This window comes from Kiloniella sp., from assembly GCF_048259265.1.
Taxonomy (GTDB): domain Bacteria; phylum Pseudomonadota; class Alphaproteobacteria; order Kiloniellales; family Kiloniellaceae; genus Kiloniella.
In genome coordinates this window covers 461371-576440 of the sequence record NZ_JBLXHT010000002.1, presented here as the reverse complement: position 1 = coordinate 576440, position 115070 = coordinate 461371, and the positions used below count along the sequence as shown (strand labels likewise).

Genomic DNA, 115070 nt, shown 5'->3' with positions numbered 1-115070 from the left:
AAAGAAATTACAGCAAAAGATTCCTCCAAAAACGTACAAAGCAAAGAAGAGCAAAAAAGCATAACAGAACAGTTTGTTGGCCTTTCTCTTGATCATCAAAAAGAAATTCTGGATGAGCTAAAATCTATTCGGGCTTTGCTTGACTAAAATTTCACTTTTTTCTCTCAACAGCATTGCCTTGCAGTTATAGCGAATGTATATAGTTGCCCAGAAATACGCTTAAGCTTTTTTCTATCGGAGTATAGCGCAGTCTGGTAGCGCACTTGGCTGGGGGCCAAGGGGTCGCAGGTTCGAATCCTGCTACTCCGACCAACAGAAACCTCTGCCCCTTTTAAGGGCCAGAGGTTTTTTTATTTGTATATCAGTATATAAATTCAACAACTTATCAGGCTGGTATTATTGTTCGTCTATGATAATCTTGGCGCAAGTAATCTGACGCTTGGGAGATTAGTCGGTATGAATACCGAAATCAACGAAACAAAAACAGCTCTTGAAGCTAAAGGCCTCAACAAAAGCTTTAATGGCCTTAAAGCGCTTGATGAACTGAGCTTTGAAGTAAAGTTAGGGGAAACTCTTGTCATCATAGGCCCATCAGGCAGTGGAAAAACACTACTCCTTAAAACCTTGCTTGGTATTACTCCTCAAGATTCAGGCACCATCTTTATCCAAGGCTCACCAAAAGAAGAAGTTCAGGAAAATTCACCAAACTTCCTTGATCGCTTTGGTATGCTTTTCCAACAATCAGCGCTATTTGATTCAATGACCGTTTGGGAGAACATTGGCTTTAAAGAGCTAAAGAAACCAGATGCAAACAAAGAAATTATAAAAAGTGACGTGATAAGGCTGTTAGATAGAGTTGGCCTGAGGCCCGAAGTTGCCAATCTATATCCAGCAGAGCTATCTGGCGGTATGCAGAAACGGGTCGGACTGGCCAGAGCCTTTGCAGGCGATCCTGAATTTTTATTATTGGATGAGCCAACAGCTGGTCTTGACCCAATTATGAGTAATTCAATTAGCCAACTCATAAAGCAACAAACAAAAGAACATAATACAACATCAATTGTTATTAGCAGTGATCTAGATTCCGCTCGAAAAATATCCACGAACATAATGATGTTACATCAAGGAAAAGTGGTTTGGTTTGGGCCAACTCACGAATTGAACGAGACTGATAACCCCTTTATCAAACAATTCATCCATAAGTCGGCAAAAGGCCCCATTGCAGTTCTCACAGAATAATGTTTTACGTTGATTGTGAGAATTTTACGGAAATCGACGAGAAGAAATCCCGTTTTATTTCGTACTTAATGCCAATTTCTTCTTTTGATAAACGCCTAGCCGAATTACGCGATGAGTTTAAAAAAGCAAATCACTATGTTTGGGCGTTCAGAAGGCTCAACCAATATGATCAAATAGAAGAGGGGTCTAGCGATGATGGTGAGCCCGCGGGAACGTCGGGTCCCCCAACCCTCAAAGTCTTACAGGGGAATTCTCTGATTAATACGGCGGTTATTACAGTTCGTTTTTTTGGCGGCACAAAGCTTGGGACCGGAGGTTTGGTTCGTGCCTATAGTGAAAGTACGAAACAGGTTATTCAAAATGCAAACCTGTTGGCCTACGTTAAATTACACCAACAAGAACTATCTTTACCTTTCAAATCCATATCGCACGCTGAATACCTCTGTGACCAAATTGGCGTTAAAATTATCCAAAAAGATTTTGGCGCAACCGGGGCAATTTTTATTGTAGAGGGAATGGAAGAACAATTATCAAAATTACAGGATCAGCTTAATCTACATTAATGATATTCTGAACGGCAGAGGTTGCCTTTAATGACTTAGCTAATGCAAGAAGTTCATTACGTGCCAACATTAGAGCTTCTTTATCCTGGTTAGAGAGATTATGTTGGGTTAAGCGATAATGATAAATGCGGTGAGCTTGTTTTGTAAGAATAGCCCACTTACTGTTTGGATCATGAACTAACGACAAATGTTTGGGCTGATCACGTTTAAGTGCCGCCTCTATATTTGTTGAGTTTTTTATAGCCCCCTGATGCATTAAGCTCGTCCCCGTACCAGAAGCTTTCTCATCCACTAAAATTTGGTTAACAGTCTCTTACTACAATTTAACTAAAATTGCTACTATAAAGCCTTCTTGCCGGAATTCTTAGATCATGTAACCCGTAAAAACGGGTAACCTCCTCTAACAAGAGGAGGTTACAAAAGATATAAGCTATCTTAGTGTGGTTTCTGATCTGGGGCTAATGGTGCAGGATTAATATTTCCAAGCTGGTTTGCATGATCAATAACAGGGAGCAAATCTGACATTATGGTATCAAACAGTTGTTCAAAGCTATTAATCACATAATAGATCGGTTGATAGATATCAATTCGATAGTTTGTTCTGAATATACTTAACGGATCAAATTCCATAATTGTAGGTTCTCTGCTGTCCATACAATAAACAGCTTCACCCGATGAAGATGCCAGACCAGCACCGTATATACGGTTTCCCATATCCGTTTTGATCAGGCCAAATTCAACGGTAAACCAGAAAAGCCTTTGTAATGGCCACATATATTTCTTTTCAACCGAAAGGGCGAGTTTACCGTACTCCTGAACATAATCAGCAAAAGATTGGTTGGTCAACATAGGGCAGTGACCATATATCTCATGAAAAATATCAGGCTCTTTTATATAATCGAAATCTTCCCTTAACCGGATAAAGGTTGCTGCAGGAAAGCGTCTGTTTGCCAGAATGGCGAAAAAATCTTTCGGGGGGATTACAGCAGGAACAGATTCAACACCAAACCTAGTCGCATCGAACAAACGATTGCTAATTTCCTTTAACTGAGGAACCCGATTACTATTTAATCCAAGTATTTCCCTACCCTTGATAAACTCATCACATACCCGGCCTTCAAGTATGTCGTTTTGGCGGTTAATTAAATCCTCCCAAATCTCGTTCTCAGTTAGGCTATAGTGATATAAACCATTTGAATCCGGTATTTTAGATTCATAGATAGACCCTTGGTGTCCCATTTTTTACCTCATTATTTTATCCCTGCTTTATTTGTTTATTTTATCTCAAAATATGGGGTATTATGTTCTAATAAACCATATAAAACAGATTTAATAACAAATTTAATTCAATAAATAGCTGCTAATTGAAATGATTGACCTTGATGTTTTAGATATAAAAATACTTAGCTTGCTGCAAAAAGATGCCTCTCTTTCAACGGCAGAGATAGCTACGACTGTTGGGCTTTCTCAATCACCTTGCTGGCGGCGGATAAAACGTTTTCGAGACGAGGGACTAATCCGCAAAGAAGTGTGTTTACTGGACCCTAAAATTGCAGGTCTGAGTGTAACAGTCTTTACAACAGTCACATTGGTACAACATAGCGAAGAACAGGTTCGACAGTTCGAAGATATCGTCAATCGACGCCCAGAAATTATGGAATGCTACACAATTACAGGTAACAGAGATTATCTGTTACGTATTATCGCAAAAGACATTGAATCTTATGACCGTATGCTAACAGAACAATTTTTACATTTACCGATAATTAACTCAGTAAATTCACGTTTTGCCCTGCGAAATGTAAAATACTCAACAGAACTACCTATTTAAGATAAGACGTATTAAAGCTATTTTTTCTCTAAGTAACAGAACTTAAATGACCAAAGTCAAGTCAACATAAGTGCTCGTCAAATAAGCTCATTTAATCACTACAGAGCAAGTTTTTTTTATGGCTTATCGCTTTATAGGCGTTTACGAGAAATTATATGTTTCCATTTCAAAACACTAATTTTATTAAAAGAAATTCCAATACAAAGAGACATAATCGCGACGTTATAAAGTTTTTAAAAATAAACAAAGATACCTTCTCTTCATTTTGGAAAAAAGAAGCCTACCGATCTCATCCCGCAGAGTTCGTATTGTATTTTCTGACTATTAGCGGTTTGTTGTTGTGGGATAATTTTGATTTATCTTGGAGATTTCAACGAACGACTTTGACCACGCATATTCTCGTGTCGTTAGTATTTTTTCCTATACTTGTTTTACCATTTTGGCTTTCTCATCGGAATGTGTTTTCTGCTTCGCATAAGATCTTTTTTAAAAGAACAGGAAATATTATCGAATGCGGATTAATTATTTTAACACTAAGTGGCCTCTATTTATTTTTCTATGGTAATCGGGGAGAGCTGATTGGAAAAATATCCTATTGGTCTCATCTGTTACTGGCACTTCCTGTTTCTATATTGATTATACGTCATGCATTGCGTTGGTCTATCGTGAAAAGTGTTAAATGGTTGATCGTCTTTTGTTTGACATTACTCACCTTAGTTGGCTCTTCTTTTGCCGCAACAGAGAGTAGTTCGCTAGTTACAGGAGACCATGGATCTAAATTGTTCAGCGCCAATTATGATGCAGGTACAGTTACTTGGATCAATAAGAAAACCGGTGAACGCATCAGTGAGATTAAAATTGGTGGAGATTTACGACGTATCGCAATAGGCCAAAATAACACGATCGCTGTTACTGATTATACAGGTGGACGTCTGGTCTTGATTAACTGGCGCACAGCTGAAGTGATAAAATCGTTTGATCTTGGTCCGCGCCCTTTTGGCGTTGTTTATGACAGAAACAACAATGTCTTTTGGGTAACATTATTCGAAGCACATCAATTGGTTGCCGTACATCCGGAAAAAGGTATTGTTCATAAAGTAAAAACAAGAGATACACCCCGTGGCCTCGCCTTACTCTCAGATAATCGGCTAATCATAACTCATTCTCTTATTGGTGAGGTTTCAATCTACGATGCCCAAACCGTTCCTCCTGTTCACCTAACAACGATCAAGTTACACCAAAGTCAGGAACAAAACGAATTTATCTCCCAAGGTGTGCCCCGTGTGTTGGATGATATTGCCGTTAGTCCGAACGAAACAGAGGCATGGTTGCCGCATCTACTGTGGAATTTTGATCATCTGTTTCAGTTTCAATCATCTATTTTTCCTGCAATTTCGCTTTTGGACCTACGCCCAGGATATGAACAAGAGTTAAAAGGGCGTCGAAAACATCTATTCCAACAAATAAACTTAAAAAGTCCTACCAAAAAACGTTTTGATGGCTCTCCAAAAACTTTGATCATGTCCAACCCGCATGATGCCGAATTTTCAGATGATGGGAGTAAAGTCTATATAACAATGGCCGCGAGCGAGGATCTTCTGGTTTTTAACCTATTAGATCGAGATCCAATCGATAAGACAGGTATTAAAGTTAATGATTCCAAAGCGTCAGATATTGTTCGGCACCTTCCAGGAGCCAACCCTCGGGCACTCATAGTCGACAACAAAAATATCTTTATTCAAAATGCTATGAGTTTGGATATTACGCTCTTAAATTTCACCAACACAGGGCCTGTTGTGCAAAAAGCAGTCTTCGCTCGTACTGTTGGGAAAGACCCTCTTGATCCGAGTTTACGACGTGGAAAAACACTATTTCATAGCGCAAATACTGACCTAACACCCAATACGCCAATGTCAGGCGATTTTTGGATGAGCTGTCAGTCATGCCACGTTGATGGAATTAATTTTACGAACGGATACTTATTTAATGACATTCCCATCGATAAATACCGCTATGCAAGGATTGGCCATGGCAATCTTTCCAAAATGATAGCCGGAGATTTTATAGGGGACTATCTACGCATCATTCAAGACACACAAGGAGGTATGGGACATGATGGCGAGGGTGTTGCTGATTTAATAGACCCTGATATGCCTTCAGAAGAAGCAGCTGAGATGATGCTTGATCTGCACGAATACATTTCATCTAGTGAAAATTTACCACTTGTATCTAGTTGGTTACGGCTGGATAACGGAAATAAATCAGTCCATAAAAGTGAATGGGTTAACTCGGCCACCTGTGCATCTTGTCATACCGATATGTTCGATCAGTGGGCTGACAGCTTACATCGCTTAATGGGGGAATCAAATCCCTATTACAAGGTTATGGAAGATGTTGCTGCTGATACAGAGGGTGAGAATTTCAGGCAATGGTGTATGGGGTGTCATAGTCCTCAAGGTCTTCTTTCCGGACAAACGGCAACGGTGGGCCCTGGACATATGTTTGAACAAGGAGGTTCATCACTCTTCGAAGCATTAAAACATGACGAAACTGACCTTGATGAAGGAACAGGGTGTTTATTCTGCCATCGGATATCAAGTCTTGAAACAGCAATGAGCTCGGATGCAGGAGGTAATGCAAGTCTAACAGTTAACCTGTCTGATCGAAAAACATATGTCTTCGAAAACAACACTAATGACACTCTGAACTTTCTTGGAAATCATGCGATAAATGCAAAGCCAAGTACTCATGCAAATTCTTATAGCCAAAGCTTTTATGCAGATTCAAAACTATGTAGTTCCTGCCATAATGAATTTGCACCTGGCAGTGGATCGATAATCGTAAATACATATGGAGAATGGGAAAAATCCTCTTTCAACAAACCGGACAACCCTGAGGATCATCGATCTTGTATAGATTGTCATATGCATGGCGACATTCAGCGTATAGGACAAGATATCCCAGGTACCTCAACAGATGGAGGGAAGAAAAAACCTAATGTTGTCACTCATCAATTCACGGGAGCGAACTATCATTTAGTCGGATTGCGTAACCCAAAACTAAAGCAAATGAGTATTGAGCTTTTGCAGACAGCGGCGGCCTTAAAAACCGACCTGACCAAAGATGGAAAATTAAATATTCAAATAAAAAATATAGGAGCAGGTCACGCTCTTCCAACTGGTGTCGCAGATTTTCGACAAATATGGCTTGATCTAAGTGTCTATTCCGCTGATGGGCGTGTGATATTAGAAAGCGGTAAGGTTGACGACAAAGGCGTAGTTGATCCTAAAGCAAGATTCTTCCGCAAAGTCTTTGGTGATAAATATGGAAACCCCGTCGGCCTTATATTTTGGCGTTATGAAAAGATGTTAGAGGATACAAAAATTCCTGCCGATGGCTTTCGAGATGAAGTATTTGATCTACCTCGTGATGTACAGTTTCCTATCAAAGTTAACGTTAAATTGATGTTCCGAACTTACCCACAATTTGTGACTAATTTGGTGCGAGAACAATATCCGGCACTTACTGACCCCAAGATCGTTTTAATGACTGAACAGTCAGTTGTTTTAGACAAACTGCATTAAACAAACAGGAAATGAGGAAATATGTATCAGCACTCTCAAGTACTCGCCTCAATAACCTATTTATGGTATCGAAACTTGATACTCGCTTTTATCATTGGCTCGGGAGTTTTATTCACTAGCAATCTTGTAAATGCAGAAGAGCATAAAATTGACCAAGTTATTGATTTGAATGCATTAACTCCGGAAGAAATTTATCGATTTGACCCTAATTATTTATGGATTAAACCTGGAGATACCATCCGATTTTTGAATTCCACAGGTAACCACACAGTAACATCTATTAAAGGGATGTGGCCAAAAGGTGCCCCCCTTGTAAAGATTGAACATAAATCAGTCGCAAATGTTACCTTTGAGGTTCCGGGGATCTACGGATTCAAATGCAAAGTTCATGGTCGTCATGGAATGTATGCGTTGATTATTGTGGGTTCACCTGATTCCAACATAAACAATCTTGAATTTTCAAATATTGGTAAGCTTGGACGCTCAATTTTCAAAAAATTATTAGAACAAATGCGAAAAGATATGGTTGAACAAAAATAACCACAATAGACTATTACCGTAATTTGTCTTTTCAATATATTTTTAAACTCTCGTTTTGCACCGAAGAGTATGGAACAATAGAGAAAATTGTTTATTTATGAGGACCGGATATGGAAATTCGGAAAGAAGAGATCAAAGATCGTGCACAGGTTTTTCAAGTTGTTCACGATGCTTTTGGTAAGTGGGATGAGTGTGATCTCATCAAACAACTACACCTGGACAATGATGTACTTTTGGGACTTGTTGCTGAAGAAGAGGGGGAAATTATAGGGCACATTCTTTTCAGCATCATGGAAATTACATCTCCACACCTACACATTCAAACCGCAAGCCTCGCACCGCTATCTGTAACGCCTACTTATCAAGGTCAAGGTGTTGGAAGCCAACTTGTCGAGCTGGGAATTCAAGCTTGCAGAGATATCGAGGACCTATCCGGCATTATCGTTCTCGGCGATCCGGCTTATTATTCCAGATTTGGTTTTGCAAGCTCTTTAACAGAGCATCTGGATGCCCCTTTTAAAGGGGACGTATTTATGGGATTGGAATTCAGAAAAAACATCTTCCCTGAAAATGGGAAAGTTATTTATTCTCAAGCATTTGGGTTGCAAACTTAACGCCAGAAATAAAAAATAGTTATTGTGCTTAACAACATTTCGGGAATGACTTATTCAAGCCGTCTTGTCCCTTTTCTTTTACATCGTAATCGGCCTCATTAAGTACGGTATAAGCTTTTTCGTCGCTGTCAGATTTGTGCTTGCAAAAGTCTTCATCTTCAACTGGATCATCATCAAATACAGCTCTGTAGGCCGCACCTTCCAGATCATCATATTGTCCTGTGCGCAAAGACCATAAAAAAGCAGCAAGCCCAAGCAAGCCAAGTAAAAGAGCGATAGGAATAAGAAATGTAAGAGCTGTCATTTTATGCTCCTTTTTCTGAAAGTCTGAGCCGCAAGGCATTAAGAGTAACCACAATGGATGATCCTGACATCGCAAGTGATGCAATTAACGGCGTTACATATCCACTCATAGCCAGTGGTACAGCAATCATATTATAGACAATTGCCAACCCAAAATTTTGGAAAATTAAATCTCGCGCTTTTTTTGCAACCGTTATTGCCTCTACGATTGGCTTGAGTTTATTTCCCTGAAAAATAAAGTCGGCCGTTGTCTGGCTAATATCTGAAGCTGTCGCCGGGGAAGCAGATACAAAGGCACTGGCCAATGCGGGGGCATCATTTAATCCATCTCCCACCATCAAAACCTTATGGTCTTGATCAGCTAATGAATCTAAATATGAAATTTTGTCTTTTGGATTAGCCCCCGCAATCCATTTTTTAATAGACAACAATTTGGCAGCTTTTTTTACAGGGTTCTCTCTATCACCCGAGAGGATTTCAACAGACTTCAGATGTTTTTGTGCATAATCAATAGCGGCAGATGCATCATCTTTCAATTGATCCTCGAAAGTAAACCGAACCTTTTTACCCGTACTATCAGAGAGCCATAGCTCACTAACTTCGTCATCAGGTGCTTGATCGTCATCAACGATACCACACCAGCTTCGATTACCAATACGAACTCTGTTATCATTCAAGTAACATTCCAAACCTTGTCCCGGTTCTTCATGCACTTGATCTTGCTTGACAACAGGCGTATTAGCGGCGGCGACCAATGCCTTTGAAAGAGGGTGTTTGCTTGAAAGGGCCAGTGAAGCCGCTAAAGATAAATCGCTTGGTGAAACGGTATCTTTATTGGTTAAAGCAGGTCGCCCCTTGGTCAAGGTACCTGTTTTATCGAAGACCACAACGTCTGCATCAGCCAACCGTTCTAACCCATCAGCTGCTTTCACCAAGATACCTCTACGTAGTAGCAGGCCACTAGCAACAACCTGCACTGTCGGTACAGCAAGTCCCAAAGCGCAGGGGCAGGTTATAATCAAAACGGCAATTGCATTCATTAATGCTAAATGCCATCCACCATCACCTAGGGCCCACCATCCAATAAAGGTGAGTGCAGAGAGAATATGAACAACAGGCGCATAAATTTGAGCGGCTCGATCAGCAAGACGTACATATTTTGCACGCCCTTGTTCCGCTGTTTCCATCAATTTAACAATTTCAGAAAGCAGTGTTTGATCGTCTTGCGCTGTGACTTCGACCTCAATAGGTGTAGAGACGTTAAGTGTGCCAGCAAAGACGGCATCGCCTACCAATACCTTTTGTGGTAAAGATTCCCCAGTGATCAAAGAGCTATCAATTTCGCTGTTCCCGCTTATGACAGTACCGTCCACAGGAATTTTTTCTCCGACAGCAATGGCAACTTTCATACCCGGTTCAACAGCCTCTACAGGCAGCGAAGCATGCGTCCCGTCATTTTTGATAATAGTTGCCGCAATGGCCCGAAGCGATAACAAGTTCTGTGCCGCAGACTGCGCCTTACTGCGCATCCGTCGATCAAGATATCGGCCAATCAGAAGAAAAAACAAAAGCATAACGGATGCATCAAAATAAGCATGTTGTGCACTTTGCAGGGTTTCGGCAACACTCATCCCCACTGCGAGAAGAACAGCAAGCGATATAGGTACATCCATATTCAAACTGCGCGTTTTCAGAGCTGCAATTGCTGATCTAAAAAAGGGCTGTCCTGAATAGGCAACTGTTGGCAAGGCAATGAGGCCAGATACCCAATGTAATAAGTCACGCGTTGCTGGTCCCATATCATCAACACCTGACCAGACTGCAATTGACAGCAACATAACATTTGCAGCGGCAAAACCGGCGACACCCATTGCTTTCAAAAGCGTTTTGTCTTCTTTATTACTCGCAGAGCTCATAAGTGCTGGGTTATAGGGCGTCGGCGGAAAATCAAGATCGTCAAGTTTGTGTACGATGGCGTTGGCTGATGTCTTAGTTTCGTCCCAAAGAACATACAACCGTTTTGTCGACAGGTTTACACGTGCTGTTTCAATCCCGTCCATTTTGTTGAGGTTACCCTCAATAAGACGAATGCAGGATGGACAGTGAATGGTATCTACAATTAAGTGTAATTGTGAAAGCCCTATCTCATTCTTATAGACGTAAGCAGTCGGGTCGATACTGGCAGATATCTCTGGCTGGTTTTCAACGTTAGGGTTATTGAGATCAGAACAACACTTTGACATTATAAAGCTACTTCACGAAAAAACGTTTTTCCAACTGGAAGGGTGTCCCGTTCGGAGATGTTGCAGAAAGACTGGCATGCCATTGGCCCTTTAAAGGAAGATCAATAACAGCCTCGTATTGTCCACGGCTGCTTTCCGCAAGTACAAGTGTTTGATCGTACCCTTGAAGAGTAGGGCGACCAATTTTTACGGTAACGTCAAACCCAGACAAATTAAGGTTATTTTGATCCTGCAATGTAAAGGAAATCATTTTCTGTGCCCCCTGGGAAACGAGTTCCAGAGAGCTCTGCCAGTTGAGTTCTTCTTGAATTTTTGCAGCTTCAATCGTTTGATTATAGTTCAAGCCATCGACATAAGCATTTTCCTTGGACAGCCCTGTCCATGTATTCGTCGCAAAATAAATAAATGCGATATTCATACCGATGATGACACCAAAAAAAGATAAAATAGAAATCAGGAAATGTTTTCCGGTAAATTTCTTTTCCTTTTGTGGGGTAGAGACCTTGTTCATTACAGATACGCTTTCTGCTATAGTCATTTGTTCGGTCCTATAAATACACTATCATTAGACACGCTATATCCAGTCTCTTTATTCGTGACAGTGATTGTAATTGGTTCAGAGGCCGTTTCCAGTTCTTGTGCATCAACCGTTAGGAACAAATGAACACTCCTCAGGTTATCGGATTTAACGTCGACAACGGGTACTGGACCAACATTTTCAATATCGTTAATTTTAATATCCTTAAAATCAAGGCCTGTAACCGTCACTAGGAACTGTTGCTGCATACGTTCTTTGTTGAGAATTTTCACAGTATAACCGTTTCGGATACTGCCGTCCGACAGCTGGACAAACAACGGATTACGATCCCTCAACACATTAAGATCCAAGGGCGATCTACTGGCAAGCAAATAGACCATAAAGGCGCAAACAGCAAAGATAGCAACGGCGTAAAATACCGTCCTCATACGTAAAAGGCTGAACTTTTGCGGCACGCCCTTTAACCGTCGGGCCATATTGGCGTCGGTGTCATACCCAATCAATCCCCGGGCAGTTCCCATTTTATCCATAATGCCGTCACAAGCATCAATACAAAGGGCACAGTTGATACATTCCAATTGAGCACCATCGCGAATATCAATGCCCATAGGGCAGACAACAACACACTGCTTACAATCGATACAATCGCCAAAGGCCTTATCATCCTGTGTTTTTTTTGCGCGTCCTCTGGGATCGCCACGATCTTTACGATAGGTAACTTGCAATGAATCTTCGTCCATCATTGCGGCCTGAATTCTGGGCCACGGACACATATAGATACAAACCTGTTCCCGAGATAGTCCACCAAGGGTGTATGTCGTAAAAGTCAGTAAGGCGACAAAGGAATAGGCGGTTATATCGGCTTGTAATGTAAACAAGTCGACTAAGAGAGTAGGGGCATCAGCAAAGTAAAATACCCATGCGCCACCCGTTGCCATACCAATGATCAACCAGATTGTATGCTTTAGGGTGTATTTCCAGACCTTTTCAAAATCCCATTTATGACGATGTAATTTTATCCGAGCATTCCGATCACCTTCGATCCAACGCTCAACGGCAATAAATAAATCGGTCCAGACGGTTTGTGGACAAGCATAGCCACACCACACGCGACCAAAAAGACTGGTAAAAAAGAAAAGAACAAGCCCGGCAACAATAAGAATACCCGTAATGTAGTATACTTCCTGTGGCCAGAGTTCGATAAAAAAGAAATAAAAACGATTGCCCGGAAAATCAATAAGAACAGCTTGATCCGGTGCACCGGGACCACGATCCCAGCGTATAAAAGGAACTAAGTAATAAATGGAAAGCGTGACGATCATAATCAGCCACTTTAACCGGCGGAACTGACCTTCTGCACGTTTTGGGAAAATAGGTTCACGTTTTTTATAGAGAGGACGGTTCTCTTTTTTGTTAACGGCCTCCACCTCTACGGTGGCTTCCTTAACGATCTGTTCCAGCTTGGTGCTCATCTCTACAGACGTTCTTTTCTGACGTTAAGTTTGTTTTTTTATAATACGGGAGAGGCAGAGCTCTCCCGCACATAGGCCTTTGTATTATTCTCCACCACCGAGGGAGTGAACATAAATGCTCAAGGCTTTAATTGTCACAGGATCCAAACGGGCTTCCCATGTCGGCATAACACCTTTACGGCCATAAGAAATGGACTGAACAACGGTTTCCTTATCACCGCCGAAGAGCCAAAGCTTATCTGACAGATTTGGTGCCCCCATCTCACGATTACCCACACCACCTGTTTCATGACAAGCGGCACAGTTATCTTCGAAAATAGGTAAACCACGTTGAGCAGCCTCACTGTCACTTGATGTGCCAGACAGAGACAACACATATTCCGCAACGTCAGAAATTTCCTGTTTTTCCAGAATCTCATTAGTCAAGAACGCGGTCATATCGTTATATCTGGTTTCATCGTGCGTAGAACGAATACCATAGTTAATGGTGTAGTGGATGTCTTCAAGAGACCCGCCCCATAACCAGTGGTCATCATTCAGGTTCGGGTAGCCTTTGGCACCTTGGGCACCACTACCGTGACACCCGGCACAGTTATCGCCAAAAGCCGCCTGGCCAGCAGCAAGAGCGTACTGGTTAAGGTTCGGGTCTTTTGCTATATCTTCTAAGCTGGATGCGACGATCTTTGCTTCGATATCAGCACGTCCGGCTTTTACTTCTGCCAGTTCGTTCATAATCGTTTGGCGTTGGGAGTAACCCAATACACCTTTGGTATAATCACTGATACCTGGCCAGGCTGGCATCGCAATCCAGTACCCAATGGACCAGATTACAGATGCGTAGAGTACCCATAACCACCAACGGGGAAGAGGGTTGTTCAGTTCTTCAATGCCATCCCACTCATGACCTGTAGTATCGACACCAGAGATCTCGTCTTTTCTTGGATTTCCTGCCATAACTAGTCATCCTCTAATGGAATTTGAGCGGCGTGATCAAACTTGCTTTTGTTCTTTGGCCAAAGCGCATAAATAACGCCACCCAAGAACATCACAACCAGATACACAAGCCCCCAAGTTTGCGAAAAAGTAGAAATGTCGTTGTATTCCATAACAGTCTCCTTATCGCAGTTCCGGGCCTTCAGCCTTATAGGCTGAGAAGTCCACGAGGGTGCCAAGCATTTGCAGGTAGGCAATCAAAGCATCCATTTCAGTAATTACCTTGGCATTATCGTCAAAATTACGAACTTGTGCTTTTGGATAACGAGCAAGTAATCCATCAGTATCACCGTCAGGATCAACCTGGGCACGTAAGTCCGCCTCTGCCAATTCGATCATCTCGTCACTATAAGGAACACCGACCATACGGTTCGCTTCCAGATGTTCTTTGATATCGTTAAAACGAAGAGGCGCATCAAGAAGGAAAGGATACCCAGGCATTACAGATTCAGGAACAATACCACGTGGATTAACCAAGTGTTCCTTGTGCCATTCATCAGAATACTTACCGCCAACTCTTGCTAAATCAGGCCCTGTACGTTTTGACCCCCATTGAAAGGGGTGATCGTACATTGATTCAGCCGCGAGAGAATAGTGACCATATCTTTCTACTTCGTCGCGCAAAGAACGAATCATTTGCGAGTGACAGTTATGACAGCCTTCACGAATGTAAATGTTACGTCCTGCCAACTCCAAAGGAGAATAAGGACGCATCCCTTTCACTTTTTCAATTGTACTCTCAAGAAAGAAAAGCGGTGCAATTTCGATAAGACCACCGATTGAAACAACAATCAGGATCCCGATTAGTAGTACGATTGAGTTTTTCTCAAATATGTCATGTTTAATCATGATCTAAACCCTCCTTATTCTGCAGCTACGGGGCTAGGAACAGCTTCAGGAGCAAGTGAACGACTTTCCGTTCTGACATCTCCACGGGCTGTCCGCCACAGGTTGTAAGCCATGATCAAAGAACCGATCACAAAGAAGGCACCACCAATTGCACGGATCCAATAGAAAGGATTCATCGCTTCGACAGTTTCTACGAAAGAGTATTCTAGGAAGCCAAGATCATCATACGCACGCCACATTAGGCCCTGTAGAATACCGGACACCCACATGGACGTGATGTATAGCAAGATACCAAAAGTGGAGATCCAGAAGTGATAGCTCACCAACTTCAAAGAATAGAGCTGTGTTCGGTTCCAAAGCCATGGGACAAGGCAATAAAGAGCACCGAAGCTGACATACGCAACCCAGCCCAACGCACCAGAATGAACATGTCCAACAGTCCAGTCAGTATAGTGGCTGAGTGAATTCACGGCCTTAATGGCCATCACAGGACCTTCGAAGGTACTCATACCGTAGAAGGCAATTGATACAACAAGCATCCGTAATACCGGATCGGTACGCAGTTTGTCCCAAGCACCAGACAGTGTCATAAGACCGTTGATCATGCCGCCCCATGATGGCATCCAGAGCATAATTGAGAAGGTCATTCCCAATGTCTGTGCCCAATCAGGAAGCGCTGTATAGTGCAAGTGGTGAGGTCCGGCCCAGATGTACATGAAAATCAAAGACCAGAAGTGAACAATTGAAAGGCGATAGGAATAAACCGGGCGATTAGCTCTTTTAGGGACGAAATAATACATAATCGCCAAGAAACCAGCCGTCAGGAAGAAGCCAACAGCATTATGCCCATACCACCATTGTGTTAGCGCATCCTGTACCCCGGCAAAAAGAATATAGCTCTTAGAGCTGGTCCAGGAAACCGGAACAGTCAGGTTGTTGACAATATGTAAGAGGGCAATCGTGACGATGAAAGCCAGATAAAACCAGTTAGCCACATATATATGCGGTTCACGGCGCTTCCAAAGTGTACCAAGGAAAACAAATAGATAAACAACCCAGACAATCGTCAGCCAAATATCTGTATACCATTCGGGTTCCGCATATTCTTTACCCTGCGTTGCGCCCATTAAATAACCGGTTGCAGCAACAACAATAAAGAGCTGATATCCCCAAAATACAAACCATGAGGAGAAAACACCGGGAAGGCGAGCTTTACAGGTTCTTTGAACAACATAAAAAGATGTCGCCAAAAGAACGTTACCACCAAAAGCAAAAATTACCGCAGATGTATGGAGAGGACGCAATCGACCAAAATTGAAATAAGAAGTATCAAAGTTTAAGTCTGGATACGCCAATTGAAAGGCAATTGTATCACCAGCTAAAAAACCAGCAATCCCCCAGAAAACAGAGGCGATCACCCCAGCCTTAATGACCTTAAGATCATATTCTATTGGAGCGTCTACTGATTGAGTTGCAAGGCTCTCTGATTTGTCAAAATAAGCCTTAATTATACCAAAAATTCCAAGTAAAAATGCACCTGCAAAGATATATGCATGTACAGACATTACCGGGTCTTCGGTTCGCGCGGCTGTTAGTGTGGCGTAAAATGTGCCAATCACCAATGCCGCAGCTATTACCCACCCGTCGAGGGGCATTTTTGCTTTTGCGGTAGTTTCCCGAGTCATTCCTGAAGTCGCCTTTTATCATAAAAAACGTGATAATACTGTGAGATAGAACACCCCATAGTACCCCGTAATCTACCAATCAAGTACAAAAGAGCATTGATCTAAGTCAATGATACGGGATGACGCACCCTCAAAAAAGAATCGTAAATTTTGTTTTACCGATTAGTGTCGAGTGATTAATTTTTCAGTTATTTTTTTACAAAGCCTGACTGCGTCACAAACATACCCTTTGTTGATTAGTTGGTTCGGTATGGACTTAGTATAACCACTTTCAGGAATAATTTCATTTCGAATATCAATTGTTAGATGTATTGCCTGACATCCACGTTCTGAAGCTTGATCTTCCAGCCATTCCAAAAGAGTTTCAGATATATCGTTGCGGCCAAGCATATCTGCAGTAACGTAGTTAGTAACATCCATAACTATCTGATGCGTAACGTCTTCGACTACTTTGTAACAAAGAATCCCCATATAATATCCAGCGGTATTTTTCACTGTGATAATACCACATTCCCGGCTATCTCTGCCGATAAAGCTATTTACATAATCCATCCATTGGTCTGTTGTAATGTCACTTTTTAATGTTTGAATTAAAGGCAACACCTGAACAGTGTTAGATTGATTCAATGGTTTAATGGCAAATTGCACGGCTTTACTACCCACATATGACTTTGTTAAGGTTATTGAAGTCACGATAGAAAAATAAGTCTTTGATGTAGGTCAATATGACGCACAGAAATAATAAACTGAATTAATTTGTTACGTGTTTCTTTAGTACTCTTGTCGTAGTATCAATGTACTATAAAAAAATTAGTCAGGAATGATAAACGAATGAGAAGTGGCTCACACTTTGCCCAAACGGCCTCATCCAACCCTTTGGTGAACTCTCCATGTGAAAAATGTAACGTTGCTGGAATGAGCCTTTGCCACGCACTCTCTTGCGACGATCTTAAAAAACTATCATCCATTTCAACAGCCGTAGAAGTTGGCAAAGGTGTCACAATCATCAATGAAATGGACCCCGCTGACTTTTTGTTTAATGTAACGGCTGGTTCGATAAAGCTTTATAAACTGCTTCCTGATGGTCGTCGGCAAATGACAGGGTTCCTTTTTCCTGGCGACTTCCTTGGTATTGCGATGAACGATTGCTATGCCTATTCGGCTGAAGCGCTTGAAGACTGTAAACTCTGTAGATTTCCCCGAGCAAAGCTTGAAGCGCTGTTAAAAGAAATTCCTAATCTGGAAAACCGCCTCTTGAACATGCTCTCTAACGAGCTCGTTCTTGCACAAGATCAAATGTTATTGCTTGGTCGAAAAACGGCCATTGAAAAAGTCTCTAGCTTCCTTTTAACCCTTTCAAAACGGACCAAAAGTAAGACTGGCACAGGCGATGTAATATCCCTGCCAATGGGGCGCTCTGATATTGGTGATTATTTGGGCCTGACAACCGAAACAGTTAGTAGAACCCTGACCAATTTAAAGAAAAAAGGAATTATTTCTATTCCAACTAACGGTCAACTCGAAATCAATGATATCGAAGAACTAGCCGATCTAGCTGAAGGTATGGATTAATTGAATTATTCCAATACTTACATTTATGCGATCGGGTCAAATGTCATGGGACTTTACATAGATCAAATATTACCTATATCTATTCCTGTAGTCGCTCAGTATTAATCCGCTAGTAAAACGGAAATCATTGATAACTGGCTTTGGGAAAAGGGGTCTGTACGCTGCCTCGAGGCTCAATCTCGGGGCGCGATTGGACGCACTTCCCAAAGCGAGCCGCTTATCACGCAACAAGTAAGTCGTGATCTGGAACCTTGAAAAAGTGTTCTAGGAGGATGCATTTTTCTATGCATCCTCGGCTGGCTTGCTTACTTATTCACTTTGGCCCTTCGCTCAATTAGACTTTTCATCTGTAACCGCTTCGCTTAACGTATATTTATCAGACAATCGATTTGATAAACCCTCGATCACGCGCGCGAATTTTTCTTCAAACAATGGATATAAAAAATGGCAAGTCCTCAGCTTAAAAATAAACTTGGCGATCATCATCCCGTTTTTGGATGCTGGATTGATATGTTTAGTCCGATTGCAACCGAGATTATTGCGCAGGCAGGGAACGACTGTTTAATGATTGATCTTGAGCATGGCCCCGGCTCAGTAATGGATGCTATTACCCAAATGCAAGCAGCCAAAGCTTATGGTCCTAAAGCTTATGTCAGAGTTTCAAGTAATTCCAGTGCGAAGATAAAACGTGTTCTTGATGCTGGGGCCGATGGTGTTATGGTGCCGTCTGTTTCCAATAAAGAAGAAGCTGAATACGCCGTCGCGGCAGCTCATTATGCGCCACAAGGAAAAAGAGGGGTCGCCTCGACCATTGTCAGAGCTGCTGGTTACGGTGTTAATTCTCAAAGTTATTTAAAAAATTTCAACGATCAGGTGCTTTTGATTTGTCAAATAGAAAGCGCAGAAGGCGTTGAAAATGCAATAGAAATCGCGAACACCGATGGTGTGGATATGATTTTTATTGGCCCTTCAGATCTTTCTGCTGACTTGGGGTATCCTGGGGAAACAGATCACCCTGCAGTTCTAGAGGCTATATATAAGGTCGAGCAAATCGTAAAAGAAGCCGGAAAACTACTTGGCGCACTTCCAACACCGAATAGAAATGCCGAAGCACTTTTTAAATCCGGATACGATATGGTTCTGGATGGGAGTGATATTGGCTTTGTTGTCAAAGGTGCCAGAGAAAAAGTTGCACAACTTAAAGCAACCCTTGGCATTTAAGAGCCTTAGACGACAAACTATTTATAACTTAATGGGTACGCAGTACTGTTTTTTGCGCTTAAAGGCTTCACAAGCTTTATTCGCATCGGCCCGATCGCCGAAAGCGGCACCTAACACACGATAAAATGTGCCTTTTCCTGTGATTTTAACGGGCTTCAGTTGCAAGCTTAATCCGTTAGTTTCTTTGGGAAAGGCATTTTTCAACTCGGCCCATTCTTTTTCAGCGCTGGTTTTACTTTTATTCGAAGATAAATGAACAGCATATTTTCCCGTAGCTTTGATAACGGGCGGTTGTGCTATTTTTTCTGAGTTTTTTAAAGGAGCAGGGGTAATAACCGGCCCCTTTTGATCTGCTTCTTCGACATCATTAGTATCAAGAGCAGACATTTCAATTTTGTCTTCTTTAACGGCCTCTGCGCTGTCATTATCTTCAGAGAGCGACCCAAGCGCTTCTTTTGTTGAGTCTGCAGCCTGCTTAGAACCCTTCTTTATATCGTCCCACAAATCAACGCCCCAACCTTTGGTGTCGTCATACACACTTTCACACCCACTCAGGATCAAAGAAGAGCATAGAACAAGAATAAGCAAATATGAATGACGTAAAAATGGCATGGGCGAGCACCAAGAAAGGTTAGATGTAACTTACATTTAATCCTAAATAGTACATATTTATAAAAAGATAATTAACTCTATGACTTATTAACGATATTGTTATGTCAATTATGACTTGGGATGATGCTTTTCGATAAAGTTATTAATCACGACAGAAACGCTTTCGCGCCATTTTCGGCCATTAAAGATACCATAATGTCCAACCCCGGGTTCTACGTGATTTTTATGTTTGCTTTTTGCAAGGGAAGAGCACATCTCGTGCGCAGCCTCGGTTTGTCCGGGCGCAGAAATATCGTCTAGTTCGCCTTCGACAGTAAGAAGTGCGGTCTTTTTTATTTTTGATGGGTCAACTGGTTGACCTTTCCATGTCATCGTACCTTTGGGAAGGCTTCTTTCCTGAAAGATATGTTGAATTGTATCCAGGTAAAATTCAGCCGTAACATCCATCACCGAAAGATATTCATCATAAAACTTGTTATGACTTTCTGTTGAATCTCCGTCACCTTTGATAAGGTTGTTAAAATGCTGCATATGCGCATCCACGTGACGCATAGAGTTCATGGATATAAACGCTGCCAACTGAAGAAATCCTGGGTAAACGCGTCGACCAGACCCTTCGTACTGAAGAGGTACAGTTGCGGTCAAGTTATCCCTAAACCATGAAAGAGATTTGCTATCCGCGAGCTTGGTGACTTCGGTCTCAGCAGCACCTGGATCAACTGGCCCACCCATTAGAGTCATGGTGCTTGGTTGTGCCGGATCATCATTTGCCGCCAAAATTGAAACCGCAGCAAGAACCAGTGGCGCAGGTTGACATACAGCAATCACATGTAGGTCCGGGCCTAGCAATTTCATGTAGTCGACCAGATATTCAATATATTCATCAAGCCCAAAATCGCCATCGGACGCCGGAACTTTACTGACATCCGTCCAGTCAGTGACATAAACTTCATGATGCTCGACAAGGGTCTTAACAGTTCCACGCAACAGGGTTGCAAAGTGTCCTGACATAGGGGAAACCAGCAGGATCTTTTTCGGAGACTCTGCAAGATCACACTTAAAGCGGATGAGATCCCCGAAAGGTCTGTGATCAATTCTGGCAAGATCAATCGGATGAATGCCGTCTTCGCGATATAAGGCTTGAAATCCCCATTCCGGTTTCCCGCGATGGCGAATGACACCTTCGATCACATCAGCACCGGCGGCCATTATTTTCCCCATATAAGTTTGGGAAAGAGGGAACAGAGGGTTATTGAAGTAGGTTTTTGTGAGCTGCGTCATAGCGCGCATTGGACCCAAAGCAGCACTTTGCATATCGAAGTATGTATATAACACGTCATCTACCCCTAATTAATAAAGCAGCTTTATCAGTTCAAAAAACTATATAAAACCTTCTATTCACACGAGAACCAGGCCAAAAGATAAAGCAGAAAGAATAACTATTTCCTTGCTGTAATATCGTCCATTAAATCTAATATACCAAAAAACACTTTATTGTGCACCGCACAATGAGCCTAAAACCTAAGCATCTTTGACTAAACAGTCAATGATTGTCTGACTTTTCACAGAGGTTTCATGAAAGCGTCAATTAAGGAAATCAACGCAAAGAGAGACTTAAGGAGCTGATGCTCTTGCAGATGAACGAGAGTCTGAGTGGCAAAAATCTCTACCTTTTTTCGTCAGCTTGCAAACAATCCAGTCGGGTTTCAGAGCATTACTAAACCATGGCTCAGCCCATCCGTAATCAATACAAGCTTGTATCAACCGGACATCATAGTGTTGACCCTGTTCATCAAAAAGAGGCAGTTTTCCACCCGCTTGATCAAGGCCGCGTTTAAGCCACTTAAGTTGTTTGGAGTTTGGTTTTGGGGATTGTTTTTTGTTCTTTGGCATAATGGAAATTCTATCACAAAAGGATAAGATGGCCAAAGGTCTTACGAGTGGGGATTAAGCGCCTAATGAGATTGATGAATTGCCTTGTGGTTGTAAAAGTCGCTTGACGATTTCTCTGTACTCGACATCCCAAACCAAACGATCGACATCAATATCTTCATTCATATCTTTATGTGATGACATAGACATTTTAGCCCGCATATCTGTGCGATTTATTCTTTTAAAGTTTCCCATGACTTCAATATAAGGAATAAAACAAAGCCGTGTTGGGGCAAAAAAGTGGTAAGAATGTGAACAGAAGAGGGGAGAAAGTATTCCCATGGAAAGGTATTGCCACATATTATAATAATAACAATACCTTACCATGGTTAATTAATGTTAATACCTATATCACATTAAGCTCTTTAACTGGGGTCTTATTGATAATTCTTTCCATACCAAAAATGGACAGATCCAGACTCCGGTATTCTCTATAGATAATCAGTTCTGATAACGCACGCCCGACCGCCGGTGCCTGTTGCAGGCCATGCCCGCTAAAGCCGTTGGCAAAGTAAAGATTACCAACATTCGGATGTGTTCCCAGTACAACGTTTTGATCCAACAGGTTGTATGCATAGTGTCCCGCCCATGCATTGATCTGTTTAATTGACTCAAAAGCCGTGACCCGATTGGCAAGTGTGGGCCAGATATGCTCATCAAAAAGATCGTAATCCACATGATAGTCAAAACACTCGGGATCATGACCATCCAGCGGAGAGGTCCCACAGATAAAATGCTCGCCCTCTGGCCTGAAATATACCCCGTTGGTATCAACGACAAGCGGACTGGTAGCTATTTCTTCGCGACAGTTAAAGACAAAGACACAGCGTTTACGGCTTTCAATGGGAATACTAATTCCAGCCATAGCGGCAATCCGTGATGCCATAGGCCCCGCAGCGTTAATAAAATGTTCGCCTGAAATTTTTTCCCCCGAAACACTTTCAGATGTTTTCAATTCAGCAGCGATAATCTCATCACCAGATTTTTCAAATCCTGTAACTTCACCGTCTTTATATATAACGCCCAGCTCTTTGTTTTTTGCCCTGAACAATTGCAACAGGCTATAGGCATCAAACCAGCCTTCACCCGACAGCCCCAAAGACCCTAGGGCAATATCATCACAGTTCATCCAGGGAAACAGCTCTTTTAAGAGGGCAGGGGTAAGAAGCGAGATATCAGCCCCGAGTTCATTTTGTATCTGATTGTTATAATAAAGTGTTTCCTGCCCCTTATCACTGGCGAGAAGCAAATACCCCTTTTCTTGCAAGCCTATATCCAGCGCATTTGTGGGCTGTTGCCCTGTGTCTAATACCAGATGTTCAGAAAGGTTACGCAGGAAATCTATACCAAAGAGGGATATATTGATATTTTCGGGTGTTGAAAATTGCTGTCGAATTGACGCTGCGGACAAGGTTGTTGATGATCCTTGATAGCTGCTATCTTTTTCTATGACGGTAATCTTCCCATTAAATGTCGTATTACTTGCCAGAAAGTAAGCAGCGGCACTTCCGATAATGCCTCCACCGACAATAACGACATCTGATGTCTTGGTCATACATACTCCATATTTAATATTATATACGAAGTCACATCTTTACGCGCAGTTCTCATACAGACAACAGATTTATTACTTCTAAGGATAAAAAAGCTCAAATTTATGGGGTACTATATTACCGTAATTTTAACTTGTTGTTTTTATTAGGAAAATAAAATTTTTCTGAAATGTTTTTGTTTGACAGCTGTTATACACTGTATTAGAACCCACCAACGCAAGAGCACTAAGGTGTGTCTTGCCCCTTATTACAACAGTATGCAATGGCTCTGTTAAATGAAAACTTATTCTGCTAAACCCGCAGATATCGAGAAAAAGTGGTTCGTGATCGATGCTGAAGGCATTGTTCTTGGTCGCTTGGCTGTCGAAGTCGCAAATATCCTGCGCGGTAAAAACAAAGTAACATTCACACCACACATGGATTGTGGTGATAATGTTATCATCATCAATGCCGAGAAAGTCGCCCTTACAGGTAACAAATTGGCTGACAAAAAGTACTACTGGCATACTGGCCACCCTGGCGGTATCAAAGAACGTACAGCTGGTCAGATCCTGGACGGTCGCTTCCCTGAGCGTGTTGTTCAAAAAGCTATCGAACGTATGGTTCCTAAAGGTCCTCTCGGTCGTCAGCAAATGCGCAACCTTCGCGTTGTTGTTGGTCCTGACCACAATCATGAAGCTCAGCAGCCAGAAGTTCTGGATTTTGCTTCTAAAAACACCAAGAACAAGAGGAGCCAGTAACAATGGCTGAAGAAACCCTCAACTCTTTGAGTGATCTTGGCGGTGCAGCACCTGCAGTCGAAGATACAACCGCAGTTGTTGCCGAGCCAAAACTAGACGCACAAGGTCGTGCTTATGCTACTGGTAAGCGTAAAGACGCCATTGCTCGCGTATGGATCAAGCCAGGTACTGGTAAAATCTCCGTAAACGGTCGCGAGCAAGAAGTTTACTTTGCGCGTCCAGTTCTACGTATGATGATCGCACAGCCTTTCGAGACTGTTGAGCGCACTGGTCAGTTCGACGTGGTTTGCACAGTAAAAGGCGGTGGTCTTTCTGGTCAAGCTGGTGCTGTTCGTCACGGTATCTCAAAAGCTCTTACTTACTTCGAGCCAGGCCTTCGTCCTGCGCTTAAAGCACGCGGCTTCCTTACACGTGATGCCCGTGTTGTTGAACGTAAGAAATACGGTAAGGCGAAAGCCCGTCGTAGCTTCCAGTTCTCCAAGCGTTAAGCTTCGAAGAGTAGAAGTTCAGAAATTCGAAAAGGGCTGCCAGTTTGGCGGTCCTTTTTGTTGGATTATACAAGTGTATATCGTAAGTTCTTTGGATGGATTATACAGATATAACGCTAGAGCCACTTACTGCTGCACATGCAAAAGTAATGTATCCCGGTTTATGTGATCCCCAGCTTTACACCTTTACGGATGATGCTCCGCCAAAAAGTCTTGAGGATTTACGCCGTACCTATAAACGACGTGAAAAAGGTATTTCCCCCGACAACAGCGAACTTTGGTTAAACTGGATTATAAAACATCAACAAATCGACAAATGTTTGGGTTATGTACAGGCAACGCTGAACAAGAAAACAAGACAAGCTGAAGTAGCTTACGTTGTCTTTAGCCCATATTGGCATCAAGGTATTGCAAAACACGCAACCGAAATGATGTTAAAGCACTTAAAAGAAAACATGTCCGTAAGACACTTCAAAGCTGTCATCCATAATCAAAATCTGGCTTCAAACTCAGTCATTCAAGCTATAGGTTTTGTTGAAACAGAAGCATTAAACTATGAAACAGTTTATGAATTGAACATTGATAGAATGTAATTCAATTCTCTGATCTGTTTTCTGCCATGATAAGTATATTTTTATAACGTAAATACACTAGATATGCACAGAGCCAAAGGGCGGCATTTATTTGCAACGCATTGCTGCTCTCGGCTTGAGAATTTAGAACAAAAGTAAATAGAGAGCGACCGCGGCCAAGCCTGTTCCCATAAAGATGTTGAACAGGCGCAGGTGCTTTTCTGTTTGAACCAGAATCTTGGCCTGTTTTCCAACCACAGCCCAGGCGCCCACGCCAATAAAGCAGATTACAAAATACAAAGCACAGAACAGAAAAAGACTAGAAGGATCACCCTTTGTTGTGAAAGCTGTTACTCCTGAAATTGAGGCAATCCAGGCTTTAGGATTTAAAATATTGAGCAACATACCCTGAAAAAAACCAGGTTCTGTGCCTTCTTCTAGAGAAATGGCACCTTTCGAAAATACTATTTTATAGGCCATATACAACATAAATACCGCACCAGCATAACCTATTGTTTGCATGGTATGAGGAAACAGTATTGTTAGCTCTGCCGCGCCCAAACCAATGGCAAAGAGCAAGAGGGTAAAACCAATCGTTGCCCCGGCGACAAAAGGAATGGTTCGGTAAATCCCATGGTTCAGGCCGGATGTCATGGTAATAACATTCACTGGCCCCGGTGAAATCGACATGGTCAGGGCATAGGTACACATCGCAATAATAATAGACATAAGCTTAAAATACTCCTTAATTCAGAAACTATACTCCAGTCATCTAAGGAGCACTATGCGCCATAGTTAAGCTTAACTGTTCGATATTTTTACGTAATGAGTCGTTAAAGTTTTTTTGTTAGGTCACAGCATTTTTCAGAAAGAGAGAGATTCTTCTAACGGGTAATACTCGTTGATAACCAAGAGTAATACCAGTCAGTACAGGTGTCATCTAATCTACAATATAGGTCTGGCCTGTCTGTATACCTTCCACAGACTTGCTGTAGGCGAGCGCAGCCAGATCAGCATCAACGGGGGCATAACCTCTGAAATAAGGACCGTAGCTGTCCATTGCCTCTGTGATGACCGTTGGACTGACAGAGTTAATACGAACCCTGTTTGGCATTTCCATCGCAGCGGCCTTCACGAAGCTATCGATCGCACCATTGACCATTGCCGCAGAACTACCCAAGCGTATGGGATCGCGGTTCAGTATTCCGGTACTCAAGGTGAAAGAACCTTCGGGTGTAATGTAATCACGTCCAATTAGGACAAGATTAACCTGGCCCATCAATTTGTTTCTAATCCCGACCATATACTCTTCTTCGTTCATTTCCATAAATTCACCAAAATGAACAGAGCCCGTCGTGGAAACCAGCGCATCAAAATTTCCAACAGAGGCAAAAGCAGTTTTGATGGTTTCTTTATCGGTGATATCGATCCGTAGATCCCCCGTAGAACGCCCTGCGGTTATAACTTCGTGACGAACAGACAGTTCTTTGTGTACCGCTTTGCCAATTGTACCACTTGCGCCGACTAAAATTATTTTCATGGTAATCTCCTTATAAGATCAAATCACTTCTGGACAAAACCGGATCATTTCCGGAAATAAATCATTCACTGCTGGTAAATTTATTGTTTTTATTTAAAATGATAATACCAACAATTATGAACATATTGTTTTCATATGAATGCTAATAATCATCATTTAGAAGCCATGGCAGTTTTTGCCATTGTCGTGGAAGAGGGTAGCTTCACCCGCGCTGCTACGCGCCTTGGCTATTCGAAAGCCCATGTCAGCCAGCTTGTTTCCCGGCTGGAAAAACACTTCAACGCGCAATTACTTTTCAGAACGACCCGTAAGCTAGACCTGACCGAAGCCGGAAGTATCTTTTACGATCACTGCAAAGAAATCGCAGGAAGCGTTAGGAAGGCCCAAAAGGATCTTGAAGCTATAAAGGGAACAGTCTCGGGCTCTATTCGTTTGTCTGCACCCATTTCATTCGGGGAAGCTTTTTTAAGCGATATTACGCTTGGGTTTAATGCCCTTTATCCAGATGTAAAGTTTGAACTGGAACTCGATAACAAAATTAGGGATTTGCAATCAGAAAACATCGACATTGCCTTTCGTGCAACAACAACGATGGAAGATAATCTAGTGCCGATTAAACTGGGTAACTGGACAGAATATATCTGTGCATCACCTCAGTATCTGGAACACAAACCCGCTATCACAAAACCGCAGGATTTGTTGATACACCAGTTGTTGTTAAATGCGAGAAAGCTAGAGCCAACATTATGGCATTTTCAAAATGAAGCAGAATCCCATCGTGTTTCCATAGAAGCAAAGCTCTGTGTTCATCACTTTCCCATGCTCAAGAAAGCCATCTTATCCGGTGGTGGGATTGGTAAGTTACCATCTTATCTGGCAGAGGAAGAAATCGCCCAAGGGCAACTCGTTCGCCTGTTGCCTTCTTATCGAACAAAACTCCATCCTATTTTTATTGTCTATCCCTATCAGACACACCTACCGATCAAGGTCAGGAAATTTATCGATTTTGTGAAGCACTGGTTTGCCGTACAAGATCACTTTTTGAAAGAGCACTGATAAGCCAAATAAGAAAGTAACAAGAGAAGGGGATCAGCACATCTCTTGTTACAGAATTCCTTGATCAGCTGCTTTCTTTTACTTTCACCCCTGACGGAAAGATTTTCCAGCCAAGATTGACGGCGGCTGCACTAACCAGGATGAGCATAATACCCGTGAACTGAAGAGTGCTTAGCATTTGATCGTAAAAAACATAATCTACACCCAAAGCAACCACCGGATAGATAAAAGATAAAACAGCAATCACGGGTGTCTGAAGTTTCTGGAAAGCCGAATACAAAATGATGTACATGAAACAGGTATTAATCAGACCAAGAGCGAGTAGATAACCCCAAACTTTGGTATCAGCTAGTGTGGGGGCCGTTGAGAAGTCAACCAAAGGGCTCAACATCACAATACCTAGGGTGACCTGAATAAAAGCAATCAGGTGTGGGCGCATGCCAGTTAACCGCTTGGTGATGATTGTTGTAATTGTATAAAGAATGGCCGCACCCAAGGCAAAACCGGCACCTTCGATCATAGACGTATCGCCCTGAAAACTATTGACATCAAGTTCAATAACAAAAATTAGGCCGAGGAAAGCGAGAATAAGCCACACAAACTTGTGAAGGCTGAACGCTTCGCCCAGAAACAGCGCACCAAAGAGAACAAGAAAGAAAGGCTGCGTATGATAAATAGCTGTATTAATAGAGATCGGCGACAGCTTGAAAGATGTAAAAAGCAGGATCCAGTTACAAACCAGTGCAAAACCGCTTAAAAGCGCAAGGGTAATATTCTTTTTGTTCAGGGCATCCGCGGTAAAATAGCCTTTCCACCAGCAAAACAGACCAAGTCCGATTGCCCCGAAGACACACCTGAAGAAAACAACATTAAAAGGGGTCTGCCCGGATTCAAAAACGAACAAGCCAATAAAACCGGAAAGGAACATCGCCAAAGACATTTGGGCGACGCCAATATTCAAACGAAAAGCCGAGGCCATTTTCTTAACTTTCATAAACAATAAATTATAATTTTTCCCGCTTTAGCTCGCTATATGATAACAGAGCAGTATGCGGCGTTGTTTTCAATATGGGTTGCTATATAATTTCTGTAAAACAAGAAGATATTAGGCTGAATAAGTTTTTCTAATGCTAAAGCAACGTAAATTACCGCCGCTAAATGCAGTCAAATCTTTCGAGGCCGCAGCCAGAGCAGGAAGTGTCTCCCTTGCTGCCGCTGAACTGTCCGTTTCTGCGTCCGCTGTAAGTCAGCAAATCAAAGGATTAGAACAGTGGCTAGGTATCAAACTTCTTGATCGTGGCCCCAACAGCTTTGCCCTGACAGAAAAGGGGGAAGAGTATCTAAAACAGCTTACAGTTATTTTGGATAACCTGGACGATCTTACGACAAGCCTTACGGGACAGGATAAAAAGAAGCTCCGTATTTCAACCCTGCAGTCATTCGCCGCCGAATGGCTTTTCCCGAGAATTAAAAAATTCAGGGACGCTTATCCGGATATTCAACTTGAACTGCTGACATCTGATTACCTTAGTGACCTCGCACGGGAAAACATCGATCTGGCTATTCGCTATGGACCGGGAAGCTATAAAGGTGTTGTGGAAGAAAAACTTATGGACGAAATGATCGGCCCTGCCTGTCATCCTGATTTAATGTCTGGGGATAAAAATCTTTCTGATTACACGCTTTTAAAAGATTCTGGCGGACCAGAAGGCATCAAACTTTCTCTCGAAAGATGGCTGAACCAGACAACCGGAAACATTGGCATAGAAGGTGATAGTATTGCCTTTAGTGATACGCACCTTTTGATTGGCGCAGCACGACAAGGGCAGGGGATAATGTTGGGCCGATCGGTTCTTATTGCAGATGATTTTGTATCGGGAGATCTTGTTCCTGCAATGACTGACTGGAAACAATCTCCTTTTAGTTACTATCTAGTACATTCAGAATTACGGGAACCCTCGCAATCAGCAAAAACTTTTCGCAGATGGTTACGTGCGGAAATCAAAGCCTTTGAGGCCGACCTTCCTTCTGTTCTAAAAGTAAGCTAAACAGGTTATTGGCTTAATATATGCATGTAAAAAACACAGCTTCTTTGCTCTCAAAAAAGAACATTAGGTCTAAAGACTATATAGGCCAATAAGGAATATGAAAATGAATTACAAAGCGATTTTGTTACTGCTTTCTTTTTCTTTAGCGAGTTGCATCACAACACCAGCTGTCGATGACACAAAAACCTACTACAGTGATCAAGAGCTCATCGCCGCCGGAGCAACACAGCTAATGGGCTCTGATATTGTCGGGGCCTTTTCTGGAAATACCCTGTACGGCAAATATGTGGATCATACAAAATCTGAACAAGACCCCAACGCTAATCGCTGGGTAGAGTTTCTTTCTGGCGATGGCCGGATCGCCTATTACGATTTCACACAACTTGTTCAGGGTACATGGCAGATACGAACCAACCTGATCTGTTTTAATTACCTGTTTGAAATACCCCAACCAGAAAACTGTTTTGTTGTTTATGCTTTGGGTGACCGACACTTCTTTATCTCAACCCGCCAACAGACAACAGGTGATGTTGTAACGACCGTTCTGGGCCGTAAAAACGGAAACGCTGCAGGGTTAGAGCTGAAATAACAACTGATATAATTGACCAAGTAGAAGTGCTATTTGGTCAATTATATGCTTACAAGAAATCAGCTTTAGCTATGACTTAATAAGCTCGCGTAAAATTAGCTGATCAATATTCTCAAACGCCCCCATAGCTGTTGTGTTCGATCACTTACTTAGCATGTATACGAATATCTAAGTTTCTGTATTGAAATACAAAAAATAATGTGTAGTTATAGGGCACGTATTATTATTTTTTGAGGTTAATCCAATGTCGACAGGCAAAAGAATTTTTATTGATGGCGAAGCTGGCACGACTGGCCTGCAGGTCCGTCAACGCCTGGAAAATCGTCAAGACCTTGAAATACTATCGATTGCACCTGAATTGCGTAAAGACGCAGCAGCAAGAAAAGAGCTCTTAAATTCTGCAGATCTTGTCATTCTGTGTCTGCCGGATGCAGCAGCGATAGAGGCTGTGTCTCTGGTAGAAAATCCTGATGTACGCATTATCGATGCCTCAACGGCTTATCGGATTGCCCCCGATTGGACTTATGGTTTCCCGGAAATGACAGAAGGTCATCGGGAAAAGATCGCCAATTCCAAACGCGTGAGTAATCCGGGCTGTTACCCAACCGGTGCTATTGCGTTGTTGCGGCCTTTGATTGAACGAAACATTGTATCCAAGGATACTCTGATCAACGTACAGGGTGTTTCCGGTTACAGTGGGGGCGGTAAAGCCCTTATCGAAATTCACGAAGGCGGCCAAGCCGAGCCTTTTGGTACTTATGGGCTTTCATTGCAGCACAAGCATGTGCCCGAAATGACGCAGCACAATGGCTTAACGCATAAGCCGTTATTCATGCCCTCTGTCGGTGACTACGCCCAAGGAATGCTGGTTTCAATTCCACTACACTATGCCCAGACGAAAAGTGGCGTAAGCGGCACCTTGTTACAGGAAAACCTCGCCGAACATTATCAAGACAGCCGCTTTGTGAAGGTCAAGAACCTGAACAATTCGGAAAACCTGGAACGTGCGGCATTTCTAAGGCCCGATGCTTTAAATGGAAGTAACGAACTTGAGCTCTTTGTGTTCGCAAATGACGCGGCAGACCAAGCGCTTTTAATAGCAAGGCTTGATAACCTCGGTAAAGGAGCATCAGGGGCTGCTGTACAGAACCTTAACTTGATGCTGGGCTTGGCAGAAGACGCTGGCCTTTAAGGGGGTATGGACATATAGAGGTCATTGACCTTTGAGTACCGACAAATTCAAGGCAATAAAAAAGGACGGGAAACCGTCCTTTTGTTTTTCCGAATATAATTTTTAGCTCTTATCCAACCGGATACCATTGTTGGCAAAGGCGAGGGCCACGAGCCTCTTTATTACCATTAATACCAAATTGTAGCATTTTCAGAGTTCTGTTCGCCAGTTCACGAATATGAGATTCCGGAACACCTGCGCGACTTAATTTAGAGCGGGATTTTCTTGCTCTTTCATTATGAGCCGCAGATTTTTGAAGTTGATTAACTTTGGTATAAGCTTTTGCAAGACAAACTTGCTGTTGATACCATCTTGGTTCGTTGAACTGCGCATAGCTTGGTGTCGAAAACGAAAACGTACTAATGCCAATAGCGGCAACAAGTGCAAAAGTGGCGAAACATTTGGTGCCTTTAGGCATATTTTCTGCTCTCCAGCAAAGGTCAAAACTTAATCACATGGTCTTATATATGGTTTCCAGGTGATTTAAAAATGGTAAAGATAGGACAAAGTAATTTTTTATATCGCACTTTTTTAATTTTGTTAACAAAATATTTTGCCCAAAAACCTGAATAGAAAGCGAAACATAACGTGTCTGGTATCATAAAGTCTTATCGTGGAATAACCCCACGAATTTCAAAAGATGCATTTATCGCAGAAAACGCGGTTATCATTGGCGATGTTGAAATCGGGGCAGGTGCGTCCATTTGGTACAATTGCGTTTTGCGTGGTGATGTAAATTCCATAAACATAGGCGAGAACACCAATATACAAGATGGTACAATCATACACGTCAATCACGACCGTACAGGTGGTGATTACAGGGAAACAGGCGGCGGTATTCCAACCCGGATTGGCAACGGAGTTACTGTGGGCCACATGGCCCTCTTACACGCCTGTGAAGTTGAAGACGATGCCTTTATCGGCATGAGGTCCGTCGTCATGGACAAAGCTATTGTGGAGACAAATGCCATGGTCGCAGCCGGGGCGTTGGTCACCCCGGGTAAGGTCGTACCAACAGGGGAGCTTTGGTCCGGATCACCGGCAAAAAAATTCCGTGATTTAAAACCTACAGAGCTGGATGAAATAAGATACTCCGCAGCGAATTATAAAAAATTAAGTGAGAGCTACTGAAAAGATAACAACCACTTAGATGGGAAAGATTACTTCCACCTGTACGCCAGTCATATCTTCCGGATCGCTTAGTAGCACTTCGGCACTATGGATTTCAGCAACACGTTTAACAATAGACATGCCAAGACCTGACCCAGTTTCTTCTTCGCCTGCGCCGCGCACAAATCGATCAAATATATAATCTCGCATGTATTCAGGTATCGGACGCCCAGTATTCTTAATTCTTAATGTATGTTGCAGGTCATTAGAAAACACTTCGATAGAAACCACACCATTTTCAGGACAATATCTAACAGCATTATCTATCAAGTTACGGCACAAGACCCCAATTGCTGATGCAAGTCCTTTCAAATGACAATGATCGGGAAGGAAAACCCTAAAATCAATTTCTTTCTTGCTAATTTTATTGCCTAACTCAGCAGACACATTTTGAATAATCTTACACAGATTAACGTCCTTCAATTTCTCTTGCGCTGTCTTGGGGTCAAGTCGTGCAAGAGTGACAAGCTGTTCAACGGTATGTGTAGCGCGATCAACCCGTAAAGAAATAGCAACAAGGCCCTCTTTTTGAACGGGATCATTTGTTTGGCGTTCTCTTAGTTGTGCTTCTGATTTAATCGCGGCTAAGGGTGTTAATAGCTCATGCGCTGCATTTGCCGTGAATTTTTTTTCACTTTCAAGCGATGTGTTAAGTTCAGTTTCATTCCGTCGAATAACCCCATAACATAAATTAATTTCATCAACCAATGCTTTGATTTCTATCGGATTTTCATCGAATTTAATGATCGATCTATCTCTACCTTCTCTGGCTTCAATTTTACTCGATATGTTAATAATCGGTGTAATACCTTTTTTTATTCCCCAAAAAATACAGACAAAACTCAGAGGGAGAACGACAAAAACATAGGGAAAATATTCACTAATAAAAATAAAGATAACCAAGCCAAAAGGAAAAATCCCATCGAAGGCGAGCTCCATATCTTCCGTCGCAACCGCCCAGGCATTTTTCCCCTTAATTTTAGTCGCATGGGTCAACCAAACGATTTCATCATCCTGCTCTGGATCAAAAAAGGAACTCGGTCCTTCCTTGGTTGGTTCAGGCATCGTGGGACTTATATAGGATTTGATAATAACTTCACCATTATACCAAATTTGATAGCTACTATCGGAAGCAATTCCAGCATCAATAAAACTTGGTGGGTTTTGTGAAATTTGCTCTAGCCAATTAATTAGAGCCTGATCATTTTCATCAAAATAACTTATGGGTAGCGCGCTGGCTAAAATTTCACTTCTGACTTCAAGCTCATCTTCTGTCAGAGTTACAACAAGCCCCTTCAAACCAACGATAACGGTTGCAAAAACCAGTACCCAAGTAAGTAAGGTGATTGATAAAGTGTAATAATAGAGCCGTGTTTTAACGGAAAAAAACGTCATACACTTTCAACCTTATACCCGACACCGCGAAGGGTAGAAATTATATTTGATCCCAACCGTTTTCTTAATCTGGAAATCTGAGCTTCTATGGCATTGGGTGTCACACAATTATCCCAAGTGTAAGCGTATTCTTCTAGCTGGGATTTGGAAACATAACGCCCAGCATTTTCCATTAATTTTTTCAGGATAATGAACTCAGTCTTTGATAATTGAATTTCAATATTACCAAGTTTGACTTCGTGTCGATCCGGACACAAGCTTAATTGGCCTACAGTAATTATACTGGAAGCGCGAACTGCCCGACGTCGTCCCAAAGAACGAAGTCGCGCAAATAGTTCATCCAGATCAAAGGGTTTTGTCAGGTAATCATCTGCACCGTTATCCAAGCCTTCTATTTTTTCCGATGTTGCAGTACGCGCAGTTAACATAAGCACAGGCAATGTAATGCCTTTATTTCGTGCTTCTTTCAGGAAATCGATACCCTGTTGATCTGGCAACATCCAATCCAGTACGATAAGATCAAAAACACTGACCTCGAGAGCAAGAGAGGCATCCTCGGCTGACTTGACCCATTCACAAACGCTTCCGTCATGATGTAGTGCTCTTTCCAGTGTTGCCCCCAATTGCGGATCATCTTCGACCAGTAACACTTTCATGACTTAACTTTCTCACGTTGAGTTTGGCACATCTGGGTTTGGATGGGTGATCTTGGTTTATCACCTTTCACTGCATTCCTAAAGAATGAGATAATTCGAGAGATATCAAGACCTATTTCATAGAGAGAAGGGATTAATAACAAAGTAACAAAGGTTGCGAGTATAACGCCAAATGCCAAGGATATTGCCATCGGAATAACAAACTGAGCCTGATAACTTGTTTCGAACAAAATTGGCAACAACCCCAAAAATGTTGTCAACGATGTCAGAACGATTGGCCGAAACCGTGAAATACTACCATGTAAGATAGCAACCGAACTCTTCACGCCCCTTTGCTTCAGCTTATTAATCTGATCAATCAGAACCAGGTTATCGTTTATTACGACACCTGCTGCGGCAAGTACTCCCATGACTGAAAAGGCATTAATCTCTAGACCAAAGACGTTATGCCCTAAAATAGCACCAACCAAGCCAAATGGAACTGCTGTCAAAATAATACAAGGCAGCAGATAAGAATTACTTCCAATCGCCAAAATCGCATAGATGACAAAAAAGAAAATAACATACAGCTTGAATGATTCTGAAAGGAACTCATCTTCCTCTTCCGCGTCACCATCCAGTTTGTAGCTAAAATTTGGATATTCATTGCGTATATCTGCCAGATACAGATCGTTAATCACATTCAACAATTCAAAGCGTGTCCACTGGTCTTCATCAAAGTTGACATTGATTGTAGCTATTTGCTCCCCGTTGATACGCTCAATATAGCCCGGTGTTTTCGCATTTCTCAGCTTTGCGACGCTTGTAAAAGGAACCAGGACATCCTGATCCGTAATTTTCACAGGGAAGTCTTCAATATTTTCGATGTATAAGCGTTCATTTTCCGGAAGACGTAAATTAACGTCCATGGTTTCCATAACCCCGGGGAGTCGATCCACACGTGTACCGTAAAAAGCATCTGAGAGTTGATTACTGATACTGCTTACATTTGCCCCAAAACGCATCCCCTCGGGCAGGAGATCAATGAGAAACTCTTTTTGTTCTACTCCTTGCGTAACCGTAAAATTAAATACCCCGTTGGTTCCGAGTAGTTTTTGTTTCAGCACCTTAACATGTAATGCTATTTGTTCAGAATTTTTCCCGAAAATTTTCAACGAAATGCTATTGGCATCACCATCTTCACTTGAGGAAAAATTAACCTTTTTTGCATTTGCAATAACACCAAGTTCTTTTTGCCACTTGGCTTCGATCTCTTGTACAGGGATTGTTTTTAGGGCATCAGAATCAAGTTCTACCAACATATAAATATCATTATCGGCGATAAATGATGCTCTGTTTTTTATCAGTGTTGATAATGAAACATCATCTTCATGCGTAGCATCAAAATCGGATATTATTGCAGGAAGTACAGCCTCAAAAGATTTTTCAAGGTGCAACATTGTGTCGTGCATTTCATCTGCTGTCGTCCCCCGGTTCATATAGATCGACGAGATAATTTGTCCTTCGATCATATTGGGGAAAAGCTGCATCGGAACTTTACCCGATACCACTAAGCCTGCAGACAGAACCACAATTGATAAGAAGATAGATAAGGTAAAATAACGCCAGACAACTGCTCTTTTCACCAAAGGTCGATAGAGTTTAAGGATAACCACGCGCAATCCCTTTTGAAACTTTCTGCGCGGCATTTTAATCAGGTGGCTCAACCGACTGTCACTCCCGGGCTTAAGTGTAACCAAATGGCAAGGTAAGATCAGGAGTGATTCTATGAGTGAAAAACAAAGGACAGCAACAATGATAAAAGAAATATCAAAAAGAAAACTGCCGATAATACTCTTGAACATTAAACCGGGAACCGCGGCAGCAATCGTCGTGAGGACACCAAGAAAAACAGGCTTCCAAACATCTTTTACGCCAAGAAAGGCTGAATTTGCGCCGGGGCCATTTTTCTGTTGCCTGTTGTAAACACTTTCACCAACAACAATCGCATCGTCGACAACAACACCCAGGATCAACAAAAAAGCAAACGTCGACAGGTGATTGAGAGAAATATCAAACACGGGGAGGAGCCAGATCCCCCCAGTGAAAGAGATAATAATACCTGTGCAGACCCAAAATGCGAGCTTAAGGTTAAGAAAAAGGATCAGCACCACAAATACCAAGCACATACCAACCAGAGCATTGTCGAGTAACATGGTTAGACGCTGAGCAATGTCCTTGCTGTCATCTAGCCAAATGGTGACACCAACATTTTGCGGTAACTTATTTTTGATCTCATTAACTTTACGCCCTATTTCATCCCTTACACCGAGAAGATCTTGCCCTTCGGTAATAGAGACTTCCAATCCTGATGCGTTTTCTCCGTTAAAGCGGCTAACAAAATTTACGTCTTTACGATTAAATTTTATTTCGGCGATTTCGCCCAAGATAATTTTTTCACCTGTTATTTTATTAACAACAGAAATGTATTCAAAATCATTCGGGTGATAAGCTCTTTCGTTTCCTCGTATAGATATTTGATTACTACCGTGTCCGATAGAACCAGCAGGTACATTTACAGAAGCCACAGAGATCGCATTGGCAATATCTTTTAAGGTGAGGCCAGTTCGCCTTAAATCATCAGAAGGTATTTCTATTGATATTTCACGTTTAGGCGCAGAAAAGAGCTTCACGTCACTCGCACGAGTTTCGCTAATGAGTTTATTTTTAACCAACTCACCAATACGGGTCAGGGTTTCCAAATCAACGTTTCCATGGATAGCAATATCCAGAATACGATCTTTATCTTTGGTTTCCGTTATTTGGGGACGCTCAATCCCTTTGGGTAACGTGCCAAGAGCATCAATCTTCCTTTTAATTTCAGAGACTTTTTCATCAATATCCACATCAGAATAAAAAAAGATCGTTGTTGTTCCGATGTCCTCAACAGCGAAAGAGTATAGGTTTTTTATACCTTCTATATTCTTGAGCGCATTTTCGACAGGTATCGAAATGTTTCGGGTAATAATTTCAGGCGTCGCACCATTATATTCGATTGTTATATCAACGGCATTTAGCTTCGTAGGCGGAAATATTTGGGTTTTAAGATCAAAACTGGCGACGATCCCCCCCAATAATATAACTGCCATTAATAAATTGCTGGTAACCGGGTTTTTGACAAACCAATGAAGTATTTTATTCATTGATCAAAATCACCTGATTATTATTGCTATCAAGGGCATGGTTATTGATAGCTAAATTTTTGATAGAATCTATTTTTCCAACAGCACCATTTGAATTAGTTCTGATTTTCATGCCTTCGACAAAAATTTCAGGTGGCTGGGTTAAAATTTTTGTTGGAAGTTTAATATCTGCCGTAAAATAAACTAACCCCGTATCTTTGTGATGAATATTGATTTTTCGTTGGCGAACAAAATCATCCAGATCAACTTCAAGAATACTATTTCTCAGATAAAGGGCACTCGCGGGTATCCTATACATATTCGATATTGTTTCAGACTGTATTTCAGCAAAAACAAAAGTACCGGATAGTAATAGATCTAAAGAAAATCTTTCCTCAAAATTTACATTGGCTATCAACATATACTGATTAGTTTTCGTTTGAATTTCTTTTTCTATTCCAATAACTTGACCAGTCCAAAGACGATTATCTTTTCGCTGAGGATCCCTTATAACGATGGCTGTTGTTTGAATACTCTCTTCAGAAAATGAAAGACTATCCAGCTGACGTCGGGTTACAGGCAGCCTGACTTCCAATAAGCGATCGGAAAAGAATTTGGCAACATTCGTCCCTGAAGAAACATACTGCCCAACAGCGGCTAACTTTTCTCTTATAGCGCCATCGTAGGGCGCAACAATTGTCGTCCTGGAAAGAGCTAATAATGCTTTTTTCTGTTCTGATATTGCTGCCTCAAGATTGGCCCTTGCCTCGTTTAACTGGGGTACTCGTAAAGTTAGGGAGGAGGGAGATCCTTTACCGTATTTTTTCCACTCTAATTTTGCGAGCTTTGATTCTGCTTGTTCTTTGATCAGCTTCTGTTTTGCGCTGGCCACATTGGCCTTAGCTGTCGCTAGTGATAGTTCATAATCGCGCGAATCAATTTGAAAGAGGAAATCTCCCTTCACAAAACGATCACCAACCTTAAGGTCCGTTGCTGTTTTTGTAATAATGCCAGAAACCTGTGTTGTTAAAATCGTCTCAAATTTTGGATGTACAACACCTTGAGTTTTAATCTTAAAATTCGGGTGTTTCTCAACAAGATTGTAAGTTGATAACTTTGGTAATTCCGGTTGTTTGGATATCTCAGCAACGACCGGTTGTTCATCCTCAATTACAACAACGGTAAAGAATATTGATACTGACAAAATCAGAATGGGAAAAATTAGTTTTAATAGTAAAATCGTTGTTTTTTTAAACGATAAATCGAAAGTCATCACAAATTCCTGTTATCTTCTGCCAGCTCTGGGTCAGCAAGTTCAGGATCAGCCAGTTCAGGATCAGATAGAACGCTCTTTTGCAGCGGCGTGTTACGCCCTCCAAGAGCCAGGTAAAGATTCACCCGGGACAAAAGTCGTTGTTTTTGAATATTAATAAGTCGGGATTTGCTTACAAAAAACCTCTGCTGTGCTTGCAACAAATCCAGGATAGGAATCAAACCGCTGTAATATTTTTCGCGTGAAAGGTTTTGGCCTTGCTCAGCCATCAAAGCGGCACGGCTTAACTCTTCTTCTTGTTTTTTGAGATAAATTTCATTTCCCAGATGATTTTCGACCTCATCAAAAGCCTTCAAGGCAGTGTTCACGTACTCTGCAATAGTTTCATTTTTTATCGCCTTGTTTTGCGCGATAACTGCACGACGTTGCCCTCCATCATAGATCGGCTGGATAATGTTACCTGCGATAGAGGCAACAAGGCTGTAGGGATCAAAAATGTCACTCAATTTTCTATTTTGATAACTGGTGCTTTGTGTAAGAGACAATCTGGGCAATCGATTGGCCTCAGACGCATTCAAATTGTGATGCGCCGCGATAATTTTCTGTTCAGCGATAAGAAGATCGGGGCGATTCACCAATAAATCAGACGGAATACCAGCAGAGAAATCTGTTACAATTTTTGGAAATTCTTTCGCACCTTTAATCTTCCCGGAAGGATATCTCCCAAGAATTAACTCTAATTTTCTAATAGCCTGTGATCTCTCATTAACCTTTGATGTTAACGTAGCATCTGCATTTGCAAGATCAGTTTCCACAAGACGAAGATCTAGAATTGATCCAATTCCTTGTTGATATCTGTCCTGTGTCCGTTCCACGACCTCAATCAAGTTGCTCTTTTCCTGACGCGCAATATCCAGCTGTTGCTCCAAGGCAATAAGCTCAATCCATTGCAACACAATACGCGTCGCAACTGACAACTCAGCAAATTCAACATCGCTTTGTCTCTGTAACAAGATACTATAAGAGGCTTGTGATTCGGCCTCTAAACGTCCCCAGACATCTATTTCCCACGAAATTCTTGCTTCGGCTTTAAAGGAATTCTCATAATTTTTAATGCGTTCGCCATTCAGGCCTTTTGACGAGCTTTTTGTTCTGCTGGCATCACCGGATAGATCTATGCTGGGGAATAGAGCTGATTCGGATACGTCATACTGAGCAATTTGTTGTTCTAAGCGTGCTCTGGCCGATTTTAGTTCCGGATTGTTACTTATTCCCTCAACAATAAATTTACTGACTTGTTGATGAAAATCAGGTGTAAACCACGTTTGAGAGACCGCAACGACAGCGTTTTTATTAACATGAGACTTTTCATGGGAAGACCACTGATCAGCGACCTTTGGCAACGTCGTTTTATAATCAGGAAGATCCGTCGAAATGACACACCCCTGCACAGCAATAATGCTCATTGCCGCAACTAGTCGGGGAAAGTGAATTTTAGATAATATAAGCCAGCACATCGGCCTAAGATAAGACCCGAGCCTGACAAAACGCTGACAATAGCAACCAGCTATTAAATCAACGTTTTGTTTGAGAGTTTAGACAATCGTTAGAAAAGATATTTATCTAGCTTATCGGGATTTTACATAACGCCCCGGTGCTGGTTCGATTATCTTTAAAGCTGCTTTATCTTTTGACATTCCTTCACCAGGATTTCGGGCAGGGACAAGCTTTCCGCTTTTCTTCTGCGCCCATTGTGCCCAATGAGGCCACCATGATCCTGGGTATTCTTTTGCAGCCTCAAACCACTTATCAGGATCATCGGGAGTGTCCGAATTAATCCAGTGCGAATACTTTTCAGCAGCAGGAGGATTAATAATGCCGGCAATATGCCCGGACGCGGCAAGCACAAACTCTTTTTCGCCTGAAAAATGACGCGTATTGGCATAGGTGGATTTCCAGGGAGCAATGTGATCTTCTTTTGCAGAGATCATAAAGCTTGGAACATTAATTTTACCCAAATCAATGGGTATACCGTCTAATACGACCCCACCGGGTTCTACCAGTTTATTATCTAAGTACATGTTTCTGAGATAAAAAGAATGCATTTTGGCTGGCATTCTCGTCGTATCAGAGTTCCAATAAAGCAAATCGAAGGGGAAGGGGGTTTTACCGCGCAAATAGTTGTTCACGACAAAAGACCAGATAAGATCATTGGCCCGCAACATATTAAAAGTCGTTCCCATTTCAGCCCCATCGAGATATCCTCGATCAGACATTTTTTTCTGAAGAACTTCCATCTGTTCTTCATCAATGAAAACTCTAAGCTCGCCCGCTTGGGCAAAGTCCGTCATTGTGACAAAGAACGTACCACTCTTGATACGTTTGTCTTTCTTTTCCGCCATGTAAGCCAAGGTAGAAGCTAATAGAGTCCCCCCTAAACAATACCCAATGGCGTTTACTTCTTTCGTCCCCGTTACTGTTTCAATGGCATCAAGTGCGGCAAGGGGGCCGCGGAGCATGTAATTTTCAAAAGAGTAATCGGCCAAACTCTCATCTGGGTTCACCCAGGAAATCATAAAAACCGTAAAGCCCTGTTCCACAGCCCACTTGACGAAAGAATTTTTAGCTTTGAGATCCAGAATGTAGAATTTATTGATCCAGGGAGGGATGATCATAAGAGGGCGAGAATAAACTTTCTCTGTCGTTGGGGCGTATTGAATAAGCTGCATAAGCTCATTCTCATAGATAACGCTGCCCTCTGATGTTGCGATGTTTTCACCCAAGGTAAAAGCATCTTCATCCGTCATTTTAATACGACCTTTTTCCAGATCGGAAATTAGATTTTCCAAACCTTGTAGTAAATTTTTGCCTCCTGATTCTGCTGTTTCTCGCAAAATTTGGGGGTTTGTCATCAAGAAATTACTCGGGGAAAGCGCATCCAAAAACTGTTTCGTATAAAAATCGACTTTACGTGCGTCGGTCTCGCTCAGGCCATCTACATCCTTAACAGAACTATGAATCGTATTTGCCGTCAAAAGATATGATTGCTTTATAAATTTAAAAAAGGGATTTTCTTCCCACGCTTCATCTTGGAAGCGTCGGTCACCTTTTTTCTTTTTATGCTCTTGATTTGCAGAAGACGATTCTTTCGCCGTTTTTGGTTTATTTTCCTCGGATTGATTATCCGGGTTAAAGAAATTTTGCGAAGCTTCTAACCAAAGAGAATTATAGCCTTGCCAAAGATCTGTTTGTAATTTGATCGCTTTTTCAGGATCCGACCAGAATTGTTGCGACAATTCCCAGAATGCTTTGCCAATCCGCATGGGATCAGGCTCATTATCTAGAGTTTTTACGCTTTGTTTCATTAAAAAGCGTTCAATCATTGCCTGAGATTTTTCAGAAATTGCTGTCATTGTTTCAGTAATTTCTGAGGGATCAGGTAGCTTTATTCCCTCGGGGTGTTGATCGACCATCCAGCTTTCCCTATGATCTGTTTAGTCTTTTTATAGAATAGTATATCGCCTTGTAGCTCTTTCAATGTTATACACCCATTGTTACAGCTGGAAGCGCAAAGAACAACAAGTGAGGTCAATTTCGTTGCTAAATACATCTATTCAGTTGTAATTTTGATGTATGTGTATCGATTTATTTGACGTTTGCATGGGGGAACGGTCTTTAGTTATGGCCAAGGACAAATATATGCCAGAGTTGAGAAAACGTAGTGTATACCGCTTTGGGGGTAAAGGTCGCATTGTAGGAGCAATTGTGCTTCCATTGATGCTTGCAGCCTGTTCTTCAACACCTGATTGGGCGAACCCTATCGCTTGGTTTGATAGTGACGAACCTGAGCAACCGACACAGGTCACCAATGCCGAAAATGTCGTGCCCGCCGAAGGATTTCCGAATCTTTCAAGTGTACCCGGCGAATCACCTCAAACGACATCTGGCGATTATAGAAGTCAGGTAGCCGAAGGTTTGGTCGCGGACCGTAATAATGCGGAATATAGTGATCAACCATTAACTGCTAGGTCAACACTTGTTCCTGCTGCACCTCCACCAGCTGTACCGCAAGCGCCCTCTGTTGCACAAACGACACCACAGGCTGCAGCTCCGGTTGTACCAAACACAGTGCCAGCATCACCCCAAGCCGTTCCCGGTGCATCATCGCAAACAACTGTTATATCATCTCAGGGGGCCGCTTTACCGCCCGCATTTCCAAACGGCGCACCAGCATACGCACAAAATCAATACACTGGACCACAGTACAACACGCCAAGCTGGGGCTCACCTTACGCACAACAGCAGGGTTATACAGGTCAAGCAGCTTACGGATCACCCTATGCCGCACAAGCTGGTGGACAACTTGTTGCTGTCATCTACTTCTCACACGGTTCATCAAACCTAAACAATCAGGATATTCAAGTCATTCGTGATGTCGCTGCATTATACGGACAACGCGGCGGAGCCATTACAGTTCTTGGACATTCAAGCTCCAGAACACAGCTAACAGACGCATTGCGCCATCAACAGGTTAACTATGAAATCTCTGGTCGTCGTGCCGAAGCCGTTACGCGCGCCTTGCAAAACTCTGGTGTTCCCGTACGTCAAATCATTACAGATGCACGATCTGACAGTAACCCTGTTTTCCACGAGTTCATGCCAACGGGTGAAGCAGGGAACAGACGCGTAGAAATATATGTAAACTAGGCACCTTATCCTGAGAAATTTTTGATAAATTTCTCTAAATAAAAACGCATAAAACATTGGTCACGGAGCTGGTATTCTGCTATCTGCTTCGTGGCCTTTTTTATAGGGGCTAATCACCTTGGTCAGAAGAGAAAAGAATATCTCTTTTTTCTGGCTAAATAGAGATAACCCAACAATTTCGAGTTGAGTATGGACCAGGAATTTCACCGTATAAAACGCTTGCCGCCTTATGTATTTGCTGAAGTTAATGCATTGAAAGCAGCGGCACGAGCGGCGAAAAGGGATATTATCGATTTTGGTATGGGAAATCCAGATCAGCCTCCACCACAACACGTTATCGACAAACTAACCGATGTTGTTCAAAATCCCAGAGTACACGGATATTCTACATCTCGCGGTATTCCCGGTTTGAGAAAAGCAATATCAGCGTATTATGATCGACGCTTTGGTGTTGATATTGATCCCGAAACAGAAACTATCGTAACACTAGGTTCAAAAGAGGGCCTCGCCAATCTGGCACAGGCGATCACCAGTCCGGGTGACATTATTTTGGCACCAAACCCTAGTTACCCGATCCACGCTTTTGGATTTATCATTGCTGGCGCAGCCATCAGATCTATGCCGATGACGCAGAGCGGGAATATCATGGAGCAGTTGGAAATAGCTGTTCGACATTCCGTTCCCAAACCTTTGGCTATTATACTGAACTATCCATCAAACCCAACAGCCGAAGTCAAGGATTTAGATTTTTATGCAGAGATCGTGGATTTCTGCCGTAAGCACGAAATCTATATCATTTCTGATCTGGCTTATGCCGAGGTTTATTTTAACGATACACCGCCGCCATCAATTCTTCAGGTTCCCGGCGCAAAAGATATTGCCGTCGAATTCCTGTCCATGAGCAAGACATACTCAATGGCAGGATGGCGTGTCGGATTCTGCTCAGGAAATAAAAAACTTGTTGCCGCACTGACCCGGGTTAAATCCTATGTTGACTATGGTGCCTTTACGCCTGTTCAGGTCGCCGCAGTGTCTGCCCTCAATGGCCAACAGGAATGTATCAGTGAAATGCGCGACCGCTATCGTGGTCGCCGGGATGTCTTGATAAAAGGCCTCAGTGCAGCAGGGTGGGATATACCAAGTCCCCCCGCGACAATGTTTGCCTGGGCACCTTTACCAAAAGAGTTTGCTCACTTGGGATCTATGGAATTTTCCAAGTTATTATTGGAACATGCTAATGTAGCGGTTGCCCCCGGTGTCGGTTTTGGCGAGTATGGCGAAGGTTTTGTCAGGTTGGGACTCGTAGAAAACGAACAACGGACGCGTCAGGCTGTTAAAAATGTAAAAGCTATGATGCAGAAAAAAGACAGTATTCTTGAACAAATTAGTAAGCGGAAATAAATCGTGAGTGAACCCCTTAAGATTGCGATCGCCGGATTAGGTACCGTTGGTACTGGAACCGTCAAACTTATTCAGGATAATCTAAACGTCCTAGCCCAACGTACGGGACGAGAAATGTCAATCGTTGCCGTATCAGCACGTAGCAGAAAAAATCGCGATTTTGATATGAGCGACATGACCTACTATGATAACGCAGTGGACATGGCCGAAAACTGCGACGCTGACGTTCTTATGGAACTGATAGGCGGTTCCGAGGGCATCGCAAAAGAAGTCGTGGAAGTATCAATCGCCAAGGGGCGTCATGTTATTACCGCGAACAAGGCGCTGCTTGCACACCACGGAACTGAACTAGCAAAACTGGCTGAGAAAGCCGGCGTTGCTTTGGCTTACGAAGCTGCCGTCGCTGGCGGAATTCCGGTTATCAAAGGGCTTCGCGAAGGGCTCGCAGCCAACTCCTTTGACCTTGTGTATGGCATTCTCAATGGCACGTGTAACTTTATCCTCACCAATATGCGCGAAACAGGGCGCGACTTTGAGGAAGTGCTTTTTGAAGCTCAGGAACTTGGTTATGCCGAAGCAGATCCTAGTTTTGATGTCGATGGTGTTGATGCAGCACATAAGCTATCACTCTTAAGTTCCGTATCATTTGGTACTGAGGTTGATTTTGACGCTGTTTACATAGAGGGCATCAGAAATATTTCGGCACTTGATATTGTAAATGCAGAAGAGCTCGGATACCGCATTAAACTTCTTGGCATTGCCCGTAAGACAGAACATGGCATCGACCAACGTGTTCACCCTTGCATGGTTGCCAAAGATCAACCTATTGCCTCTGTAGAAGGCGTTTTGAATGCTATCGTCTGTAACGGAAATCACGTTGGAACAACAATGTTCGAGGGTGCAGGGGCGGGCGGAGGTCCAACAGCTTCAGCTGTTGTTGCTGATCTCGTAGATATTGCCCGCGGCACTATTTTGCCAACTTTCGGCGTTCCGGCCAACGCGCTTGAAAAGCCAATAGCCCAGCCCGTAGAAAAACGCGAAGGTTCTTATTACTTGCGTTTACAGGTCGAAGATCGTCCCGGCGTAATCGCAGATATATCCAATATTCTTAAGGACCAAGATATTTCTGTTAAGTCACTCATTCAGCATGAATCCAACCCCGGAAAGTCAGTTCCGCTTGTGATTACAACACAGGCAACAGTAGAAACAGCAATGAGCCGATCTCTTGAAAAAATCTCGCAACTCGATTGCGTACTAGAAAAACCAAATATGATCCGGATCGTCTCTCTTTAATAGAACGATTTGAAAGCAATAACCGTTCACTATTGAACGGTACCAAAGTCAGAGGACAAAGATATGGAACGCAACCTGGCCCTAGAGACCGTACGTGTCACAGAAGCTGCCGCACTGGCTTCTTCCCGCCTTATGGGGCGTGGAGACGAGAAAGCAGCTGATCAAGCCGCTGTAAATGCTATGCGAGACGCTTTAAACGGCTTAGCGATTGACGGAACCGTTGTTATCGGTGAAGGCGAACGTGATGAAGCGCCAATGCTTTATATCGGTGAAAAAGTCGGAAAGGGCGGTCCAGGCATTGATATTGCGTTGGATCCCTTGGAAGGTACAACACTGACAGCCAAAGGTGGCCCCAACGCAATGTGCGTTATTGCCATGGCTGAATCAGGAAACTTCTTGAACGCACCAGATACCTATATGGATAAGATTGCCGTTGGTGCCGGACTTCCAGAAGGCGTAGTTGATCTTGACGAGACAGTTGTAAATAACTTGTCCAGCCTTGCAAAAGCAAAGAAAACTGACATTAGTGATCTGGTTGTCTGCATTATGGATCGCCCACGTCACGAAGAGAAAATCGCACAGGTTCGCGAATGCGGTGCCCGTATTGTTCTTATTGGTGACGGCGATGTCGCCGGTGCCTTGGCAACCAGCCGTTTTGATAGCGGTGTTGATCTGTTCATGGGGGCAGGCGGCGCACCTGAAGGCGTTCTAGCTGCTGCGGCTCTTCGTTGTACTGGCGGTCAGTTCCAAGGCCGTTTGCTCTTTAGAAATGATGATGAAGTCGCCCGTGCACGTCGTTGGGGCATTGAAGATCTCGACCGTAAATACGAGATCAACGAGCTTGCCAAAGGTGATGTCATGTTTGTTGCAACAGGCGTAACAGACGGTAGCTTGCTTCGCGGCGTACGTCGTTATCAAGGCGGTGCAACGACACAGTCTATCGTGATGCGTTCCAAAACGGGAACATCTCGCGTGGTTGATGCTACTCACAACTTCTACCGTAAAACATGGTATGACAATCTGGGTGTTTAAAACCTTTATCAGATAAGCAGAAATAAAAGAGGCGCCGCACTGGGCGCCTCTTGTTTTTTATGGGAAGCTCGGTAGGCTAAGTACGTAGGCTGTATATATTTCCTTAAACACTTTTAATTGGTCGGTTCATTATTATGCAGGGCAAAGAACGTGATACTTTTCTGGGTATCGAAAGCTCTATCACAGGCAAGCGTTGGGAAGAGCGTTTAAAAGACCACCGTTCGGCTCTTGCTCTCAGTCAACGTCTAGGTTTACCCGAAATTATAGGCCGATTACTGGCCGCCCGTGGCGTCACTTTGGATACAGCCGAAGCCTTTTTGAAACCAACCCTTAAAGACTGGTTACCAGACCCATCTGTTTTAAAGGGAATGGATGACACAACAGCACGACTTCTCAAGGCTCTGGAACAAAAAGAAAAGATAGCTGTTTTTGGAGATTATGATGTAGATGGAGCAACTTCCTCTGCTCTTCTAATACGTTACTTTAATGCAATAGGCGTTGAAATTGCCGTACATATTCCAGATAGAGTAAGTGAAGGTTACGGCCCCAATCTTCCAGCATTGTTAAATTTGCAGAAGCAAGGATGCTCTCTCGTCATTACAGTGGATTGTGGCACATCGGCTTTTGAAGCTCTTGAAGGTGCAGAGCAAGCCGGTCTCGATGTCTTAATCATTGACCATCACGAGGCTGAAGCGTTGTTACCACCCGCGGTTGCCGTTGTGAACCCGAACCGACAGGATGAAACTCGCGAATACGGATCTCTTGCTGCGGTGGGCGTGGTTTTTTTGGTTCTTGTTGCTCTAAACCGACGCCTGAGAGAATCAGGATGGCTCAGTGAACACAATATAAGAGAGCCCAATCTTATGTCGCTTCTAGACCTCGTTGCTTTGGGAACAGTCTGTGATGTTGTTCCGCTATCAGGGCTAAACAGAGCCTACGTCAGTCAGGGCGTCAAGGTTCTGGCCAAACGACATAACCCCGGTATTGTTGCACTATCAGATGTGGCCAAACTTTCTGAAAAACCTGACAGCGGACATTTAGGTTACACCTTAGGTCCTCGTGTTAATGCAGGTGGACGTGTTGGACAATCTTGGCTCGGCGCGAAATTACTTTCGACAGAAAATCCTGACGAAGCACTAAAAATAGCATCACAGCTGGAAGAATATAATTCAGAACGCAAAACAATTGAAACAGACGTCCTCGACCAAGCACTGGGTACCGTTGGGGATGAAACGGAACTAAAAGGCATTGCCATTGCGTCCGGTGAGGGGTGGCACCCCGGTGTTATAGGTATTGTCGCTAGCCGACTTAAAGATCGCTATAATATGCCGTCCCTTGTCATCGCCTTTGATGAAAAGGGGATTGGCAAAGGATCAGGCCGTTCTGTCCCCGGCGTCGACCTTGGCGCTGCCGTCATTGCTGCACGTCAGGCAGGCTTGCTCGAAAATGGCGGGGGACATGCCATGGCAGCAGGCCTGACCGTTCACAAAGAAAACTATACAGAACTGTGTGCCTTCTTATCAGAACGCCTCTCTAAAGCGTTGTCTGAAGTTTCTTTTACACCAAGCATCGGTATAGACGGGGCACTTCAACCTGGCGGAGCCAGCACGGATCTTATCGACTTACTGGATTCATGCAGCCCCTTTGGCGTTGGCAACCCTCAGCCTAGGTTCGTATTACCTTCCGTCCGTGTTTTACGCCCCGGTCTCGTTGGTGAAAGTCACGTCAGATGCATTCTAAGCGGTTCTGACGGGCGGACCATCAAGGGGATAGCCTTTCGATCCCTTGATAATGAATTGGGACAACTGCTTTTGAATACAGGGGGTATGCCCATCCATGTCTGCGGGAAACTAAAACGTGATACCTGGTCAGGACCAGATGGTGTACAATTAATTATAGAAGACGCCGCACCAATAAACGGGTAAGATAACCGAATGAAGCAATCGTTTCTTTCTAACAAACGCTATTCTTTTAATTGTTTTCATTCCTTAGGCAGAATAGTTTCTGCCTTTTTTTTAACTGTTTTCCTCACATCAGCCCCTTTCCCAGAAAAGAAAGCCTTTGGGCAAGAAGCCGTTCAAGTTGATTTAGAACTCGTTCTGGCAGTTGATGCCTCTACAAGTGTTTCCGCTCAGGAATTTGATCTTCAGATGCGGGGAATTGCGCAGGCCTTTCGCGATCCCTCTGTCGTGCAAGCCATTGCCGTTGCCGGGGATCATGGCGTAGCCGTTGCTGTGATCCAATGGGCGAATAACCTTCTGCAAAAAGTTGCTGTCGATTGGTTCTTGATTCGCGATGAACAAAGTGCCGCAGAATTTGCCGACATCGTTGATGAAACACCCAGATATATTTTTGGGGGTGGGACCTCTATTGGTGGGGCTATTACCTATTCGACCCGTCAAATGGAAATTAATCCCTTCATTGGTGCGCGCAAAGTTATCGATATTTCCGGTGACGGACGATCCAATCAAGGCGCACCACCAGAACTTGTTCGTAATCAATCCACCACACAGGGTATTGTGATTAACGGTTTAACCATTAACAATGAAGATCCCTTCATTGATCGATACTACGAAAAGTTTGTAATTGGTGGCACAGGGGCCTTTGTTCAAACGGCAACCACCTATGAAGATTTTGGGGCCGCGATGAAAGAAAAGCTGATCAAAGAAATCGGGGGCGTGCCCGTTGCGCAAAAAACCAACGAAATCAAGCTGGCCTATCAGTAATCGACCGCTAATTTAAAAAAAAATTACAGAATCGAAAATACCTACTTGCCAAGGGTCTCTGAAATCGGTAAATCCTTGCTCACCGAAAGATGACCCCTTCGTCTAGAGGCCTAGGACACCGCCCTTTCACGGCGGCAACACGGGTTCGAATCCCGTAGGGGTCGCCATTTCGTATTTTCCATAAAAAAACTCCTTTATTTTCAGCTACTTATTCGAGTGTGTCCCGTTTTGTGGTAGGTGTGTCCCGTTTTAGGATTTCCCAGCCGCCAATAATTTTACTATGCGGTTTCGATCTGCCGCGCGTGTATATCTTTCCACTTCCGCAAGACTCATATGCCCTGCCATAGCTGCGATTTGATGCGTTGTTGATCCATTCTCGGCCCAGTAAATACAAAAGGCTTTTCGCAATCCGTGTAATCTGGATTTTATGCCCGCCGCCCGCGCTGCTTTACTGAATCTATTACCAAGGCTTTCAGCTTTAAACGGCGTTCCTAAGTCAGTCAGTATGAAGGCAGGGGCAATATCAGGTGTTCGCTCTATTACCGCTCTTAGCTCAACTGACATAAGCACGCTGGCTTTAACTTTACTTTTCTGCCGCTCATAAGTCATAAGGCCGTCATTGATATTCTTTCGGCTTAATTTAACTAAATCTGATCTTGCCGCCCCGGTGTATAACCCCAGATCAAATATCAATCGTTCTTTTGTCCCAACGGACCAGCGTTTTTGAAAAGCCTCGATATCGTCAGCATCAGCAACGGGGAAACCTACTGTTTTAGGTCTATCTAATTCGATGTTTGATAATGGATTTTTCTTAATAAACCCCAATCGCCGCATATGCTCAAATACGGGTTTCAATGCCTTGTATTCATTTACAGCAGCATGACCGCCTTTAGAATATAAAGCCCGTTCTATGGCCTCGCTTGTGATTGTATCGAGCGGGCGTAAACCTTGCGTCTGTCTATATCGCTTGAAGATAGCCGATCTAGATTCTTTCGTGCCGTCCGAATATTTGGCCCAGCCTTCGTTATTGGATGTATATATATCAAGCGCCCAAGCAAAAGAGCCAGCTTGCGGCGTTTCAGTATTTGGGGGCATATCCTGCCAACGGGCATGTTCTGCCGCCCATGCTGCCATAACCCGCGGGTCATCGGGGTGTAATCCGTGAACATTTAAAGAACGCTCTATATCGCCTCGGCGGTAAGTATGAAACCATCTTCCCCGGCGTTGCTTCGAACGTAAGTAGGGGAGTTTCTTCATGATGCGTCACCCGAAAAAGGCTTGTCTTTCCACTTATCACTTGAAGATGGTTTATCAGGATATTCAAATTCAACGCCACCAGGTCCGATAACTTTAATGCGCGCGCTAGGACATAGATCACAAGCAGCCTTAAAGGCTTCCTTAATCTGGCGCGGCGTTGGCATTGAAGGGGACCGGGGGCTTGGCATTATTCCTCGCCACCTGCTAAATCAAGGCTTAGTTGATAAAGAGTATCAAGGGAAATCGCTCTACTTGTGTGAATAACGGAAGAAGGCGGGGGAAGAGGGAATTTAATATCTCCCATAAATACCGCTGTTTTGAACTTTATATCTCTTTGTTCCCCCAATTTTATCTGCAATTCTGCCGATAAACTAAAATCAGACATTTCCAAGGAAAATGCGTTATGAATAAACCAATCTTTGCAATCTGGGCCAATGTCGTTAGCTCGATCAAAAATAAAAGCTAGAACCTCCTCCAAGGTTTCACCTTCATACCTTTCATCAAATTGGGCTTGGGTGATATGTTCAAAGTCAGATAGATTAGGCAGAAAGGGAATTGGCCCAAATTGTTTTACGCGCTCCACGGCTTGACTTGGCCCTGAACAGGTTAGCAAGGCAATAGTCATTCGTGCGGCATCTAGCGGCGTCATGTCTGGCGCAGCGCGACCGCCTCGGCCCGATGTAAGAAGACCCGCTTCTTTAAGTAAGCGCGTATAAACTGTGATCGTCTTCTCAGGAATGCCGAAGATTCGAGATACGGATGTGTTAAATTCTTTTGATTTCATTCTATATGTATAAAACGCAAATAAATATATGTCAATTCATAATGCGTAAAACACAAATAACAAAAATAGATGATTCACCTCATAAAAAACAGCCAGAACGATGCCCTTGTTCTGGCTGTAATTAATCGACTTAACAGCGGTTAAGTATTATTTGGTGATCGAGCTGAAGGTTCACAAAAAAAACTCGCGGCCCCATTTTCAGATTTATGCTCTGAAAGGAACCCTTTCGTTAATTTGATCGCATTTTGGCTCACAGCGTAATCAGAGATAAAATCAATAGCTAGATAAGCGCCTTTCTTCTCAGACGCTGATAGGCCGTCAATAAGCTTTAGGAATAGAACAAACTCACGCATTGTGCTCTTAATTTTCAGCTCTAGTTGTGAATCTACTAAAGGATTTCTAGCTTGTTTCTCAGGAAAGTGGAGCTTGTGAATAGTTGCGGTTGCGTCTTTTATTGCGATTTTTGTATCTATCATTTTTTAAATTCCCTCTTATTGATTTTCTAGATAATCAATTAAGCTATCAACTAAATTACAGGCTGGCTCGCTACATTCAAAATGTACGAATTCCCTAAGTAACTTCACCTTAATAAGCATATCCTCGGCAGTTTCTGGCGTGCTTTCTATAATACTACGTTCTATTCCTTTACCTTCTTGAAACCAGCTATTAGGAATATCTTTCTCACCGTAGGTAACTGCTTTATTGTCCCACTTTTGCCAAGCGGTCCATAACAAGGCCATGACAGACATTTCTTTAACTGTGTCTTTTTTAAAGTTTATAGTATTTGTCATTTTCTTAATTTCCTCTTGTTTAGTTTTTATAAATCGGTGCAGGGCCAACCATGCGCCGGGGTCGTAGTGTTATTAAATAATTGGTGGTGCCGGGATAGAACCGCCTATAACGTCAGCATCAGCACCGCCAAGCATTCGATATGCTTCCCTTGCGTGCATCATCATGCCGTGGCGTACAGCGTCATCAATAATAAGAATTGATCGCCTTTTATCCGTGTTTTCGAGATTAGGGGGCCATGCAACCAGACCGCCTTTGCTTGTTCGTGCCAAGGCGCACCCACGCAATTCAAAGCCCCTTGCTTGGCAATCAAAAAAAGCAAGAACAATAGAGCCGCCCTTGTTCGGTTGTGGCTTTGAAACACGGGTCAGCCCAACAATATCCACTTTTTCAGTCATTGGTTTTGCTCCCCTAATCCCACTAATTTCAATGCTTGTTCTGGGTCTATTTCGGCTTCTTTAGCTTGTGACAAGGCGTTCACAATTCCAGATACCGCCCTTGCTCGCCCACCAATATCAAACGCCTGTAAGGGAACAAGAATGTCCATCGTAACTAGTGAGCCTAGTTTTTCGGTTGCTTCCTCAGCCATGATTTTGGCTATTGGTTGCAAGGTCCATTGTGCAAGGTGCCGTTGTGCTTCCCTTATCATGGGGCCTGTGGTGGATTTATTATTTAGTCCGGGCAAAATGCCAAAAGCCGCATTGATCTGGTCGCGGGCTTGATCCAGTGTTTTATCAAGCATTGCCTTAGAAAGATCAGGCGTTAGATCGTTTGCCCGCCAATCTTGCGCGGGTGCAGGGCCACCTGCAGCTTGAACCTGAACGGACTCTCGCACGAGCACGCGCCCGCGAGAACCACGGAAACCACGCGCAATATCCGCAAGGTCTGTTTCTGGTGTTTCAGGCATTGGAACGATTGACGAACCAAGGGGGGCATCCCCGTAAACCTCAACAAGTGCGTTCTCGATAATATCAAGCAGACCAGCCGAAAGACTGGATCGCCTCAATGGTGCCGTACCATGCCAAGGCTGGATTGCATCAGAACCAATCCGAAAATGCAAAACTTCATCCGCTAATGCCGTTATTGTTTGCCCGCCGCCAATTTCAGGCAAGGTCAAGCGGTAGGCCGTAGGTTTTGAATGCCTAGTGGATAAATCCCAATCCGATGCCGGGATTAAGGCGGTATCAGTAATATAAAAAAGGGATTCACCCCGCAGGGATAACATACGCCCCGCAATTGCCAACGCTCGCCTAGTCAAAAGGTTTGTTCCTTCAACGTCAGCAACCGAAAGGCCATTTTCCCATAAGAGGACCGCGCCTTGCACCGTCGCAGTCAATTCTGCGCGTCCCGTCGTTCCCGTGATATAATCCGTTCTCGCTTGGATCATCTGCGCGGTATATCCAGAACTGGACGCCGCACGCTTTTCATTCTTTTTCTTAAAAGGCCACATTTATTTACACCTCTTGTAAGGTCGCAGTAGGTCAGCCGCACCGCTCAGTTGAATTGAACGTGCCGCATGGGCCGCGCTACGTTGATAGCTTTCTTGGATAGCCCCGCCCATATTCACGCTATAACTGGACACGCCAACCATATCCGAGCTTTCATTCATGTATTCATAAAGACGCTTAAAGGCTTCGTGAACGGCCTTAGGGGGATCGCCTGCGCCAACTTGTGCAGTTATCTTGAATATCCCGTCATGGGGTAAGCTAAGGCCTACGGGACCGTTTTTAATGGTGATAGGGTTCCATTCCCCGCCCTGCCAAATCTCAGCATCAAAGGACACGATAGGGAAAAGTGGCGGCGTCCACCGTTCATTAGTTTCCGTTTCAATAACCCAAACAACCGCGCGTTCAGTATAGCGCATACGGGTGTAAGCCTCGATCCGCTCCCAAATAACAACTTCATCCAATGATGCGGGTAGGGGAGTGATGCCCGGCGGTAAATCTGGATAGGTCGCGGGCGTTTCTTCGTCTTCTCTCAGCAGGTCAACCATTTTTAAAGCCTCCAACGATTAATAACCGACGCAATTTTGCTTTGGTCAGGGGTATAATCTGGCTCCCAGTTTCGGGCCTCGATCTGGGCCGCCGGATAAGCTGGCTTTGTTACTGCGCTTATCTCAATAAGATCCGCAGATTTCACAACACGCAAAAGACCATCACCTGAACGCTTCACCATGTCGCCGCCTTGTGGGACACGAAAGCCGGGGGAGATACCACCAACAAGCCCCGCCGCTAATGTGCCTAGAAAATCCCGGACATATCCAACTTTATCCATTTCAGGGGATATTCTGGCCTCAAACGTCAAAGCGTCGTCTGTGTCGTCAAATTCCAGTGAACCAGCTCCGCGAGAAGCCAACGGCTTGTTCATGTCGTGATGAACCAGTAAATGAACGTCACCGCCACTGGCAACCGATGCCCCAAAAGCTCTTGCCTCAAAAACTTCCCTTCGCTTTTCCTTACCATCACTTAAAACGGTAGGGACGGCATAAGGGAAACGGCCCCTAAGGACGGTTAACCCGCCCTCAGAGGTGCGGACCTCAAGCCCGCCACTATATCCGCTCCAAAGCATTACGCTGTAAGCCCTGTTAGAATACGTGTTTGCAGACCACGAGGAACGGTATAATCTGCCGTTACAAGGCCAGTAAGCACGAGTGAACCTTGCGCCGCTTTTGTGTACGGATCACGGATAAGATCAACGCCGCCATAAAGCCCAAGATATCCGGGGGCAATCCCTTGAACGTTCGCCGCCATGATTGCAGACGCCGCAGGGATAACGTTGCTAACCGCTGGCGTTCCAACGTGCTTTGTTAATCGGTCCCATTCAGAAACAGCCGTTCCAGAAATAAGGGCTTCATCCAGATCAGACCATATCGCAGGGGTGAGGGCTAAATTAACTTGGCTTGCCGATGAAATGGCATTGGCTTCCATAAATGCGACAACCTCAGTACGGAACGCCGCCCACGTTGCCGCCGCGCCGATTGCCGTTGAATCAATGCCATAAGTTACGGCACCTGGAATAGTTCCTAATGGTTGCCCATCTGCGCCCGTACCACTTACAACCACACGATCTAGCTCCGTTCCAATTACCGAATTTAAATCGCGTCGAACAGATTGTTCCAGACCTTCACCGGATTGTTTAAGCGATTTTCGGCTTAGGATCATCTGCGCGCCGCCTGTATTATCAGGGGACAAGCTGCGCTCTGATGTTTCATATTTTGACGCTGCGCCAACATTAGCAAGTTCACCATCGGCCCAACCAAACACCGCGCCCGCCGTTGCAACAGGAAAAGACAAATCACCGCGCGCAATGCCGATCCGTTGAATGCCAAGTCTCGCCGCTACGGAATTAGGAAAAATTCTGTCAATGGTTGGTCTGATAGCTTTAGGGTTAATTTGATCGCTTGCAACTGTTTCGCCCGCTCTTGTCTCAAGTACCGCATAAGGAACGGGCATACCCTGATAACCACCTGATGCCCGCATTTCGTCGATAATTTCTTTTGTTGCGCCGTTTATTGCGCTGCCTTCGTCAAGAGACATAACAACTTGGCGTAATTCAAAATCATCAACCATATTTCGCCATTCAGTTTCTTGGCGAGATTCAATTTCCGCACCCGCTTTTTTGCGTTCTTCTTCTTCTGAAATTAACGCCGCGCGGTACTGGGTTTCTTTAGCTCTGTATTCTGTATCCAGTTCGCCAATCTTGCGGATTTCATCTGTGGAAGGTTTTTCAATTCCTGCCAATTCCGAAAGGTTTTCGCGAATTTCTGAACGTCTGATTTCTAATTTTTTTGATGTAAGCATGGTTACTTTTCCTTGTCTCTTAACAGGTTAAAGCTGCATATCTCGCAGCAGATCACGCCACTTTTGACGTTTTTGAGGTAAGACACTGTGCCCGACCTCAATTCGGGTTTTCTTTGCATGGCAACGCCCGCAAAGGATTTGTAAATTTGAAAAGGTGTAAGATAGTTCTGGGTGTGTACGGACTGGCTTGATGTGATCGCATTCAAGGCGCATATGTGTCCCGCAACGAACACAAGCCCAACCATCACGATCAAGGGCTTGCCTACGCAAAAACCGCCAGCGCGGGCCACGGGTAACGGCCCTAGAATATCGAGCGTATTCCTTGCGCTTATTAGTCATTACGAACCTGCAATTCCCAGAAAATGACCTCTCCCGCAGGGGCTAGGGGTGAAATTCTGATTATTCGGAATAAGTCGCCGTCTATTCTCAAGCGATCCGTTGTTGCTGGATCCAAGGTCAGACCATCCACAGACATTAAAAGCCGTTGATCGCCTACGTCTAAAAAGCCGCCGGCTATTAATTGAAGCTCAACCGCATATGTCGCAGATAGCAGCGCAACGGGGTGTTCTGTATCCTCTCCCGGAATAGTGCCGCCGCCGCCGTCTGGAATATCTTCCCCTGGGCGTAATAACGTCGCCGTTTGCCCATGTTTATTAATTAATCTTGATGCAATTTCTTTTAACCCCATGCTAACCGTCCTTTCGATTGATTAGGTGCACGGCGCATTCTTGCGCCCTCCGAAACAGCAAGAACCGTTGCCGCAACCGGGTCTATGCGTCCCTTTGATCTGCCCGCCGCTAATTTGTGATTTCCTGCCGGATCAACTAGGGTTATTGCGTCCGAAAAAGCCGATCTAAGCAGTAGTGAAGGGATCGTTTTTACTTCCCCCTCAAAGACTGCCCGCCGTAGTCGTTCGCAATCTTCCGAGCCGTCTTTCCATCCAAACCCGCGCCAAATAAAAGGCACTCGATCAAGGCCAGCATCCCGCAGGGCTTCCAAAAATTCAGCATGCCGGAAACGATCACCCACGATTGAAGCGGGTATTTGTCCATCAAGCTTTTCAACTACGTCAGCCATAAATCGGGACACGGGAACAGTAGCCGCGCCCATTGTCACCAGTTCGCCGCGATCTTTCATTTCGACATAACGCCCGGCAACACCATCAGCTTGCCCGCGATCTGCAAGGCTTGGCGATGCCGGAAAAGCCCCAACACATTCCAGCCGTCCAGTTTCAGGCCAGTAAAGAGAAGCCGCAGACATTGACCGCGACCCCCCCAGATCAATACCTAGAACAACCGGACCAAAACGCTCTGGAAGATCATCGGGTGAAACCTCGCAAGAAAGCCATTCATCAACCGTCAGCAGAACCGATCTATCATCGGATGCAACGCGCTCATTACGGTTTAAGTTTCTAAAGCTGGATAATGCTGAACCGCCTCTTGCAATCGCTCGCCTTGCTTGTGCAACCAACCAATCAGGGGAAGGGCCAATTCCTTCCTTTGCCCCCGGATTTGCAACCAAAAGACTTTCAAGATCGTCAGGCGGTAAACCTTGGTCTGGGCGGTGTTCTTGAACAAATGTTCCCAGCGGCGGTTCATCCAACCACCTAGAAAATGTATTTGCATCATCTGGCGCGGATGTTGAAATTATTAACGCTCGCCCGTCACGTTTGCCTAAACCTGATAGGATTGCATTTTCAAGGGCGTCCCCTTTGTCCCGTTCCCATGCTGCGCGTTCGTCCAAGATCGCAAGGGTAGGCGCACCGCCAAGAATAGATTTTCCATCTGCCGCAATAACACGAGCAAGGCCACCGCCTTTTTCTTGTGTTTCAACTTCCAATTTTGAACCACGACGGATAGAAAAGGTTTCTTGTTCTTCTTCTGGAAGCCCTTCAATAAAGCCTAAAAGAAAGCCAAAAGCCGTTTTTGCTTGGTCCCTATTACGTGCTGCGAAAATAATCTCTCGTTTAGGCTGGCAAGCAATCTCACCCATTAAATGCCCTAAAGCCACTCCCGCAGATAAGGCCGTTTTAGCGTTTCCCCTGCCAATGCTTAAACAACCAGTTTCAACACCCTTGGCAAAAGCCCCGCGAATAAAACCCTTTTGATAGGTCGCCAATTTTAAAGGTTTTCCAGCAAGTCGCCCTTCTGGAATAATCAATCTCGGTAAAAATCTAAGAGCTTCCAAAGCCTCTTTTGACGATCTAGCCATTAACTCCCAAGCCTCCCTTTTTTTTTATTTTTGTTATTGGGAGTAAGCGGAAACATTTCGTCCCGACTGCCAGACAATCTTTTTTTTCTTTTTTTTGATTTTCCGATTTGTATTTTATCGGGAGAGGGAATTGAAAACTCCCCTCAGCGGTCCCTGCTGCTCTCCAATAAGGGGCCATTGGGACCATTTCAGCCAAGGCAACCCAAATAGGCGCAAGCAGCAAGATCGCGTTATTAAGTGAGCCAATCAAAACTATCCCAATGGCCAAGCTAATTAAGATGGCACCAATTGGATTTATAATTTTATTGATGGGTGTATGGTATATAAGGATGTCACCAAAATGATGACAGGGTAGGGGTGAAAAAGGGCTAATCCTGCTTAAAAATGATGACAGGCCGTCACCAAAATGATGACAGGGTAAGGCATAACCGTCACCAAAATGATGACAGGGCCGTCCTAAAAATGATGACAGGGTTTTAATTTTATCTATCACGATTTACCCCCTTTCAGACTAACAACGTTGTCAGGGGTAATTGCCGTTTTGCCGTTCGTGCCGCTTGGGTTATTTGTTGCTGATTTTATAGCGGGGAAGTCGTGGCCCTTCTTCCAATTAAGATATAAACGCCGTCCGACATTAGAACCGACAAGCGCAATCTCTGTTAGCTCATAACTTGGGGATTGTGCCGCGCCACCTGTTCCTAAGCATGCCCCCTCAGTCTGGACAATGAATCCTTTCGCTTGCAAGTCGAGGAAGGCACGCGCTGCCGTATTACGGTTACACCCTAGGCATTCAGCCGCTTGCCTTACCGATAGGCGTAATTTGCCGTTGTTGTTGCTTTTCGGCCCATGCCATTCAAATTTCAACCAAGGATAAAGGGCCTGAGCTGTGGTAGATAAAGACCGCCAAGCATCCGTTTGCATGGTGGGACGGATCATCTTGGTCCAATGATCTGGACGGCCCTGTTCGTTTCTCTTATCGCGCCCCATTACTGCACCCCCTTTCGGGCGTGCTCAAACTTATGATGCGTTCGGCAAAGCCACTTAACTTTAAGCGGGCGTGAATAATCGGGGTGGTGCGCTTCTGCTTTAGGATCGCCGCAACATTCGCATGACTGGCGTTTCAGGTTTCCGTTACGCAATGCTGAATAAACGGCTTTATGGGCCGCATATGCTTTTGGGTTACGGATGCGCCAGCGTTTCTGACTGTTAAGTTTTTTAGGCTTATCAGTCATGCCGCCACCCCACAAAAGTGAAGCAAAATAATAGCTGGCGCCCCGTCCCATTCTGGGCTATCTTTTGGGGGTAGACAGCTGTTTTCCATAGCGTCTTTATCCCCGGTTGCGAGTGCGTTCGCGCCGGGGTTTTTATTTATTTGATTGTCTGGATTGTGTCCCGTTCCGGTGGGTAAGCCATTGTTCTCTATACGACCGAAAAGGCGTAGTGTGTCCCGTCCGGTTCGTTGATTTTGTTGAGAAATATGGCTATTGTTGCAATCCCGTAGGGGTCGCCATTCGGTTCAAATCCGCTTTATAGCGGCTTTTTTGATTCTAAGACGATACGAATCTCTCGCTCCAATATTCTTTATCCAATTTACTGACGTTAACCGAAACGATTCGTATATTCTACTAAGAGGGCAGGGGTAAATTCAGCTAATTGATTGTATTCATCTGCATCTATCTTGCTGAATTTAAATCCAAAATTAATCATTTTTGGAATTTTTTAAAGAAAAATGAAAAAAACGAACTTTATATGAAAAAGGTGCTTGCCAAGGGTCCCTGAAATCGGTAATTACTTGCTCACCGAAAGATGACCCCTTCGTCTAGAGGCCTAGGACACCGCCCTTTCACGGCGGCAACACGGGTTCGAATCCCGTAGGGGTCGCCATTCGGTTCAAATCCGCTTTATAGCGGCTTTTTTGATTCTTGTACTATATGCCCTATGTCCCTGTTAATATAAGATTATCCCTGCGGCCTTAGAGCTTGTATCTCTATATTCAACGTAATCTTATCAGATATAAACGGCAGTCCTTTGGTAATGCCAAAGTCAGATTTATTAATCTCTGTGTTCACACGATAACTCAGCTCATATAATGGTGTTTCTTTAGAGTTCACCATCCTTGCCACCCATTTTATTTCTTTTGTAACTCCATGAAGCGTGAGGGGCCCCACGATAATAATGTCATCTTGTGGGGTCCATTCAAAACTATTGCTTTGAAATATAATCGTTGGAAAGGCTACCCTATCAAGAAAGTCGACACTTTTTATCTTGTTCTCAATATAAGTACTGTTGTTATGAACAGAGCCCGATAAGACTGTAATATTGATGAAATTCTGTTTTTGTGAACTTCGGCTAATAATAGCTTTTCCATTAACCGTTCCAAAATCTCCGGTTATCCGCCTTAAACCCAAAACCTTTAAACCAAAGTCAATTTTTGTATTTGTGCTATCAAAGTAACCACTGGCCAGAGCCAATGTTAAAATCAAGATGCGATATAGTAACAACACCCACAAGCATCTAGGGTTTTCAGATTATTCGGCAGGTTCAATACGATAGAAGCGTCTTTAGATTTTGATCCTCAAAACCCCAAGACGACAAAGCTTTTTTCAAAGGTTGAGATCTCAAGCCTAGATGTCAATAACGACGATTTTGAAACGGAACTTAGAAGTACCAGCTGGTTTGATAGTAAAAATCCCCCCTTGCCTATCTTGAAAGTACAGAGATCATACCTGTCAGTGACACAGAATCTGAAATGAGAGCAAACTTAACCCTAAAAGGTATTACACCCCCCATTTCAATGATTATAAAATTTAATGGTGGACCTGTAAATTTTCTAACAGGGAAAGACACTCTTGTTTTTTTTGCAACAGGAACAATTAGACGGTCAGATTACAATATCTCTAACCTCGTCCCGGCGATTGGCGATGAAGTCACACTTCAAATATCTGCAGAATTCTTAAGAGACAACACATAAAACGATTTCACTGGCACCTTTAAAATTAAGCAATACAGGCAATTTACAGCTAAAATATAGAAATAACATTAAGGTATGTCAGCAGTTATCCAACGAAGGAGATTCTATAAGCCAGATTTAGTAGACGATATTTCTTCAATATAATCAGTTCGTAAATTTGCTATAGTTCCATCGCTTTGCATTTCGTCTAAAACTTCTGTTAACTCTGGAACTAAATGCTTGTTTTTCTGATGTAGGTAATGAAACAACGGATAGGTCTGGATAACATGGTAGTAGACAGGCCTTTTCATTTCTTTCTCAAAATCTTGGGTCAGCTTTATGCTTGTTAGGCGTGCAAGAACAATGATGTCACATCTATTAAGGCCTAAATTATAAAAAAGGTGTTCATTTGAATTATTAACATCAACTTTCATTTTTTTGGTACCCGCTTCGGCAAACTTCACGCCGTTTCGAATACACACACGGTATGGCGCTAAACTTTGCCAGCCCTGCAAAGATATTTTGGGATTTGTTGTAATGGCCACACCTTCCATTATTCCTATGGGAGTAGGGATCATCATAAGATTTTTGTACTTTAAGTGGATATTTTTTATTCGATATAATTCGCCATCAACCCTACCTGAATTCGCAACAGCCAAAGATCTTGCTGCGGGTAAGGCGGTAAATTTTACGGCTAGATCTAACCGTCTGTATGCCTCTTTCATCACTCGCTGACTAATCGTCGCATAAGAAGAGTTTTCTATACCGGTAAAGACGAGAGATTCTTGCGCCAACATAGAAGATGGCCAAAGTAAAAAGAGTAACATTACTGACTTATAAAGCTCTTTTTTTATCCCCATTCCTCACCCTAATTAATCAGATAAGTACATGATTGTAACATACATTAACCATATCAGAAAACAGTGATACTTCGTGCCATGAACAGGTATTTTCTGATTAATTAAAATTTTTAAACATAAAAAACACCGTGCTCATAAAATAAACACGGCGTTTGTTCAGTATATTTTTTAGCTTAGTGAAGACAGCGAAATATTAGAGATTAAATCCCCTAACGCCTGAGCTTTTGCCAATACATTGGAATGGGTATCGATTGCGCAATACCAATCAGAAACCTTTCCGAATGCACATATAAGATTAGTGTTATCTGGGGTTAATACAGCGACGACCTGTTCCCCATCTTGGGTTGCCAATGGTAAGACTTCACCAATGTGGCCACTTGCTATATTGTCTTTATAAAAAGACTGAATTAATTCAACATCTTGTGGTGACAAGCTATCACCATTTACGAGTACCTTGGACATACTTTGCCTCTTTCATCTAATACTACCTGTATTACGAACAAGATAATGGCACGAAATTTATGACCAAAATCTTTACAAGAGGCAAAATTTGTTATTTTTTGTCTTATGACAACCCTGCAACATGGTGCTTCAGATGATCTTCGATAAAGGTCGCCATAAAGAAATAACTATGATCATAACCGTCCTGCATTCTTAATGTCAGTTTTTGACCTGTTTTTTCACAAACTTCCTGTAAAAGTTCTGGCTTTAGCTGTTCCACCAAAAACGTATCCGCGCTTCCTTGATCAACAAGAAGAGTAGCGTTCGATGGTGATTCTTTTACTAACTCTGTTGCATCATATATGGCCCATTTGGACTTATCTGCCCCCAAATATCCACTGAACGCTTTTTCTCCCCACGGACAGCTCATTGGTGCACATATTGGCGCAAACGCAGAACAGGTTTTGAAAAGATCTGGGTTTTTCAGATGAATCGTTAATGCACCATGCCCCCCCATGGAATGCCCAGTGATTCCCTGCCTATTCATATCTGCAGCATCAAAATTACTCGCAATAACATCCTGTAATTCCTGCGTTATATAGCTGTACATATTATAAGAACCGAACCAGGGTTCTTCCGTAGCATCTAGATAAAACCCAGCACTAGAACCAAAATCATAGCTGTCATCTTCACCTGGAATATTTTGATTACGTGGCGATGTATCAGGCGCAACAAAAATTACGCCCAACTCACTTGCCATTCGTTGTGCACCCGCTTTAACCGTTACATTATCTTCCGTACAGGTTAATCCCGAAAGATAGGTGACGACAGGAACTTTATTTCCATTTAATGCTGCAGGCGGCAAGTAGATGGCAAAACGCATTGCCCCGTTACACACTTTTGAAGAGTGACTGTAAACGCGCTGAAAACCACCAAACATCTTGTTTTCACCAATAAGTTCAAGATCGGTAATGTTGAGTTCTGTCATGGGAAAGAAACCTGATAACAATAGAAGAATACTTTAAGACAAAAAAGAAAAGGGACCCTTCATAAAGAAAGGCCCCTCAAGTGTGCATGTAATTAATACAGTACGACAGATCTGATTGATTCACCACTATGCATAAGATCAAATGCAGAGTTAATATCGTCCAACGGCATTGTGTGGGTAATCAAATCGTCGATATTGATCTTACCGTCCATGTACCAGTCAACAATTTGCGGTACATCTGTACGTCCACGGGCACCACCAAAGGCAGTTCCCTTCCAGACGCGTCCTGTCACCAATTGGAACGGGCGGGTCGCGATTTCCTGTCCCGCGCCTGCAACACCAACGATCACAGAGACACCCCAGCCTTTGTGGCAACATTCAAGTGCCTGACGCATGGTGTTCACGTTACCGATACACTCAAAAGAATAATCAGCCCCGCCATTTGTCAGATCAACAAGCGCCTCGACAACATCACCGTCAATATCTTTTGGGTTAACAAAATCTGTCATCCCAAATTTTTCGCCGAGTGCTTTGCGGTCATCGTTCAGATCAACACCGATGATCTTGTTGGCACCAACCATCCGGGCACCTTGGATGACATTTAAGCCAATGCCACCAAGGCCAAAAACAACAACATTTGATCCTGGCTCAACCTTGGCCGTATTAATCACGGCACCAACACCCGTGGTAACACCGCACCCGATATAGCAAACCTTGTCAAAAGGCGCATCTTCACGAATTTTTGCTAACGCAATTTCCGGAAGAACACTGTAGTTCGCAAAGGTTGAACAGCCCATGTAATGGTGCAACATCTTTCCGTCCATGGAGAAACGACTTGTACCATCAGGCATCAGTCCCTGACCCTGTGTAGAACGTATCGCCTGACAAAGGTTGGTTTTCGGGTTTAAACAGTAATCACACTCGCGACATTCCGGTGTATAAAGAGGGATCACATGATCGCCCTTTTTCAAGGAAGTTACGCCCGGGCCGACTTCGACAACAATCCCAGCACCTTCGTGCCCCAGAATTGTAGGAAAAAGACCTTCAGGATCTGCCCCGGAGAGAGTGAAATAATCTGTATGACAAACACCCGTTGCTTTCATTTCAACAAGAACTTCCCCATGGCGAGGTCCTTCCAGTTGAACGGTTTCAATTGTCATAGGCTTGCCAGCACCCCAGGCGACCGCAGCACGAACATCCATAATTTATCACTCCCTGATAACTTCGGTAAATTTATCTCTGTTTATTCATTAACACGACTGCCATAGATGGCAATAAGGAATTAATCAATATAAGGTATGATGACATAAACGCGTTTTTTCATGTCATTTCCCGACAACATTTGTCGTTCAGATACTATATATAAATTCGTAAATATGAAGTACTGATCTATAGATCTTATAAAACAAGGTATTAGTATGCGTTTCAGGAGCCAGTTAATGAACTTTCTAATTTTTGCTGCAACATTCTATACACTGGTACTGGTCGGAATGTATCTGTTGCAAACAAAGCTGGTTTACCCTGGTTCAGAAATACGCGCCAAGCCCGAACTATACGGCGGAGTAGGGGTCCAGGAAATTACCCTAACAACATCTGATGGGATAGAACTGACCCATTGGTACCAGCCATCCAGAAAACCGGGCTATCCTGTAATTATTGCTTTCCACGGTAACGCAGGACATACAGGTGACCGCGTGCAAAAACTGTCTTACTTAACGAAACTTGGATACGGCTTGTTTCAAGTCGAATACCGTGGATACGCTGGTCATGGCGGAACACCTTCAGAACAAGCTTTTAAAAACGACGGCTTGGATGCAATAGAGTGGTTAAAAAGCCAAGGTTATACCGATGAGCAATTGATAATGTACGGAGAATCTTTGGGCACTGGAATGGCGGTCTGGCTTGCTTCACGACATGCCGTCAAAGCAGTTATACTCGAAGCGCCTTATAGCTCTATTGCAGATGTTGCCCAATCAAAATACTGGTTTTTACCTGCACGTTTTCTATTGAAGGATAAATGGAAATCCCATGAAGCAATAAAGGATGTCAAAGCACCTGTCTTTATTTTCCATGGCGAAAAAGACGGCGTTATTCCTGTTCAATTTTCTCGTAAATTATTAAATGCAGTCCAAGGTGAAAAGCAGGCAACTTTTTTTGAAAAGGGATTTCATATGGACCTTTATGACCATGGTGCTGAAAAAGATGTAACGGCTTTCCTAGAGAAATATGTAAGTTCTCAGTGAATATAATAGATATACAGCGATACTTACGGTCGGATACTCTAAGATTTTTTACTAATCACCTCATCAAACCGCGCAAAAAAATCATCTGCGAGCTTTTGTGCGGTTTTTGTTACAAGTTTAGAAGCCATCTCTGCAATTGTTCCCTGCATATCGCCGCTGGCATGAAATTCCAGTAGAGTTTTATTATTTTCTATAGGGTGTAGGGTTACATTTGCCCGCCCTTTGGCCATTCCAGCCAGTTTTCCTTTGCCTTCAGCGGACATCACATAAGAATTTGGAGCGTTAATATCTGATAAGGAAATCAAACTTTCCAATCGAGGCCTGATAAAACCTAATTTAAAAGAAAAGACCGCTGTAAATTCTGTATCCGAATGACGGATAGCTTCGTCACAACGGGGAATAGCCTGTCTTAAAATCTGTGGATCATTCATCCCGGCCCACACCCTGTCCCTTGGTGCGTTAATTATGTAGCGGCCATTCATTTCCATTAACTATTCATCCCAAAAAAATACAATTAAGAAGATGCCATAAATAAGAAGATGTCATAAAAAAGAGGAGCAATTAAGCTCCCCTTTCTAAATGTTATTTCTGTGCGCCGTATACAAGATCCGGCAAGAAAGTAGAGATGATAGGTACATAGGTAATCAATATCAGGAAGACCAGTAAAATCATCAACCAAGGCAAGGCTGCTTTTACAACTTTTAAAATTGGCATTCCCGTTATCCCGGCCGTCACAAAGAGGTTCAGGCCAACAGGGGGGGTAATCATACCGATTTCCATATTAACAACCATGATGATCCCCAGATGAATAGGATCAATACCAAGCTGCATAGCGATAGGGAACAAGATAGGTGCCATAATCAACAGAATAGCTGATGGTTCCATAAAATTCCCGGCAATGAGCAAGAGAATATTCACAACAATCAGGAACATCCAAGGCTCAAGGCCTGCCTCTAGAATGGCATTGGTGATCGTTTGCGGAATGCGCTCGGTCGTTAGCACATGGGCAAACAACATTGCATTAGCCACAATGAACAACAACATGATCGTAACTTTGGATGCTTCCAGAATTGTTTTACGAACATCTGCATCAAACACACTCTTGGGGATAGCGATCAAATAATCACCCACCCCTAAATCAGAAGCATCACGTCCTTTAAGTGGACCCATATCACGATAAACAAAAACAGCGATCACAAAGGCGTAGACAGAGGCAACAGCCGCAGCTTCGGTTGGAGTGAAGACACCGCCATAAATACCGCCCATGATAATCACGATGAGCATCAGTCCCCAAATTGCATCACCAAAGGCAGCGAAGACTTCTGCACTGGTTGCTCTGGGGAGACGAGGGAGCTTTTTGACACGTGCGGCAACATAAATACCGATCATCAGCATCAAGCCCGCAATCAGCCCAGGAATAACGCCAGCCATAAACATACGACCAACAGACACATCCGTAGCAGCAGCATAAACAACCATCACAATAGATGGCGGGATAAGGATACCAAGCGTACCTGCATTACAGATCACACCAGCTGCAAACTCTTTTGAGTAGCCAGCCTTTTGCATACCCGCAATAACGATAGAACCAATGGCAACAACAGTAGCCGGCGATGAACCTGAAACAGCAGCAAACAGCATACAGGCTAAAACCGATGCCATTGCCATGCCACCTTGCAAGTGCCCCACACAATCCATTGCAAAGCGGATTAATCGACGAGCAACACCGCCCGTTGAAAGAAATGCGGAGGAGAGGATAAAGAAAGGAATAGCCAGTAACGTATAGTGTTCCATCGTTTCAAAGAATTTGAGTGAAATGGAACCTAGCGAGTCATTTGAAAAGAAAATGATCGTTGTCAGACTTGCCAGACCAAGGGAAAACGCAATCGGCGTCCCCAACAACAGCAAAAGGAACAATAGAGTAAAGAGAACAAGAATGGCCATTATTTCTGTTCCTCACTCATATCGTCTTCTTTAAACTGCTCAATAGCATCCTTACTTTCATCTCCTAGGATTGAAAAGTCCTCTTTGGCAGTCAGAATACTCCAAAAAGCCTGAAGTAACCGGAAAATTACAAGTCCCATACCGATAACAAGAATGGACAAAAACAACCATTTTTGTATGGGCATATCATGGGTCTCAATGCCAATTTTTTTTAATTTACCGACATAGATCCAACCACCGTAAAACATGATACCTGCATAAATGACTGATGCTGTAACCGCTAACAAACCAAAAACCCGTTGAATCGGTGTTTTGAACAGCTTAACAAAGGCGTCGACACCAATATGAATATGTGTTTTCACACCATATGAAATACCGAAAATAACAAGCCATGCGAATAGGTAAGTCGTTAGCTCCAACGCCCACAAAGCCCCGCTGTTAAAAACATACCGAGCTACGACTTGCGAAAAGGTGACCAAGACCATCGCTGCCATTAGTAGGGAGATGAAGCTTTCCTCAATTAGCGTAATGAATTTGCTCATGGGACACTGCTTCCAGATAAGATAAGGGGCTTAGCTGTTGCCAGTAAGCCCCTAAATATTAGAAATCAATCGATTTTCAAATCAAACGTGGATTAGTTTGAAGCCAGGGCTGCATCGATCATATCTTGACCGATATCACCTGAGAATTCTTCCCAGACAGGGGCAAGTTTTTTACGCCATTCAGCTTTTTGTTCGGCTGTCAAAGTACGTACGACACCACCGGCATCAATAACTTTTTGCTTGTTGGTCTGGTTAATTTCAGCAGAGATTGCATTACGCTCTTGAGAAACTTCTGCAAGAATACGTTCTAGATCAGCACGAATATCGTCTGGAAGACTATCCCAAAACTCAGATGACGTCACGATTAAGTAATCAAGGATACCGTGGTTACTTTCGGTAATTCCATCCTGAACTTCGTAAAATTTCTTCGTGTAGATGTTGGACCAAGTGTTTTCCTGACCATCAACGACACCTTGTTGCAAAGCACCGTATACTTCACTAAACGCCATTTTTTGCGGGTTTGCGCCAAGTGTTTCAAAATTCGCAACCAAAACATCAGATGTTTGGACACGGAATTTCAAACCATCAGCATCTTCAGGCTTGATGAGCGGCTTGTTGGCAGAAATTTGCTTCATACCATTATGCCAATATCCGAGGGCACGAAGACCACGGTCTTCCATTGCGCCTAGCAACTCGTGACCTTTTTCACTGTTTTGGAAACGATCAACAGCCTCGATATTATCAAATAGGAAAGGCAGGTCGAAAATACGATATTTTTTGGTATATTTTTCAAACTTAGAAAGTGACGGCGCTGCCATTTGAAGATCACCGAGCAACAATGCTTCCAACGCTTTGTCATCATTATAAAGAGTTGAGTTAGGATATACCTGAACCTCAACCTTACCTGCTAATTCTTCATTAACGCGTTTTGCGAAAAGAGCAGCAGCTTCCCCTTTTGGGTGGCCAGTTTCTTTTGTCACATGGCTGAGTTTAATAATGATAGGTTCTGCCTGTGCAGCAAAAGCTGAAAGTGCAACACCTGCAGCGGCCACAAGAAGAGTAAGTTTACGCATGAGTATCCTCCCATAGGATAATTATTATTTTTATAAACTGAAACTACAAAGAACTTTGTAGATAACGATCACTCATTACCAGACAGTATAACAGCAAAGCCTGTGCCAGTTTAATATTTCTGTAACCATTTGATATATATTAAAATATTTAAAACAACATAATAGCACTAGCAAGTATCTGCCGAATTCAAACTAGTTCATCGGCAACAATCCGCCGATATTGATCAAAAAACATAACTTCAGCACTTACTCATGGTCACTTCTTTTGAGGTTATACTTGGCCATCTTTTCGTTCAGTGTCCGTCTTGGAATGGAAAGTTCTTCAATCACTGCTGATACATTTCCCTTATGCCGTCCCAAAGAAGCAAGTATAACATTTCGCTCAAATAATCGTACCTGTTCTATAAGGGGGAGAGTTGTTCTTGCCTGACTTTCTTTTTCACTGTTTAAAATGATCGATAGCTTTTCCTCAGGAGGGCGTGTTGACAAGGCATAACGCTCTGCCGCATTTCGTAATTCACGTACGTTTCCCGGCCAATTATGGGCCATAAGACTGGCTATACCTTCGGGGCCCGGCATTTCGATTTCCCGCCCAAAAGTCTCGGCTGCACGTTTTGCCAAAAGCTTGAATAAAATTGGCAAATCATCTTTACGTACCCGTAAGGGGGGGATTGCCATCACGAAAGTTGCAATACGGTAATAAAGATCTTCCCGTAATCTACCCGAGGCAATCGCATCTTCGGGCAGTTCCTGAAGGGCTGCTATTAATCTGAATTGAACAGGTCTGGCAACGTTCCCCCCCAAAGGAGTTACTTTGCGCTCTTCCAAAGCCCGCAAAAGTTTTGCCTGAAGATCCATTGGCATCGAGGACAATTCATCAAGGAATAAAGTACCACCATTTGCAGCCTCCAACTTTCCCATTCGTCTTGATTGGGCCCCGGTAAAAGCTCCTTTTTCATGGCCAAAGAACTCGCTTTCCGCCATTTGTTCAGGAATAGCAGCACAGTTAACGGCAACAAAATTCCCGCTGGGGTTTTCACCAAACTCGTGAAGACAACTGGCAACAACTTCCTTTCCGCTACCTGTTTCGCCTTGAATAAGAATGGAAGCATTGGTTGGGGCAATATCAATGATATCCCTTTTAAGTGCTCGCATAATCGGGTTTGCGCCGACCAAACGTGCATCAAGACCTTCGGCCGCAACAAGGTCTCGTTTCAGTGCACGGTTATCCAGAACAAGAGCGCGCTTTTCCAACGCTCTTCTAACGATATCCAAAAGGTGTTCTGGCTCGAACGGCTTTTCGATAAAATCATAGGCTCCATTTCTCATGGCCTCAACAGCCATTGAAACATCACCGTGTCCCGTTACAAGTACCACCGGAATATTGGCATCAATATTTTTTATCTCTCGTAACAAAGAAAGGCCGTCCATTCCTGGCATTTTAACATCAGAAATTACAATCCCTTGATAATGCCAATCCAGATTTTCAAGTGCTGATCGTGCATCTTGGAAATCGTCAATTTCAGAGTGTCCAGCCAGCTCAAGCCATTGTTTTGTCGAAACCCTTATTGCTCTTTCATCATCAACAAGCATAACCGGACCATCAATGACGGCTTGATCATTTTGCTCTTCAACTTGTGCCATTTATAAAATCTACTTTTCTATATAACGGGGAAAAGACAGAACAAAACTCGCTCCGCCATCTGAATTATTAGACGCATGTATCTCACCTTTTAAATCTTTTATAATGCCATAGGTAATCGACAGGCCAAGTCCCAGACTTTCATTATTCGATTTTGTCGTAAAAAAAGGATCGTAAAGTTTGCTAAGGACATGATCTTCGAAACCAGTTCCCGTATCAGAGACAATCACATTAACACGATCACCAATAATAGAGGCTTCGACATGCACAACCTTCACACCGTTCATTCCCTGCATTGCATCAATGGCGTTTCTATACAGATTAACAAAGACTTGTTCTAATCTTGTCTCGTCACCTGCAATCAACATTTTTTCTGCTGCCACATTTATCAATACATTGATGCCCTGTGTTTTAAAAACAGGCTGCACCAAATGAGAGGCTTTATTTATCGCCTTTCCAATATCAGTAGGCTTTATTTTTAATGATGACTTACGAGCAAAATTTTTCAACTGCCCTGTAATCACCCCCATTTTTTCAGTTAAAGACGATATTTCAGTCAAAGATTGATCAAGGTCGCAGTCTTTATCCTCTTTAAGGAAAGATCCACAATTTAAAACATTATTCTGTATAGCAGCAATCGGTTGATTTATTTCATAAGCAATCGCGGCTGACATTTGACCCAATGCTGCTAACTTACCTGCTTGTACCAATCCGTCTTGTGCCGCTCTAAGCTCTTTTTCGGTTCTTCTTCTCTCTTCAATTTCTATTTCAAGCTGCTGGTTTATATCTTCCATCTTTTCGGCCTCTAAAGCCCGCCGGGTTGAAATAACTTTTTGACGTCGCTCTCGTATAAACAAGGCAAGCACGAGTAACGTGATCATAACCCCAATACCTATCGCAACAATTTTCCGTTGGTTTTCGGTAATAGAGCCGATAGAAACAAGATAATGGATTTTCCAATTTGTATTTTCTATGCTTTGAATAGTTTCCAGATATTTTTTACCATCAACTTCCGTGGCAATGTCACCAGCGATACCCGTTTTATCCGTACTAAGTATTTCGAATGTGGAATCTCCGTACTGTTTAATACGTTTCAACTTTTGTAATTGCACATCAGAAATTTCCCGTAAGCTCTTGTAAAGCCATTCTTTTTTACTTGCTAAAAAAATAATTCCGTTGTCGTCCGTAATCAAAACATTCTCACCGCCATCATTCCACTGTTGCTGTAAGGGTGTCAGATTTACTTTAACAACCGTCGCACCAATAATACTGTTATTTTCATAAACAGGATGAGACATAAAAAACCCAGGGATGTCGGATATCGTGCCGATTGCAAAAAAACGACCTTCGCGGCCTTCTATCGCATCCTGAAAATAGGGGCGAAAAGAATAGTTGTATCCGACAAAACTTGTATCCTCCTGCCAATTTGATGACGCCAGTGTATTTCCTTGCTTGTCCATGATGTAAAGGACATTGGCTTCGGCCTTATTATTTGTTTCTGCAAGGTATCTGCTAACCTTATTGGCAAAGAACGTATCATTTGAAAAGGTTGTAAGAAGATCTTTTACATCTTCATTTCCTGATAACACAAAGGGAAGATATCGATACTTGTCCAACTCACCAAGCAGGTTAGATTGGTAGAGGCTTAAACGCTCTATGGACGTTTCTCTTAGCTCCAATGCTGTAGAAGCGCCTAGCCAATAGCTTGCTAATCCAACCGCTAATCCACTGCTGGAAAACACAAAGATCCATCCCCATATAACTTGCCGAGAAAACTTATAAGCAAACGAAAACATGTATTACATCAGACCTATGGAAAATTTGTCACTATACAGTGAAGTGAGGAAAGCTCTGCTTAGCCATTCATAGAGCTATCTTACTTGCTATATTCAGTAAATTAAAAGCTTATACGTTTTGACATTGGAAGTTTAACAACCGGCCACTAATTAATAATTTGTCTATTAATCCATTAAAACCCGAATTCATTAACCCCACTGGGACACATTAATAACACATGAATTTACCAAAATAGATACACGACGACTATCCGTCGTAACTTTATAACCATTTACATTAAACAACTTTCATGGGCTGGTTATGACAAAAACGATCAAACATCTTGCAATCATCTTAACAGCAACGCTTTTTCTAGGCGCCTGTAGTGGCCTATCCAACACACAGCAACGCGTTTTGAGTGGTGGTGCTATTGGTACTGGTGTTGGGGTGGTTGGAACCGCCGTCACAGGTGGTTGCGTGACTTGTGGCGCGGTTATTGGCGGTGCCGTAGGAGCAGGAGCTGGATACCTTGTTGATCAGCATGAAAAAGGGAAACTTCCTTAGAGAATAAACTTACCCCGCTCATTTTCAAAAAAAGTATTAAGCCAATCCCAGATGACACGAACTCTGGGGTTTTCCAGTACTTCACTATGGGCCACAAGCCAGTAATCACGTTGTTGGCTTGTGATTTCCTCTGATACACGGACAAGGCTGGTATGGCCTCTGGCATAAAACACTTGTCCTCAAGATCAATGCTGCACCGGTAAACTCAACAACCAACACATTGCCTATTTCGAATAACAACATCTTAAAAGACATTGGTTTGAGTGAAGATCAGTTACCGGCCTCTTATGAGCAAAAACTCGATAAATACGTTACTGAACGACTAAGGTTTTATCCTGGATCGTGGTATTAAACCGTGGAATTCAATCAAATTATATCCGAGAAAATTTATATTGGCTTATTGACCATCAGCTCTTGTTATGCGACAGCCTTTAACTAGGATAAAAAGTATTTTCGGATATATTCCATGGCCTTGGCACCACTTACCTTTTCAACAGATAATCACGGTTGGGCAGAACTTCTTCCCCACAGACAACCAACTAAAACATTAACAGGTACTCATCGCGTGCCCTGGGTTGTAATCGGCGCTGGAGTTACCGGTTTATCCGCAGCGAGAAGGTTAGCTGAAAACAACCCTAATGATCAGGTTCTTCTGCTTGATGCAAGACAGTTGGGGCAGGGTGCTTCTGGCCGAAATTCTGGATATGCTGTGGCCATAAGTCAATTTTCAGGGGCCTTCGACAAAGAGCAAGAAAGAAACTATCGTCGGATAGCGAGAATTAATACCCAAGGACTTGATCTATTACGACAACAGGTAGGTGATCTTGGGATCAATTGTCAATGGCAGGAAGATGGTTACTATCACACGGCAGCTGATGCAGCATCTTTAAAAGAGTACGATCATTTCAAAGATCACTTAAACAGACTGGGTTACGAACACACCCTTTTAAATAAAGACGACTTGACGGAACGATTAGGGACATCTCTCTACCAAGCAGGTATTCATGTTCCCAAAGGTGTATTATTACAACCTGCTGCTCTTGTTCAGGGCCTTGGTGATAACTTGCCCGCAAACGTTACGCTCTATGAAAATAGCCCGGTATTAAAAATTAACAGGGGAGAACCTTGCCATTTAGAATTAGAAAACGGGCAAATCACGGCAGATAAAGTCATAGTCGCAACCAATTACGAGGCCCCAAAACTTGGCTTTTTAAATCGCTATATCATGGGGAGCACACTATCCGGCAGCTTCACCCGCCAACTAACAAATGATGAACTTTCTGATCTGGGCTCCCTTAAAGAATGGGGTGTTCTCTCGCTTCATAGCGGCGGGGCAACTGTTCGGCTAACCCGTGACAACCGTATTTCCCTTCGAAATACGGCCGAATATCATGGTGCTGTCCTAATGTCAGATACCTTCTTGTCCAAGCGACGGGATATTCACCGTGCTGCTTTCGAGAAACGTTTTCCACAACTCTCGCACGTTCCTTTCGAATTTTCATGGTCAGGCGTTGAGGGTATAAGCCAAAACTTTACAAATTTCTTTGGCAGACAAGCACCCAATATTTATCTAGCAGGTGGATATAATGGTTCTGGTGTTAGCAGAGGAACGGCTTTTGGTGCCGCCTTGGCTGACTACGCCTGTAATATTTCATCCGACCTAGTTGATGATTGCTTAGCTTCAGTACCAGCTACATGGATCCCGCCCCGGCCTTTTCTTGATATCGGCGCTTTTTTCAAAGTAAAGATGCGTTTCATAGGCGTAGGTTCAGATCGATAATCAAGTTTGTAAGAAGAGTTAAAAGTTTTTCACAAGACTAGCCTCTCATGAATATAGGTCCACAGGAACTGCTGTTATGAAAAGTGGTTGTACTGGGCTAGCCTATATATCTCTGACTGGCCTATCAATCGAAAACAAAGCCTTCTCGTGAAAACTTAAACACGCGTATTCATTTTAAATTTCTTTTCAAAAAAATCGATCCAGGCTCTGGCTTTTTTTGTTAGGCCTTTTCGGCTTGGATACAGCACGTAATAACTTATAATTTTACTCTGCCAATCTGGTAAAATCTGCACAAGCTTGCCCTTATCAATTGCGTCCTGAATAATGTATTCTGGCATAAGCGAAATCCCGCAACCATCCTCGACCATAGAACGTAATGCAGTGAAATCATTGATCGTATTGTTTGGCATCACATCCAACGAACGCAATTCACCGATTTTATTTTCAAAGATAAATTGCTTTAAATCATAGCTATCGCTCATCATTAACAGCTTGTGATCAGGCAACTGATTTAATGAAGTTGGAGAGCCGTAATTTTTTATATAATCAGGTGAAGCACATAGTTTTGCTCTCGCTTGACCTATGCGCTTTGTCATCAAGCTCGAATCCTTTTGTTCACCTACTCGGATCACCAGATCATAGCCCTCTGTAATCAAATCAACATGACGGTTACTTAGATCCAAGCTAATTTTAATATCAGGGTATAGCTTTGCAAATTCTCCAAGGTATGGCGCAACCAGGTACTGTCCAATTGCAAAAGAAACACTTACCCTCAGATTGCCGCGGGGCGCTTCTCTCATATTATTCATACTCTCTATGGCACTCTCAGATTCCTCTACAACGCGCCGACAGTGATGAAAGAAAATTGTTCCCATTTCAGTTAATTGAACCGCACGGGTTGTTCGTTCTATAAGGCGGACGCCCAAATCGCTTTCCAAGGCTGCGATACGTCGGCTTACCCGTGATTTTGGAATATTCAAAACCCTTGCAGCTGCTGAAATACCTTCAAGCTCTGCCACTTTGGCAAATAACACCATATCATTCAGATTTATCACAAAAGATCCTTTGTAGCTTCGCCACCCATCGTTCCAATTACAGAACAGTATATCTTATTTTTAGACCTACAAGAAAAATTCAGAACAATTATTTAAAACATGAGTTGTTGATCAAAGACACAACAACTTATGTTTTAGTTAGCGATCACCTAAAAAAAAATCCGAATAATGTCGAAGGACAATACAATGAAGATTCTTGCTTTTGCAGCCAGTAGCAGTACCAAATCTATCAACAAAGCACTCATTATCTATGCAGGGCAGCTATTCGGGAAACAGTATAAAAACGTAGAGGTAGAGGTTATTGATATTAATGATTATGAGATGCCTCTGTTCAGTACAGATAAAGAAGAAGAACTTGGTCACCCCAAACAGGCTTATGACTTTATCAAAAAGATCAAAGATTCGGATGGGTTGATCATCTCTTTTGCAGAGCATAATGGCTCTTACACAGCCGCATACAAAAACCTATTTGACTGGGCTTCACGTATAGACGTTAAAGTTTTTCAAAACAAACCGTCATTGTTCTTATCAACCTCGACCGGGCAGGGTGGCGCAGACAGTGTTCTCAAAGCAGCTGAAAACTCAGCGCCCTTCTTTGGTGCCGATTTGAAAGCTGTTCTTTCAATTCCAAGCTTTCAAGATAACTTTGATCAAAAAAGAAAAGACCTTACTAATGTCTCTTTAAAACAGGGATTACTGGATGCGCTTGGTAAGCTCTACATCTAACTAAAAATGAAAACCCAAAGCTTTTTGACGCCTTACTCGTTAGAAAACGGGCAAAGAAAGAGCCACAGGCTGCTGAGTATACGTTTGTTCATATAGATAAAAGCGAACGGATCGAATACTCGTCAGAAAAGATAGTCAAAAAAAATAGTGAGCCGGATTTACATCGACGGCTCACTATTTAAATAATGGCGGAAGGACAGGGATTCGAACCCTGGAAGGGCTTGCACCCTTGCTGGTTTTCAAGACCAGTGCATTCAACCGCTCTGCCATCCTTCCATATATCGCCCTGAGAGTTATATTTTACTATCATCTCTCGGACGGGCTTTGAAATATCTCCATTTGAACGTAGTGTCAAATGCTTAGATAAGAAAAAATGACATTTTTTGTTTTTTCTTCCCAAAAATAAAAAAGGAGCTGCCTAGCTCCTTAATCTCTCATTGGACAAAAGTGTATTCAAGTACGGTCAATCACCAGTTCTTTTGATCATCTCGATAATCTCTACACACAGCCGATCTTCTTTGATCATCACCTCACCACGTGCGATCATCTGGTCATTTATCGAGATATCAATCGTATCTCCAATATATTTATCCAACTCGACAACCGCACCACGTCCCATTTTCAATAATTGGCTTACGGGCATTTGCGCAGTCCCCAGTATCGCGGATACTTCCAGCCCGACCCCATGAACTGCAGGGATATTTTCATCATTTACAGGGGAATCTGCCGCCGGTGAAGCTGCTGCTTCTGGTGGAGAATCGAACATGTCATCAACGTCATCGTTATTCATAGCTTCTTCATCAGACATGAAGTGACCTTTTTAAGTAATTTACCTGTAATCAGAATACGCTTGCTCGCGCATCTTAGCTATCAAAATAATTCGCAATAAGAATTCGGGTTTCAGGATTCATCTCCACAAAAACCCCCGCGAGTGTTTCTTTGTCTGGTTCAATCCTAACAATAATCGATTTACAATCAAATTCTAGCGTGCCGCCGTCCAGCTTTAAACAAAAGTTGATCGTAATATGATCCCCACGCAATAGTGGTCCGTCATAACCAGTTATGGCAAATCCGCTAGAGCTCCAATTATCCAAAGGATAGGCAATGTCGAATATGGTAACAGTGCCCGAAGCTCCAAACTCGCGACCTTCACGGCGCACTTCTTTCTTTCCAAAAAGCTTATCTAACAAATTTTTGATCATGCCCAAGCGAGATCCTTAAATAAATCAACAATATAATAAGCAGTAAGATCTCATAAAAATGAAAACAAGATATTAACTCTACGTTTTCTTTTAGCAGTTATATTTATTTTCATAAATTAAAAACACCAGAAAAGTAGTGTTATGCAGGAAAAAGCAAAGAAAGTATTAGCGACGGTAATTATCTCGACCGCTTTCGCTCTGCCTGCACACAATAGTGTCGCGCAGAACGGTTACTTAAGCCCTAATAACATTACGCGTAAGCCCTTGTTGAAACCGGGTTTACCAAGCCAGCAGTTAAAAAAAGAACGCTATTTGGGAAGCAGGTTAATTTACAGTACAAAAGATCCTCTATCAGAAATTTTCACAAAAGACCCTGAATTAAGCAAAGCCTGTCGACGGGGTCGTTTTAAACAAGTAAAATCGATGCAATACATTGCCGTCGTTGATGGCAGAAAATACGGCGCGGCATTGTATCAAAGAAATATGCTTCATGATCCCAAAAAGCTTGCCGAAAAGGATCGAATTTACCTGTTTAAAGGACAAGGAACGTCGAACTGTCGCGTGTTTCACAAAACAATATAAAACCCAGAGAAATTTAAGAAAAATATACCAGAGGGGTATAATAGAAATATAATTGTAAACAAGGTGGCCTTTACTGCCTGAATTCGGATAAAGTTCTCTTAATTTCCTTTAAGATCATCTTTCGCGATTCGGAGCTTACTTTGTTTTTTTCATTACGCAGAACCTGTAAATTACAGAAAACATGCAAAAACAGTTCAAAACTTACGTTCTGTGGGTATCTTCTTTCGACGGTTATTTCTGTTTCATTCCTAATTCCAACGGTACAAGCTCAGACAGCTGAAAGCACACCGGAACAAATAGAAACAGAAATATCATTTGAACAATGGCTTAACGAATTCAAAGTAGAAGCAAAAAGTAAGGGAATCTCTGACCAAACCCTTACCAGAAGTTTTACTGGCATAGAGCCGATCCCTAAAATTATTGAATACGATCGAAGGCAACCAGAATTTACGCGTACTTTCTGGACCTATCTGGATCGGGCCGTAAACACTCAACGTATCAATAAAGCGCAACAGCTTCAAAAAACTCACAAAGAATTACTGGATAACATCAGCAAAAAATATGGGGTACAAAGCCGCTTCCTGCTCGCGTTCTGGGGGCTGGAAAGTAACTTTGGTCAACATACAGGCGGATTTTCTGTCATCGCTGCCGATGCTACACTTGCGTACGACACACGGCGCAGTGATTTTTTCAGAACCCAGCTACTTGAAGCTTTACGCATAATAGAAGACGGCCATATTACACCAGAAAAAATGCAAGGATCATGGGCTGGTGCCATGGGCCACCTTCAATTTATTCCCTCTACCTATAATCTCTATGCAGTGGACGAAAATGGCGACGGTCGTAAGGACATCTGGCACAGCCTGCCAGATGTTTTTGGATCCGCAGCTAATTACCTTGGCCAAATTGGTTGGGATGATGAATATACTTGGGGCAGGGAGGTTCAGCTCCCTAACAATTTCAACTGGGATTTAGTTGGCCTTAATACCAAGAAAACCCTTTTGCAGTGGCAACAAGCCGGCGTTAGAAAAATAACAGGTAATAATTTGCCTACACTTGAATTAGAGGCATCTCTCATCCTTCCATCCGGTCATAAAGGCCCTGCCTTTCTTGTATATAACAATTTTCGCAAAATCCTGAACTGGAATAGATCTATTCTTTATGCCCTTGCTGTCGGCCATCTGTCAGATCGGATTGCAGGCAAGCCACCTCTTATTTCACCGAGACCTGTCGAAGAGCGCCCCTTACACAGAACAGAAATTGAAGAAATTCAAACGCTTCTCGGCAACCTTGGGTACGATGTAGGCAAAGCCGATGGTATCATTGGCAGGAAAACACGCGAAGGTATTCGTAATTTTCAAAAGAAAGTTGGTTTACCCAGCGATGGATACCCCGACGAAGCTCTTTTACTTAAACTCAGAAACTCCTGAAAACCTTAAAACTTAATGAGCACAGAAGCATTGAATAAATTAATCACAGGGATCACACTGGATAAGATTGATAAGACTTCGATAGAAGCATACAATCTTATCCAGTGTATGTATGGGGGTCTCAATGAGCTTAAATAAATTACCAAAAATTGCAGCATGCCTGACGGCTATAGGCTTAGGGTTAGGCGGGTGTGCAGAAATTGAGCTTGCGTCTCATGCCACCAAAACGATTACAAGAAGTGATACCCCAAAAACCATTGGGCGCTATAAAGTCGGTTCACCCTATCAAGTCAAAAAGCTCTGGTACTATCCTGCCGTTGACTATAATTACAGCGAAACTGGTATAGCGTCATGGTACGGCCCAGGGTTTGATGGTAAAAAAACCGCCAATGGTGAAACCTATGATCAATATGCGCTTACCGCAGCACATAGAACTTTACCCATGCCTTCGCTTGTACGCGTGACAAACCTTGGAAATGGACGTTCAATAAAGTTGCGCATTAATGATCGTGGACCATTCTCGAATAATCGCATTATCGATGTATCCCGCCGTTCAGCACAACTTTTGGGCTTTGAGCTTCAAGGTACGGCTAAAGTCAAAGTTGAAATACTGGAAGAAGAAAGCCGTCAATTAGCCGCCCAAGCTCAGGGAAAAGACTACACACCTCAAGTAGCGTCAAATGAGAATACAACACTAGCGGCACCAACTGAAACGGTAACAGCCGAACCTCTGGATGCTCCGGCGACATCTCCCGCAGTAACAAGTGAGACATCTTCACCGGTTAAAACAGCAAGTATTGAGCCTAACGTAAATTTTACTGATGGCGTCGTGTCACAGACGCCTGTTGCACCAACTAGTATCTATGTCCAGGCGGGATCTTTTCTGCAGGTTCACAATGCAGATCGCCTTCGCGCTCGTTTATCTCCACTCGGGACTGCTCAGGTAGCTAATGCAGCTGTGGGGGAACGAACTTTTTATCGTGTTCGCCTTGGCCCTTTGACGAACGTGCAAGAGGCTGACGATTTATTGAAAATATTACACGACAACGGGTACAATGATGCCCGTGTAGTCGTTGATTAATAGTTCAGGATTAATATTCCAGCCAATTAATTTTGGCTGGAAGTCATATTTTCTCCACAAAAGCTTCGTAACAGATTAACTACCATAGAAACCCTCAAGACACTCAGGTCAGATCATTGCAAAACAAAATGAATTCAAATTTTAGATCTTCAATAAAATCTATATTATTCGGTGGCGCATGCCTCGTTGCGCTTACTCAATCGGCCTTTGCTATTGAGACCTCCGCGCGAGAAGCCTACCTGATTGATTACACCACCAAAACGGTTCTGATTAATAAAGACGCAGAAGTTTCTATGCCCCCGGCCTCTATGAGTAAAATCATGACCGCATATATGGTGTTTGAGCGCCTGAAAGATGGACGACTATCGCTAGATGATAAACTGCCCGTGAGTGAAAAAGCTTGGCGAAAAGGCGGATCAAAGATGTTCGTCGAGGTCGGGAAAGAAATTTCTATTCATGATCTCTTGCGCGGTATTATTGTTCAATCAGGTAATGATGCCTGCATCGTAGTTGCTGAAGGCCTTGGTGGGTCGGAAGAAAACTTTGCGCTGGAAATGACAGCGAAGGCACGTGAAATTGGCATGGAAAATAGCACCTTTGCCAACGCAACAGGGTGGCCAGATCCAGGCCAAAGGATGACAGCAAAAGATCTTGCTATTCTGGCCGATCGTATCATTACTGATTTCCCTGAATTTTATGACGTCTATTCAGAAAAATCCTTTACCTGGTCCGGCATTACGCAAGGAAACAGAAATCCTTTACTCTATAAAAATCTAGGATCTGATGGCCTAAAAACCGGCCATACGGAAGAGGCAGGCTATGGCTTAACAGCTTCAGCCAAGCAAGGTGACCGCCGTATCATTATGGTTTTAAACGGCATGGGAAGTATAAAAGAACGGGCAGAAGAATCTGCACGTTTGGTTTCTTGGGCCTTTAGAGAATTTGACAACTTTGAACTCTTTAAAGCTGGGGAGACAGTTGATACAGCCGATGTCTGGCTTGGAAAAGAAAAAACCATTGATCTAGTGCCAGAAGAAGACCTTCTCTTAACACTACCTCGGAACGCAAAAAACAAAATGACTGCAACAGTTAATTATGTTGGGCCGATCCAGACCCCCATTGAAAAAGGGGAAAGGCTTGGAACGTTAACAATTGCAGCACCAGAGATTGATACAGTAGAAATACCGCTTGTTGCTGCAAATTCAGTAGAAAGAGAAGGTGGCTTTAGTCGTATTGTTTCTGCTCTAAACTATTTGATTTTCGGAAAATCATAACCCCGATGTCCAAAGGTTTTTTTATATCCCTAGAAGGTGGAGAAGGGGCGGGAAAAAGCACGCAAATCAAACGCTTATCCCAACGTCTTAAGAAGTCGGGTTGCAACAATATCTGCACAAGAGAACCTGGCGGCACCCCTGGTGCCGAACTTATTCGAGACCTGTTAGTTCGGGGTGATGCATCACGCTGGACGCCCAAGACAGAGGCCCTTTTGATGTTTGCGGCCCGACAAGAGCACGTTGAAAAGGTCATAAAACCCACTCTTGAAAAAGGAGAGTGGGTCATTTGCGATCGTTTTGCAGACTCTTCTGTCGCTTATCAGGGGATAGGACATGGATTGGGCGCAAAAAAAATTACCGATCTGCACGAATGGGTATTAGGTGATTTTCAACCTGATCTGACCTTAATTCTAGATTTACCCGTTTCCGTTGGACTAGGACGCACAAGGGGACATGACCTTGGTGAAAATCGTTTCGAAGGCATGGAAACATCCTTTCATGAGCGTATGCGCGATGGCTTCTTATCAATCGCAAAAGAATCCCCAAGTCGCTGCATCGTCATTGATGCAACACAATCCCTCGATGACGTAGAAAATTCGATATGGAAAGCTGTCACCGATAAGTTCACGGTTTCTTTCAATGGCTAAAGCAACCCGAAAAAAAATACAACCAGAACCTGATCTCATTGATCATCCCAGATCGACACAAGATCTTATCGGGCACACTCAGGCAGAAGAAACCCTTCTTCGAGGGTTTAATTCAGGTAAACTTCCGCACGCATGGATGCTCACTGGCCCCAAAGGCATTGGCAAAGCAACGCTTGCGTATCGCTTTTCTCGCTTTCTTATGAATCAAATAAACGAAGACGAAAGCAATAGTCTATTTGGTGATAGTGCCCTGCCGACAACATTGGATATTGGTGCTGATAACCCTGTCTCGAAAAGAATTGCAGCCAGCGCGCATGGCGATCTTGTCACCCTTGAATTAAGCCCAGATGAAAAGGGTAAAATGCGAACAACAATTCCCGTCGATGAAGTTCGCAAAATTGTTAACTTTTCCCACAAGACATCTATTGAAGGTGGCTGGCGCATTGTCATAGTTGATGCCGTTGAAGAAATGAATGCCAACGCAGCAAATGCGCTTCTCAAAGTTCTGGAAGAGCCTCCGGAAAAAACTGTATTACTACTAATATCTCATCTTCCCGGGCAAATTCTACAAACAATCCACTCCAGATGCTGTCATCTTCCGCTCGCACCACTGCAAGAAGATACCGTTATTTCGTTACTTAAAAATAAGGCGCCAGAGCTTTCAGATGACGATGCTGTTCAGTTAGCCAAATTATCCGAAGGGTCAGTCGGAAAAGCGCTGGATCTTTGGAAAAGTGGTGGCCTTGACCTATATCGAGAGATGATATCTCTCCTTTCTACCCTGCCAAATCTGGATATGGTTAAGCTCTATGCCTTTGCAGATAAGCTTTCAAGTGCTAATCCACTTGCCTTTAAAACTGGGATGGAGTTGTACCTTTGGTGGCTGGCTCGCTTGACCAAGACAGTTGGGCAAGGCGCTATGCCTGATATGGTTATTCCTGAAGAGCAAACATTAATCTCTGCATTAATTGAACGACATGGTCTTGCGCAATGGCTCGGCCTGTGGGAGAAGTGCTCGAAGAATTATGTCCGTGCTACTCGTGCTAATCTGGATAAAAAGCAGGTCGTTGTGACAACCTTAACGGAACTCCAAAACCTGACTGCCTGATTGACACAGAGTATCATGACAAGTGCTGTTGATCAGGAGTTTCCTATGACTGGATCAGATAACGGATCCTATTATATCACAACGCCCATCTACTATGTGAATGATAAACCACATATTGGGCATGCCTACACTACACTCGCCTGCGATGTTCTTGCACGTTTTAAAAGGCTAGATGGTTATGATGTAAAGTTTCTGACTGGGACCGACGAACATGGTCAGAAAGTCGAAACTTCTGCTGAAAAAGCAGGGATTGATCCGCAAACATTTACGGATCAAGTATCCCAAAATTTCAGAGACCTGACAAAAGCCTGTAATTTTTCTAATGATGACTTCATCAGAACAACTGAAGATCGTCACAAGAACGCATGTCAGAAATTGTGGCAGGTGCTTGAAGATAAAGGGTTTATTTATTTAGGCAGTTATGCTGGATGGTACGCCGTTCGAGATGAAGCTTTCTATACAGAGACAGAACTTACGAAAAACGCAGACGGAAAACGTATTGCGCCAACAGGCGCAGAAGTTGAGTGGGTGGAAGAACCATCTTATTTCTTCAAACTCTCTGCTTTCGAAGATAAACTGTTGGCGCTTTACGAAAATGATCCATCGTTTGTTGGCCCCGACAGTCGCCGTAACGAAGTGATCAGCTTTGTCAAAGGCGGTCTAAGAGACCTTTCTGTCAGTCGGACAACATTTAACTGGGGTGTTCAGGTTCCTGGTAATAATGATCATATCATGTATGTCTGGCTCGATGCCTTAACGAACTATCTTACGGCAGTTGGCTACCCGAATGAAACGGCCGTAGAATATCAAAAGTTCTGGCCTGCAGATCTTCATATGGTCGGAAAAGATATCCTACGGTTTCACGCAATCTATTGGCCTGCCTTCCTTATGGCAGCGGATTTGCCACTCCCAAAGCGTATCTTCGCGCATGGATGGTGGACCAATGAAGGTCAAAAAATTTCAAAGTCAGTTGGCAATGTGATTGATCCTAACGCCCTTATTGAAGAATACGGCCTTGATCAGGTTCGTTACTTCATGATGCGCGAAGTTCCCTTTGGGAAAGATGGTGACTATTCTAAACAAGCTATGATTTCCCGCATGAACGGAGACTTGGCAAACGACATAGGTAATCTGGCCCAGCGTGTTCTTTCGATGGTTTTCAAAAACTGCGAAGGAAAAATTCCCGAGCACGGTGATTTTACTGATGCCGACAAGGAGCTCCTTAATAGCGTTGCTGCGTTACATGACAAACTGAGAAATGACTTTGACAAACAAAGCTTCCATCGTGGTTTGGAATCTGTTTGGAACGTTATATCAGCAGCGAATAAATATGTTGATGAACAAGCGCCTTGGGGATTGAAAAAAACGGATTTGGCTCGTATGGGGACTGTTTTGTATGTTCTCGTTGAGACTATTCGCCAAATCGCAATCCTTCTTCAGCCTGTTATGCCTGAATCAATGGAAAAGATGCTAAATCAGCTGAGTTTGCCCGTAGATGTACGAAAATTTACTGACCTGACAACACCACTTTCTACTGGCGTTGAGATTGATAAACCTCAGGGCGTTTTCCCGCGATATGTAGAGGAAGAGGGGGCATAATGATTGTCGACTCTCATTGTCACCTTGATTACTTCCTAAAAGATGGTGATTTGGAAGGTGCTTTAACACGGGCCCGAGACGTTGGGATTGGCTGTATGGTTAGCATTGGGACCAAGCTATCCACTTTCGATACTGTTTTGAGCATCGCAAAAGCAAATAATGATATTTATTGTACCGTTGGCATCCATCCACATGAAGCCGGAACCGAAGGGCTATCATCCCCGGATATCCTGATTGAAAAAGCCAAAGACCCAAAAGTAATCGGTTTGGGTGAAAGTGGTCTTGATTATTATTATGACCATGCCCCCAGAGATCGACAGCAAGAAAGTTTTAGGGCGCATATCGAAGCTGCCAGAGAAACAGGTCTTCCGCTTGTTGTTCACACCCGTGACGCAGATGACGATACCATTGCCATCATGCGTGATGAATTCAACAAAGGCGCTTATCCCGCGCTAATTCATTGTTTTACAGCAGGACCTGAGTTGGCAAAAGCATCCTTGGAAATGGGCTTTTATATTTCTCTGTCCGGCATTATTACTTATAAGTCCGCCGAAGATATTCGGACAACAATTGCCGAGGCGCCACTGGACCGTTTATTGATTGAAACGGATAGCCCTTATTTGGCACCAGTCCCTATGCGTGGCAAAAAGAATGAGCCTTCTTTTGTTCGTCATACCGCAGAATCCTTGGCTAATGTAAAAAAGGTAAGTGTATCGGAAATTCATTCGGCAACGACTGATAATTTCTATCGTCTCTTCACAAAAGCGCAAAGACCGACGGCAACTTAATCATGAAAATTACAATGCTAGGATGCGGTGGTTCCGGTGGCGTTCCCATTTGTTCGGGTGCGTCCGGCGGCAATTGGGGAAATTGCGACCCGGAAAACCCGAAAAACAGACGACGCAGAGTTTCCATCCTTGTCGAGCATGAGGATACAACTATTTTGGTCGACACAGGCCCAGATCTGAGAGTTCAGCTCTTGGATGCCGGCGTAGAATATATCGATGCAGTCCTCTATACCCACGATCACGCTGATCATGTTCATGGATTAGATGAACTGAGGTATCTTGCCTATAAAGCAGGCGGCCCGATCGAAGCCTTTATGGACGAATCAGATCGAGAAATAATCACCAATCGCTTTGCCTATGCGTTTACATCTTCATGTGATCCGGAAAGTACCTATACGCCTATGATGGATGACAAAACCATCGATGGTCCTTTCAAGATTGGCTCAATTGAAATTACACCTTTCTATCAAAATCATGGTAACACAAACTCTCTCGGGTTCCGTTTTGGTGATTTTGCCTATTCAACAGATGTTTTCGACCTTGATGGACGCGCCTTTGAAATATTGGCGGGTGTAAAATATTGGATTGTTGACTGTCTGCGTTACGAACCACACCCATCACATGCCCATTTTGAAAAAACCCTTAGCTGGGTAGAGCGATTAAAGCCGGAACGTACAATCCTAACTCATATGAACCAGCAAGTTGACTATGATGACCTCAAATCAAAATGCCCCGAAGGTGTTGAGCCTGGATATGATGGACTAACCTTAGAAATAAAGTAGGGGCATCATTCAAAAACAGGTGATGAAATTATTCATCGCCTGTTTTTTTATTTAATGACTACTCCTCAAACCAAAAACCGTCAGGCTTGTACACACCCAGCAGAGCACCGGGTTCCCAGTTATAAAAACCATCTTCAGGAACGTTCATTAACTTATTGGATAGTGCTACGGGCTGAGGAATTCCAGCAACCAACCCGATTGTATAGGTTTCCTCACTATTTATTTCCAATATACGTTCCCATATATCTTTCTTTTCAGCTGTTGTTTGCGCCCTGAACCAAAGCACATAAAGATTGTTCAGTTCTTGAGCTTGAATAATATCAACCTCTTCCCCGGCATTACCTTTTGTTTCTACATACTGCCCCCATTTAGGCCACTGGAATGATTGCTGTTGACGCGGAACTAGCTCTGCAGGCGAAGAGTGAGGAGACAACAGTCCATTGAGGTTTCCGTACCAAAGAGACATGTTGGTTTCACCAGAAAAAATCCGGTTCCGCAAAACTTCCCTCTGAGAGGGTTTAGGATAGAGTTTAACGCCGACCTTCAACCAGGAATCAGCGATTAATTCAAGAATATCAGTTTCTTCACTACTTTCGCCGGCGGTTTCAATAATGATCTTCATAGGACGACCATCGCTTAATAAACGCAGACCATCTTCATCTCTATCTGTCAGGCCGATCTCATCCAAAAGCATATTTGCTTTTTTCAAGTCAAACTCAGCCCATTTTTTGAAGTATTCTTCTTTATAAAGACTGCTGCTTGGCAATACTGTGTTGTTACCTTCAAGCCCAAGCCCGTAATAAAGTACTTGATTTAGTTCGTAGCGGTTTGTTGCCAAAGAAAGGGCATGACGAAATCTTTTGTCGCGGTTCAGTTTGCGCCACTCGGAATCTTGGGCATTCAAATTTGGATAAAGCGCAAATTGTGAGCCACGAACCGTCTTCCAAAGGCGTACTGAATACCCATTTTGATCATCATTACCCTTTAAGAAGGTATAGTCGGAAAAATTAAGTCCTCTGGATTGGAGATCAGAATCTCCGGAACCAACCTTTGCCGGAATTAATCCACCTCCGGCAACAGAAAGTATGAATTCGTTCGCATAAGGGAGTTGATGACCCAGTTCATCAACCCTGTGATAATAGGGGTTTCTTTTTCCAACAAACCGCGTCGAAGGTGGTTTTACAGAATTAACCCAAGGCTGCAATGTCGGCAGTTTGGGGTTCGTAAACTTGTATTGCCTTGCTTTACGGTTATGCAATTGCACCCAATTACGCGCGCCAGCTTTAGTGACCCGTTCTTGTAATACATCAGTATCCACATATTTTGCGTGAAACTGCTTCATGTAATGTGCGGGCTGGAAAAGATAAAGAGGTCGTGTCGCGGCCAAACTCGGAAGAAAGAAAGGATTAGGTACAGACCAGCTATAGCGAACAGTTACTTCGTCAATAATTTCTACTTTTGGCATTTCACCATCAACGAGTAGTTCTGCAGGCGGGCCAAAAGGTCTTAAATTACTATCGTTGGCGACATCTTCCCAAAAATACTTGAAATCAGCCGAGGTAAAAGGGTGACCATCAGACCATCTATGCCCTTTTCGAAGAGTCATCGTAAAAATCCGACCTTCTTCAATATCGATCTTGTCTAAAATATCTGTGGTAAAACCCAAGTCCGGTGTATAGCCGATAAGCCGCGCGTAGCCATAAACAGAAAACAACCGGACGTCCTTTGATTTTGCAATCAAGCTTCTGATTGATCCACCGTATTTGCCCGCTTTCCAATTCTGGCTTTGTTTTACAATATAGGGATTTTCAGGGACGCGTTTTGCAACAGGCGGCATTTCACCATTTATAACGCTGCTCTCAAAAACAGGGACTTCCCGAAGCAAGTCCGCATTAAAATCGGACACAGGTGAGAGGTAAGTTTCCGCAAGGCTTGGGGATATTCCTGTCACAAGACCTAAAACTGCCAATGATCGAATTGAAGTTCTAAAAACTTTCCCTGCTATTACTTTCATTTTTCTCTCATTTTCACTAGAAACCGACTATTCTTCCACTGATTTCCACATGTTATCTTAGGTCATCAATTATCCGATAGATAGCGTCCAAGCTACTTGCGCCAAGCTTCTCAGATCGATCCGGCGACCATCCTTCAAATTCATTTGGGGCATCAGCCGTATCCTTAAAGGGCATCTCTAGTGTCATAGACAAACAATCGTGCGTTTCCGCCGTGTTATTACTACAGATAGTTAGGTTAGCATTCCCAGGTTCATTCTGTGGGTAACCATGAGTGGTCTGAAAGTCAGGGTTTGCTTCCATATAATAAGTTTGGAAACGGTCTAACAGATTTAACAGACGATCATCAAAAGAGGGGATACCGTGGGTTCCTGCAATGAAGTTATGAGGAATAGCCTCATCACCGTGAATATCGAACATAAGATCGACACCGGTTTCCATCATTTTTTCACGTACATAATAAACTTCGGGGCTTTTTTCTAACGAAGGTGCTTGCCATTCACGGTTCAGATTTGATCCAACTGCGTTAACACGAAGGTTACCCCGCCGACTTCCATCCGGGTTCATATTCGGGACGACATAAAAGACAGCCTTTTTTAACAACTCTCGAGCAATGGCATCATTTTCATCCAACAGTCGTCCCAGAAACCCTTCCATCCAGAACTCTGTCATACTTTCCCCAGGGTGTTGCCTTCCAATTATCCAGCAGGATTTTTTATTTTTGTCCGCTTCACCAATCGTTAAAAGGTCAATATCCTGACCATCAATAGTTTGCCCTAGAACATCGAGGTTAACACCTTGACCATGCTGAGCTTCAGCTATGAGATCGGCATGACGTTCCATAGAGTAGGGGGCGAAATAAGCGAAATAGACTGAATTATACCCTGGTGTAAATTCAATCGTTAAAGTCTGCCCATCATACGACGTTGTTGGTACACGGAACCATGTCTCTCGGTCATATGAAGCAACAGCCTGATAGTTTTCCCACCCACCGGGATAAGCAGCTCCACCTGCATTGAGAATTTTTAACGTACAATTTTGATCCAATCCACCGCTCAGGCGAAAGTAAAACCACTGATAAAAATGAGAATTCGTATCTGATTCAATCTCTAACTGAATATCAGAAGGATTATCACAAGACAGGCAACGAATATTGCCTGCGTCGAAATTACTTGAAACACGGATCATTATGATATTTCTCACTTAATTATACGCTTTTACATTTGCGCTTCAGAATACCTGATAAGTAGCAAGCAGCAAGCTTTGTGTACCCCAGTTCCTAAAATCTTTCCCTAAATGAAATTTGAATCAAACCTCCACGTAATAAAAAAATCATAATATTTTTTTTAAATACTTCGCCAGTTTAGACACAGCAAAAACAATTCATTATATCTCTGATATCGAAGCAAAATTTAAAGTATTTTAGCCTATTTAAATATATTTTCACCCTTGAAAAACATTACCTATAATCCGATTTATCTGTGGCAAAATTGCGCACCCGATTGAAATTTGTTTCAACAACAGGTAGTGTATCGTTCTTAACTACAGAGAAAGGTAGTTGTATCATGCGTAAAAAGCCCACCTATTTACCAGTGATACTTAAGTCTTCTGGTTGGGTGTTAAGCCGAATTGGAACACTGCTGGCTACGATTTTTGCTGCTAGTGCATTTGCAACACTTCTTCCTATTCTTGGAAGAAATAGTCAGTTATTACTGGAACCACTAATGATGTCAGCCCTAGTTGCTGCAACAATAGCAATCAGCGGTTTTCTAATCGTCAAGTGGACTGAACACAAGTTTGGCGATCCCCTCAAGGATTTTCCAGCAACACTGTAATATAAGTGCTTTCCACAAATAATATTTTACTTTGAAAACAGGAAATAACCTATTGTTATTTCCTGTTTTTTTGCAAAAAAATCTTATCTATTAAATTGAATTGTAAACTCAGGCACAAATTTACGTCCTTTCATTCCCTTCTGCATTATTCCCCATTAAACAATAACCTAAGATAATAGTAACCAGTGTTGACAATACGCAGACAGGCAACCTACGATCGCCCCCTAATAAATAACGTATAAATCTTAGATCTACTCATCTTCAAAATATACATCTGATAGGAAGTTCTGATGAAACACTTAAAGAAAATCAGTCTTGCTGCCATAACCTCCATGGTCATAGCCATGCCGTCGATGGCAGAAACACGCATTACCTATAAATCAGCGAAAACGACGTCTTCCTACTATCAGATGGCCGTTCAAATTGCCGAGGCCATGAAAGCCGGCTCATCTGGCGATATTGTGGTTACAGTTGAAGAAAGCCAGGGGTCCGTCCAAAATGTGATGGAAGTACGCGCTAGAGGTGGGGATTATGTTTTCACCACGCCACCCGCTCTCGTGCGATTGGCTAAGGCTGGAAAGGCAATGTTCGAAGGCAAAGGCGACCCAAAATTTGGTGAGATCAGAGCTTTATTCCCTATTCCTTCACTCACAATGCACTTTGTCGTATCCGAAAACAGTGGCATCAAAGATTTTGCAGGCTTGGAAGGGAAGAAAATCCTCTTAGGCAAAGGATCATTTGGGGCAAAAGAAGGCGCTAAATACCTCAAGCTTTTTGGTCTGGAAGGTAAAGTAGAACTCGCAAATGTCGAACTTTCCAATGCTGTTCCAGCCCTAAAAAATGGTCAAATTGATGGATTTGTAACAGCAGGCTCTTATCCTGCGCCGAACGTCATTGAGGCCGCAGCATCTACTGGCGTTAGCGTGCTGTCCTTAACGCCGGAACAAATAAAAGCTTCAAAGCGTAAAGAGCTTACAATTCCAGCAGGAACCTATAGCGGGCAGGATACAGATATCACAACAACGTCACTCCCTGTTGTAGCTTACACAACAACAGCTATGGATGACGAAACAGCCTATCAACTCACCAAAACCTATTGGGACCAAAAAGAAACTATGGGTCAGTCAGCGGCATGGTGGAATGGCGTTAGTAATGACTTGCTGTCGAATATTGAGGGCAAAATCCATCCCGGCGCAGTTCGTTATTACACAGAAAAAGGTATAACGCTAAGCGAAGCACAACAATAACCAAATCACATTATAGATCTTCGAAAATCCCCGAAAAAGTCTCGGCAAAAATCCCGATTGTATTGACCAGTCGGGATTTTTGTTATTTATACGCACAAATTCCTCTAACAGTATAATCTCATGCCTGATTTTTCCTCCAAGTTCGCTCGCCTAGTCTGCTTTGGCTTCGCAGCCTCGCTCGTTATCTTTCATATTGGTTTGATTTTTTCAGGCTTGGTGCCCAATCTCGTTAGCCGCCCCCTTCATTTGGCATTTATTCTCCCGTGGGTTCTTATATTCGGTAATCAAGGGAGCGCGTTATCACGGGTCTCAGGAATTCTTTTTGCTGTGCTTGGTATTGGCGCAGCTCTTTGGATCACGATGAACCACGACATGCTTGGGGACCAATACGGATTTCTCGAAAATGACCTTCAGATTGCCATTGCGATTACCCTTCTTCTCGTCGTGCTCGAAGCTGCAAGACGGGCCATTGGCTGGCCCTTACCAATTGTCGCAGCGCTTGCGCTTTTTTATGGACTGCTGGGCCAATACATTCCCGGCGAATTTGGCCATGCTGGCACTCCTCTCAAAAGCTTCCTTGGCACCCTAACCATTGCCGAAGGCGGTATTTGGGGAAGCTTGACAGGGGTTTCCGTCAGCGTTGTTTCTATCTTTGTCATATTCGGTGCGGTCTTAAACGCAGGTGAAGCCGGACAGGGATTTATGAATGTCGCTGCCGCCGCGGCAGGTCGTTTAAAAGGCGGTGCGGCAAAGGTATCTGTGATCTCCTCTGCTTTATTTGGCTCTATTTCCGGTTCAGCTTCTGCAAACGTTGCTTCAACAGGTGCGATTACCTTGCCAGCCATGACGCGCCTCGGCTATCCCAAACGACTTGCCGCTGCCGTCGAGGCCGTTGCATCTTCTGGTGGCCAGATTATGCCGCCATTAATGGGAGCAGGGGCCTTTGTTATGGTCGAGCTTACCGGTATTCCCTATACCAGTATTATGAGTGCAGCTATTTTACCCGCCATTCTGTTTTTTTTGGCCGTCTGGGTTGGGATTAACGCCTATGCGCGTAATCAGAATCTCAAGGGAATAGAGGACAAGGACAGACCAAATACAAAAGACGTCTTTATTACATCTGCATTCTTTCTTGTTCCCTTTAGTGTCCTGCTTTTGGGTATGTTTTATTTTGGCTACACGCCTCAATACGCAGCATGTATGGCTATTATTGCTGGATTTTTGCTACTATTTATCACAAAAAAACTTATATTCGACTTAAAAGAAACTCTTTATCGAATTGAAAATGCTACTATTAATGCCGCCAAACAAGTATCCATGATCGCGGCGATCATACTCTGTGCCTCTATCATAATTGGCGTACTTTCAATTACTGGTTTGGGCGTTAAAATCACATCATTGATCCTATCCGGGTCTGGTGGGTTGCTGTGGCCCTCGCTCTTTCTCACTGCTTTAGCCTGTCTTATTCTGGGTATGGAAGTTCCAACTACGGCAGCCTATGTGATATGTATATCAGTAGCAGGCCCAGCACTAACCCAACTAGGGCTTGCGCCACTTCAGGCACATCTGTTTGTTTTCTGGTTTGCCTTACTCTCCACAATTACACCGCCCGTATGCGGCGCAGTTTTTATTGCCGCAGGCATGATCGGGGAAAACTGGCTTAAAGTTGCTCTAACGGCGATGGCTTTGGGCGTCGGCCTTTATATCATCCCCTTAGGCATGATAGCGAACCCGGATATACTAAGCCTTTCTGACACACCATTTAAGGCCCTACTTGCATTTCTACAAATTGGCCTTGGGTTAACCTGTATTTCTTATGGCCTAATTGCAGTAAAATCCGCTATTGCCAAGCTAAGCCTTATAGTAGCTGGCACAGCCTGTATATTTGTTCCTAGTATTGTCATATGATTTCACATGATCAGGAAATTTTACGTGTTCAAAAAAATGATGGTTATCTTTCCCTTTGTTTTTCACGAAATGCGAGAAACAAAGGGAAAGAAAAAGCTATACCTACCCCAAAGCAGAGTAATACATATATGTAGGGGTATTTCATACCTACTCGTTTGGACTCTACCAAAACCCAAACAGAAAAGACCACTGCCGTAAAATAAATGTCAACAGTTACAGCTGTAGTTGCGGGGTTGACTAGTAATGCTTTGAGGTAAGGTCCAAAATTAATGCTCTCGCTCATAGAGAAATACTGAAAATTATAGTACCAAGTCGCTAACAGCCCGAGAATGGATAAAATCAAGTAAATAGAAATAAGAAATTTGAACTTTGGCATGATAGCTTTCTCACTCAATGTTTTTTTGCATAGCAGCTGTATCGACAAGATCTATTGTCTCGTTACCTTATAAATTAAACAGGAGAAATGTAAATTACAGCTAAATTTCAGTTAGGCGCTTCGAACCGAACGCTTATGACTCGGCTAGCCATTTTTCGTTTAGACCAGCTTTAACTTCTTCTCCAGAAATGCTCTATCTGACGGGTTGGGGGGTTCTCGGATCACATGTGCATAATCGGCTGCGGCTTTGTTTCTTTTTTCTGAAGAAATTTGCAATCTTTCACAGTTTCTACCAAACTACCTCTGGAATCAACTTTCTAAAATTTATCATTATTGACAGGATCAAGTTTCCTGAAGTACTGGTAACTTCTTATTCTACAGGAGTTACGGTTTATGGATTGGGAAAAAGTATTTGCCACGCGGTCTTCACGTATGAAGGCGTCCGAAATTCGGGAGTTACTCAAGCTTCTGGACCAACCAGACATTATCTCATTTGCTGGCGGTATTCCTGATCCCGCGCTTTTCCCGACGGAAGAATTCCAGCAGGCCTTTGCCAATACCCTGACGGGTGACAAACAAACAACTGCTTTGCAATATTCAGTAAGTGAGGGCTATGTTCCTCTGCGACAGTGGATAGCCAAGCAAATGGAAGGTCTTGGTATTCCCTGTAGCATCGATAATATCCTGATTACATCCGGATCACAGCAAGCTCTGGATTATTTGGGCAAACTATTACTGTCGCCAAATGACACAGCACTTGTGACATGGCCAACCTATATGGGCGCGCTTGGGGCCTTTAACGCTTATGAACCCCATTACGATCGTTTGATCGCAAATGGCAATCGCTCTGCGAAAGAATATCAAGAAGCCGCAGCGGAAAAGAATAGCCAAGTTAAGTTCGCTTATATGTCTGTGGATTTCGCAAATCCAACCGGGGAAACGCTTGATCGTTCCGGTCGTGAAAAACTACTGGATCTTGCTGAAGAGCTTGATATCCCAGTTATCGAAGACGCGGCTTATCAATCTCTTCGATATGACGGTGAAGCAATTCCGCCAATTCTGGCCCTTGATATTCAACGTAAGGGGCATATCGACGAAACCCGAACACTCTATTGCGGTAGTTTCTCTAAAACACTTGCGCCAGGTTTGAGGGTAGGGTGGGTCTGTGCCGCCCAGACAGTTATCAGCAAGCTCGTATTAATGAAACAAGCCGCTGACCTCCATAGTTCCACAATTAACCAGATTGCCATTCACGAAGTTGCCTCCAAAGGTTTTGATAAACAGGTTGCCAAGATTTTCACAGCCTATTCGACCAGACGAGATTGCATGCTTGCAGCACTGGAAAAATACATGCCACAGGGCGTAAGCTGGACAAAACCCGAAGGTGGGATGTTTATTTGGCTAACTCTCCCCGAACATCTGGATGGTGCTGAGTTGTTGGCAGAGTCAATCGAAACACAACGTGTTGCCTTTGTTCCTGGCCACGCGTTCTATGCAGATGGATCAAACCGCAATACAATGCGTCTGAGTTTCTCTCAAGCAAACGAAGATACAATCAACGAAGGTATTCGTAGGCTTGGCTTATTACTTAAACCCATTTGATTTAGATAATACCGTATAAAGAAATAAGGTGAGGTCTAATAACCTCACCTTATTTTATCTATGCAATAACAATGTGTTATTAATCACTTTCAAAGTATCACTTACAAAAACTATGTCTCTGATCTTAACAGAATTCAAGACACATAATCACCTTCAAACTTTTGTAGATTATCATCAATTTGATACCAATCAGGTTTTGATCCAGTATGAATATGTACTGTTGGACGTATACCGGGGTCATCATCCAATGCCGAGGCAGCAACGACATATATGTCACCGGTCGCCATGTCGCCAAGTGAAGTACCGCATTTCTGACAAAAGCATCGTTCTAAATTCCATTCCGGATCAGTAGGGGCCTTAGCAATACTGTTTTGACCTGCCGTAACCCTGAGATCACCAGCTTTACCGATCAACACAGCAGAAAAAATGCCCGCCGCTTTTCGGCACCTGGAACAGTGGCAATAACTCAATGAAGATGGTTCTCCTGAAATTTCAAATTTCACGGTACCACACAGACAACTTCCATTAATCATCAGATCTTCTTCCTTACAATAGGGTCTAATAATTTACCGCCACAAAGAACATATCATGAACATTCTATTTATAAAAGAAAAACCAAACCAGCTAAGAAAACATGCTTCTTAAAGAGAAATCGTCGCGCAATAATATCAATTGACAGCATAGGATAACGAGAGCAACGTCACTCGATTACCAAGATGATAAGATCGATCATAATGCTTGATTTCAGACCTATCCTGACCACGTTGGGAACTTTATTATGCAGCCTTTCAATTCTAATGTTATTCCCGGCAGCTGTAGATATTTCAAAGCAGAACCCCGATTGGATCATTTTTTCTATTTGCGCAAGCTTAACAATGGCCTGCGGGGGCACACTCTACTTAAGCAACCGTACAAATAAAATTTATGAAATTAATATAAGACAGGCTTATTTGCTTACTCTTTTATGCTGGATTGTTGTGCCCGGATTTTCTGCCATTCCATTAATTGGCCTCGATATAAGCTATACAGATGCTTTTTTTGAGACAATGTCAGCCATGACCACAACAGGGTCGACTGTTTTAACTAACCTGGACAACTTACCCCCAGGTATTCTGATATGGCGGTCGTTACTACAATGGATCGGCGGTATCGGCATCATTGCGATGGCAATTTTCATTTTACCATTTATCAGAAGCGGTGGTATGCAACTTTTTGCATTGGAAAGCTCTGACAATTCAGTCAAAGTTTTGCCAAGAGCATACCTTCTTGCTGTTTGGTTACTGAGCATTTACATCAGCTTGACCCTTATATGCATGGTTTTATTCTACTGGTCTGGGATGACAGTATTTGATGCAATTAACCATGCAATGACAACGATATCTACGGGGGGATTTTCTACTCACGATGCATCTTTTGGTTATTTTGAAAACGCATCGACACAATGGATATGCACACTATTCATGATTTTCGGGGCGCTGCCTTTTACCCTTTACATTCAATCACTTAAAAAAAATAAAACCACACTCCTTCGTGACCCCCAAGTAAAAGGATTTCTGTACTTTCTAGCTGGAACATCAATTATCTTGGCTCTATGGCTTGCGTTTTCAAAGCATATTAATTTTTTTGATGCCTTAACTTTAAGCACATTTAATGTCGTATCAATCGTCACAACGACGGGTTATGCCAGCGATAACTATCTTGCGTGGGGAACAGCAGCTGGTAGTGTTTTTCTTGTCTTAACGTTAGTAGGGGGCTGTACAGGCTCGACGAGCGGCGCAATTAAAATTTATCGTTTTCAAATTTTATGGCTTATTGTCAAAAACCACACTCTAAGTTTAATGAGCCCAAACCGTGTTCTATCGCAAACTTATAACGGGCGAAATATAACAGAAGACCTTCAACGATCTGTTCTTGCTTTTTTAGCCGTATTTTTTACGACAACCTTTATCGCAACAGTAATTTTGGGGGTCGTTGGGCTAGATCCATTAACATCTTTTACTGCCAGTGTTACAGCGATCACGAACGTTGGCCCGGGCTTGGGGACAATAATAGGTCCCGACGGAAACTTTGCCAGTCTTCCTGACATTGCCAAATGGGTTTTATCAATTGAAATGCTAATTGGACGCTTAGAAGTATTTACAGTGTTGGTCGTTCTAATGCCGTCATTCTGGGGATGAGTTTAGTTACTGGATAGAGTTTAAATAAAAATTTGTTGTTCGCATAATCTATATTATGGAAAATTATAAGACCTTACTGTGTTGTCGTCATGGTTATGTCCCCCTAAAAAGTAATAACTTTAATCGATGTGATATTCAGCACCCTACAGTGCTACAAAACCATAGAGAACATGGCACGACAGCCTTAGCCTTAAAAGAAAATATGATAAATCTTGTTACTACCAATAGGGTTTACTTTATTCTTTTGAAAAATATTTATAGTATGTGGTCCAATAAGCATCAGTTTCTCTGAATTCCAACATTTTATTGGCAAAGAAAATACTAATATTATCTTTTTCAGCTTTCTTAGAAAACCCAATATACATCGGGCGCTCCAACACTGGTGGGTCAACAATAGTGAACTTATCCAAAATTGCTGTATCTTTATAGGCAGAATAAAAGTCGCTGAGATAAACAATACCGAGATCACCGCGACCATTAAGCAGTAAATCTTTTAATCCATTAAGTGATGGTGCAGCATACTTTTTCAGATAATCGGCACTATCGAATTCATGCCCATATGAAAAACCAGCTTGGGTCACAATACGATAATCACTGAGTAACTCGAGGTTACCGTTGAAAACGATTTCATCCGCTCGCGACTTAAGCACCACATAAACAATCTTTGCGGTATGAAGTATATTGCCCTCTAAATAACGCGTATCTTTCTCGCGCTCGGCCGTCCGTCCATAATAGGTAAAGGCATCAATTTTCCCTGTTTTAAGCATCTGTTGCGCTCGCTTAAAGGGATAGCGTTCAAACATTATATCCAGATTGTTTTTTTCAGCAACAGCACGAATAAGTTCAATATGAAAGCCGGTTAACTTACCCTCTTCAACATATTCATAGGGTGGATAGTCTTCAGCACCGATGGCAAAAACATACTCACCAGACAAGGAAGATCGTTCCTCTGCAGCCAATATCCCTACAAAAGCACTACAAAAAAACCAGATAAAACAGAAGATACCAGGCAATAGACTTCTTATACGACATACTCCAATGATAAGACGCTTGTTTAAATGGTATCCGGCAACATAAACATACCTACATATTACGAGATAGATATTAATGAAATTTTATCAAAACCAACAGAGTTTATAGCTCAAAATTACAGTTATTATTTAACATCTACTATTTACGATCTTTCAACTGTGCTGCTTCTATTAACTGCGTCAAATTTCCACATTTATTCCGAAGTTTTAATGTATACAATGATCATTACCAAATCTGCTTTAACAAAGGTATTATTATGAAAGTAATTATTGCTGGCTCTCGTACAATTAATGATTACGACGCCCTTAAAAACTTTGTCGAGAGCGTCAATTGGTCAATAGAGGAAGTGGTATCCGGTGGTTGCCGTGGTGTCGACATACTGGGCGAACAATGGGCAGAAAATAATAATGTACCCAAAAAAGTGCTTCATGCTGATTGGGTAAAATATGGCCGCGAAGCAGGTGAACTTAGAAACCGAGAAATGGCAAACTATGCTGACGGACTAATTCTTCTCTGGGATGGCAAAAGCCCCGGCGCCAGCTGTATGCTGAGGGAATCAGCCAAAGCAGGCATAAAAATACACCACCAGATATATGGCCTTGATTGGCAAGAGATGGAGCAAGCCGAGAAAGCTATCCTCGACTATTATTGGTCAGGGAAAGGACGTTTGGTCTTTCAACATAGCCATTGGGAATGGGAATTAGTAGATGAAAACGCCCCCATAATTCCGCAAGAAGCTATTAATGGGTTGATAGAACAAGGTTTTCTCGAAGAAGACACGATTACTGTCCTCAAACCTGTTCGAGAAGACTATCACAGCAAATTGGCTTAGGATCAGTTGTTAATACGAGCCGATTTTATTGTGATCTAAGAATAAGTTTATCCCCACGGAATTCGAAACTGGGAAAGCGCTTTAGAAATGTCATACCAAGCAACGATGTCGACATTGGAGCTTGGTTTATAGAAACACGCACGTCTTGAAACTGTCGTTCTCCTAATGTCATGCGGTTAACTTGTGCCGAAGCCCCTCTTCCCGTGCCATTAGCGGTTTCAAAGATTCGATTGAAAGTCAGTTTATCAAGGTCAAATCCCAAACGTTGTGTATCCGCAAGGCTTAAAACAATTGAACTCGCACCTGTATCAACAAGAAACTTTACACGCTCGTCATCAACAAACATTTCTATGTAAAAATGCCCGTCGCTGGAACGGGTAAATTCAAGATCACCAGCCTGATTTGTATAGGCTTGAGCAGGGATAAGATTGTTCGAAGCCCGATCCCAAACATTTTCAAAGACATCGCGATAGCTATAGCCAACAAAAAGGAGAATAAATATAGCTGCCCACAATCCGATATCACGCAAATATTTTGGAAGATCAGACTTTTGAAGCCGACCAACACCTAGAATTGACGACATAATCATGAGTAAAATCGCAAGACTTCGGACCAAATCTATTTGGTCATCATCTCTGCTAAGGGAGCCGGGAAAACGATCAGCAAGAAAAAACACTCCCAGACCAGTCAAAACAATGAGAATGATAAAAAGCCAAAAGGCTGAAATACCACCTCTCGAAGGTTTACCCCCTTCCCCATTATCTGAGTTTTTCTGAAATAAGTTCGGTTTTCTCTCAACCATATTTCTTTTCATCCTGCATACATCAGTATTTGAAACTTAGCACTTCACAAATAGGTATCTCTCTAAACGCTTTAAAGTAGCTCCTTAGGCATTTGATGTTAAAAGTTTTATTCCCAATACTCCCATCAAACCACCCGCAATTCGGTCAATTAAGCTTTTGGATTTTAAATACACCTGCCGCGATGCCTTGGCTGAAAGAGCACAAGCCACAAGAACATACCATCCTGTTTCCACTAAAAGTAAAGTCGGCAATAAAAGCACCGGAAACCAGTTAGAGGTTTCTGCCGGCATAAAAACAGCAAAAACACCACTATAAATAATCGCGGCTTTAGGATTACTAATTTGAGTTATAAAAGCAGTATAGAAGGAACGCATAAGGCTTTGCCCAACCTGAGGTTGTGATGTCCACTCTTCTTCCGAGACAAGTTTTTCTCTGGCCCCCCGCCAAATTTTTATTCCCAGGTAAAGTAAGTAAAAACCGCCAAAAATCTTAAAAGAAAGGTACAACCAAACAACTTGCGTGAAGATAAGATGTAATCCGAGCAAGGCCAAACTAGCAAAAACCAAAGCGCCAAGGCCCATGCCAACAGAAGCGGCTATTCCATGAGCACGTGAATTTACCAGAGAGATCCGAGCAACAACAAGAAAGCTGGGTCCAGGCATCATCGCACCAATGATAACAACACCAACAATACTCGCAATAGCGAATAATTCACCCACAGCACTCTCCTATAGATCGTTTTTTAAGTCCTGTTTCTACTTTTATCCTAAGTAGTCTCTTTATAAGAACAAATATTTGTAATTTTTGACATAAAAAAAGGGCAGCTAAAAAGCCGCCCTCTAGATAATACGTTACTCTACTTTTTTAATCTTTTTTAGATTGCCAGATATTCGTGTCGAAGTTCCTCATTATCCAGTACTTCTTGTGCAGTACCGTCAAAAACGACCTGTCCCATATCCAGAATAATCGCTCTATCTGCAAGATGTAGAGCAGCAATCGCGTTCTGCTCCACAATAATGGTCGTAATACCATGTGTCTTGATTTCCTGTAGAATTGATTCAATTTCATGAACAATCACAGGTGCCAAACCTTCGTAGGGTTCATCAAGCAACAACAGCTTAACATCCCGGGCCAATGCACGGGCGACAGCAAGCATTTGCTGCTCCCCGCCAGACATTGTTATTCCTTCTTGATCTCGACGTTCTGCCAAACGAGGAAAGTGCTGATAGAGACGTTCAATCGACCAGCCAACAGGCTCTGCAATTTGTGCAAGTTGAAGATTTTCTTCAACGGTAAGCCCCGGAATAATTCGACGATCTTCAGGCACCAGAGCAACACCGTTTTGAGCGGCTTCAAAATCTTTCATGCGGTGAAGGGGTTTATGATCCAGCCATACTTCCCCCTGGGTTAGAACAGGATCAACCGCCCGGGCAATTGCCCGAAGAGTTGATGTTTTTCCCGCGCCATTACGCCCGAGTAACGCAAGGATTTCCCCTTCACGTACGTCAAAGCTAACACCCTGAACGATATAGCTTTCGCCGTAATAGGCATGAAGATCATGAGCGGAAAAATAGGCCGGGGCCGTACCTTCACTTTTAATTGGTTGCATTCGGCTCATAGATGCGCCCCCCCAAGATAAGCTTCCTGAACACGAGGATCGCCCTTAATACCTTCAGGACTCCCTTCAGCAATAACCGTTCCCTGTGCCATAACACTTACTTTATCAGCCAAGGAAAACACCACATGCATATCGTGTTCAATAATCACTTTGGTAATTCCTCGTTCCCCAATACGCTTGAGCAGATCAATCGTGTTGTTTGTATCCGCACGAGACATCCCAGCTGTTGGTTCGTCCAACAAAAGTAGTTTGGGGTTTTGTACCAAACACATTGCGAGTTCCAGTCGACGTTTATCACCACGTGAAAGGCTGCCCGCATGCATGTTGCGCTTATCAATCAAGCCAACATCTTCGAGCATGTGTTCGGCACGTCCAATGATTTCACTGTCCTGATCCGCACGTTTCCAGCCATTCAGTTTGAAAGCGCCATCGCGTGAAGCCAAGGTCGGGATCACCACATTATCCAAAAGCGACAGATCACTAAAAATCTCTGGCGTCTGAAATACTCGGGAAACACCGGCTTGATTAATTTCATGTGGTTTAATTCCCAAAAGAGAATTTCCATTGAAATTTACGCTGCCACTATCTGGAATTAACAGTCCAACCAAACAGTTCAGGAAAGTCGATTTTCCGGCTCCATTTGGGCCAATAATGGCATGTACAGAACCCTCTTCCACATCAAGCTCAACTTTATTGAGGGCCTTAAGACCACCAAAGCTCTTGTTCACATCGCGAACTTCAAGAATACCCATAATATTATCTCTCTATTCACCAGGTTGAACTTCGGCAGAGCCAACAGAGCCAGCTTCACCATTGTTTTTGTTGTTCTTGTTCCGAATACGGCTATAAATCCGGGTAAAACCTTCGACCATCCCACCAGGCAAGAAGACCACAATTAGCATGAACAACATACCAAGTGTCAGGTGCCAGCCCTCACCAACAAAAAGACTTAATACCGCAACGGCACCATCTTGAAGGATCTCTGGAAAGAAATCGAAAATACCGTGTAGAACATTTTCATTAATCGCCGAGAATATGTTCTCAAAGTATTTGATAACTCCCGCACCGATCACAGGGCCAATCAAGGTGCCAACACCACCGAGAATAGTCATCAGTACAACTTCCCCGGAAGCGGTCCATTGCATCCGTTCTGCACCGGCAAGTGGGTCAGTAACGGCCATAAGAGAGCCTGCAAGACCCGCATACATGCCAGAGATAACAAACGCAGTTAGTGTATAGGGACGCATGTTCAAACCTGTATAGCTCATACGGTTTGAATTGGATTTCACCGCCCGTAACATCATGCCAAATGGGGAACGGAATATCCGCATCGAGATATAGAACCCGATGATCATGAGTATGGCACAGAAATAAAAACCGGAATAACCGCTCATTTCAATGCCAAAGAAATTGGTCGGTGGAATTCCACTTGTTGGCGTAACACCAACAAGGCTATCCAAAGCACGAGGATCATTAAGGCTAAGCTGTAGTCCGGTTTCCCCATTCGTAATAGGAGTAAGAACCGAATAGGCCAGATTGTAAGACATCTGGGCAAACGCAAGTGTCAAGATAGAGAAATAAATCCCTGACCGACGCAGACTGATATACCCGATAACAACAGCAAACAAACCGGATGTTATAACACCGAAAATAACCGCGGGGACAACACTCATACTCAACAGCTTGAATGACCAAACAGCTGTGTAAGAACCGACACCCAAGAACGCGGCATGACCAAAGGATAGATACCCGGTCAAGCCAAAGAGGATATTAAAACCAATTGCAAATATACCAAATATTGCAAACCGTTGAAGCAAATCAGGATAACTAGCACCAATTGGTGCTAGCCAAATTGGCATCGTGAGAACTGCAAGGGTAAAAATACCCATAAGCAGTAAATCTTTACGAGGCGTAGCAGTAATCATTGTATTAGGACTCCATCACGCCTTTGCGTCCCATCAAGCCTCTTGGACGAACAAGAAGAATGACAACCGCAACAAGGAAAATAATAATTTGATCGATACCGGGGAGAATTTCTTTCACTTCGTTCATTGACGCGAAAGATTGTAAAATCCCCAAAAGGAAGCCAGCGGTTACTGCGCCACCAAGAGACCCCATCCCGCCGACAACAACAACGACAAAAGAAAGAACCAAGAAGTCCATACCCAAATGGTAATCCGGCGGAACGATTGGTGTGTACATGACACCAGCCAATCCAGATACAACTGCCGCGATCCCAAATACAATCGTAAATCGACGCTCAATGTTGATGCCAAGAAGACCAACAGTCTCACGATCTTGCATACCTGCACGCACAACCATCCCAAAGGTTGTAAACTGTAGGAAACAGAAGACAGCGGTGATAATAATTCCAGCAAAGAGAAGGTAAGTCAGACGCCACCAGGGGTAGATCACCGAATCTCCAAGCCCTATGGCTGCACCGATATCAGCAGAACCTGTTAAGAGTTCAGGCGGTGGCATTGGAACAGGATTGGCACCAAAGAATGCCTTAACAATTTCTTGCAACACGATCGCTAGACCAAAAGTCACAAGGATCTGTTCAGCATGGGTGCGTTTATAGAAAAACCTGATCAACCCACGTTCCATTGCCAAACCAATAAGAAGCATGACGGGGATAGCAAGTAAAATTGACAACGGAACCGCATAATCAATAATTGCGGTACCTGTTTCGCCAAACCATATTTCAAGGTATGGCACCTCCTTAAAAGCATCGAAGAAAGTAATACTTTCATCTTTCACTTGTTTGGAAATGGTCAGAATTTTTTTCAGGGTAACGGCACAAAAAGCTCCGAGCATAAACAGTGCTCCATGAGCAAAGTTAACAACTCCGAGCGTGCCGAATATCAGTGTTAATCCCAAGGCAATAAGGGCGTAAGATCCGCCTTTATCCAAGCCATTCAGGACTTGCAATACAAATGCATCCATTGTTCTATTTTCGCTGCTGTTTGTCTCTTAAGAAATTACAGAAAAATCTTAAAGAGTAATGCACTCTGACATGCAGTCAGAACTTACATAAATTAAAGTTCTGGCCGCTCCCAAGAGCGGCCAGATTAAAACCGGGGTTCTTAAACCTCGTATGGTCCGAGATCACCGCCAAAGATGGCTGGATCGTACTCAACCTGTGCACGTGGAACTTCTTTAACAATTTCAAGAAGATCAAACTGCGTTGACGGGTTAGCATTTCCGCGCACGACAAGAACATCTTTAAAGCACTGGTGATCAGCTGCACGATATTCAGTCGGGCCATTCCCCATACCATCGAATTCAAAGCCTTCAAGAGCTTTAATAACTTCTGGTGGGTAGAATGTACCAGCCATTTCACAAGCATTTGCATAAAGCAGTGTCTGAACATAACAAGTATGAGCAGCCTGTGATGGCGGGAAGCCGTATTCCTGACCAAAGGATTTAACAAAGGCCTGTGAACCAGCATCTTGAAGTGCCCAGTTCCAGTTTGTTGTTCCCAAGATCCCTTTGATATTCTCACCAGCACCCTGCGCCATCAAACGAGAGAAAAGAGGCACGATAATTTCAAAGTTTTTACCATTCACCTGTTTGTCACGAAGGCCAAACTGTACAGCCTGTGTCAAAGAGTTGATCATATCCTTACCATAGTGGTTCAGGATCAACACATCTGCGCCAGAATTAAGAACCGGGGTGATATACTGAGAGAAATCACCAGCTCCCACAGGCGTCTTAACTGTATTTACAGTTTCCCAGCCAAGGCCTTCTGTGGTGTTCTTGATAGATTCTTCTTGTGTCCAACCCCAGGTATAATCAGCAGTTAAATGATAAGCTCGACGATCAGTTCCCATTTCTTCCTTAAGAACAGGACCAAGAGCCGCACCTGATTGATAAGCATTAAAGAAATGGCGGAAGCCATAACGGCGCTTATCTTTACCTGTGGTGTCATTTGAGTGTGTTAAACCACACATGAAAATAACACCCATCTCTTGCGCAAGAGATTGGGTTGCAATAGCCACACCAGATGAAGAACCACCAGAGAACATAGTTACGCCCTCTTTTTCGATCATCCTCTTCGCAGAAGCACGCGCAGCGTCTGATTTTGTTTGGGTGTCACCTGTAACGTACTCAACTTTTTTACCAAGAATACCATTTCCTTTAAGAGAACTTGGCTTCATGGTTGTTAACATTCCGCCGTCACCTTCACCATTCAGGTGCTTAACAGCCAACTGATAAGCACGAAGCTCATCAGCGCCCTCATCCGCATATGGACCAGTTTGTGGTACGTTGAAACCAAGCTTGATAAAAGATTGGCTACTTGGATCATTTCGGAAATCAGCAGCATAAGCGCCTTTCACGAAAGAGTATGGTGTCCCACCGCTAAAAACCGCAGCGCCCGCACCTGCAGCAGCTGCACTGGTTAATAACTTACGACGGGATAGTTTAAATTTATTTGTTGTATTCGTCATGACAGTATTCGTCTCCCAAGAAGTATACTCATGCTGTTCTTTTGTGCTGGATCGCACTAGTTACTTTTATCGGCCAGTTAATTTTATTTCGCCGTTATGAGCAAAATCATCCTCTTGTTTCGCATTAACAACAATAGGTCACCATAAAGTATCTCAAGTTTATGTTATTTATTTTACTTATTTGAAATAGAATTTGTAAACTTTGAAAACAAAACGAAAAGCCTGTGGCATAAATGTATATGCCACAGGCTTTTTGATAAGAAATATCTTACCTTAAAGATACGTCCTATTCGTTCACCGACCTCAAACGACCCAAGAATTCATGCACTTTATTTTCCAACTGCTGAGCTTCTTCTGCAAGCCCAGAAGCCGAATTCTGGACCTGTTGAGCTGCCGAGCCTGTTGTATTTGCAGCCTCCCTTACCTGGGTTATGTTTGAAGACACTTGGTCTGTACCATTAGCAGCCTGCTGAACAGATTTTGTAATTTCTGCCGTTGCGGCACCTTGCTCTTCAACCGCAGAAGCAATAGCGGTTGCAACTTCATGGATAGAATCAATTGTTTTTGAAATACCATGTATTGCCGCAACAGACTCACGGGTTTCACCCTGAATAGAGCTGATTTGACCAGAAATTTCTTCCGTAGCTTTTGCCGTTTGATTCGCAAGGGATTTAACTTCAGAGGCAACGACCGCAAAACCTTTACCTGCTTCTCCAGCTCTTGCTGCTTCAATGGTTGCGTTCAAGGCCAGCAGATTAGTTTGCTCAGCAATATCGTTAATAAGCTTTACAACTTCGCCAATCTTATCAGCCGCATTTGCAAGGCCTTCGATCTTCTGATTGGTTCTGGATGTTTCTTCAACCGCATTACTTGCGATATCAGCAGAACGTTGTACCTGACTGCTGATTTCATTAATGGATGCGGAAAGCTCTTCTGTTGCCGCAGCGACAGACTGTACATTAGCCGAAGCATCTTGCGCAGCATCTGTAACAACAGATGCTTGATTTGATGACTGTGTCGCTGCACCAGACATCGTTTCAGCAGATGCTCTCATCTCATGCGCAGAACCAGAAACCGAGGATATGATTTGACCGACAGATGCCTCAAAATCATTTGCCATTTGCATCCGTGATTTTTGTCTTTCTTCAGAAGCCCGTTTTTCAGATTCCAGCTTTTCCGCCTCCATCTGACTAACACGCTCAGCATTGGCCTTAAACTGTTCTAACGCACGATTAATATCACCAATCTCATCACCACGATCCTGTCCTCGCACCTCTACTTTATAGTTTCCTTGCATAAGAGAGGTAATAACAGCGATCGAACCCTGCAATGGGTTTCTGATAATAATGCGCCCAAGAGCAAGTAATGCAACGATAAGGACAGTAAGCAATAACAAACCACCAATAATAGTGTACTGCTCCATCGTCGTCGCATGCTCTGTTAATTTATGCGTAGGTACATTAATAAGGACAGACCAAGGTGCTTCAGAGTCCTTTACGTGCAATGGAATAAATAGTCGGTAAATATCGCCATCAAGCCGCTCAAACGCTTCACCTTTTTCAACATGTCCTACAGCCGTTTCCAAGACTTCATTTTTATTCTTTTCATCCACAAGTGGCTTACCAAGTAGTTCTGGATCACTGTGGGCGACCCATTGGCCATTATTTGAAATCAGATTAACAGTGCCGGTTTCAAAGGGGGTAAGTTTATTAAAAGAAGCGGCCATATCATTTAAATTCATATCGACACCAACAACGCCTAGAAAGTTGTTATTATTATCCAAGATCGGATAAACAAACGACGTCAAGGTAACAATATTACCTTCGATATCATAGCCGATGGGATCAACGATAACAGGTTGCTTGGTTCTTTTCGGAAGATAGTACCAATCTGTATCGGGTGTTGTTTGATCTTCATCATAGGCAGTAATAATGGAAGGTAGAACACCTTTGCCAAAATTATAATAATAGGTTAGATATCTGCCACTTGGATTATCATCAGAAACATAGTCACTATCTTTACCATCAAGGGCATTCTTTTCATATCCAGCCCAAGCCCCAGCCAAAACGGGGTTTGTGGTCAAGGTTTGTCTCAAAACCTCATCAAAAGCGGAGCGATCCGTTATCCCTTTCTCTCTCAGACCGATAAAAGTCTGCGTTAGAGAATGAGCAACTGTCATTCCGATATCAAGTTGTCGCTGTACTTCCTTGGCCTCTGTTTGACCAATTGCCCTTGCCTGATCAAGAGTTAAATTCCGAACTGTATTTTCCGTCGTTCGGGCCATCAAAAAAATACTAACGACCAAACAAAGAACGACAATCAATCCACTATATAGCGTTAATTTTGCACTTAGTGATAACTTATTGAGCATATCGTTAGTTCCATTTTCCCGAGGAATAGGTACAAAACCACATCTAAATTCACGCAAGACAAACATGCGCAAATACTTTACGAAGATAAATAATCATAAAAAATAACTCCTTATTATTAAAAAGCAGTGAATCTTTATTTTATTTTCCAACATATACTTGACGTAAATATTTAATTGCACTTCGGTTTCAGGATATTTCCTGAATAAACAAACAAAAACAGGCGTATAGAATTATTTTTTTGCCCAACCGTTAATTGAGACTTAAATTAAAGTGATCTCTTCAATGTTCCTGGGTGCGAAATGAATAAAAAAATTCCAGACACCAATAAAGATGGTATCCGTCGCCTCATTGATTTAATGAAAGACCTTAGAGATCCAGACGGCGGGTGTCCCTGGGATATAGAACAGAATTTCCGTACTATAGCCCCTTATACAATTGAAGAAGCATATGAAGTCGCTGATGCTATTGAAAAAAATGACCCCGCATCGATCAAAGATGAACTGGGCGATCTTTTATTACAGGTCGTTTATCATGCCCAAATAGCAAAAGATGAAAATCTATTTGAATTTGAAGATGTTGCCCAAGCGATTACAGAAAAGATGATAAGCAGACACCCACACGTTTATGGCGATATCTCGCACGATAATGTTGAAGAACAAAAACTCGCGTGGGAAGAACTGAAGAGAAAAGAGCGCGAAGCAAAGCAAGGAAAAGAAGAAGAGAGTGTATTAGACGGTATCACAGTCGGCCTGCCAGCAGCCACACGTGCCATAAAACTTCAGAACCGGGCCGCCAAAGTTGGTTTTGATTGGCCAGACATAGCCCCGGTTATAGATAAAATTCATGAAGAAATTGATGAATTAAAAGAAGTCATACTTTCTGAGAAAAAAATTGATTATGATCGGGCCGAAGACGAACTTGGCGATGTACTGTTTTCCGTTGTTAACCTAGCGCGACACCTTAAAATAGACCCGGAACAAGCCCTAAGGCGTACAAACCAGAAGTTTGAAAACAGATTTCGTAATGTTGAAAAAACAATCAAAGACCGCGATTTAAATATCAACGATACATCATTGGAATATATGGAAAATATATGGATTAAGAGCAAACAAATTACCTAACTGTAAAGCTGATCAATCCTGAGATTTTATCTTCCTTAATTTATATTATTTTTCTTTTCTAAATCATCGGCAGACAATTCGTATACATGATATTTTTTCTTTAAATATTTATCATGATAATAAGCCGCGTCATAATCATACACTGACAGACTAAGGATTACCTTACCGTTTTTTGCCTCGTCATACAGAGGCAAAATAAATCGCCAAGAATAAAGCTCTTCTATTGGGTGATCCAAATAAGCTGTAACACACAAAGCACTTTGGGCTTTGAACGTCAGGTCCCAATCGGTTCTTATTTTATGAGCTAATTCCTTCTCGTACACTTCTGACAACATTGCGTTTTTGAGAACTGTCGGATGTGAAACATTAACCATTTCACCCGCGAGACGACACACATAGTCATTCTTTTGGAAATCATAAGAAAAAACAGCTAAATACGGCAGAGATTTAGGAAACTTAAACACATCGAGATCCAACATCGAAGGCAAGGTCCCCTTCCATAAGCAATGATCCCGCCACCAACTCAAAACACCATCACTGATTGGACATTTGAAAGCTTTTGAAAAAGCTGTATTATTTTTAGATATATCAGACAAGCAAAACAAACCACATGAGAACTGGTAGCGTGATTATTGACAACGTTGTCGAAATAACAACCAAACTCGCAACCTCCTCTGGTTCTCTTTCATAAAGCTGAGAAAAGAGATAGCAGAAAACAGCAACGGGCAATGCGCATTGTAAAATAACCACACCGGCGGCAACTCCTTCAAGCTCTAATAACCAAACGATACTTAAACCAACCAGAAAGCCACCTCCTAGTCGAAAAATAGCTAAGGCAATACTTCTCCCAAGATTAACCACCTTCAAACTCGCCAAAGAAATCCCCAAGGTAATGAGCATCAATGGTATGGTTAAATCACCAATGAGTTCTGTCGTATTCAAAATCCACTCAGGAACGGTAAGATCAGCAACCAATACTATTGTCGCGATGATTGTTGCGGGAATAATCGGCATCCCGACAAGAGATTTCACCGAAAACTCGCCAGAAACAAAAGCAACACCAATGGTCAGTTGTATGACAACATAAACAGCAAAGAACCCAATAGCCAATGCAAGCCCCTCTTCGCCAAAAGCGAGGAGACAAAGAGGCAACCCAATATTACCCACATTCGGCCAAGTCAAAGATTGCAAATAAGTACGCTGTGAAAGCCCAAGTATTGCAAGGAAAGCACTTCCAGCAATGGCAAAAATAATATTAGCCAAAGTTGCGGCTCCACCTATCGCCACAAGAGCATCCATCGACAAATCAACGGTTGCTAGTGTATAAAACACCAATGCCGGTGTACTAAAATAGGTTACCAGAAAGGTTACCATAGGCGTATCAAACTTACGGCCAGCTTTGGCCCAAATAAAGCCTATTGATATACAAATTAAAACGGGAGAGATAATCCCTAGGATTTCAGCAATCATTTTTTGGAATCTTGTTTAGAACGGAACTACACAATTCCAATTAAATTCAGTCATGTCAAAGAAAAGCCGGATTAAAATCCGGCTTCAATGCGAATATCTGTTTTATCAAGAAAACAGTGCTTTAGAATCAGCGGGTGCTTCGTCTCTTTCATTCAGGCCATAATCCCGAACAACAGTAGCAACTCGTAACCTATAGTCAGAAAAGACACCTTCTCGCCCCTTGGTTTGTGTCTGGCGGTGATCAGATGAATTACGCCATGTCTTAACAGCAGCTTCATCACGCCAGAACGATAGGGAAAGAATTTTTTGATCATCTATAAGCGACTGAAAGCGCTCAATAGAAATAAACCCATCAATATCCACAAGCTTATCTTTCAGATCCGCAGCTAACGACAAATAGTGATTTTTCTGTCCTTCAGCTGGAATCACCTCAAAAATCACTGCAATCATGGCGCAATAAAACCGGCATGAGGCAGGGAAGCATTCTTCAAAAAGAGACGATCTTCTTTAAGAATAAATTTCTCCTTTTGGGCAAATTCATAATTTTCTTTCCCAAGAGGATGCCCCATCAACCTTTGTCGATAGAGCTCATACGCTGCCATACTCTCTATATTATAAATACCATAGGCCCTAGTTGTTGAACCTTCGTGGGGAGAGAAATAACCAACAAGATCTGCCCCACACTCAGGAATGGCCTGCCCCCAATTTTGAGCATAGGTGCTAAATAAGTCCTTTTTATAGGGATCAATTTCGTAGGTAATAATACACGTAATCATTTTAACCTCTTATCATTTTGATAAAAGAGTATTACCATTTTTAGACATTGATATGTTTCGTCTCAGAACGAAGTATGAAAAATATTATTTTGTACACTTAACTTAAGAGTTGAACAATCTTTGATGTATTTCATCCCAAAGATCTTCATTTGGCGCCAATAACAACCCCTGCTTATTGTAGGCTCTGAAACTATAATCAGTACGGTCGAGACAAGCTCCGTATCCACCCGCCTCTCGATGAATAAGCTCACCTGGTAAATGATCCCAGGGCATTAACCGGGTAAAAAAAGCAAACTGGGTTTTAGACGTTGCCAGACGTTCATAATCAGCCCCGGCACAGCGCAGGGTATTAACTGTGTTAAGTCTAAATCTGTTTTTATCCAATGATTTTCGAATAACGGGGTCCTGATCTTTTGATCCATGAAGCGTCCCGACACTCTGATCTAAAGCCTTTATAGTCTCTGTTATATCTAATTGCTTACCATCCAAAAAAGCACCATCTCCCTTTCGGGCTTCAAGCATGCTTTTATCGACAGGGCTTAAGATCCACCCCGCAACTGTTTCTCCCTGATAAAGCAAAGCCAGCATGGTTTTAAAAATATCCCGACCTCGCGCAAAATTATTTGTACCGTCAATCGGGTCAATTACCCATGTCAGTTCACGCTCATCTATCTTTTCGAGTATATTCGGCGTGCTCGCGGCTTTTTCTTCCCCTATAACCCGGCTACCGGGAAATAAATCAATCAAACGTTTTTCAAGCAGGGCTTCGGCTTCAGTATCTGCAATTGTAACCGTTTCGCCGCCTTTTTTATATGAGACGTCACCTTCAGAAAGATTTCGAAATCTTGGAACAATTGTCTGTTCAGAAACTTCTTTCAGAATCTCTGTAACCTTATCTAATTTAGAAAACATCACACAACCAACAGACTAGTTTTCAGATCAAGAAAGAGCATATCATTTATGACTTGAGGCAATATTATCTATACGTTTCAAATGCTGTTGTTTTTCTTTGTCCGTAAGGAAAGATCCTTCAATAGAATTGCGACACAACACGGCAATATCGTCTTTGCTTAACGCCAAAGCTTCGGCAACTGAGAG

General features: G+C 43.0%; 119 protein-coding genes, 4 tRNA genes and 1 pseudogene (2 of these 124 only partly in view). 47 read left to right on the top strand and 77 right to left on the bottom strand.

Going from position 1 to position 115070, the window contains the following annotated elements; translation table 11 throughout:
• The 4 genes from ACN0QW_RS05975 to ACN0QW_RS05960 form a co-directional block, all read left to right on the top strand.
• Window positions 1–147, top strand: partial view of a MerR family transcriptional regulator gene (locus tag ACN0QW_RS05975; protein ID WP_417429636.1) — the 3' portion only. It extends 303 nt beyond the left edge of the window; only the last 147 of its 450 coding nucleotides appear in the window; the start codon falls outside the window, past its left edge; it ends in the stop codon at window positions 145–147.
• Window positions 148–235: 88 nt separating this feature from the next.
• A tRNA-Pro gene (locus ACN0QW_RS05970) sits at window positions 236–312 on the top strand.
• 144 nt (window positions 313–456) lie between these two features.
• On the top strand, window positions 457–1239 hold the full coding sequence (locus ACN0QW_RS05965; protein WP_417429634.1) for an ABC transporter ATP-binding protein: 783 nt from the start codon (window positions 457–459) through the stop codon (window positions 1237–1239).
• On the top strand, window positions 1239–1802 hold the full coding sequence (locus ACN0QW_RS05960; protein WP_417429632.1) for an IMPACT family protein: 564 nt from the start codon (window positions 1239–1241) through the stop codon (window positions 1800–1802). Before ACN0QW_RS05965 ends, ACN0QW_RS05960 begins: the two co-directional genes overlap by 1 nt.
• Here ACN0QW_RS05960 and ACN0QW_RS05955 read toward each other — a convergent pair.
• Together ACN0QW_RS05955 and phhA are read right to left on the bottom strand one after the other, a co-directional pair.
• Complete coding sequence (locus ACN0QW_RS05955) at window positions 1789–2058, bottom strand: hypothetical protein (protein ID WP_417429630.1); 270 nt, start codon at window positions 2056–2058, stop codon at window positions 1789–1791. The two genes, ACN0QW_RS05960 and ACN0QW_RS05955, sit on opposite strands and share 14 nt — an antisense overlap.
• A gap of 179 nt (window positions 2059–2237) precedes the next feature.
• Window positions 2238–3041 (bottom strand): phenylalanine 4-monooxygenase, encoded by an 804-nt coding sequence (phhA, locus tag ACN0QW_RS05950; protein ID WP_417429628.1) that lies wholly within the window; start codon window positions 3039–3041, stop codon window positions 2238–2240.
• A gap of 130 nt (window positions 3042–3171) precedes the next feature.
• On the opposite strand from phhA, the gene ACN0QW_RS05945 reads away from it, so the two are divergent.
• The 4 genes from ACN0QW_RS05945 (at window position 3172) to ACN0QW_RS05930 (ending at window position 8371) form a co-directional block, all read left to right on the top strand.
• On the top strand, window positions 3172–3633 hold the full coding sequence (locus ACN0QW_RS05945; RefSeq protein ID WP_299375471.1) for an Lrp/AsnC family transcriptional regulator: 462 nt from the start codon (window positions 3172–3174) through the stop codon (window positions 3631–3633).
• A gap of 155 nt (window positions 3634–3788) precedes the next feature.
• Window positions 3789–7217 carry a hypothetical protein gene (locus ACN0QW_RS05940; protein ID WP_417429625.1) on the top strand — a complete coding sequence of 1143 codons (3429 nt, stop codon included), beginning with the start codon at window positions 3789–3791 and terminating at the stop codon, window positions 7215–7217.
• A gap of 21 nt (window positions 7218–7238) precedes the next feature.
• On the top strand, window positions 7239–7757 hold the full coding sequence (locus ACN0QW_RS05935) for a plastocyanin/azurin family copper-binding protein (RefSeq protein ID WP_417429623.1): 519 nt from the start codon (window positions 7239–7241) through the stop codon (window positions 7755–7757).
• A 110-nt stretch (window positions 7758–7867) separates the two neighbouring features.
• On the top strand, window positions 7868–8371 hold the full coding sequence (locus ACN0QW_RS05930) for a GNAT family N-acetyltransferase (protein ID WP_417429621.1): 504 nt from the start codon (window positions 7868–7870) through the stop codon (window positions 8369–8371).
• A gap of 28 nt (window positions 8372–8399) precedes the next feature.
• On the opposite strand, the gene ccoS is transcribed toward ACN0QW_RS05930, so the two are convergent.
• From ccoS to ACN0QW_RS05885, 9 genes are all read right to left on the bottom strand, one after another.
• Window positions 8400–8675, bottom strand: a complete 276-nt coding sequence (ccoS, locus tag ACN0QW_RS05925; RefSeq protein WP_417429619.1) for a cbb3-type cytochrome oxidase assembly protein CcoS — start codon at window positions 8673–8675, stop codon at window positions 8400–8402.
• A gap of 1 nt (window position 8676) precedes the next feature.
• Window positions 8677–10917, bottom strand: coding sequence for a cation-translocating P-type ATPase (locus ACN0QW_RS05920; protein WP_417429617.1), 2241 nt, complete (start codon window positions 10915–10917; stop codon window positions 8677–8679).
• Window positions 10918–10924: 7 nt separating this feature from the next.
• Window positions 10925–11455, bottom strand: a complete 531-nt coding sequence (locus ACN0QW_RS05915) for a FixH family protein (RefSeq protein ID WP_417429615.1) — start codon at window positions 11453–11455, stop codon at window positions 10925–10927.
• Complete coding sequence (ccoG, locus tag ACN0QW_RS05910) at window positions 11452–12927, bottom strand: cytochrome c oxidase accessory protein CcoG (protein WP_417429613.1); 1476 nt, start codon at window positions 12925–12927, stop codon at window positions 11452–11454. Before ccoG ends, ACN0QW_RS05915 begins: the two co-directional genes overlap by 4 nt.
• Window positions 12928–13011: 84 nt before the next feature.
• Window positions 13012–13881: a cytochrome-c oxidase, cbb3-type subunit III gene (gene ccoP, locus ACN0QW_RS05905; RefSeq protein WP_417429611.1), complete on the bottom strand. Its 870-nt coding sequence runs from the start codon at window positions 13879–13881 to the stop codon at window positions 13012–13014.
• A 2-nt stretch (window positions 13882–13883) separates the two neighbouring features.
• The gene (locus tag ACN0QW_RS05900) at window positions 13884–14033 is read right to left on the bottom strand and encodes a cbb3-type cytochrome oxidase subunit 3 (protein ID WP_299380544.1); all 150 of its coding nucleotides are present in this window, start codon (window positions 14031–14033) and stop codon (window positions 13884–13886) included.
• Between the two features lie 10 nt (window positions 14034–14043).
• The gene (ccoO, locus tag ACN0QW_RS05895; protein WP_417429608.1) at window positions 14044–14769 is read right to left on the bottom strand and encodes a cytochrome-c oxidase, cbb3-type subunit II; all 726 of its coding nucleotides are present in this window, start codon (window positions 14767–14769) and stop codon (window positions 14044–14046) included.
• 14 nt (window positions 14770–14783) lie between these two features.
• Window positions 14784–16454, bottom strand: a complete 1671-nt coding sequence (ccoN, locus tag ACN0QW_RS05890) for a cytochrome-c oxidase, cbb3-type subunit I (RefSeq protein ID WP_417429606.1) — start codon at window positions 16452–16454, stop codon at window positions 14784–14786.
• A gap of 162 nt (window positions 16455–16616) precedes the next feature.
• Window positions 16617–17102, bottom strand: a complete 486-nt coding sequence (locus ACN0QW_RS05885) for a hypothetical protein (protein ID WP_417429604.1) — start codon at window positions 17100–17102, stop codon at window positions 16617–16619.
• 183 nt (window positions 17103–17285) lie between these two features.
• Here ACN0QW_RS05885 and ACN0QW_RS05880 point away from each other — a divergent pair, with 183 nt between their 5' ends.
• Together ACN0QW_RS05880 and ACN0QW_RS05875 are read left to right on the top strand one after the other, a co-directional pair.
• On the top strand, window positions 17286–18026 hold the full coding sequence (locus ACN0QW_RS05880; RefSeq protein WP_417429602.1) for a Crp/Fnr family transcriptional regulator: 741 nt from the start codon (window positions 17286–17288) through the stop codon (window positions 18024–18026).
• 444 nt (window positions 18027–18470) lie between these two features.
• Window positions 18471–19247: an HpcH/HpaI aldolase family protein gene (locus ACN0QW_RS05875; RefSeq protein WP_417429600.1), complete on the top strand. Its 777-nt coding sequence runs from the start codon at window positions 18471–18473 to the stop codon at window positions 19245–19247.
• Between the two features lie 21 nt (window positions 19248–19268).
• On the opposite strand, the gene ACN0QW_RS05870 is transcribed toward ACN0QW_RS05875, so the two are convergent.
• From ACN0QW_RS05870 to ACN0QW_RS05850, 5 genes are all read right to left on the bottom strand, one after another.
• On the bottom strand, window positions 19269–19751 hold the full coding sequence (locus ACN0QW_RS05870) for an SPOR domain-containing protein (RefSeq protein WP_417429598.1): 483 nt from the start codon (window positions 19749–19751) through the stop codon (window positions 19269–19271).
• A 216-nt stretch (window positions 19752–19967) separates the two neighbouring features.
• A complete protein-coding gene (locus ACN0QW_RS05865; protein ID WP_417429596.1) occupies window positions 19968–21194 on the bottom strand; it encodes a polyhydroxyalkanoate depolymerase in 1227 nt (408 codons plus the stop codon).
• A gap of 279 nt (window positions 21195–21473) precedes the next feature.
• The gene (locus tag ACN0QW_RS05860) at window positions 21474–21752 is read right to left on the bottom strand and encodes a hypothetical protein (RefSeq protein ID WP_417429594.1); all 279 of its coding nucleotides are present in this window, start codon (window positions 21750–21752) and stop codon (window positions 21474–21476) included.
• Between the two features lie 54 nt (window positions 21753–21806).
• Window positions 21807–21935, bottom strand: coding sequence for a hypothetical protein (locus ACN0QW_RS05855; RefSeq protein WP_299380839.1), 129 nt, complete (start codon window positions 21933–21935; stop codon window positions 21807–21809).
• A gap of 202 nt (window positions 21936–22137) precedes the next feature.
• Window positions 22138–23346 (bottom strand): NAD(P)/FAD-dependent oxidoreductase, encoded by a 1209-nt coding sequence (locus tag ACN0QW_RS05850; protein WP_417429592.1) that lies wholly within the window; start codon window positions 23344–23346, stop codon window positions 22138–22140.
• 273 nt (window positions 23347–23619) lie between these two features.
• On the opposite strand from ACN0QW_RS05850, the gene rplM reads away from it, so the two are divergent.
• The 3 genes from rplM to ACN0QW_RS05835 all read left to right on the top strand — a co-directional run bounded on the left by rplM (window position 23620) and on the right by ACN0QW_RS05835 (window position 25165).
• The gene (gene rplM, locus ACN0QW_RS05845) at window positions 23620–24084 is read left to right on the top strand and encodes a 50S ribosomal protein L13 (RefSeq protein WP_047765626.1); all 465 of its coding nucleotides are present in this window, start codon (window positions 23620–23622) and stop codon (window positions 24082–24084) included.
• Window positions 24085–24086: 2 nt separating this feature from the next.
• Complete coding sequence (gene rpsI, locus ACN0QW_RS05840; protein ID WP_299380841.1) at window positions 24087–24572, top strand: 30S ribosomal protein S9; 486 nt, start codon at window positions 24087–24089, stop codon at window positions 24570–24572.
• Window positions 24573–24667: 95 nt separating this feature from the next.
• Entirely contained in the window at window positions 24668–25165 is a 498-nt protein-coding gene (locus ACN0QW_RS05835) for a GNAT family N-acetyltransferase (protein WP_417429589.1), read from the top strand.
• A 123-nt stretch (window positions 25166–25288) separates the two neighbouring features.
• Here ACN0QW_RS05835 and ACN0QW_RS05830 read toward each other — a convergent pair whose 3' ends face one another.
• Both ACN0QW_RS05830 and ACN0QW_RS05825 read right to left on the bottom strand, forming a co-directional pair.
• Window positions 25289–25873, bottom strand: coding sequence for a LysE family translocator (locus tag ACN0QW_RS05830; RefSeq protein ID WP_417429587.1), 585 nt, complete (start codon window positions 25871–25873; stop codon window positions 25289–25291).
• Window positions 25874–26084: 211 nt separating this feature from the next.
• Complete coding sequence (locus ACN0QW_RS05825; protein WP_417429585.1) at window positions 26085–26684, bottom strand: short chain dehydrogenase; 600 nt, start codon at window positions 26682–26684, stop codon at window positions 26085–26087.
• A gap of 135 nt (window positions 26685–26819) precedes the next feature.
• Between ACN0QW_RS05825 and ACN0QW_RS05820 the strand changes: the two genes are divergently transcribed.
• A complete protein-coding gene (locus ACN0QW_RS05820) occupies window positions 26820–27740 on the top strand; it encodes a LysR family transcriptional regulator (protein ID WP_417429583.1) in 921 nt (306 codons plus the stop codon).
• A gap of 64 nt (window positions 27741–27804) precedes the next feature.
• Here the strand turns inward: ACN0QW_RS05820 and ACN0QW_RS05815 are convergent, their stop codons facing one another.
• Complete coding sequence (locus ACN0QW_RS05815; RefSeq protein WP_417429581.1) at window positions 27805–28719, bottom strand: DMT family transporter; 915 nt, start codon at window positions 28717–28719, stop codon at window positions 27805–27807.
• A gap of 148 nt (window positions 28720–28867) precedes the next feature.
• Between ACN0QW_RS05815 and ACN0QW_RS05810 the strand changes: the two genes are divergently transcribed.
• The 3 genes from ACN0QW_RS05810 (at window position 28868) to argC (ending at window position 31569) form a co-directional block, all read left to right on the top strand.
• The gene (locus tag ACN0QW_RS05810; protein WP_417429579.1) at window positions 28868–29788 is read left to right on the top strand and encodes a LysR substrate-binding domain-containing protein; all 921 of its coding nucleotides are present in this window, start codon (window positions 28868–28870) and stop codon (window positions 29786–29788) included.
• A 103-nt stretch (window positions 29789–29891) separates the two neighbouring features.
• Window positions 29892–30377 (top strand): hypothetical protein, encoded by a 486-nt coding sequence (locus ACN0QW_RS05805; protein ID WP_417429577.1) that lies wholly within the window; start codon window positions 29892–29894, stop codon window positions 30375–30377.
• A gap of 244 nt (window positions 30378–30621) precedes the next feature.
• Window positions 30622–31569, top strand: a complete 948-nt coding sequence (argC, locus tag ACN0QW_RS05800) for an N-acetyl-gamma-glutamyl-phosphate reductase (protein WP_417429575.1) — start codon at window positions 30622–30624, stop codon at window positions 31567–31569.
• A gap of 109 nt (window positions 31570–31678) precedes the next feature.
• On the opposite strand, the gene ACN0QW_RS05795 is transcribed toward argC, so the two are convergent.
• Complete coding sequence (locus ACN0QW_RS05795; protein ID WP_417429573.1) at window positions 31679–32026, bottom strand: hypothetical protein; 348 nt, start codon at window positions 32024–32026, stop codon at window positions 31679–31681.
• 170 nt (window positions 32027–32196) lie between these two features.
• Between ACN0QW_RS05795 and ACN0QW_RS05790 the strand changes: the two genes are divergently transcribed.
• Window positions 32197–32739, top strand: a complete 543-nt coding sequence (locus tag ACN0QW_RS05790) for a gamma carbonic anhydrase family protein (protein ID WP_417429571.1) — start codon at window positions 32197–32199, stop codon at window positions 32737–32739.
• Window positions 32740–32754: 15 nt separating this feature from the next.
• Here ACN0QW_RS05790 and ACN0QW_RS05785 read toward each other — a convergent pair whose 3' ends face one another.
• The 6 genes from ACN0QW_RS05785 to ACN0QW_RS05760 form a co-directional block, all read right to left on the bottom strand.
• A complete protein-coding gene (locus ACN0QW_RS05785; protein ID WP_417429569.1) occupies window positions 32755–34173 on the bottom strand; it encodes a sensor histidine kinase in 1419 nt (472 codons plus the stop codon).
• Complete coding sequence (locus tag ACN0QW_RS05780) at window positions 34170–34829, bottom strand: response regulator transcription factor (protein WP_299373493.1); 660 nt, start codon at window positions 34827–34829, stop codon at window positions 34170–34172. Before ACN0QW_RS05780 ends, ACN0QW_RS05785 begins: the two co-directional genes overlap by 4 nt.
• On the bottom strand, window positions 34826–38011 hold the full coding sequence (locus ACN0QW_RS05775) for an efflux RND transporter permease subunit (RefSeq protein WP_417429567.1): 3186 nt from the start codon (window positions 38009–38011) through the stop codon (window positions 34826–34828). Before ACN0QW_RS05775 ends, ACN0QW_RS05780 begins: the two co-directional genes overlap by 4 nt.
• Window positions 38004–39263, bottom strand: a complete 1260-nt coding sequence (locus ACN0QW_RS05770; RefSeq protein ID WP_417429565.1) for an efflux RND transporter periplasmic adaptor subunit — start codon at window positions 39261–39263, stop codon at window positions 38004–38006. The genes ACN0QW_RS05775 and ACN0QW_RS05770 overlap by 8 nt, the downstream gene beginning before the upstream one ends.
• A complete protein-coding gene (locus tag ACN0QW_RS05765) occupies window positions 39263–40729 on the bottom strand; it encodes an efflux transporter outer membrane subunit (protein ID WP_417429563.1) in 1467 nt (488 codons plus the stop codon). Before ACN0QW_RS05765 ends, ACN0QW_RS05770 begins: the two co-directional genes overlap by 1 nt.
• A gap of 162 nt (window positions 40730–40891) precedes the next feature.
• A complete protein-coding gene (locus tag ACN0QW_RS05760; RefSeq protein ID WP_417429561.1) occupies window positions 40892–42736 on the bottom strand; it encodes a PHA/PHB synthase family protein in 1845 nt (614 codons plus the stop codon).
• 208 nt (window positions 42737–42944) lie between these two features.
• Between ACN0QW_RS05760 and ACN0QW_RS05755 the strand changes: the two genes are divergently transcribed.
• From ACN0QW_RS05755 to ACN0QW_RS05725, 7 genes are all read left to right on the top strand, one after another.
• Window positions 42945–43970, top strand: coding sequence for an OmpA family protein (locus tag ACN0QW_RS05755; protein ID WP_417429559.1), 1026 nt, complete (start codon window positions 42945–42947; stop codon window positions 43968–43970).
• A 189-nt stretch (window positions 43971–44159) separates the two neighbouring features.
• Window positions 44160–45371, top strand: coding sequence for an LL-diaminopimelate aminotransferase (locus tag ACN0QW_RS05750; protein ID WP_417429557.1), 1212 nt, complete (start codon window positions 44160–44162; stop codon window positions 45369–45371).
• A gap of 3 nt (window positions 45372–45374) precedes the next feature.
• Window positions 45375–46664: a homoserine dehydrogenase gene (locus tag ACN0QW_RS05745; protein WP_417429555.1), complete on the top strand. Its 1290-nt coding sequence runs from the start codon at window positions 45375–45377 to the stop codon at window positions 46662–46664.
• Window positions 46665–46727: 63 nt separating this feature from the next.
• Window positions 46728–47696 carry a class II fructose-bisphosphatase gene (gene glpX, locus ACN0QW_RS05740; protein ID WP_417429553.1) on the top strand — a complete coding sequence of 323 codons (969 nt, stop codon included), beginning with the start codon at window positions 46728–46730 and terminating at the stop codon, window positions 47694–47696.
• 134 nt (window positions 47697–47830) lie between these two features.
• Window positions 47831–49621, top strand: coding sequence for a single-stranded-DNA-specific exonuclease RecJ (recJ, locus tag ACN0QW_RS05735; protein ID WP_417429551.1), 1791 nt, complete (start codon window positions 47831–47833; stop codon window positions 49619–49621).
• A gap of 9 nt (window positions 49622–49630) precedes the next feature.
• The gene (locus tag ACN0QW_RS05730) at window positions 49631–50422 is read left to right on the top strand and encodes a DUF1194 domain-containing protein (RefSeq protein WP_417429549.1); all 792 of its coding nucleotides are present in this window, start codon (window positions 49631–49633) and stop codon (window positions 50420–50422) included.
• A 91-nt stretch (window positions 50423–50513) separates the two neighbouring features.
• A tRNA-Glu gene (locus ACN0QW_RS05725) sits at window positions 50514–50589 on the top strand.
• An 82-nt stretch (window positions 50590–50671) separates the two neighbouring features.
• Here the strand turns inward: ACN0QW_RS05725 and ACN0QW_RS05720 are convergent.
• The 16 genes from ACN0QW_RS05720 to ACN0QW_RS05645 form a co-directional block, all read right to left on the bottom strand.
• Window positions 50672–51679, bottom strand: coding sequence for a tyrosine-type recombinase/integrase (locus ACN0QW_RS05720; protein WP_417429547.1), 1008 nt, complete (start codon window positions 51677–51679; stop codon window positions 50672–50674).
• Window positions 51676–51867 carry a hypothetical protein gene (locus ACN0QW_RS05715; RefSeq protein ID WP_417429545.1) on the bottom strand — a complete coding sequence of 64 codons (192 nt, stop codon included), beginning with the start codon at window positions 51865–51867 and terminating at the stop codon, window positions 51676–51678. Before ACN0QW_RS05715 ends, ACN0QW_RS05720 begins: the two co-directional genes overlap by 4 nt.
• Window positions 51867–52463 carry a hypothetical protein gene (locus tag ACN0QW_RS05710; protein ID WP_417429544.1) on the bottom strand — a complete coding sequence of 199 codons (597 nt, stop codon included), beginning with the start codon at window positions 52461–52463 and terminating at the stop codon, window positions 51867–51869. Before ACN0QW_RS05710 ends, ACN0QW_RS05715 begins: the two co-directional genes overlap by 1 nt.
• Before the next feature lie 140 nt (window positions 52464–52603).
• A complete protein-coding gene (locus tag ACN0QW_RS05705) occupies window positions 52604–52939 on the bottom strand; it encodes a hypothetical protein (RefSeq protein ID WP_417429543.1) in 336 nt (111 codons plus the stop codon).
• A 15-nt stretch (window positions 52940–52954) separates the two neighbouring features.
• Window positions 52955–53254 (bottom strand): hypothetical protein, encoded by a 300-nt coding sequence (locus ACN0QW_RS05700; protein WP_417429542.1) that lies wholly within the window; start codon window positions 53252–53254, stop codon window positions 52955–52957.
• A gap of 72 nt (window positions 53255–53326) precedes the next feature.
• On the bottom strand, window positions 53327–53650 hold the full coding sequence (locus tag ACN0QW_RS05695) for a hypothetical protein (protein ID WP_417429540.1): 324 nt from the start codon (window positions 53648–53650) through the stop codon (window positions 53327–53329).
• The gene (locus ACN0QW_RS05690; RefSeq protein WP_417429538.1) at window positions 53647–54702 is read right to left on the bottom strand and encodes a hypothetical protein; all 1056 of its coding nucleotides are present in this window, start codon (window positions 54700–54702) and stop codon (window positions 53647–53649) included. The genes ACN0QW_RS05695 and ACN0QW_RS05690 overlap by 4 nt, the downstream gene beginning before the upstream one ends.
• Window positions 54703–55245 (bottom strand): hypothetical protein, encoded by a 543-nt coding sequence (locus tag ACN0QW_RS05685; RefSeq protein WP_417429536.1) that lies wholly within the window; start codon window positions 55243–55245, stop codon window positions 54703–54705. It abuts the gene before it with no gap.
• A 2-nt stretch (window positions 55246–55247) separates the two neighbouring features.
• On the bottom strand, window positions 55248–55820 hold the full coding sequence (locus ACN0QW_RS05680) for an HK97 family phage prohead protease (protein WP_417429534.1): 573 nt from the start codon (window positions 55818–55820) through the stop codon (window positions 55248–55250).
• Window positions 55820–57052, bottom strand: coding sequence for a phage major capsid protein (locus ACN0QW_RS05675; RefSeq protein ID WP_417429532.1), 1233 nt, complete (start codon window positions 57050–57052; stop codon window positions 55820–55822). The genes ACN0QW_RS05680 and ACN0QW_RS05675 overlap by 1 nt, the downstream gene beginning before the upstream one ends.
• Before the next feature lie 27 nt (window positions 57053–57079).
• The gene (locus tag ACN0QW_RS05670; RefSeq protein WP_417429530.1) at window positions 57080–57391 is read right to left on the bottom strand and encodes an HNH endonuclease; all 312 of its coding nucleotides are present in this window, start codon (window positions 57389–57391) and stop codon (window positions 57080–57082) included.
• Window positions 57384–57740: a hypothetical protein gene (locus tag ACN0QW_RS05665; RefSeq protein WP_417429528.1), complete on the bottom strand. Its 357-nt coding sequence runs from the start codon at window positions 57738–57740 to the stop codon at window positions 57384–57386. The genes ACN0QW_RS05670 and ACN0QW_RS05665 overlap by 8 nt, the downstream gene beginning before the upstream one ends.
• Entirely contained in the window at window positions 57731–59263 is a 1533-nt protein-coding gene (locus ACN0QW_RS05660) for a terminase large subunit domain-containing protein (RefSeq protein ID WP_417429526.1), read from the bottom strand. The genes ACN0QW_RS05665 and ACN0QW_RS05660 overlap by 10 nt, the downstream gene beginning before the upstream one ends.
• A complete protein-coding gene (locus tag ACN0QW_RS05655; RefSeq protein ID WP_417429524.1) occupies window positions 59256–59756 on the bottom strand; it encodes a hypothetical protein in 501 nt (166 codons plus the stop codon). The genes ACN0QW_RS05660 and ACN0QW_RS05655 overlap by 8 nt, the downstream gene beginning before the upstream one ends.
• The gene (locus ACN0QW_RS05650; protein WP_417429522.1) at window positions 59753–60250 is read right to left on the bottom strand and encodes a hypothetical protein; all 498 of its coding nucleotides are present in this window, start codon (window positions 60248–60250) and stop codon (window positions 59753–59755) included. Before ACN0QW_RS05650 ends, ACN0QW_RS05655 begins: the two co-directional genes overlap by 4 nt.
• A complete protein-coding gene (locus ACN0QW_RS05645) occupies window positions 60250–60546 on the bottom strand; it encodes a hypothetical protein (protein WP_417429520.1) in 297 nt (98 codons plus the stop codon). Before ACN0QW_RS05645 ends, ACN0QW_RS05650 begins: the two co-directional genes overlap by 1 nt.
• A 525-nt stretch (window positions 60547–61071) precedes the next feature.
• Here ACN0QW_RS05645 and ACN0QW_RS05640 point away from each other — a divergent pair.
• A tRNA-Glu gene (locus ACN0QW_RS05640) sits at window positions 61072–61147 on the top strand.
• A 74-nt stretch (window positions 61148–61221) separates the two neighbouring features.
• Here the strand turns inward: ACN0QW_RS05640 and ACN0QW_RS05635 are convergent.
• Complete coding sequence (locus tag ACN0QW_RS05635; protein ID WP_417429518.1) at window positions 61222–61767, bottom strand: YceI family protein; 546 nt, start codon at window positions 61765–61767, stop codon at window positions 61222–61224.
• Between the two features lie 33 nt (window positions 61768–61800).
• Here ACN0QW_RS05635 and ACN0QW_RS05630 point away from each other — a divergent pair.
• Window positions 61801–62234: pseudogene (locus ACN0QW_RS05630) on the top strand (YceI family protein); the annotation flags it as partial.
• Window positions 62235–62338: 104 nt separating this feature from the next.
• Here the strand turns inward: ACN0QW_RS05630 and ACN0QW_RS05625 are convergent.
• From ACN0QW_RS05625 to ACN0QW_RS05610, 4 genes are all read right to left on the bottom strand, one after another.
• A complete protein-coding gene (locus ACN0QW_RS05625; RefSeq protein WP_417429516.1) occupies window positions 62339–63073 on the bottom strand; it encodes a hypothetical protein in 735 nt (244 codons plus the stop codon).
• A gap of 168 nt (window positions 63074–63241) precedes the next feature.
• Complete coding sequence (locus ACN0QW_RS05620) at window positions 63242–63535, bottom strand: hypothetical protein (RefSeq protein WP_417429514.1); 294 nt, start codon at window positions 63533–63535, stop codon at window positions 63242–63244.
• A 103-nt stretch (window positions 63536–63638) separates the two neighbouring features.
• Window positions 63639–64502, bottom strand: a complete 864-nt coding sequence (gene fghA / locus ACN0QW_RS05615) for an S-formylglutathione hydrolase (RefSeq protein WP_417429512.1) — start codon at window positions 64500–64502, stop codon at window positions 63639–63641.
• A 92-nt stretch (window positions 64503–64594) separates the two neighbouring features.
• Window positions 64595–65704, bottom strand: a complete 1110-nt coding sequence (locus tag ACN0QW_RS05610; protein WP_417429510.1) for an S-(hydroxymethyl)glutathione dehydrogenase/class III alcohol dehydrogenase — start codon at window positions 65702–65704, stop codon at window positions 64595–64597.
• 237 nt (window positions 65705–65941) lie between these two features.
• Between ACN0QW_RS05610 and ACN0QW_RS05605 the strand changes: the two genes are divergently transcribed.
• On the top strand, window positions 65942–66745 hold the full coding sequence (locus ACN0QW_RS05605; protein ID WP_417429508.1) for an alpha/beta hydrolase: 804 nt from the start codon (window positions 65942–65944) through the stop codon (window positions 66743–66745).
• 38 nt (window positions 66746–66783) lie between these two features.
• Here the strand turns inward: ACN0QW_RS05605 and ACN0QW_RS05600 are convergent, their stop codons facing one another.
• The 6 genes from ACN0QW_RS05600 to ACN0QW_RS05575 all read right to left on the bottom strand — a co-directional run bounded on the left by ACN0QW_RS05600 (window position 66784) and on the right by ACN0QW_RS05575 (window position 73688).
• The gene (locus ACN0QW_RS05600; protein WP_417429506.1) at window positions 66784–67233 is read right to left on the bottom strand and encodes a CoxG family protein; all 450 of its coding nucleotides are present in this window, start codon (window positions 67231–67233) and stop codon (window positions 66784–66786) included.
• A 94-nt stretch (window positions 67234–67327) separates the two neighbouring features.
• The gene (locus ACN0QW_RS05595; protein ID WP_417429504.1) at window positions 67328–68689 is read right to left on the bottom strand and encodes a TRAP transporter large permease; all 1362 of its coding nucleotides are present in this window, start codon (window positions 68687–68689) and stop codon (window positions 67328–67330) included.
• Complete coding sequence (locus ACN0QW_RS05590) at window positions 68689–69231, bottom strand: TRAP transporter small permease (protein ID WP_417429502.1); 543 nt, start codon at window positions 69229–69231, stop codon at window positions 68689–68691. The genes ACN0QW_RS05595 and ACN0QW_RS05590 overlap by 1 nt, the downstream gene beginning before the upstream one ends.
• 92 nt (window positions 69232–69323) lie before the next feature.
• Window positions 69324–70304, bottom strand: coding sequence for a TRAP transporter substrate-binding protein (locus ACN0QW_RS05585; protein ID WP_417429500.1), 981 nt, complete (start codon window positions 70302–70304; stop codon window positions 69324–69326).
• Between the two features lie 246 nt (window positions 70305–70550).
• Window positions 70551–71948: a sigma-54-dependent transcriptional regulator gene (locus ACN0QW_RS05580; protein WP_417429498.1), complete on the bottom strand. Its 1398-nt coding sequence runs from the start codon at window positions 71946–71948 to the stop codon at window positions 70551–70553.
• A gap of 9 nt (window positions 71949–71957) precedes the next feature.
• Window positions 71958–73688, bottom strand: coding sequence for a sensor histidine kinase (locus ACN0QW_RS05575; protein ID WP_417429496.1), 1731 nt, complete (start codon window positions 73686–73688; stop codon window positions 71958–71960).
• Window positions 73689–74043: 355 nt separating this feature from the next.
• Here ACN0QW_RS05575 and ACN0QW_RS05570 point away from each other — a divergent pair, with 355 nt between their 5' ends.
• Window positions 74044–74286 (top strand): hypothetical protein, encoded by a 243-nt coding sequence (locus ACN0QW_RS05570; protein ID WP_299379861.1) that lies wholly within the window; start codon window positions 74044–74046, stop codon window positions 74284–74286.
• Here the strand turns inward: ACN0QW_RS05570 and ACN0QW_RS05565 are convergent.
• A complete protein-coding gene (locus ACN0QW_RS05565; RefSeq protein WP_417429494.1) occupies window positions 74283–74459 on the bottom strand; it encodes a hypothetical protein in 177 nt (58 codons plus the stop codon). The two genes, ACN0QW_RS05570 and ACN0QW_RS05565, sit on opposite strands and share 4 nt — an antisense overlap.
• A 293-nt stretch (window positions 74460–74752) precedes the next feature.
• Between ACN0QW_RS05565 and ACN0QW_RS05560 the strand changes: the two genes are divergently transcribed.
• The gene (locus ACN0QW_RS05560) at window positions 74753–76066 is read left to right on the top strand and encodes an NAD(P)/FAD-dependent oxidoreductase (RefSeq protein WP_417429492.1); all 1314 of its coding nucleotides are present in this window, start codon (window positions 74753–74755) and stop codon (window positions 76064–76066) included.
• A 155-nt stretch (window positions 76067–76221) separates the two neighbouring features.
• On the opposite strand, the gene ACN0QW_RS05555 is transcribed toward ACN0QW_RS05560, so the two are convergent.
• Complete coding sequence (locus ACN0QW_RS05555; protein ID WP_417429490.1) at window positions 76222–77121, bottom strand: LysR family transcriptional regulator; 900 nt, start codon at window positions 77119–77121, stop codon at window positions 76222–76224.
• A gap of 186 nt (window positions 77122–77307) precedes the next feature.
• Here ACN0QW_RS05555 and ACN0QW_RS05550 point away from each other — a divergent pair, with 186 nt between their 5' ends.
• Complete coding sequence (locus ACN0QW_RS05550; protein ID WP_417429488.1) at window positions 77308–77847, top strand: NADPH-dependent FMN reductase; 540 nt, start codon at window positions 77308–77310, stop codon at window positions 77845–77847.
• Window positions 77848–78033: 186 nt separating this feature from the next.
• Here the strand turns inward: ACN0QW_RS05550 and ACN0QW_RS05545 are convergent.
• The 3 genes from ACN0QW_RS05545 to ACN0QW_RS05535 all read right to left on the bottom strand — a co-directional run bounded on the left by ACN0QW_RS05545 (window position 78034) and on the right by ACN0QW_RS05535 (window position 79049).
• Window positions 78034–78123 (bottom strand) — tRNA-Ser (locus ACN0QW_RS05545).
• Window positions 78124–78310: 187 nt separating this feature from the next.
• Entirely contained in the window at window positions 78311–78655 is a 345-nt protein-coding gene (locus tag ACN0QW_RS05540) for a FliM/FliN family flagellar motor switch protein (RefSeq protein WP_417429486.1), read from the bottom strand.
• Window positions 78656–78710: 55 nt separating this feature from the next.
• Entirely contained in the window at window positions 78711–79049 is a 339-nt protein-coding gene (locus ACN0QW_RS05535) for a hypothetical protein (RefSeq protein ID WP_299380970.1), read from the bottom strand.
• Window positions 79050–79190: 141 nt separating this feature from the next.
• Here ACN0QW_RS05535 and ACN0QW_RS05530 point away from each other — a divergent pair, with 141 nt between their 5' ends.
• The 9 genes from ACN0QW_RS05530 (at window position 79191) to ACN0QW_RS05490 (ending at window position 88340) form a co-directional block, all read left to right on the top strand.
• Window positions 79191–79631 carry a hypothetical protein gene (locus tag ACN0QW_RS05530; protein WP_299380969.1) on the top strand — a complete coding sequence of 147 codons (441 nt, stop codon included), beginning with the start codon at window positions 79191–79193 and terminating at the stop codon, window positions 79629–79631.
• A 140-nt stretch (window positions 79632–79771) separates the two neighbouring features.
• Window positions 79772–81061: a lytic murein transglycosylase gene (locus ACN0QW_RS05525; protein ID WP_417429483.1), complete on the top strand. Its 1290-nt coding sequence runs from the start codon at window positions 79772–79774 to the stop codon at window positions 81059–81061.
• 124 nt (window positions 81062–81185) lie between these two features.
• Complete coding sequence (locus ACN0QW_RS05520) at window positions 81186–82142, top strand: septal ring lytic transglycosylase RlpA family protein (RefSeq protein ID WP_417429481.1); 957 nt, start codon at window positions 81186–81188, stop codon at window positions 82140–82142.
• 128 nt (window positions 82143–82270) lie between these two features.
• Window positions 82271–83416, top strand: a complete 1146-nt coding sequence (locus ACN0QW_RS05515) for a D-alanyl-D-alanine carboxypeptidase family protein (RefSeq protein WP_299380966.1) — start codon at window positions 82271–82273, stop codon at window positions 83414–83416.
• A 5-nt stretch (window positions 83417–83421) separates the two neighbouring features.
• Window positions 83422–84063 carry a dTMP kinase gene (gene tmk / locus ACN0QW_RS05510; RefSeq protein ID WP_417429479.1) on the top strand — a complete coding sequence of 214 codons (642 nt, stop codon included), beginning with the start codon at window positions 83422–83424 and terminating at the stop codon, window positions 84061–84063.
• A complete protein-coding gene (locus tag ACN0QW_RS05505; protein ID WP_417429477.1) occupies window positions 84056–85171 on the top strand; it encodes a DNA polymerase III subunit delta' in 1116 nt (371 codons plus the stop codon). Before tmk ends, ACN0QW_RS05505 begins: the two co-directional genes overlap by 8 nt.
• A gap of 45 nt (window positions 85172–85216) precedes the next feature.
• Window positions 85217–86770, top strand: coding sequence for a methionine--tRNA ligase (gene metG / locus ACN0QW_RS05500; RefSeq protein WP_417429475.1), 1554 nt, complete (start codon window positions 85217–85219; stop codon window positions 86768–86770).
• Window positions 86770–87558: a TatD family hydrolase gene (locus ACN0QW_RS05495; RefSeq protein WP_417429473.1), complete on the top strand. Its 789-nt coding sequence runs from the start codon at window positions 86770–86772 to the stop codon at window positions 87556–87558. The genes metG and ACN0QW_RS05495 overlap by 1 nt, the downstream gene beginning before the upstream one ends.
• 2 nt (window positions 87559–87560) lie before the next feature.
• The gene (locus ACN0QW_RS05490; protein ID WP_417429471.1) at window positions 87561–88340 is read left to right on the top strand and encodes an MBL fold metallo-hydrolase; all 780 of its coding nucleotides are present in this window, start codon (window positions 87561–87563) and stop codon (window positions 88338–88340) included.
• A gap of 58 nt (window positions 88341–88398) precedes the next feature.
• Here the strand turns inward: ACN0QW_RS05490 and ACN0QW_RS05485 are convergent, their stop codons facing one another.
• Both ACN0QW_RS05485 and ACN0QW_RS05480 read right to left on the bottom strand, forming a co-directional pair.
• Entirely contained in the window at window positions 88399–90354 is a 1956-nt protein-coding gene (locus ACN0QW_RS05485) for an ABC transporter substrate-binding protein (protein ID WP_417429469.1), read from the bottom strand.
• Window positions 90355–90406: 52 nt separating this feature from the next.
• Entirely contained in the window at window positions 90407–91540 is a 1134-nt protein-coding gene (locus tag ACN0QW_RS05480) for a M14-type cytosolic carboxypeptidase (protein ID WP_417429467.1), read from the bottom strand.
• 377 nt (window positions 91541–91917) lie between these two features.
• Here ACN0QW_RS05480 and ACN0QW_RS05475 point away from each other — a divergent pair, with 377 nt between their 5' ends.
• The 3 genes from ACN0QW_RS05475 to ACN0QW_RS05465 all read left to right on the top strand — a co-directional run bounded on the left by ACN0QW_RS05475 (window position 91918) and on the right by ACN0QW_RS05465 (window position 95342).
• Window positions 91918–92187: a hypothetical protein gene (locus ACN0QW_RS05475; protein ID WP_299372771.1), complete on the top strand. Its 270-nt coding sequence runs from the start codon at window positions 91918–91920 to the stop codon at window positions 92185–92187.
• A 290-nt stretch (window positions 92188–92477) separates the two neighbouring features.
• Window positions 92478–93434: a TAXI family TRAP transporter solute-binding subunit gene (locus tag ACN0QW_RS05470; RefSeq protein WP_417429464.1), complete on the top strand. Its 957-nt coding sequence runs from the start codon at window positions 92478–92480 to the stop codon at window positions 93432–93434.
• A 120-nt stretch (window positions 93435–93554) separates the two neighbouring features.
• Window positions 93555–95342: a TRAP transporter permease gene (locus ACN0QW_RS05465; protein ID WP_417429462.1), complete on the top strand. Its 1788-nt coding sequence runs from the start codon at window positions 93555–93557 to the stop codon at window positions 95340–95342.
• Between the two features lie 43 nt (window positions 95343–95385).
• Here ACN0QW_RS05465 and ACN0QW_RS05460 read toward each other — a convergent pair whose 3' ends face one another.
• A complete protein-coding gene (locus ACN0QW_RS05460; protein WP_417429460.1) occupies window positions 95386–95718 on the bottom strand; it encodes a DUF2834 domain-containing protein in 333 nt (110 codons plus the stop codon).
• Between the two features lie 393 nt (window positions 95719–96111).
• On the opposite strand from ACN0QW_RS05460, the gene ACN0QW_RS05455 reads away from it, so the two are divergent.
• Window positions 96112–97320 (top strand): PLP-dependent aminotransferase family protein, encoded by a 1209-nt coding sequence (locus ACN0QW_RS05455; RefSeq protein WP_417429458.1) that lies wholly within the window; start codon window positions 96112–96114, stop codon window positions 97318–97320.
• A 134-nt stretch (window positions 97321–97454) separates the two neighbouring features.
• On the opposite strand, the gene ACN0QW_RS05450 is transcribed toward ACN0QW_RS05455, so the two are convergent.
• The gene (locus ACN0QW_RS05450) at window positions 97455–97853 is read right to left on the bottom strand and encodes a GFA family protein (protein ID WP_417429456.1); all 399 of its coding nucleotides are present in this window, start codon (window positions 97851–97853) and stop codon (window positions 97455–97457) included.
• 201 nt (window positions 97854–98054) lie between these two features.
• On the opposite strand from ACN0QW_RS05450, the gene ACN0QW_RS05445 reads away from it, so the two are divergent.
• The gene (locus ACN0QW_RS05445) at window positions 98055–99497 is read left to right on the top strand and encodes a TrkH family potassium uptake protein (RefSeq protein ID WP_417429454.1); all 1443 of its coding nucleotides are present in this window, start codon (window positions 98055–98057) and stop codon (window positions 99495–99497) included.
• A gap of 236 nt (window positions 99498–99733) precedes the next feature.
• Here the strand turns inward: ACN0QW_RS05445 and ACN0QW_RS05440 are convergent, their stop codons facing one another.
• Window positions 99734–100432 carry a substrate-binding periplasmic protein gene (locus tag ACN0QW_RS05440; RefSeq protein ID WP_417429452.1) on the bottom strand — a complete coding sequence of 233 codons (699 nt, stop codon included), beginning with the start codon at window positions 100430–100432 and terminating at the stop codon, window positions 99734–99736.
• 353 nt (window positions 100433–100785) lie between these two features.
• Here ACN0QW_RS05440 and ACN0QW_RS05435 point away from each other — a divergent pair, with 353 nt between their 5' ends.
• The gene (locus ACN0QW_RS05435) at window positions 100786–101361 is read left to right on the top strand and encodes an SLOG family protein (protein ID WP_417429450.1); all 576 of its coding nucleotides are present in this window, start codon (window positions 100786–100788) and stop codon (window positions 101359–101361) included.
• A 25-nt stretch (window positions 101362–101386) separates the two neighbouring features.
• Here ACN0QW_RS05435 and ACN0QW_RS05430 read toward each other — a convergent pair whose 3' ends face one another.
• From ACN0QW_RS05430 to ACN0QW_RS05395, 8 genes are all read right to left on the bottom strand, one after another.
• Window positions 101387–102163 carry a retropepsin-like aspartic protease family protein gene (locus ACN0QW_RS05430; protein WP_417429448.1) on the bottom strand — a complete coding sequence of 259 codons (777 nt, stop codon included), beginning with the start codon at window positions 102161–102163 and terminating at the stop codon, window positions 101387–101389.
• 84 nt (window positions 102164–102247) lie between these two features.
• Window positions 102248–102883, bottom strand: a complete 636-nt coding sequence (locus ACN0QW_RS05425) for a LysE family translocator (protein WP_417429446.1) — start codon at window positions 102881–102883, stop codon at window positions 102248–102250.
• A gap of 155 nt (window positions 102884–103038) precedes the next feature.
• Window positions 103039–103782, bottom strand: a complete 744-nt coding sequence (locus tag ACN0QW_RS05420; protein WP_299372738.1) for an ABC transporter ATP-binding protein — start codon at window positions 103780–103782, stop codon at window positions 103039–103041.
• Window positions 103779–104534, bottom strand: a complete 756-nt coding sequence (locus tag ACN0QW_RS05415; RefSeq protein WP_417429443.1) for an ABC transporter ATP-binding protein — start codon at window positions 104532–104534, stop codon at window positions 103779–103781. Before ACN0QW_RS05415 ends, ACN0QW_RS05420 begins: the two co-directional genes overlap by 4 nt.
• A gap of 12 nt (window positions 104535–104546) precedes the next feature.
• Window positions 104547–105707 (bottom strand): branched-chain amino acid ABC transporter permease, encoded by a 1161-nt coding sequence (locus ACN0QW_RS05410; protein WP_417429441.1) that lies wholly within the window; start codon window positions 105705–105707, stop codon window positions 104547–104549.
• Between the two features lie 4 nt (window positions 105708–105711).
• On the bottom strand, window positions 105712–106728 hold the full coding sequence (locus ACN0QW_RS05405) for a branched-chain amino acid ABC transporter permease (RefSeq protein ID WP_417429439.1): 1017 nt from the start codon (window positions 106726–106728) through the stop codon (window positions 105712–105714).
• Window positions 106729–106868: 140 nt separating this feature from the next.
• Window positions 106869–108233: a substrate-binding protein gene (locus tag ACN0QW_RS05400; protein WP_417429437.1), complete on the bottom strand. Its 1365-nt coding sequence runs from the start codon at window positions 108231–108233 to the stop codon at window positions 106869–106871.
• Window positions 108234–108519: 286 nt separating this feature from the next.
• Window positions 108520–110604 (bottom strand): methyl-accepting chemotaxis protein, encoded by a 2085-nt coding sequence (locus tag ACN0QW_RS05395; protein WP_417429435.1) that lies wholly within the window; start codon window positions 110602–110604, stop codon window positions 108520–108522.
• A 300-nt stretch (window positions 110605–110904) separates the two neighbouring features.
• Between ACN0QW_RS05395 and mazG the strand changes: the two genes are divergently transcribed.
• Entirely contained in the window at window positions 110905–111726 is an 822-nt protein-coding gene (gene mazG, locus ACN0QW_RS05390; protein WP_417429433.1) for a nucleoside triphosphate pyrophosphohydrolase, read from the top strand.
• 35 nt (window positions 111727–111761) lie between these two features.
• On the opposite strand, the gene ACN0QW_RS05385 is transcribed toward mazG, so the two are convergent.
• The 6 genes from ACN0QW_RS05385 to ACN0QW_RS05360 all read right to left on the bottom strand — a co-directional run.
• Entirely contained in the window at window positions 111762–112322 is a 561-nt protein-coding gene (locus ACN0QW_RS05385) for a hypothetical protein (RefSeq protein WP_417429431.1), read from the bottom strand.
• Window positions 112315–113196, bottom strand: coding sequence for an AEC family transporter (locus tag ACN0QW_RS05380; protein WP_417429429.1), 882 nt, complete (start codon window positions 113194–113196; stop codon window positions 112315–112317). Before ACN0QW_RS05380 ends, ACN0QW_RS05385 begins: the two co-directional genes overlap by 8 nt.
• A gap of 105 nt (window positions 113197–113301) precedes the next feature.
• Window positions 113302–113646 carry an antibiotic biosynthesis monooxygenase family protein gene (locus tag ACN0QW_RS05375; protein ID WP_417429427.1) on the bottom strand — a complete coding sequence of 115 codons (345 nt, stop codon included), beginning with the start codon at window positions 113644–113646 and terminating at the stop codon, window positions 113302–113304.
• Complete coding sequence (locus ACN0QW_RS05370) at window positions 113643–113972, bottom strand: NIPSNAP family protein (RefSeq protein ID WP_417429425.1); 330 nt, start codon at window positions 113970–113972, stop codon at window positions 113643–113645. Before ACN0QW_RS05370 ends, ACN0QW_RS05375 begins: the two co-directional genes overlap by 4 nt.
• A 102-nt stretch (window positions 113973–114074) precedes the next feature.
• Complete coding sequence (locus ACN0QW_RS05365) at window positions 114075–114884, bottom strand: inositol monophosphatase family protein (protein WP_417429423.1); 810 nt, start codon at window positions 114882–114884, stop codon at window positions 114075–114077.
• Window positions 114885–114926: 42 nt separating this feature from the next.
• Window positions 114927–115070, bottom strand: partial view of an adenosine deaminase gene (locus ACN0QW_RS05360; RefSeq protein ID WP_417429421.1) — the 3' end only. The gene runs 876 nt beyond the window's last position; only the last 144 of its 1020 coding nucleotides appear in the window; the start codon falls outside the window, past its right edge; the stop codon is at window positions 114927–114929.

Bases quoted from the DNA above. Each gene is read 5' to 3' on its own strand.
- ACN0QW_RS05965 (WP_417429634.1), top strand. From the start codon at position 457: ATGAATACCGAAATCAACGAAACAAAAACAGCTCTTGAAGCTAAAGGC.
- ACN0QW_RS05960 (WP_417429632.1), top strand. From the start codon at position 1,239: ATGTTTTACGTTGATTGTGAGAATTTTACGGAAATCGACGAGAAGAAA.
- ACN0QW_RS05955 (WP_417429630.1), bottom strand. From the start codon at position 2,058: ATGCATCAGGGGGCTATAAAAAACTCAACAAATATAGAGGCGGCACTT.
- phhA (WP_417429628.1), bottom strand. From the start codon at position 3,041: ATGGGACACCAAGGGTCTATCTATGAATCTAAAATACCGGATTCAAAT.
- ACN0QW_RS05945 (WP_299375471.1), top strand. From the start codon at position 3,172: ATGATTGACCTTGATGTTTTAGATATAAAAATACTTAGCTTGCTGCAA.
- ACN0QW_RS05940 (WP_417429625.1), top strand. From the start codon at position 3,789: ATGTTTCCATTTCAAAACACTAATTTTATTAAAAGAAATTCCAATACA.
- ACN0QW_RS05935 (WP_417429623.1), top strand. From the start codon at position 7,239: ATGTATCAGCACTCTCAAGTACTCGCCTCAATAACCTATTTATGGTAT.
- ACN0QW_RS05930 (WP_417429621.1), top strand. From the start codon at position 7,868: ATGGAAATTCGGAAAGAAGAGATCAAAGATCGTGCACAGGTTTTTCAA.
- ccoS (WP_417429619.1), bottom strand. From the start codon at position 8,675: ATGACAGCTCTTACATTTCTTATTCCTATCGCTCTTTTACTTGGCTTG.
- ACN0QW_RS05920 (WP_417429617.1), bottom strand. From the start codon at position 10,917: ATGTCAAAGTGTTGTTCTGATCTCAATAACCCTAACGTTGAAAACCAG.
- ACN0QW_RS05915 (WP_417429615.1), bottom strand. From the start codon at position 11,455: ATGACTATAGCAGAAAGCGTATCTGTAATGAACAAGGTCTCTACCCCA.
- ccoG (WP_417429613.1), bottom strand. From the start codon at position 12,927: ATGAGCACCAAGCTGGAACAGATCGTTAAGGAAGCCACCGTAGAGGTG.
- ccoP (WP_417429611.1), bottom strand. From the start codon at position 13,881: ATGGCAGGAAATCCAAGAAAAGACGAGATCTCTGGTGTCGATACTACA.
- ACN0QW_RS05900 (WP_299380544.1), bottom strand. From the start codon at position 14,033: ATGGAATACAACGACATTTCTACTTTTTCGCAAACTTGGGGGCTTGTG.
- ccoO (WP_417429608.1), bottom strand. From the start codon at position 14,769: ATGATTAAACATGACATATTTGAGAAAAACTCAATCGTACTACTAATC.
- ccoN (WP_417429606.1), bottom strand. From the start codon at position 16,454: ATGACTCGGGAAACTACCGCAAAAGCAAAAATGCCCCTCGACGGGTGG.
- ACN0QW_RS05880 (WP_417429602.1), top strand. From the start codon at position 17,286: ATGAGAAGTGGCTCACACTTTGCCCAAACGGCCTCATCCAACCCTTTG.
- ACN0QW_RS05875 (WP_417429600.1), top strand. From the start codon at position 18,471: ATGGCAAGTCCTCAGCTTAAAAATAAACTTGGCGATCATCATCCCGTT.
- ACN0QW_RS05860 (WP_417429594.1), bottom strand. From the start codon at position 21,752: ATGCCAAAGAACAAAAAACAATCCCCAAAACCAAACTCCAAACAACTT.
- ACN0QW_RS05855 (WP_299380839.1), bottom strand. From the start codon at position 21,935: ATGTCATCACATAAAGATATGAATGAAGATATTGATGTCGATCGTTTG.
- ACN0QW_RS05850 (WP_417429592.1), bottom strand. From the start codon at position 23,346: ATGACCAAGACATCAGATGTCGTTATTGTCGGTGGAGGCATTATCGGA.
- rplM (WP_047765626.1), top strand. From the start codon at position 23,620: ATGAAAACTTATTCTGCTAAACCCGCAGATATCGAGAAAAAGTGGTTC.
- rpsI (WP_299380841.1), top strand. From the start codon at position 24,087: ATGGCTGAAGAAACCCTCAACTCTTTGAGTGATCTTGGCGGTGCAGCA.
- ACN0QW_RS05835 (WP_417429589.1), top strand. From the start codon at position 24,668: ATGGATTATACAGATATAACGCTAGAGCCACTTACTGCTGCACATGCA.
- ACN0QW_RS05830 (WP_417429587.1), bottom strand. From the start codon at position 25,873: ATGTCTATTATTATTGCGATGTGTACCTATGCCCTGACCATGTCGATT.
- ACN0QW_RS05825 (WP_417429585.1), bottom strand. From the start codon at position 26,684: ATGAAAATAATTTTAGTCGGCGCAAGTGGTACAATTGGCAAAGCGGTA.
- ACN0QW_RS05820 (WP_417429583.1), top strand. From the start codon at position 26,820: ATGAATGCTAATAATCATCATTTAGAAGCCATGGCAGTTTTTGCCATT.
- ACN0QW_RS05815 (WP_417429581.1), bottom strand. From the start codon at position 28,719: ATGGCCTCGGCTTTTCGTTTGAATATTGGCGTCGCCCAAATGTCTTTG.
- ACN0QW_RS05810 (WP_417429579.1), top strand. From the start codon at position 28,868: ATGCTAAAGCAACGTAAATTACCGCCGCTAAATGCAGTCAAATCTTTC.
- ACN0QW_RS05805 (WP_417429577.1), top strand. From the start codon at position 29,892: ATGAATTACAAAGCGATTTTGTTACTGCTTTCTTTTTCTTTAGCGAGT.
- argC (WP_417429575.1), top strand. From the start codon at position 30,622: ATGTCGACAGGCAAAAGAATTTTTATTGATGGCGAAGCTGGCACGACT.
- ACN0QW_RS05795 (WP_417429573.1), bottom strand. From the start codon at position 32,026: ATGCCTAAAGGCACCAAATGTTTCGCCACTTTTGCACTTGTTGCCGCT.
- ACN0QW_RS05785 (WP_417429569.1), bottom strand. From the start codon at position 34,173: ATGACGTTTTTTTCCGTTAAAACACGGCTCTATTATTACACTTTATCA.
- ACN0QW_RS05780 (WP_299373493.1), bottom strand. From the start codon at position 34,829: ATGAAAGTGTTACTGGTCGAAGATGATCCGCAATTGGGGGCAACACTG.
- ACN0QW_RS05775 (WP_417429567.1), bottom strand. From the start codon at position 38,011: ATGAATAAAATACTTCATTGGTTTGTCAAAAACCCGGTTACCAGCAAT.
- ACN0QW_RS05770 (WP_417429565.1), bottom strand. From the start codon at position 39,263: ATGACTTTCGATTTATCGTTTAAAAAAACAACGATTTTACTATTAAAA.
- ACN0QW_RS05765 (WP_417429563.1), bottom strand. From the start codon at position 40,729: ATGAGCATTATTGCTGTGCAGGGGTGTGTCATTTCGACGGATCTTCCT.
- ACN0QW_RS05760 (WP_417429561.1), bottom strand. From the start codon at position 42,736: ATGGTCGATCAACACCCCGAGGGAATAAAGCTACCTGATCCCTCAGAA.
- ACN0QW_RS05755 (WP_417429559.1), top strand. From the start codon at position 42,945: ATGGCCAAGGACAAATATATGCCAGAGTTGAGAAAACGTAGTGTATAC.
- ACN0QW_RS05750 (WP_417429557.1), top strand. From the start codon at position 44,160: ATGGACCAGGAATTTCACCGTATAAAACGCTTGCCGCCTTATGTATTT.
- glpX (WP_417429553.1), top strand. From the start codon at position 46,728: ATGGAACGCAACCTGGCCCTAGAGACCGTACGTGTCACAGAAGCTGCC.
- recJ (WP_417429551.1), top strand. From the start codon at position 47,831: ATGCAGGGCAAAGAACGTGATACTTTTCTGGGTATCGAAAGCTCTATC.
- ACN0QW_RS05730 (WP_417429549.1), top strand. From the start codon at position 49,631: ATGAAGCAATCGTTTCTTTCTAACAAACGCTATTCTTTTAATTGTTTT.
- ACN0QW_RS05720 (WP_417429547.1), bottom strand. From the start codon at position 51,679: ATGAAGAAACTCCCCTACTTACGTTCGAAGCAACGCCGGGGAAGATGG.
- ACN0QW_RS05715 (WP_417429545.1), bottom strand. From the start codon at position 51,867: ATGCCAAGCCCCCGGTCCCCTTCAATGCCAACGCCGCGCCAGATTAAG.
- ACN0QW_RS05710 (WP_417429544.1), bottom strand. From the start codon at position 52,463: ATGAAATCAAAAGAATTTAACACATCCGTATCTCGAATCTTCGGCATT.
- ACN0QW_RS05705 (WP_417429543.1), bottom strand. From the start codon at position 52,939: ATGATAGATACAAAAATCGCAATAAAAGACGCAACCGCAACTATTCAC.
- ACN0QW_RS05700 (WP_417429542.1), bottom strand. From the start codon at position 53,254: ATGACAAATACTATAAACTTTAAAAAAGACACAGTTAAAGAAATGTCT.
- ACN0QW_RS05695 (WP_417429540.1), bottom strand. From the start codon at position 53,650: ATGACTGAAAAAGTGGATATTGTTGGGCTGACCCGTGTTTCAAAGCCA.
- ACN0QW_RS05690 (WP_417429538.1), bottom strand. From the start codon at position 54,702: ATGTGGCCTTTTAAGAAAAAGAATGAAAAGCGTGCGGCGTCCAGTTCT.
- ACN0QW_RS05685 (WP_417429536.1), bottom strand. From the start codon at position 55,245: ATGGTTGACCTGCTGAGAGAAGACGAAGAAACGCCCGCGACCTATCCA.
- ACN0QW_RS05680 (WP_417429534.1), bottom strand. From the start codon at position 55,820: ATGCTTTGGAGCGGATATAGTGGCGGGCTTGAGGTCCGCACCTCTGAG.
- ACN0QW_RS05675 (WP_417429532.1), bottom strand. From the start codon at position 57,052: ATGCTTACATCAAAAAAATTAGAAATCAGACGTTCAGAAATTCGCGAA.
- ACN0QW_RS05670 (WP_417429530.1), bottom strand. From the start codon at position 57,391: ATGACTAATAAGCGCAAGGAATACGCTCGATATTCTAGGGCCGTTACC.
- ACN0QW_RS05665 (WP_417429528.1), bottom strand. From the start codon at position 57,740: ATGGGGTTAAAAGAAATTGCATCAAGATTAATTAATAAACATGGGCAA.
- ACN0QW_RS05660 (WP_417429526.1), bottom strand. From the start codon at position 59,263: ATGGCTAGATCGTCAAAAGAGGCTTTGGAAGCTCTTAGATTTTTACCG.
- ACN0QW_RS05650 (WP_417429522.1), bottom strand. From the start codon at position 60,250: ATGGGGCGCGATAAGAGAAACGAACAGGGCCGTCCAGATCATTGGACC.
- ACN0QW_RS05645 (WP_417429520.1), bottom strand. From the start codon at position 60,546: ATGGGACGGGGCGCCAGCTATTATTTTGCTTCACTTTTGTGGGGTGGC.
- ACN0QW_RS05625 (WP_417429516.1), bottom strand. From the start codon at position 63,073: ATGGGGATAAAAAAAGAGCTTTATAAGTCAGTAATGTTACTCTTTTTA.
- ACN0QW_RS05620 (WP_417429514.1), bottom strand. From the start codon at position 63,535: ATGTCCAAGGTACTCGTAAATGGTGATAGCTTGTCACCACAAGATGTT.
- fghA (WP_417429512.1), bottom strand. From the start codon at position 64,502: ATGACAGAACTCAACATTACCGATCTTGAACTTATTGGTGAAAACAAG.
- ACN0QW_RS05610 (WP_417429510.1), bottom strand. From the start codon at position 65,704: ATGGATGTTCGTGCTGCGGTCGCCTGGGGTGCTGGCAAGCCTATGACA.
- ACN0QW_RS05605 (WP_417429508.1), top strand. From the start codon at position 65,942: ATGAACTTTCTAATTTTTGCTGCAACATTCTATACACTGGTACTGGTC.
- ACN0QW_RS05600 (WP_417429506.1), bottom strand. From the start codon at position 67,233: ATGGAAATGAATGGCCGCTACATAATTAACGCACCAAGGGACAGGGTG.
- ACN0QW_RS05595 (WP_417429504.1), bottom strand. From the start codon at position 68,689: ATGGCCATTCTTGTTCTCTTTACTCTATTGTTCCTTTTGCTGTTGTTG.
- ACN0QW_RS05590 (WP_417429502.1), bottom strand. From the start codon at position 69,231: ATGAGCAAATTCATTACGCTAATTGAGGAAAGCTTCATCTCCCTACTA.
- ACN0QW_RS05585 (WP_417429500.1), bottom strand. From the start codon at position 70,304: ATGCGTAAACTTACTCTTCTTGTGGCCGCTGCAGGTGTTGCACTTTCA.
- ACN0QW_RS05580 (WP_417429498.1), bottom strand. From the start codon at position 71,948: ATGGCACAAGTTGAAGAGCAAAATGATCAAGCCGTCATTGATGGTCCG.
- ACN0QW_RS05570 (WP_299379861.1), top strand. From the start codon at position 74,044: ATGACAAAAACGATCAAACATCTTGCAATCATCTTAACAGCAACGCTT.
- ACN0QW_RS05560 (WP_417429492.1), top strand. From the start codon at position 74,753: ATGGCCTTGGCACCACTTACCTTTTCAACAGATAATCACGGTTGGGCA.
- ACN0QW_RS05550 (WP_417429488.1), top strand. From the start codon at position 77,308: ATGAAGATTCTTGCTTTTGCAGCCAGTAGCAGTACCAAATCTATCAAC.
- ACN0QW_RS05540 (WP_417429486.1), bottom strand. From the start codon at position 78,655: ATGTCTGATGAAGAAGCTATGAATAACGATGACGTTGATGACATGTTC.
- ACN0QW_RS05535 (WP_299380970.1), bottom strand. From the start codon at position 79,049: ATGATCAAAAATTTGTTAGATAAGCTTTTTGGAAAGAAAGAAGTGCGC.
- ACN0QW_RS05530 (WP_299380969.1), top strand. From the start codon at position 79,191: ATGCAGGAAAAAGCAAAGAAAGTATTAGCGACGGTAATTATCTCGACC.
- ACN0QW_RS05520 (WP_417429481.1), top strand. From the start codon at position 81,186: ATGAGCTTAAATAAATTACCAAAAATTGCAGCATGCCTGACGGCTATA.
- ACN0QW_RS05515 (WP_299380966.1), top strand. From the start codon at position 82,271: ATGAATTCAAATTTTAGATCTTCAATAAAATCTATATTATTCGGTGGC.
- tmk (WP_417429479.1), top strand. From the start codon at position 83,422: ATGTCCAAAGGTTTTTTTATATCCCTAGAAGGTGGAGAAGGGGCGGGA.
- ACN0QW_RS05505 (WP_417429477.1), top strand. From the start codon at position 84,056: ATGGCTAAAGCAACCCGAAAAAAAATACAACCAGAACCTGATCTCATT.
- metG (WP_417429475.1), top strand. From the start codon at position 85,217: ATGACTGGATCAGATAACGGATCCTATTATATCACAACGCCCATCTAC.
- ACN0QW_RS05495 (WP_417429473.1), top strand. From the start codon at position 86,770: ATGATTGTCGACTCTCATTGTCACCTTGATTACTTCCTAAAAGATGGT.
- ACN0QW_RS05490 (WP_417429471.1), top strand. From the start codon at position 87,561: ATGAAAATTACAATGCTAGGATGCGGTGGTTCCGGTGGCGTTCCCATT.
- ACN0QW_RS05485 (WP_417429469.1), bottom strand. From the start codon at position 90,354: ATGAAAGTAATAGCAGGGAAAGTTTTTAGAACTTCAATTCGATCATTG.
- ACN0QW_RS05480 (WP_417429467.1), bottom strand. From the start codon at position 91,540: ATGATCCGTGTTTCAAGTAATTTCGACGCAGGCAATATTCGTTGCCTG.
- ACN0QW_RS05475 (WP_299372771.1), top strand. From the start codon at position 91,918: ATGCGTAAAAAGCCCACCTATTTACCAGTGATACTTAAGTCTTCTGGT.
- ACN0QW_RS05470 (WP_417429464.1), top strand. From the start codon at position 92,478: ATGAAACACTTAAAGAAAATCAGTCTTGCTGCCATAACCTCCATGGTC.
- ACN0QW_RS05465 (WP_417429462.1), top strand. From the start codon at position 93,555: ATGCCTGATTTTTCCTCCAAGTTCGCTCGCCTAGTCTGCTTTGGCTTC.
- ACN0QW_RS05460 (WP_417429460.1), bottom strand. From the start codon at position 95,718: ATGCCAAAGTTCAAATTTCTTATTTCTATTTACTTGATTTTATCCATT.
- ACN0QW_RS05455 (WP_417429458.1), top strand. From the start codon at position 96,112: ATGGATTGGGAAAAAGTATTTGCCACGCGGTCTTCACGTATGAAGGCG.
- ACN0QW_RS05450 (WP_417429456.1), bottom strand. From the start codon at position 97,853: ATGATTAATGGAAGTTGTCTGTGTGGTACCGTGAAATTTGAAATTTCA.
- ACN0QW_RS05445 (WP_417429454.1), top strand. From the start codon at position 98,055: ATGCTTGATTTCAGACCTATCCTGACCACGTTGGGAACTTTATTATGC.
- ACN0QW_RS05435 (WP_417429450.1), top strand. From the start codon at position 100,786: ATGAAAGTAATTATTGCTGGCTCTCGTACAATTAATGATTACGACGCC.
- ACN0QW_RS05430 (WP_417429448.1), bottom strand. From the start codon at position 102,163: ATGGTTGAGAGAAAACCGAACTTATTTCAGAAAAACTCAGATAATGGG.
- ACN0QW_RS05420 (WP_299372738.1), bottom strand. From the start codon at position 103,782: ATGAGCCGAATGCAACCAATTAAAAGTGAAGGTACGGCCCCGGCCTAT.
- ACN0QW_RS05415 (WP_417429443.1), bottom strand. From the start codon at position 104,534: ATGGGTATTCTTGAAGTTCGCGATGTGAACAAGAGCTTTGGTGGTCTT.
- ACN0QW_RS05410 (WP_417429441.1), bottom strand. From the start codon at position 105,707: ATGATTACTGCTACGCCTCGTAAAGATTTACTGCTTATGGGTATTTTT.
- ACN0QW_RS05405 (WP_417429439.1), bottom strand. From the start codon at position 106,728: ATGGATGCATTTGTATTGCAAGTCCTGAATGGCTTGGATAAAGGCGGA.
- ACN0QW_RS05400 (WP_417429437.1), bottom strand. From the start codon at position 108,233: ATGACGAATACAACAAATAAATTTAAACTATCCCGTCGTAAGTTATTA.
- ACN0QW_RS05395 (WP_417429435.1), bottom strand. From the start codon at position 110,604: ATGCTCAATAAGTTATCACTAAGTGCAAAATTAACGCTATATAGTGGA.
- mazG (WP_417429433.1), top strand. From the start codon at position 110,905: ATGAATAAAAAAATTCCAGACACCAATAAAGATGGTATCCGTCGCCTC.
- ACN0QW_RS05380 (WP_417429429.1), bottom strand. From the start codon at position 113,196: ATGATTGCTGAAATCCTAGGGATTATCTCTCCCGTTTTAATTTGTATA.
- ACN0QW_RS05375 (WP_417429427.1), bottom strand. From the start codon at position 113,646: ATGATTGCAGTGATTTTTGAGGTGATTCCAGCTGAAGGACAGAAAAAT.
- ACN0QW_RS05370 (WP_417429425.1), bottom strand. From the start codon at position 113,972: ATGATTACGTGTATTATTACCTACGAAATTGATCCCTATAAAAAGGAC.
- ACN0QW_RS05365 (WP_417429423.1), bottom strand. From the start codon at position 114,884: ATGTTTTCTAAATTAGATAAGGTTACAGAGATTCTGAAAGAAGTTTCT.